A 115,343-nucleotide genomic window follows, 5' to 3' on the forward strand; every position below is an offset into this window, starting at 1 on the left:
GTAGTCGCGCAGTGCCGCTATGCCGTAGATGAGGTTGTGGAAACCGACGATGAACATGATGACGGCGGCAAAGAGCAGCCATCCGTCGGTGTTGCGTGCCTGCCGCAGATCTACCATCTGGTCCTCCCGGCTGCGCGGCAACGCTGCTTGTAGCCGAGCGGCCACACACCGCCGCACCCGGGCCAGATACCCCCCGTGAGTCGACGTCACTCCCCTCCCGGTGGGGCCTTCAGAGCGCCGCGGCGGGGAGGAGGGTGACCGCGTTCGTGGCGGCCGTCCACCGCAGCTTGCCGAACTGGAAGGCGCTCTCTCGCCCGCCCGGTACCGAGTACTCGTCCGTCACCGGCAGACCCAGGGCGGACGTCGAGCCGCCGAGCTCCAGGTAACGGCGCAGGATCAGGCCGTGGACCTCGTGCGCACCGGTCGCCGGGTGCCAGTAGATCCAGCCGCCCTGGAACATCGCCTGGTGCGCCCCGGGTGCCGTGGCCCACTCGACGTCGCTCAGCGGGCGCTGCAGGAATCCGTCGCTGCCGCCCAGCTCCAGGTACTTCCTGGCCACCTCCCCGTGGAGCACGCGCGGCCCGGTCGCGACGGACCAGAAGATGAGGCCGTTCGCGAACGGCCGCCAGCGCCCGCCGCCGCCGGCCCGCAGCTCGACACCCGTCGGCGCGCCCAGGGAGTACTGGAGGAGGCCGGCCGAGGYGAAGCGCCGGTCGATCTCGGAGAGCGTGCCGTCCGCGAGTCCGGCGAGCTCGGCCGGCGAACAGCACGCGACGTTCATGTCGACGTTTCCGCTGACGCCGGGCACCGTCCCGGACGAGGTGTACTGCCACATGGCCCACCCGGGCCAGCCGCCGGGCAGCCATCCCGGCGTGGTCTCGTTGTTGTAGATGGCGAACCAGAACGGGTAGTGCGCGAAGTCGCGGGTGTCCGCCATGTGGTCTGTCCAGAAGGACCGGTAGGTGTAGATGATCGGTGCGCGGCCGGTCTGGGACTCGACCTCCTCCAGGAAGGCCCGCGTCCAGGCGGCGAGGGCCACCGGGTCCAGGCCGCCCGTCGTCTCGATGTCGAGGACCGGCGCCAGGTGCCCCGCCATGCGGGTGAGACCGGTCACCGCCAGGAAGTGCCGGGCCTGGTCGACGGCGGTGGAGATCGGGGCCGCCGGGCGGGCGTAGTGGTAGGCGCCCACGGTGAGGCCGGCCTGTCGGGCCGCGGTGCGGTCACCGGTGAAGTACGGGTTGGTGTAGTTGGTGCCCTCCGTCGCCTTCACGATCGCGAAGCTCACCCCGGAGCCCTTGACCGCGTTCCAGTCGATCGGGGCCGATCCGGGATGCTGCCAGGAGGCGACGTCGATGCCCCGCGGCCAGGCGGGGGACGGTTCGGCCAGCAGGATGCGGTCCGGTCCACTGTCAGTCGGAGCCGGTGCCGAAGCTGCCGCACCGGGAGCCGGTGGCGCGGGCGGGGCGGGCGTGACCGGCTGCGTGGACGGGGTGGGCTGCCCGGTCGCAGTCGGCTCGCCGACGGCCTGCGCCGTGCCCGCGGACAGTGCGACCGCGGTGACGGCCGCCGTCGCCACGCCCAGAACGCGCACGGAGAACCGGCCCGTGTTGCGCAGCCGCCAGGTCGCCACCGAGGAGTCGACGGTGGCGCGGGCAGCCCCGCCGGGGGACTGCGGCCGGGCGTGGGCGGTGGCGGGGGCAGGACGTACGAGGCGCGGCGGAGCTGTCCGGGTCTGCTGTCGGCTGTGGAAGGCGGCGTGCAGCGTCGCGAAGGAGGTCCCCGCCGGCAGGGATGCGCCGGCCGGGACGGGTACTCCGGTCAGCGGAGGTAGGGCCCGCGACGCGGCGGGGCGTCCCGCCTGCTGGGCGTGCGGGACGAAGGGTGCCGCGTCCGGGGTTCCGGAGTCTCGGGCGGCATGGTGCGAGAGCGGCATGAGCAAACCTCGATGCTGGGCGGCGCGGCTGCTTCGGTAGCACCCGGTGGGCGCGCGTCTGTGGCCAGGCCACACGCTAGGCACTCATGTGATTACTTACAGCTATCAACGGAGGGCGCGTGTCGGCCCCGCCATCACTGAAGTCCACTGTGGTGCGCCTTTGATACGCCTTCGCCCGGTCCAACCATCACTGCGTGTTGCCCATGAGTCGGAGTGGGCCGTCGCGGTTCGTCACCAGGCGCCGTCGTCGGTCGCGGGAACCGCGGGATCCCTCGGCCGGCCAGGACGGAGGCCGCCGCGCATCCGTCGCCGCCCGCGTGCCGGACTCGGGCGGCGGGCCCCGCGGGCGTTTTGGCCTGGGATACGGCCTRCCCGCCGGGGTCGGTGGGCAGGCGCCCTGGGTCGGTCGCGGCTCGTGGTCGCTCCGTGCCGGCTGCCGCAAAATTTGGTGGGGGGTGCCCGTCACGAGGCCGTCGGCGTCGTGTAACGTGAGTCCCGCGAACACGCCCCTTTAGCTCAGTCGGCAGAGCGTCTCCATGGTAAGGAGAAGGTCTACGGTTCGATTCCGTAAAGGGGCTCGGGCGGTCCGGTGCCGGGTGGGATCGTGATCGGCAGTGGGTGGTACATCCGCTTATACTGTCTCTCGGGTCCTCGCTCGCCAGTGATCCGTCATGGCGGTGTAGCTCAGTCTGGCAGAGCAAGCGGCTCATAATCGCTGTGTCGCCGGTTCAAGTCCGGCCACCGCTACCATCGGGTCGCGGYGCACCGTAGTGACCCCCGCAGGGTCCGGTGAGTCGCGGCCCCTTTGGTCTGTAAGCATTCGAGACAGGAAGAGGCCTCTCGCCGTGGCTGCCACCGACGTTCGTCCCAAGATCACACTGGCGTGCCAGGTGTGCAAGCACCGCAACTACATCACGCGGAAGAACCGGCGGAACGACCCCGACCGTCTCGAACTCCGCAAGTTCTGCCCGAACTGCCGTTCGCACACGGAGCACCGCGAAACCCGCTGACCACGCGGGCACGTGACTGCGCCGGCCGAGCCTCGGGAGCACGCACCCAGGCCCTTCAGCGCCGGGCAGGTCGGGCTTTCCAGTTGTCTGCACCTGACGTTCACCGGGTGGGTCCGGAATCACGCGGACCCACCCGGTTTCGTCATTCCCGCAGTCGGCTGCTCGGGACTTTGTCCGCCGGGCGGGCACCACTCCCGGTAAGGTGCTGAACCGGCCGGGTGTGACGGTGGCCGGTCCGGGTCACCGTCCAGTCGGGCCGGGCCCGACCGGGCCAGGTCGAGATCGGAGCGCGCGGTGCCGCTGAACCAGGACTTCGTCGGTCGTAGCTACACCTCCGACGTCCCGTTCCAGATCGGCCGCGAGCACATCCGCCAGTTCGCCCGCGCGATCGGCGACGACAACCCGCTGTACCACGATGTGGAGGCAGCCAAGGCGGCCGGCCACGCCGACCTGCCCGCGCCGCCGACCTTCCTGGTCACCGCGATCCCCGGGAGCCTGGGCCTGCCCACCGACGACCCGGCGCTGGGCCTGGACTACACGCTCGTGGTGCACGGGGAGCAGCGCTTCACCCTGCACCGGCCGGTCGTGGCCGGCGACGAGCTGGTGGTGCGGTCCACGCTGGCGTCGATCCGCTCCGTCGGCCGCAACGAGCTGCTGGTGACGTCCTACGAGTTCACCTCGACGAGCGGGGAGCTCGTCGCCGAGGGAACGTGCAGCCTGGTGTCCCGCGGCACGGCGCCGCCGCGGTGACCGGGCAGATCGGAGCTGGGAATGCCGCCCGCCATCACCTATGACGACGTCGATGTCGGCACCGTGATCGGTGACCGGACCTTTTCTCTGCGGCGGTCCGATCTGGTGCGCTACGCCGGCGCTTCCGGCGATTTCAATCCGATTCACTGGAACGAGCGTGCGGCGCGGGAGGCCGGGCTGCCCGGCGTTCTCGCTCACGGCATGCTGACAATGGCCACGGCCGGCCGCCTGGTCACCGACTGGGCCGGCGATCCCGGTGCGGTCGTCGAGTACGGCGTGAAGTTTTCCTCACTGGTCGTCGTGCCCGACGACGACGAGGGTGYCGAGATCTCTGTCCAGGGCGTTGTGGAGAAGAAGCTCGATGGCGGGCGGGTGGTGGTGAACCTCACAGTCCGCCACCAGGGTGCCAAGGTACTCATGGCTGCGCGGGCCACCGTCCAGCTCGGCTGACCGCTGCCGCCGCGCTCCGGCGTCCTTGGCGCGGGGCCCCTCCCGGCGGCGCACGAGCTCGCACGACGGGCCGGCACAGAACGGGGACACAGCCACCGAACGGACACGGGCCCCGCGGCAGGTCGCCGCGGGGCCCGGTGTGCGGGTAGGGGGCTGTCGGTCAGGAGGCTTCGGCCAGCAGGGCCGCGAGCCGCCGGACACCCTCGACCAGGTCGTCGTCCCCGAGCGCGTAGGACAACCGGGCGAAACGCGGAGTGCCGAAGGCCTCGCCGGGGACGATCGCGACCCCGGCCTCCTCCAGGATGAGCTGGCACAGATCGGCGGATGTCGCCGGAGTGCGCCCGCGCAGGGTCCGGCCGATCACGCCCTCCAGCGAGGGGTACGCGTAGAACGCCCCGTCGGGCAGCGGGCACTGCACGCCGGGGATCTGGACGAGCAGCCCGTGCATGGTCTGCCGCCGGCGGTCGAACGCCTTGCGCATCTCGTAGACGGCGTCGAGCGGGCCCGCGACGGCGGCGAGTGCCGCTGCCTGGGCGACGTTCGAGACGTTCGAGGTGGCGTGCGACTGCAGGTTGGTGGCCGCCTTGACGACGTCCAGCGGGGCGATCAGCCAGCCGACCCGCCAGCCGGTCATCGCGTACGTCTTGGCCACGCCGTTGACGACGATCCAGCGGTCCGCCAGCTCGGGCGCCTCGACGGGCATCGAGGCGAAGCGGGCGTCGCCGTAGACGAGGTGCTCGTAGATCTCGTCGCTGATGACCCAGACGCCGGCCTCGGCGGCCCACCGGCCGATGGCCCGCACCTCCTCCGGGGTGTGGACGGCGCCGGTCGGGTTGGACGGAGAGCAGAAGAGGAGGACCTTGGTGCGGGGCGTACGGGCTGCTTCCAGCTGCTCGACGGTCACCCGGTAGCCGGATTCCGGGCCGGTCACGACGTCGACGGGGACACCCCCGGCGAGCCGGATCGCCTCGGGGTAGGTCGTCCAGTAGGGCGCCGGCAGGATGACCTCGTCGCCCGGGTCGAGCAGTGTCGCGAACGCCTGGTAGACCGCCTGCTTGCCGCCGTTGGTGATGAGGACCTGGCTCGGCTCGACGACCAGACCGGAATCGCGTCTGGTCTTCTCCGCGACGGCCTCACGCAGCTCGGGCAGGCCCGCGGCGGGGGTGTAGCGGTGCATGCGCGGCTCGCGGCACGCCTTCTCGGCGGCCGCGACGATGTGCTCGGGCGTGGGGAAATCGGGCTCGCCAGCACCGAAGCCGATCACGTCCCTGCCCGCGGCGCGCATCGCCTTGGCGGTCGCGTCGACGGCTAGGGTCGCGGATGGCGCGATGCCCGCGATGCGGTGGGAGATCCTGCTCATGGCCGCCATGCTGCCACGGGAGAGCGTCCACGGGCTGGCCCGTCCGGCCCGTCCTGGGGCGACCTGCGGACGTCCGGGAGTACCGTGCGGCGAGCTCCCCGGCGACGAAGGGGTATGCTCGATCCGCTCGGTCTGTCGGCCCCGCTTACGGCCCATCTCAGCGGAACGATGGTCCCGGGAGGATCGGCGCGCGGAGTATGGCGCGGCGTCCTCGGAGGATYCGTTCGGGAGGTGTTCAGTGGTGGAACTGTCAGGGCTCCGGGTACGTCTAAGGGGCGTGGCTCAATTGGTAGAGCACCGGTCTCCAAAACCGGCGGTTGCAGGTTCGAGTCCTGTCGCCCCTGCGTTGGACCGACGAACGAGTGGGTGGAGCTGAGTGGCGACCGATACGCGTGACGCGGCACCGCGGGCCAACCGGTCCGCGCGGGCCGACCGTCGTCGGTCGCCGTTCTCGATTCTCCGCAGGATTCGTCAGTTCGTCCGCGAGGTCATCGGGGAGCTTCGCAAGGTCGTCTACCCGGGTCGGAGCGAGCTGATCACCTACGTGGTCGTGGTGCTTGTCTTCGTCACGGTCATGACGGCCTTCGTGGCCAGCCTCGACTTCGGCCTGACGAAGGCGGTCATCGCGGTCTTCGGCTGACACCCGGAGCCGCCACGGGCACCGGGGCCGGGCCGACGTCACCGTCGGCGAGGTTCGGCGCCTGGCCCGGTCCGGGTTCGTTCGGTCGCCCGGTGTGGCGATGGTCCGTCCCGGCGGGGCGGGCCGGGTGCCGCGGGCGGTCGTGGCTCACAGCCGTACCGTCGCCCCGGGCCAAGGGCCGCCGATGAGAGAACCACCCACAGTCGCACTGTCCACGAGAGAAGGATCGGCCGCGTGTCCCAGTCTCCCGAGCACGCCTCCTCCGAGCAGGGGGAGGCCCTCGACCGTCTCGACCCCATTGCGGCGTTCGAGCGTGACGAGGTCGCGAGCACGGATGCCGCGGCCGCACCCGACACCGACGACGAGGAGCCGGCGGACGACGCCGGCTCGGCACCCTCCTCGGCCCAGCCCGAGCCGCTCGCGGCAACCGGCCCGGACGCCGACGACGATGCGGACGACCTGCTCCGCGCGTTGGAGGAGGCCCCCGGCGAGTGGTACGTGGTGCACTCCTACGCCGGCTACGAGAACAAGGTCAAGACCAACCTCGAGACCCGGATCTCCAGCCTCAACATGGAGGACTACATCTTCCAGATCGAGGTGCCGACCGAGGAGGTCCCGGTCGTCAAGAACGGCAAGCGTCAGCTTGTCCAGCAGAAGAAGTACCCCGGGTACATCTACGTCCGGATGGATCTCACCGACCAGTCCTGGTCGGCGGTCCGGAACACGCCGGGTGTGACCGGGTTCGTCGGCCTGACGAACCGGCCGTCGCCGCTGCGCCGCGAAGAGGTGGTTTCCATCCTCGCGCCGGCTGCGCCGAAGGAGAAGAAGGTCGAGACGGTCAAGGCCCAGGAGTTCGAGGTCGGGGAGTCCGTCACGGTCATGGACGGCCCGTTCGCCACCCTGCCTGCCACAATCAGCGAGATCAACCTCGACGCGCAGCGCCTGAAGGTGCTCGTCTCCATCTTTGGTCGGGAGACGCCGGTCGAGCTGCAGTTCAACCAGGTCGCGAAGATCTGATCCGCTCCGTAGAACTCCGGTAGGAAGACGAACAGATGCCTCCCAAGAAGAAGAAGATCACTGCGCTGATCAAGCTCCAGATCAACGCCGGCAAGGCAACCCCGGCGCCGCCGGTCGGCCCCGCGCTGGGCCAGCACGGCGTCAACATCATGGAGTTCTGCAAGCAGTACAACGCGGCCACCGAGTCGCAGACCGGCAACGTCGTGCCGGTCGAGATCACGGTGTACGACGACCGCTCGTTCACCTTCGTCACCAAGACCCCGCCCGCCGCGCGGCTGATCCTCAAGGCTGCCGGCGTCGACAAGGGCAGCGGCACGCCGCACCGGGTGAAGGTCGCGAAGCTGACCCCGGCGCAGGTCCGGGAGATCGCGCAGACGAAGCTCCCGGATCTCAACGCCAACACCCTCGAGGCGGCAGAGAAGATCATCGCGGGCACCGCCCGGTCGATGGGTATCACCGTCGGCGAGTGAGGTCCTCCGCGCGGCAGCGCGGAGTGGAGCACGGCACCGCGGCGTCTCGCCGCGGTCAGGCCTGCACAGATGTGGGAGGGCCGGCTGACGGCACGAGGCGGGGTGGACCCGGCTCGGCGGCGGACCGGACCCGCCAACACCACAGGGAGAACTGAGAACTCATGAAGCGCAGCAAGGCATACCGCGCCGCGGCCGAGAAGATCGATCTGACCGCTCTGTACAGCCCGCTGGATGCCGCTCGGCTGGCCCGGGAGACGTCCTCGACGAAGTACGACGCGACCGTCGAGGTCGCGATCCGCCTCGGTGTGGACCCGCGCAAGGCCGACCAGATGGTCCGCGGCACGGTGAACCTGCCGCACGGCACCGGCAAGTCGCCGCGGGTCGCCGTCTTCGCCGCCGGTGAGAAGGCCGCGGAGGCCACCGCCGCCGGCGCCGACGTCGTCGGCAGCGACGACCTCGTCGCGCGGATCCAGGAGGGCTTCCTGGACTTCGACGCCACCGTCGCGACGCCCGACCAGATGGCGAAGGTCGGCCGGATCGCCCGTATCCTCGGCCCGCGCGGTCTCATGCCCAACCCGAAGACCGGCACGGTCACCCTCGACGTGGCCAAGGTCGTCGGCGACATCAAGGGCGGTAAGATCAACTTCCGGGTCGACAAGCAGGGCAACCTGCACATCGTCATCGGCAAGGTCAGCTTCTCGGAGAACCAGCTGATCGAGAACTACACCGTGGCGCTGGACGAGATCGTCCGGGTGAAGCCGTCGGCCGCCAAGGGGCGGTACCTGAAGAAGATCACCTTCGCGACCACGATGGGCCCGGGCATCCCGGTGGACCCGAACCGGACCCGTAACCTCCTGGAGGAGACCCCGGCCTGACCGGGAGGCGGGGTCTGCTCTCGCCCCCGTGACGGGGCGGGGCATGGAATGACGACGCAGGGGCCGTACCGTTCGCGGTACGGCCCCTTGTGCGTTCGTCGGTGCTGGTGCTGGTGCTGGTGCTGATGCTGGTGCGGCCACCGTTGTTCCGCCTGCGGAGCCTGCTAGGATGACCAACAGTTCCACACCGAAGACCGCTGGTCGTTCTCCACCTCTCCAGGATCCCGGCAGCTGCCGGGCCCGAAAGGTTGGAGGCCGAAGGCTCGGGATTCCCGGGCGACCCGCGCAGGTGGCGAACGGGAAGTCGCCATGAAGACCGTCAGGATCGTTGTCTCCCACCAGGGTGGTCGGCAGCCTTCAGGACGCCGTCGGATCTCTGACGCCCCGCGCCTCTGCGCCGGGGCGTTCGTCGTTTCCGAGGCCTGTCGGCATGGCCGGCCGACCCCTGAAGGAGCCCGATGGCGAACTCGGAGAAGACCGCCGCCGTGGCGGAGATCGCCGAGGAGTTCCGTGGTTCGACCGCCGCGGTGCTGACGGAGTACCGCGGCCTCACGGTGAGCCAGCTCACCGAGCTGCGTCGCGCGCTCGGCGAGACCACCCGGTACGCGGTGGTCAAGAACACCCTCACCAAGATCGCTGCAGCGCAGGCCGGTGTGTCCGGCCTCGACGACCTGCTCGTCGGCCCGACGGCCGTCGCCTTCGTCGGCGGCGACCCGGTCGAGGCGGCGAAGGGTCTGCGGGACTTCGCCCGCGCCAACCCGGCCCTGATCGTCAAGGGCGGCGTCGTCGAGGGCAAGGCACTGTCCGCGGAGGAGATCCGCAAGCTCGCAGACCTGGAGTCCCGCGAGGTCCTGCTGGCCAAGCTGGCCGGCGCGATGAACGGCTCCCTGGCGAAGGCTGTCGGCCTGTTCGCGGCCCCGCTGTCGCAGGTCGCCCGGCTCAGCGAGGCGTTGCGCGCGCAGCGGCAGGAGGCGGCTGGCGCGGAGCCGGCTGCCGCCGAGCCGGCCGTCGCCGTCGACGCCTGAGCGATCTCCGCTCGATGCGCCGGATCCGATCGATCCCAGGGATCCGGCGCGGGCGACCTGATCTGCACCGGGTGGCCTGACCCACCTCGGGCCGCCCACCACGGACCACACCTCTGACGAATGCCCGGCCGACCGGGCGCCGGTTCATCTGACCGGCATGACAAGGAAGGAACCGCCACCATGGCGAAGCTTTCGACCACCGAGCTGCTCGACGCGTTCAAGGAGATGACCCTCCTGGAGCTCTCCGAGTTCGTGAAGCAGTTCGAGGACACCTTCGGCGTGACCGCGGCCGCGCCGGTCGCCGTCGCGGCCGCCCCGGCTGCCGGTGGCGCCGGCGGCGAGGCCGCCGCCGTCGAGGAGCAGGACGAGTTCGACGTGATCCTGGAGTCCGTCGGCGACAAGAAGATCCAGGTCATCAAGGAGGTCCGCGCGCTCACGAGCCTGGGCCTCAAGGAGGCCAAGGACCTCGTCGACGGCGCGCCCAAGCCCGTCCTGGAGAAGGTCGCCAAGGAGGCCGCGGAGAAGGCCAAGGCAGCCCTCGAGGGCGCTGGCGCCTCGGTCACCGTCAAGTAGTTCCCCGGGTGCCGATCGTGGCACCCAGGTCCGGCAGGGAGCACCTTCGGGGCGGGCGCCGAGACGCGCGCACCTGGGCTCCCGTGCCGGGCCGCCCGGTCGGGCCCCGGCTGCCCGACCAGAACGCATCGAAGCCCCGCCCCGGCTCTCCGGGGCGGGGCTTCGTCGTTACCGGCAGGCCGCGTCAGAGCCCGGCACGGGGCGCCATGGGTGGTAAGACCTAGGTGACGTCCGCTGGTCGGCCGCGGGGCCCGTGCGGCCGAAGGTGCGGATCATCGGCGCGTGCCGCCGGGCGCTGCGGCCGCCTGTCCGAGCTGCCCGGATCGCCGGACTCATGCACGAATGGCCTTTTCACGCCGCATGTCCGTGATCGGCCGATGTGCCGTCGCGGGGCGGGGCGGCCGGGCTGGCGAGGGAGCCGGGGGCGGGGGATCCTGCCGAGCAGGGGATCGCGCTCGTGACGATGTTGCCTCTGAGACCTTGACGAGCTCCCGGGCAACGGAGTTCCATCATTTCGCGAACCTTCGTAGGGAAGCAGCGCGCGACGTACCGATGCCTCGTCCTTGCCAGCAGTGAAGCCTTCGGCTACACTGCTAGTTTGCGCTGTCTTTCTCGTTGCATCGGGCTCGTCGGTAACACGTTCGACATCGGGATCCGGCCCCTTCGGGTGATCGGGTTCGCGCCGCGGGGCGGTCCGCGGTCCTCTGGCCAACGGCCGAGCACCTGCCGCCTCAGCGGGTTCGGGGTGACGCGAGAGCGGCGTGGTCGTGCCTCGTCAGTGAGCACGGCGGCCCGGCTGTCCGCATCGAGACCCGAACGAGACTTCTCGCCCTTGCACCGACACGTCGATCTGAGATCGCCGCGCCGGCGGCGCGTGGACGTTCCCCGCGCCTGCCGATCAGACCCGCGGCGGCTTCGTCGCGCCCGGATCCGGCCCTGTGTGGTCGGTACGGGCCCCGCGTGGACGCCTGCCCCGCCCCGTTCTGCACGGCTCGACCGCACGGCCGCGTCGGCGTCCGCGAGGGCGAGCGCCGTCCGGCGGATCACCGCAGCGGCGAAGGAGTCCTCACCTCGGGATCCTCGCATTGCCGGGGTACCCCCCGCCGATGTTCCGCATAACCGTAGCGAGACACTGATCACCTGACCACCCCCAAACGGATCCTTGACATCCGCGACGCCAGCCCCACGATCAGGCCACCGGAAGGACCACCTTGGCCGCCTCGCGTTCCGCCCCCCGCATCTCGTTCGCAAAGATCATCGAGCCTCTCGAGGTCCCGGATCTTCTCGCCCTGCAGACGCAGTCCTTTGATTGGCTGATCGGTAACGACGTCTGGGCGGAGCGGGTCCAGGAGGCTATCGACGCCGGTAGGGACGACGTCCCCATCACCTCCGGGCTCGAGGAGGTCTTCGAGGAGATCTCTCCGATCGAGGACTTCTCCGGCTCGATGTCCCTGTCCTTCCGGGATCACAGGTTCGAGCCGCCCAAGTACTCCGTCGAGGAGTGCAAGGACAAGGACATGACCTTCTCGGCGCCGCTGTTCGTCACCGCCGAGTTCACCAACAACACCACCGGTGAGATCAAGAGCCAGACGGTGTTCATGGGCGACTTCCCGCTCATGACCCCGAAGGGCACGTTCGTCATCAACGGCACCGAGCGCGTGGTGGTCAGCCAGCTCGTCCGGTCCCCGGGTGTCTACTTCGAGAAGGCGATCGACAAGGCATCCGACAAGGATCTGTTCTCCTGCAAGGTGATCCCCTCGCGAGGCGCCTGGCTCGAGTTCGAGATCGACAAGCGCGACACCGTCGGTGTGCGCATCGACCGCAAGCGCCGCCAGTCGGTCACCGTGCTGCTCAAGGCGCTGGGCTGGGACGAGGCTCGCATCCTGGAGCGGTTCGGCGACTTCCCGTCGATGCGGGTCACCCTGGAGAAGGACCACACCTCGAGCCAGGACGACGCCCTGCTCGACATCTACCGCAAGCTCCGCCCGGGCGAGCCGCCGACGCGGGAGTCGGCGCAGACCCTGCTGGAGAACCTCTTCTTCAACCCGAAGCGTTACGACCTGGCCAAGGTCGGCCGCTACAAGGTGAACAAGAAGCTGACTCTCGAGGTCGCGCACGACGTCGGCGTCCTCACCGAGGACGACGTGGTCCGGACGATCGAGTACATCGTCAAGCTGCACGCCGGCCAGGACCAGGACAACTACGAGGTCGACGACATCGACCACTTCGGCAACCGGCGGCTGCGCACCGTCGGCGAGCTCATCCAGAACCAGGTCCGGCTCGGCCTGGCCCGGATGGAGCGCGTCGTCCGTGAGCGCATGACCACGCAGGACGTCGAGGCGATCACGCCGCAGACCCTGATCAACATCCGGCCGGTCGTCGCCTCCATCAAGGAGTTCTTCGGCACCAGCCAGCTCTCCCAGTTCATGGACCAGACCAACCCGCTGGCCGGCCTGACCCACAAGCGCCGCCTGTCGGCGCTGGGCCCCGGCGGTCTGTCCCGGGAGCGGGCCGGCTTCGAGGTCCGCGACGTGCACCCCAGCCACTACGGCCGGATGTGCCCGATCGAGACGCCGGAAGGCCCGAACATCGGCCTGATCGGCTCGCTGTCGACGTTCGCGCGGGTCAACCCGTTCGGCTTCGTCGAGACCCCGTACCGCAAGGTGGAGAACGGCCGGGTCACCGGCCAGATCGACTACCTGACCGCGGACGAGGAGGACCGGCACGTCAAGGCGCAGGCGAACACCCCGCTGAACGCGGACGGCACGTTCGCCGAGGACCGCGTCCTGGTCCGCCGCAAGGGCGGTGAGGTCGAGTTCATCCCGCCGGACGAGGTCGACTACATGGACGTCTCGCCGCGGCAGATGGTGTCCGTCGCGACGGCCATGATCCCGTTCCTCGAGCACGACGACGCCAACCGGGCCCTGATGGGTTCGAACATGCAGCGTCAGTCGGTTCCGCTGCTCCGCTCCGAGGCTCCGCTGGTCGGCACCGGCATGGAGGCCCGGGCGGCCAAGGACGCCGGCGACGTCGTCGTCTGCGCCCAGGCCGGCGTGGTCGAGGACCTGTCGGCCGACTACATCACCGTCATGCACGACGACGGCACACGGCGCACCTACCGGCTGGCGAAGTTCCGCCGGTCGAACCAGGGCACCTGCATCAACCAGAAGCCGATCGTGTTCGAGGGGGACCGGGTCGAGGCCGGCCAGGTCATCGCGGACGGCCCGTGCACCGACAACGGCGAGATGGCGCTGGGCAAGAACCTGCTCGTCGCCTTCATGCCGTGGGAGGGGCACAACTACGAGGACGCGATCATCCTCTCCCAGCGGCTGGTCCAGGACGACGTCCTCTCCTCGATCCACATCGAGGAGCACGAGGTCGACGCCCGGGACACCAAGCTGGGCCCGGAGGAGATCACCCGGGACATCCCGAACGTCGCCGAGGAGGTCCTGGCCGACCTCGACGAGCGCGGCATCATCCGGATCGGCGCCGAGGTGTCGCCCGGTGACGTGCTGGTCGGCAAGGTCACCCCGAAGGGTGAGACCGAGCTGACCCCGGAGGAGCGCCTGCTCCGCGCGATCTTCGGTGAGAAGGCCCGAGAGGTCCGCGACACCTCGCTGAAGGTGCCGCACGGCGAKTCCGGCAAGGTCATCGGTGTCCGTGTGTTCTCCCGCGAGGACGGCGACGAGCTGCCCCCGGGCGTGAACGAGCTGGTCCGCGTCTACGTGGCCCAGAAGCGGAAGATCACCGACGGTGACAAGCTCGCCGGCCGGCACGGCAACAAGGGCGTCATCGCCAAGATCCTGCCGGTGGAGGACATGCCCTTCCTCCCCGACGGCACCGCGGTGGACGTCGTCCTGAACCCGCACGGCGTGCCGCGCCGGATGAACATCGGCCAGATCCTGGAGACCCACCTCGGGTGGGTCGCCAAGACCGGCTGGCAGGTCGACTCGGGCACGGAGGGCTGGAAGGAGCGCCTGCGCGGTATCGGCGCCGACGCCGCCCCCCCCGGGACGAACGTGGCGACGCCGGTGTTCGACGGCGCCCGCGAGGAGGAGATCACCGGTCTGCTGGACGCCACCCTGCCGAACCGGGACGGCCAGCAGATGATCGGTTCCTCCGGCAAGGCCGAGCTGTACGACGGCCGGACCGGCGAGCCGTACCCGTACCCGGTGGCGGTCGGTTACATCTACATCCTCAAGCTCCTGCACCTGGTCGACGACAAGATCCACGCCCGGTCGACCGGCCCCTACTCGATGATCACGCAGCAGCCGCTCGGTGGTAAGGCGCAGTTCGGTGGCCAGCGGTTCGGTGAGATGGAGGTGTGGGCGCTGGAGGCGTACGGCGCCGCCTACGCCCTGCAGGAACTGCTGACGATCAAGTCCGACGACGTCGTGGGCCGTGTGAAGGTCTACGAAGCCATCGTCAAGGGCGAGAACATCCCGGAACCCGGTATCCCGGAGTCGTTCAAGGTCCTCATCAAGGAGATGCAGTCGCTGTGCCTCAACGTCGAGGTGTTGTCCAGCGACGGCGTCTCGATCGAGATGCGGGACACCGACGAGGACGTCTTCCGCGCGGCGGAGGAGCTCGGTATCGATCTGTCGCGGCGTGAGCCGAGCAGCGTCGAAGAGGTCTGACGTGACGGGGGGCCCGCCCGGTAGCGGCGGGCCGGGCGGCACATGCCCGCCAGGCCCACGCCCACCAGGCACCCGCACCGACCGGCCACGGCCGGTTCCGGCGGGCCCCCGCCCCCGTCCACTCGTGCCACCCGGCCCGGCGCCCACCGGCGCCGACCGGGGGCCCCGGCAGCGTCCCGACTGAGAAAGAGAGAGCAGGCGACAGTCTTGCTGGACGTCAACTTCTTCGACGAGCTGCGCATCGGCCTGGCCACCGCGGACGACATCCGCCAGTGGTCGTTCGGTGAGGTCAAGAAGCCGGAGACGATCAACTACCGCACCCTCAAGCCGGAGAAGGACGGACTCTTCTGCGAGAAGATCTTCGGTCCCACCCGGGACTGGGAGTGCTACTGCGGGAAGTACAAGCGGGTCCGGTTCAAGGGCATCATCTGTGAGCGCTGTGGCGTCGAGGTCACGCGCGCCAAGGTGCGCCGCGAGCGGATGGGCCACATCGAGCTCGCCGCTCCCGTCACCCACATCTGGTACTTCAAGGGTGTGCCGAGCCGACTCGGCTACCTGCTCGACCTCGCGCCGAAGGACCTCGAGAAGGTCATCTACTTCGCCGCGTACATGATCACCAAGGTCGACATCGACTCCCGGCACCGCGATCTGCCGACGCTCGAGGCCCGGATCGGGGTCGAGAAGCAGCAGCTCGAGGACAAGAAGAACGCCGATGTCGAGACCCGCCAGCGCAAGCTGGAGGAGGACCTCGCGCAGCTCGAGGCCGAAGGGGCCAAGGGCGACGCCCGCCGCAAGGTGCGTGAGTCGGCGGAGCGCGAGATGCGCCAGATCCGCGACCGCTCCCAGCGCAAGATCGACGACCTCGAGCGGGTCTTCGATCGCTTCAAGGGCATGAAGGTCCAGGACCTGGAGCCCGACGAGCTGCTCTTCCGCGAGCTGCGCGACCGGTTCGGCCAGTACTTCGAGGGCGGCATGGGAGCCGAGGCGCTGCAGCGCCGGCTCGCCGACTTCGACCTGGCCGCCGAGGCGGAGTCGCTGCGGGAGACCATCCGCAGTGGCAAGGGGCAGAAGAAGGCCCGTGCGCTCAAGCGGCTCAAGGTCGTCTCGGCGTTCCTGAACACCCGCAACTCCCCGATGGGGATGGTGCTCGACTGCGTCCCGGTCATCCCGCCGGACCTGCGCCCGATGGTGCAGCTCGACGGTGGCCGCTTCGCGACGTCCGACCTGAACGACCTGTACCGCCGGGTGATCAACCGGAACAACCGGTTGAAGCGGCTGCTCGACCTCGGTGCGCCCGAGATCATCGTCAACAACGAGAAGCGGATGCTGCAGGAGGCCGTCGACGCGCTGTTCGACAACGGCCGCCGCGGCCGGCCCGTCACCGGGCCCGGCAACCGCCCGCTCAAGTCGCTGTCCGACATGCTCAAGGGCAAGCAGGGCCGGTTCCGCCAGAACCTGCTCGGCAAGCGTGTCGACTACTCCGGCCGTTCGGTCATCGTCGTCGGCCCGCAGCTCAAGCTGCACCAGTGCGGGCTGCCGAAGCAGATGGCGCTGGAGCTGTTCAAGCCGTTCGTGATGAAGCGGCTGGTCGACCTCAACCACGCGCAGAACATCAAGTCGGCCAAGCGCATGGTCGAGCGGGCCCGCCCCGTCGTGTGGGACGTGCTCGAAGAGGTCATCACCGAGCATCCCGTGCTGCTCAACCGGGCGCCGACCCTGCACCGTCTCGGCATCCAGGCGTTCGAGCCGCAGCTGGTCGAGGGCAAGGCCATCCAGATCCACCCGCTGGTCTGTACCGCCTTCAACGCCGACTTCGACGGTGACCAGATGGCCGTGCACCTGCCGCTGTCCGCGGAGGCGCAGGCCGAGGCCCGGATCCTGATGCTGTCGAGCAACAACATCCTCTCGCCGGCGTCGGGGCGTCCGCTGGCGATGCCGAGCCTCGACATGGTGACCGGGGTGTTCCACCTGTCCCGGATCACCAATGACGAACTCGGCCAGGGCCGCTACTTCTCCAGCGTGGCCGAGGCGCAGATGGCCTTCRACGCGCGTGAGATCGGGCTGCAGGCCCGGATCCAGGTCCGGCTGCGGGAGAGCACGCCGCCGACCGAGTGGACGCCGCCCGCCGACTGGCTGCCGGGGGACCCGTTCACCCTGGAGACCACGTTCGGGCGCTGCCTGCTCAACGAGGCGCTGCCGGAGGGCTACCCCTTCATCAACGCCCAGCTGAACAAGAAGGCCCAGGCGGCGATCGTCAACGACCTCGCCGAGCGGTACCCGAAGATCCAGGTCGCCGCGACGCTGGACGCCCTCAAGAGCGCCGGTTTCTACTGGGCCACCCGGTCCGGTGTGACGGTCGCGATCGAGGACGTCGTGGCACCGCCGAACAAGGCCCAGATCCTCGACGAGTACGAGCAGCGGGCCGAGCGGGTCGAGAAGCAGTTCGGCCGCGGTTTCCTCTCCGACGAGGAACGCCGCAGCGAACTGGTGCAGATCTGGACCGAGGCGACGAACAAGATCGCCGAGGCCATGGAGGCGAACTTCCCGGAGACCAACCCGGTCTACACGCTGGTCAACTCCGGGGCCGCCGGAAACATGATGCAGATCCGGCAGCTCGCCGGTATGCGTGGACTGGTCTCCAACCCCAAGGGTGAGATCATCCCGCGGCCGATCAAGGCGAACTTCCGTGAGGGCCTCACCGTCGTCGAGTACTTCATCTCCACGCACGGTGCTCGTAAGGGTCTCGCCGACACCGCCCTGCGGACCGCCGACTCGGGTTACCTGACCCGTCGTCTGGTGGACGTCAGCCAGGACGTCATCGTCCGCGAGGAGGACTGCGGAACCGAGCGCGGCATCCTCACCCGGATCGCCCGCAAGGGACCGGACGGGGTGCTGGTGCGGGACCGCTACGCGGAGACCTCCGCGTACGCCCGCTCGCTCGCCTCCGACGCCGTCGACGCCCAGGGCGAGGTCGTCGTCCCGGGCGGCGCCGACGCCGGCGACGTGGTCATCGGCCAGATCATCGAGGCCGGGATCGAGTCGGTGCGGGTCCGCTCCGCACTCACCTGCGAGTCGCGGATGGGTGTCTGCGCGCAGTGCTACGGCCGTTCGCTGGCCACCGGCAAGCTGGTGGACGTCGGCGAGGCCGTCGGCATCGTCGCCGCGCAGTCGATCGGTGAGCCGGGTACGCAGCTGACGATGCGTACCTTCCACAGCGGTGGCGTCGCCGGTGACGACATCACCCAGGGTCTGCCCCGTGTCGTCGAGCTGTTCGAGGCCCGTAGCCCCAAGGGCAAGGCCCCGATCAGCGAGGTCGTCGGCCGCGTCAAGATCGAGGAGACGGAGAAGACCTTCAAGGTCGTCATCGTCCCCGACGACGGCAGCGAGGAGATCGCCTACCCGGTCTCCCGCCGCTCCCGGCTGCGGGTCCGCGAGGGCGAGCGGGTCGACGTCGGCGCCCAGCTGATCGACGGCGCGGTCGACCCGCACGAGGTGCTGCGCATCCTCGGCCCGCGCCAGGTGCAGCTGCACCTGGTCGACCAGGTGCAGGAGGTGTACCGGTCGCAGGGTGTGTCGATCCACGACAAGCACATCGAGATCATCATCCGCCAGATGCTCAAGCGGGTGAACGTGCTGGAGTCGGGGGAGACCGCGCTGCTGCCCGGCGAGCTCGTCGAGCGCGCCCGGTTCGAGGCTGAGAACCGCCGCGTGGTGGAGACCGGCGGCCAGCCGGCCTCGGCCCGCCCGGTGCTCATGGGCATCACCAAGGCCTCGTTGGCCACCGAGTCGTGGCTGTCGGCGGCGTCCTTCCAGGAGACGACCAGGGTGCTCACCGACGCGGCGATCAACGCCCGCTCGGACTCGCTGGTCGGCCTCAAGGAGAACGTCATCATCGGCAAGCTCATCCCGGCCGGTACCGGCATCTCCCGGTACCGCAACATCCGGGTGGAGCCGACCGACGAGGCACGGGCGGCGATGTACTCGGTCAGTGGCTACGAGGACGGCGGCTCGGTCGAGTACGGCGCGTTCGGTACCGGCTCCGGCCAGGCCGTTCCGCTGGACGAGTTCGACTACCGCAGCTCGGGCGACTACCGCTGACCCAGCCGCGCCGGGTGGGTCGACCGACCCACCCGGCGCGACAGTCCTGGTTCGTCTGATCTCGCCACGGCCCGGTGTGTCCGCCGCATGCGGACACACCGGGCCGTTCGCGTTGCCGGGAAGGGAGAGTGATCGGCCGGTGGGATCACGGTAGGATCACAGTAGGATTTATCCATGACTCTGGCGGTGATGACGGTGGGCAGGCTCCCGCCAGGCGGCTCCGGTCTGCCGGCGAAGCGCAAGGTGTCGATCACGCTGGACGCCGACCTGGTCGCCGAGCTGGAAGCCGCGGGGGAGAACCTCTCCGCCCAGGTGAACCTCGCCCTGCGCGGCGAGCTCGACCGCCGCCGGCGTCAGCGGGCCCTCGAGGCGCTCGTCGACCGCCTCGACGCCGAGGCTCCCGGGCGCGACCCGGCCGCGGACGAGGAGGAGACCGAGCGGTACATGCGCCTGCTCGGCGGGCCTTCGGCGTGAGGCTCGTGCTGGACGCGGAGGCGGTCAACGCACTGCTCCACCGTGACCATCACAGTCGTGGCCAGGTCCGTAACTCGATGCGGGCCGCCATCCGGCTGCAGCGCGACGTCGTGGTGCCCACCATCGTGCTGGCCGAGCTCTACCGCGGCGCGGGCCGCAGCGCCGCCGTGGACGCCCTGCTGGCCCGGGATGCCGACGCGCTGAGCCTGCGGGACACCGACCGGTCGATGGCCCGGCTTGCCGGCGCGGTGCTCGCCCAGGCCGGCCTCGGCTCCCGGTACCTCGCCGACGCCCACGCGGTGGCCGCGGCGGTGGAGGGCGGTGGCGGGGTGATCCTCACCGGTGACCCGGCCGACCTGGCCCGGCTCGCGGGCCCCTATCCGACCGTCGCCGTCGAGCCTCTCGCCAGCCCCGGTGGCCGCGGCAGGTCCTGACCGTGCCGGTCAGCCCGCGACCGGGCGTCGTACCCCCTGGGCGGGGTGGCCATGGTCCTTCAGGTGGCCTCTGGAGGCGCCGAGACGTCAGACCCCGTTCCACCGGACGATGACCGGGTGCCCGGCCCGTACGCCGCCTCGTGGAGCTCGCCGTAGACCCTCACCAGGTCGGGGAGCTGATAGTGGGCGTTGAGGCCGCTGGGGTTGGGCAGCAGCCACACGCCGGCCGGCCCGAGGCGCTCCGGCTGGCGGCCCACCTTCGCCGTCCTCCGACCGAAGCCGATCCGGTAGGCGGCGAGGCCCAGGAACGCGACCCAGTCGGGCCGGATCCGCTCGACCAGCGTGGTGAGTACCGGGACGCCCGCCCGCACCTCGTCGTCGTCGATCTCGTCCGCCCGCGCGGTGGCACGGTGCACCAGGTTCGTGATGCCGATGCCGCGGGCCCGCAGCTCGTCGGTCTCCGAGGGGTGCAGCCGGCGGGAGGTGAACCCGGCCAGATGCAGGACCGGCCAGAGACGGTTGCTCGGTGTCCCGAAGTGGAACCCGGTCGCCCCGGACTCCAGGGACGGGTTGATGCCGCACAGCAGCACCCGGGTCTCGGACCCGACCAGATCGGGGACGGTCGTGCCGTAGGCGGCCAGCAGCTCCGCGCGGCCGGGCCGGGTCGGGCGGCCGCGCGCATCGCGCGCATCGCGCAGGTCGGAGCCGGACCGGGCCGCGACCACCGGCCGGGCAGCCGCAGGCGGGGACGGCTGCGGGGAACTGGACACGGACACATCCTTCTCCACCATGGGTACAGGGCTCGACGGGACCCTCGAAACCCGCTGCACCCGGGCGTACGCGGCGGCCGGGGGCGGTTCGCGGGCGTTCGGCGCGAAGGATGTCCGGTGTTACCAGCCGGCATCGCTCATGGGCAGCACGGTGGAAACACGCCGGCAGCACACCTGCGGCACGCCGTGTGGGCGCCGGTCGCGCAGCGCGATGGGAAGACGCAGGCAGGCCGTCTGTTGCCGAGCGCGGGGTGTCGTGGTCGTCGGGTGATACCCCGTTCGACACTTGACGCGGGCGTGGAGTAATGTTGGCACCTGTGGCTGGAGCCCACGTGGCTCTGGCGTGTGTCCTGCGCCTAGATGTGGCGCCGTGGCGCCGGGAGTCGACCTTTCAGGTCAGGCACCCAGGCTGCCGTCGGTGACTGTCAGGTTCGAGCCGGCTGATGGTCGGGTGGGCGCGCTCCTTACCGGGACGGTTCGGATCTTTCGAGCAGTCCTGAAGGGCGCGACACGCCCGACCGCGTGGGTCGGAAGGAAGCGCTCCGGCGCCCTTTCCGCGCCGACCGGCGGGGCCGCACCGCGACACAGCAGGCAGACAGGCCGGCCATCCGGGATGGCTGCCGAGGAGTACGACGAGGCACGAAGGAACGGGAGCGGCGTTGCCCACGATCCAGCAGTTGGTCCGCAAGGGCCGGCAGGACAAGGTCGAGAAGACCAAGACCCCGGCACTCAAGGGGAGCCCGCAGCGTCGTGGCGTGTGCACCCGCGTCTACACGACCACGCCCAAGAAGCCGAACTCGGCGCTGCGCAAGGTCGCCCGCGTCCGGCTCAACAGCGGGATCGAGGTCACCGCCTACATCCCGGGTGTTGGCCACAACCTGCAGGAGCACTCGATCGTGCTGGTGCGTGGCGGCCGAGTGAAGGACCTCCCGGGCGTCCGCTACAAGATCGTCCGGGGCGCCCTCGACACGCAGGGCGTCCGTAACCGGAAGCAGGCTCGCAGCCGCTACGGCGCGAAGAAGGAGAAGGGCTGATGCCGCGCAAGGGGCCAGCACCCAAGCACGCCGTCGTCGTCGACCCGGTCTACGGCTCGCCGCTGGTGACCGCTCTGGTCAACAAGGTGCTGCTGAGCGGCAAGAAGTCGGTGGCGGAGCGCATCGTGTACGGCGCGCTCGAGGGCGCCAAGAACAAGACCGGCAACGACCCGGTCGTCACGCTCAAGCGTGCGTTGGACAACGTCAAGCCGACCCTCGAGGTGCGCCCCCGCCGTGTCGGTGGTGCCACCTACCAGGTGCCGGTCGAGGTCCGCGCGGGCCGCAGCACGACGCTGGCGCTGCGCTGGATCGTCGGGTACTCCCGTGGTCGTCGTGAGAAGACGATGACGGAGCGCCTGATGAACGAGCTGATCGATGCGAGCAACGGCCTCGGCGCGAGCGTGAAGCGCCGGGAGGACACCCACAAGATGGCGGAGTCCAACAAGGCCTTCGCCCACTACCGCTGGTAACTCATCATGGCTGCTGACGTACGTTCCGCCCTGGCTGCGACCCGCAACATCGGGATCATGRCCCACATCGACGCGGGCAAGACCACCACCACCGAGCGCATCCTCTTCTACACCGGTGTGAACTACAAGATCGGTGAAGTCCACGAGGGTGGCGCCACGATGGACTGGATGGAGCAGGAGCAGGAGCGGGGGATCACCATCACCTCCGCCGCCACCACCTGCTCCTGGCGCGATCACACCATCAACATCATCGACACTCCKGGCCACGTCGACTTCACCGTCGAGGTGGAGCGTTCGCTGCGCGTCCTCGACGGCGCGGTCGCGGTGTTCGACGCCGTCGCCGGTGTCGAGCCGCAGAGCGAGACGGTGTGGAAGCAGGCCGACCGCTACGACGTCCCGCGGATCGCGTTCGTCAACAAGATGGACCGGGTCGGCGCCGAGTTCCACCGCTGCGTCGACATGATGGTCGACCGGCTGGACGCGACGCCCGCCGTCATCCAGCTTCCCTGGGGTGTCGAGGCCGACTTCCGTGGCGTGATCGACCTGATCCGCATGAAGGGCCTGCTCTGGCACACGGAGGACAAGGGCGCCTCCTACGAGACGGTCGACATCCCCTCCGACCACGCCGAGGCCGCGCAGGAATGGCGGGAGAAGCTGGTCGAGACCGTCGCCGAGAACGACGACGACCTCATGGAGCTGTACCTGGAGGGCGTGGAGCCCACCGAGGAGCAGCTCATGGCGGCGCTGCGGCGGGCCACGGTGGCCAGCAAGGTCAACCCGGTGCTCTGCGGCTCGGCCTTCAAGAACAAGGGCGTTCAGCCCATGCTCGACGCGGTGGTCGACTTCCTCCCCTCGCCGACCGACATCGGCGCGGTCACCGGCCACGCGGTCGGCAACGAGGAGACCGAGGTCATCCGCGCGGCTGAAGAGGACGCGCCGTTCTCCGCACTTGCCTTCAAGATCATGTCGGACCCGTACGTCGGCAAGCTGACCTACATCCGGGTGTACTCCGGCRAGATCACCAGCGGTACCGCGGTGCTCAACTCCACCAAGGACCGCAAGGAGCGGATCGGCCGCATCCTGCAGATGCACGCCAACCACCGGGAGGACCGGGAAGGCGTGGGCGCGGGCCAGATCGTCGCCGTGGTGGGTCTGAAGAACACCACGACCGGCGACACGCTCTGCGACCCGAGCTCGCCGGTCATCCTCGAGTCGATGATCTTCCCTGCCCCGGTGATCGACGTCGCMATCGAGCCGAAGACCAAGGCTGACCAGCAGAAGCTGGGCACCGCGATCCAGCGGCTCACCGAAGAGGACCCGACCTTCCAGGTCCGCACCGACGAGGAGACCGGTCAGACGGTCATCGCCGGCATGGGTGAGCTGCACCTCGAGGTCTTCGTCGACCGGATGCGCYGGGAGTACGGCGTCGAGGCGAACGTCGGCAAGCCGCAGGTGGCCTACCGCGAGACCATCCGCCGCAAGGTGGAGAAGGTCGACTACACCCACAAGAAGCAGACGGGTGGCTCCGGCCAGTACGCTCGCGTGATCATCGACCTCGAGCCCTCCGGCGGCGACGGCGGCGGCTACGAGTTCCAGAACAAGGTGACGGGCGGGCGCATCCCCAAGGAGTTCATCCCCTCGGTGGATGCCGGCTGCCAGGAGGCCATGGAGTTCGGTGTCCTGGCCGGATACCAGCTGGTGGACGTCAAGGTCACCCTGCGGGACGGCCAGTTCCACGACGTGGACTCCTCCGAGCTCGCCTTCAAGATCGCCGGTTCGATGGCGTTCAAGGAGGCCGCGCGGAAGGCCGACCCGGTCATCCTCGAGCCGCTGATGTCGGTCGAGGTCACGACGCCCGAGGACCACATGGGTGACGTGATCGGCGACCTGAACTCGCGCCGCGGGCAGATCCAGGCGATGGACGAGCGGGGCGGTTCCCGCATCATCAGGGCCCTGGTGCCGCTGTCGGAGATGTTCGGGTACGTCGGTGACCTGCGGTCGAAGACCTCCGGTCGGGCGAGTTACTCGATGCAGTTCGACTCCTACGCCGAGGTTCCGCAGAACGTCGCCAAGGAGATCATCGCGAAGGCGCGAGGCGAGTAGTCAGGTCTCCCAGCGGGCCGGGGTGCCGGCACCACTGACGACAACGCCGGCCCAGTGACCACGACACAAGCACGACACCACCCGTCCTTGGAGGGACACCAGTGGCGAAGCAGAAGTTCGAGCGGACCAAGCCGCACGTCAACATCGGCACCATCGGTCACATCGACCATGGCAAGACGACGCTGACGGCAGCCATCACCAAGGTTCTGCACGACGCGCACCCGGACCTCAACCCCTTCACGCCGTTCGACCAGATCGACAAGGCGCCGGAGGAGAAGGCCCGCGGTATCACCATCTCGATCGCGCACGTCGAGTACCAGACCGACGCCCGGCACTACGCCCACGTCGACTGCCCCGGCCACGCGGACTACATCAAGAACATGATCACCGGTGCCGCGCAGATGGACGGCGCGATCCTGGTGGTCTCGGCGACCGACGGCCCGATGCCGCAGACGAAGGAGCACGTGCTCCTCGCCCGCCAGGTCGGCGTGCCCTACATCGTCGTCGCGCTCAACAAGGCCGACATGGTCGACGACGAGGAGATCCTCGAGCTCGTCGAGCTCGAGGTCCGGGAGCTCCTGAACACCTACGAGTTCCCCGGCGACGACGTCCCCGTGATCCGCGTTTCGGCGCTCAAGGCGCTGGAGGGCGACAAGGAGTGGGGCGCGAAGCTCCTCGAGCTCATGGCCGCGGTGGACGAGTCCATCCCCGAGCCCGAGCGTGACATCGACCGGCCGTTCCTCATGCCGATCGAGGACGTCTTCACGATCACCGGTCGTGGCACCGTCGTCACCGGTCGTATCGAGCGTGGAATCGTCAAGGTCAACGAGACCGTCGAGATCGTCGGTATCAAGCCGGAGACCACGACGACGACCGTGACCGGCGTCGAGATGTTCCGCAAGCTGCTCGACGAGGGTCAGGCCGGTGACAACGTCGGTCTGCTCCTGCGCGGCATCAAGCGCGAGGACGTCGAGCGCGGCCAGGTCATCGTCAAGCCGAAGTCGATCACCCCGCACACGGTGTTCGAGGCGCGCGTCTACATCCTCAACAAGGACGAGGGCGGCCGGCACACGCCGTTCTTCAAGAACTACCGGCCGCAGTTCTACTTCCGCACCACCGACGTGACCGGCGTCGTGACCCTCCCCGAGGGCACCGAGATGGTCATGCCGGGCGACAACACCGAGATGACGGTCGAGCTGATCCAGCCGATCGCCATGGAGGAGGGCCTGCGGTTCGCCATCCGTGAGGGTGGCCGGACCGTCGGTGCGGGCCAGGTTCTCAAGGTCATCAAGTAGTAGCCGCGGGCGGCGGGTGCCTCTCAGGGCCCGTCGCCCGCTGTTGCTGCCCGGCGGCACGTCGGGGCGCCTGGTGCGTCCCGGCCGGCGTGCGACCGGGAGTGGAGCAAGCTGCCCGGGGGCCCGCGATGTGCGTGCCGACGGGCGTCAGACAAGGCGGTACACCCGGCACGAACCCGGCCCCGCCGGGTCGCCCGTCCATGCGGCGGCGACCCGCGCCGCGGAGCTTGGAGAGGTCGACGGGGACCCGGTAGTAATACCGGCCGGACGAGACAGACAGGACAGGCGAAGCCCACCATGGCGGCACAGAAGATCCGCATCCGGCTCAAGGCCTATGACCACGAGGTCATCGACAGCTCGGCGCGGAAGATCGTCGAGACCGTGACGCGTACCGGTGCGCAGGTCGCGGGTCCGGTGCCGCTGCCGACGGAGAAGAACGTCTACTGCGTCATCCGGTCGCCGCACAAGTACAAGGACAGCCGCGAGCACTTCGAGATGCGGACGCACAAGCGGCTGATCGACATTCTTGACCCGACGCCGAAGACGGTCGACTCGCTGATGCGCCTCGACCTGCCCGCCGGCGTGGACATCGAGATCAAGCTGTAAGAGGGGCCGGCGCCAGTCATGCTCAACCGCAACTACAGAGGGCTCCTGGGCACCAAGCTCGGGATGACCCAGGTATGGGACGCGAACAACCGCGTCGTGCCGGTCACCGTCATTCAGGCCGGCCCCAACGTCGTGACCCAGGTCAAGACGCCCGACTCCGACGGCTATTCGGCCGTCCAGCTCGGCTACGGCGAGATCGACCCGCGGCGGATCAACAAGCCACTGCGTGGCCACTTCGAGACCTCGGGTGTCACCCCCCGGCGGCATCTGGTGGAGCTGCGTACCGCCGACGCCGGTAACTACCGCCCCGGCCAGCAGCTGACCGGTGAGGTGTTCGACGCCGGCCAGGTGGTCGACGTCACCGGTACCTCCAAGGGCAAGGGCTTCGCCGGTGTCATGAAGCGGCACGGCTTCAAGGGCCTGGGTGCCGGTCACGGTGTCGAGCGCAAGCACCGCTCCCCGGGTTCCGTCGGCGGCTGCGCCACTCCGGGACGGGTCTTCAAGGGCCTGCGGATGGCCGGCCGGATGGGGCACGACCGCGTGACCGTGGCCGGGCTGACCATCCACGCCGTCGACACCGAGCGTGGCTTCCTGCTGATCAAGGGTGCGATTCCCGGCCCCGACGGCGGTCTGGTCTTCGTTCGCAGCGCGGCCAAGCGCCCCGCTCCGGAGCCGGCCGCTCCGGTCGCGGCCACCGCGGCCGCCGGCACCGGTGAGGAGGCCTCGGCATGAGCCCGACGGCATCGATGACGAAGGAAGCCCCCGCCGAGGCGGATGCGCCCGTGGACCGCACGGTCCCGGTGCACGCCCCCGCGGGCGGCGACGCAGGCAGCGTCGAGCTGCCCGGCGCGGTGTTCGACGTGCCGGTGAACGTGCCGCTGATCCACCAGGTGGTCGTGGCGCAGCTCGCCGCGGCCCGGCAGGGCACGCACTCGACGAAGACCCGCGGCGAGGTCCGCGGCGGTGGGCGCAAGCCGTACCGCCAGAAGGGCACCGGCCGGGCTCGGCAGGGTTCGCTGCGTGCGCCGCAGTTCACCGGCGGTGGCATCGTCCACGGCCCGACGCCGCGCAACTACGACCAGCGGACACCCAAGAAGATGAAGGCCGCCGCGCTGCGCGGGGCCCTGTCGGACCGGGCCCGCAACGACCGRGTGCACGTGGTCTCGTCGCTGGTCGCCGGGGACGCCCCGTCGACGAAGTCGGCCGTGGCTGCGCTGACCAGCCTGGTCGCCGCGCGCCGTGTCCTGGTCGTGGCCTCCCGCTCGGACGAGTTGACCTGGCTCAGCCTGCGCAACGTGGCCGAGGTTCACCTGCTCGACCCGGGCCAGCTCAACACCTATGACGTGCTGGTGAGTGACGACGTGGTCTTCACCGAGGGTGCGCTCACCGCGTTCCTCGGCCGCGGCTCACGTCCGGCGGCCTCGGCTGGCACCTCGGCCAGCGAGGAGGAGGACAAGTGATCCCCGACCCGMGAGACATCATTCTCCGGCCGGTCGTCTCCGAGAAGAGCTACGGCCTGCTCGACGAGAACGTCTACACGTTCATCGTTCGCCCCGACGCGAACAAGACCCAGATCAAGCTCGCCGTGCAGAAGATCTTCAACGTGCGGGTCACCCGGGTCAACACGATCAACCGGGCGGGCAAGCGCAAGCGGACCAAGCACGGCTGGGGACACCGCTCGGCCACCAAGCGGGCGCTCGTCAGCCTCGCGCCCGGTGACAGCATTGAGATCTTCGGAGGCCCCGGTGCCTGACACCCGCGTGGGGCGTACCCGGGTGCCGCTCGGCCCGGCGTCGGATCGGAAGTAGAACATGGGTATTCGCAGGTACAAGCCGACGACGCCGGGGCGTCGTGGGTCGAGCGTCGCGGACTTCGTCGAGATCACCCGTGATCACCCGGAGAAGTCGCTCGTCCGCCCGCTGCACTCCAAGGGCGGTCGTAACGTCCACGGGCGGATCACGACCCGCCACCAGGGCGGCGGTCACAAGCGCGCCTACCGGATCATCGACTTCCGGCGGGACAAGGACGGTGTGCCGGCCAAGGTCGCGCACATCGAGTACGACCCGAACCGCACCGCGCGGATCGCTCTGCTGCACTACCTCGACGGCGAGAAGCGCTACATCCTCGCCCCGGTGAAGCTGCGCCAGGGCGACATGGTCAGCTCGGGCGTCGGCGCGGACATCAAGCCGGGCAACGCCCTGCCGCTGCGCAACATCCCGACCGGCACCGTGGTCCATGCCATCGAGCTGCGTCCCGGCGGCGGCGCCAAGATCGCTCGCAGCGCCGGCACCAGTGTGCAGCTCGTCGCCAAGGATGGTCCGTACGCGCAGCTCCGGATGCCCTCCGGCGAGATCCGCAACGTCGACGTGCGCTGCCGCGCCACCGTCGGCGAGGTCGGTAACGCCGAGCAGAGCAACATCAACTGGGGCAAGGCCGGCCGGATGCGCTGGAAGGGTCGGCGTCCCACCGTCCGTGGTGTCGCGATGAACCCGGTCGACCACCCGCACGGTGGTGGTGAGGGCAAGACCTCCGGTGGCCGCCACCCGGTCAACCCGAAGGGCCGCCCCGAGGGCCGGACCCGGCGTACCAAGAAGTCGAGCGACGCGCTGATCGTCCGGCGTCGCAAGCAGAACAGGCGGCGGTAGTAATGGCTCTGTTCGCCCGGCCGTCGGCCACCCTGACCCACCCCCACCACTGAGCAGGAAGGAGGAGACACAGCCATGCCACGCAGTCTTAAGAAGGGCCCGTTCGTCGACGACCACCTGCTCAAGAAGGTGGACGTTCAGAACGAGAAGGGCACCAAGCACGTCATCCGGACCTGGTCGCGTCGTTCGACCGTGATCCCCGACATGCTGGGTCACACCATCGCGGTGCACGACGGGCGCAAGCACGTCCCCGTGTTCATCACAGAGGGAATGGTCGGGCACAAGCTCGGCGAGTTCGCGCCCACGCGCACCTTCCGCGGGCACGTCAAGGAGGACCGGAGGTCACGCCGTGGCTGACGACCTCGTCGATGGCCTGACCCGCGCCGGCCTGCCCGGTGCCAGGGCGACCGCCCGGTACGTGCACACCTCACCGACGAAGGCCCGCCGGGTCATCGACCTGGTCCGTGGCCGGTCAGCCGGCGAGGCGCTCGACATCCTGCGGTTCGCGCCGCAGGCGGCGAGCACGGATGTCTACAAGGTCGTGGCGAGCGCGGTGGCCAACGCCGAGAACAACCACGATCTCGACCCGGCGACGCTGTGGATCGCATCCGCCTTCGTCGACGAGGGACCCACGCTCAAGCGCATCCGGCCCCGCGCCCAGGGCCGGGCGTACCGGATCCGCAAGCGCACCAGCCACATCACGATCGTGGTGGAGAGCCGGGAACCGGTCGCGACGGGCGCCGGCGCCAGGACGACTAGGAGGGCCCGGTAGTGGGGCAGAAGGTAAACCCGCACGGGTTCCGACTTGGCATCACGTCGGAGTTCACCTCCCGTTGGTACGCCGACAAGCAGTACAAGGCGTACGTCGGTGAGGACGTCAAGATCCGCAAGATGATGTCCAAGGGCATGGAGCGGGCCGGCATCAGCCGGGTCGACATCGAGCGCACCCAGGGCCGGCTGAGGGTGGACATCCACACCGCCCGCCCGGGCATCGTGATCGGCCGGCGTGGCGCCGAGGCCGACCGCATCCGCGGTGACCTCGAGAAGCTCACCGGCAAGCAGGTGCAGCTCAACATCCTCGAGGTGAAGAACCCCGAGGTCGACGCGCAGCTCGTGGCGCAGGGTGTCGCCGAGCAGCTCTCCAGCCGGGTCAGCTTCCGCCGCGCGATGCGCAAGGCCATGCAGTCGGCGATGAAGAGCGGCGCCAAGGGCATCCGGGTCCAGTGCTCGGGTCGTCTCGGTGGTGCCGAGATGAGCCGGTCGGAGTTCTACCGCGAGGGCCGGGTGCCGCTGCACACGCTGCGCGCGGACATCGACTACGGCTTCTACGAGGCCCGGACGAACTTCGGTCGCATCGGCGTGAAGGTCTGGATCTACAAGGGCGACATCGTCCAGAGCCGCGCGGAGCGGGAGGCCCAGGAGGCGCTCCTGCGCCAGCAGCGCCGGGAACGGCCGCGACGCGGGCCGCGCTCGGGTTCCTCGGGCACCACGCAGGGCGGAACGGACGCGGGCCGCGCGGCGGCTCGTGCCGGCGACCGGCGCGGTCGCGGTGGTAGCGGTGGCGCCGGCGGTGGCGGTGGCGGTGCGGAGAAGGCCGCGGCTGACAAGGCCACAGCCGAGACCACGCCGGCCAGCACTGCGCCGGCTGAGACCGCCGCGCCTGCCGCGCCCGAAGCGACGTCGGCCCCGGCGGTCACCGAGACCCAGGGCACGCCGGAGAAGGCGGAGGGTTAGGAAACATGCTTATTCCCCGGAAGGTCGCGCACCGCAAGCAGCACCACCCCAAGCGGGCGGGCGCTGCCAAGGGCGGCACCAGGATCGCCTTCGGCGAATACGCGATCCAGGCCCTGGAGCCGGCCTACGTGACGAACCGGCAGATCGAGTCGGCGCGTATCGCGATGACCCGGCACATCCGGCGTGGTGGAAAGGTCTGGATCAACATCTACCCGGACCGTCCGCTCACCAAGAAGCCCGCTGAGACCCGGATGGGTTCCGGTAAGGGCTCCCCGGAGTGGTGGGTTGCGAACGTGAAGCCCGGACGCATCATGTTCGAGCTTTCCGGTGTGGCCGAGCCCGTCGCCCGCGAGGCGATGCGCCGCGCCATCCACAAGCTGCCGATGAAGTGCCGTTTCGTGACCCGTGAGGGTGGTGCCTGATGGCTGTCACGACTGCGGACGACCTGCGCGCGCTGTCCAGCACCGAGCTGGTGGACAAGCTGCGGGAGGCCAAGGAGGAGCTGTTCAACCTCCGTTTCCAGGGCGCGACCGGGCAGCTGCGCAACAACCGGCGGCTGCGTGACGTCCGCCGGGACATCGCCCGGATCTACACGGTCATGCGCGAGCGCGAGCTCGGCCTGAGCGATGACCCGGCCGTCGCGGCGGATGCCGCCGGTTCGGACGCGTGAGTGCAGTGAGCGGAGACGAAGTGAGCGACACCAGCACGGACAGCACGACCACCACCGCTGCCGCGGACGCGTCCACCGAGCGCGGCTTCCGCAAGGTGCGCGAGGGGCTGGTCATCAGCGAGAAGATGCAGAAGACGGTCGTCGTCGCGGTGGAGGACCGGGTCCAGCACCCGCTCTACGGCAAGACGATCCGCCGCACCAAGCGGGTCAAGGCGCACGACGAGAGCGGCAACGTGGGCGTCGGTGACCGCGTCCTGCTGATGGAGACCCGGCCGTTGTCGGCCACCAAGCGCTGGCGGGTCGTCCAGGTCCTCGAGAAGGCGAAGTAGGTCCTTCGGGACCTCGGGGGCTCGCGAGCTGCGGGCCCCCGGCCGGCCGGGCGCGGTGACCTCGCGGTCGTCACCGGCGGCAGGGGAGAGAGCCGGCCGGCGGCGGTCGGACGGCAACGGGTGATCAGGAGCAGAAAGTGATTCAGCAGGAGTCGCGACTTCGGGTCGCCGACAACACCGGAGCCAGGGAAATTCTGTGCATCCGCGTGCTCGGCGGCTCTGGGCGTCGTTACGCGGGGATCGGCGACATCATCGTCGGAACGGTGAAGGACGCCCTGCCCGGCGCCGGCGTGAAGCGCGGCGACGTGGTCAAGGCGGTCGTGGTGCGCACCACCAAGGAGCGGCGGCGCCCGGACGGCTCCTACATCCGGTTCGACGAGAACGCGGCGGTCCTCATCCGCGATGGCGGAGACCCCCGCGGTACCCGCATCTTCGGCCCGGTCGGCCGTGAGCTGCGGGACAAGCGTTTCATGAAGATCATTTCGCTGGCGCCGGAGGTGCTGTAGACCGTGGCCGGTATGAAGATCAAGAAGGGCGACACGGTCCAGATCGTCACAGGTAAGGACCGTGGCCTGAAGGGCAAGGTCATCCGGGCCATCCCCGACCAGAACAAGGTCGTGGTCGAGGGCGCGAACCGGGTCACCCGGCACACCCGCGTCCAGCAGAGCCAGCGCGGCTCGCAGTCCGGCGGGATCGTCACCCAGGAGGCGCCGATCCACGTCAGCAACGTGATGATCGTCGATCCGTCTGACGGCCGGCCGACCCGCATCGGCTACCGCTTCAACGAGGACGGCACCAAGGTCCGGATCTCGCGCCGCACCGGTGCCGAGCTCTAGGCCCCCGGCGCAAGGCTAGGAAACGAGACAATGAGTGTGACCACGGAAGCCCGGCCGGTCCCTCGGCTGAAGCAGCGGTACCGCGCCGAGATCGCCCCGGCGTTGCGGGAGGAGTTCTCCTACGGCAACGTCATGCAGATCCCCGGTGTGGTGAAGGTCGTCGTCAACATGGGCGTCGGCGACGCCGCCCGGGACGCGAAGCTGATCGACGGTGCCACCCGCGACCTGGCGGCCATCACCGGCCAGAAGCCCGCGGTGCGGCGAGCCAAGAAGTCGATCGCCCAGTTCAAGCTGCGCGAGGGCCAGCCCATCGGGGCGAAGGTGACTCTGCGTGGCGACCGCATGTGGGAGTTCCTCGACCGGCTGGTCTCGATCGCGTTGCCCCGCATCCGTGACTTCCGCGGACTGTCGCCGAAGCAGTTCGACGGCGCGGGGAACTACACGTTCGGTGTGACCGAGCAGTCGATCTTCCACGAGATCGACATCGACAGGATCGACCGGGTCCGGGGCATGGACATCACGGTCGTCACGACCGCGACCAACGACGACGAGGGCCGGGCGCTGCTGAGGGCGCTGGGCTTCCCGTTCCGGGAGAGCTGAGAGATGGCGAAGAAGGCGCTGGTCGAGAAGGCCGCCCGTAAGCCGAAGTACGCCGTGCGCGGCTACACCCGCTGCCAGCGGTGTGGCCGTCCGCGCTCGGTGTACCGCGTGTTCGGACTGTGCCGGGTGTGCCTGCGGCAGATGGCCCACCGCGGCGAACTGCCTGGCGTGACAAAGAGCTCCTGGTAGTCCCGGAGCTCCTGGTAGTACCCACACGATCGCGGTAGGCCCGCGTGCCCCCTGGGGTGCGAGGAGCGGGAACCGCCGTGAGAAAGGCGCCAAGCCATGACGATGACCGATCCGATCGCGGACATGCTCACCCGTGTCCGCAACGCCAACCGGGCTTATCACGACCGGGTGGTGATGCCGCACAGCAAGATCAAGACCCACATCGCCGAGATCCTCCAGCAGGAGGGCTACATCCTCGGCTGGCACGTCGAGGACCCCGCCGAAGGCGCGGTCGGCCGTTCGCTGATCGTCGACCTGAAGTACGGCCCGAACCGGGAGCGTTCCATCGCGGGCGTGAAGCGGATCAGCAAGCCCGGTCTGCGCGTCTACGCGAAGTCGACGGGTCTGCCGAAGGTCCTTGGCGGCCTGGGCGTCGCGATCATCTCCACCTCGTCGGGGCTGCTGACCGACAGGCAGGCCGGCAAGCGGGGCGTGGGCGGAGAAGTCCTCGCCTACGTCTGGTAAGGAAGGCGCAACGATGTCACGGATCGGGCGCCAGCCCATCAGTGTTCCCAGCGGCGTCGAGGTCAGCCTCGACGGCCTGACGGTGACGGTCAAGGGGCCCAAGGGCACCCTCAGCCACACCGTCGTGGAGCCGATCGAGGTCGCCCGCGAGGACGGTCAGATCGTCGTCAGCCGGCCGAACGACGAGCGGCGCAGCCGCTCGCTGCACGGCCTCACCCGCACCCTGGTCTCCAACATGGTCGTCGGGGTCACCAACGGATACTCGAAGACCCTGGAGATCGTCGGGGTCGGTTACCGTGTCCAGGCCCGGGGCTCGGACCTGGAGTTCGCACTCGGCTACAGCCACCCGGTCCCCGTGAAGGCTCCCGAGGGCATCCGGTTCGAGGTGCAGACCCCGACCCGCTTCGTCGTGCACGGCATCGACAAGCAGCAGGTCGGCGAGGTCGCAGCCAAGATCCGCGGACTGCGCAAGCCCGACCCGTACAAGGGCAAGGGCGTGCGGTACCAGGGCGAGGTCGTTCGCCGCAAGGTCGGGAAGACCGGGAAGTAGGTAGACAGACATGGCAGTGAGCCTCAGCGCCAGCGCGCGCCGGCRGACGGCCAAGCTCCGCCGCCACGTTCGCGTGCGCAAGAAGGTGGCGGGAACGCCGACCCGGCCGCGTCTCGTCGTCACCCGGTCCTCGCGGCACATCTACGCCCAGGTCATCGACGACGTCGCCGGCCACACCCTGGCCTCCGCGTCCACGCTGGAGGTCGACCTGCGTGCCTCCGACGGGGACAAGAGTGCCAAGGCCCGCGAGGTCGGCCGCATCGTCGCGGAGCGTGCCCGCGCCGCCGGTGTCGACGCCGTGGTCTTCGACCGTGGCGGTCGCACCTACCACGGCCGTATCGCCGCTCTGGCGGACGCGGCCCGCGAGGGCGGGCTGAACTTCTGATGACCACAGTTACTAGGGAGATGTTCTAGATGCCAGGCCAGCAGCGCCGCGGAGGCGGCTCCGGCGGTTCCGACCGCCGCGAGCGCCGCGACCGTTCGGGCGGTGGCCCGGCGCAGGAGAAGACCGCTTACGTCGAGCGGGTCGTCGCCATCAACCGCGTGGCGAAGGTCGTCAAGGGCGGTCGCCGCTTCAGCTTCACGGCGCTCGTCGTCGTGGGTGACGCGGACGGCACCGTCGGTGTCGGCTACGGCAAGGCCAAAGAGGTCCCGGCGGCGATCGCCAAGGGCGTCGAAGAGGCCAAGAAGCACTTCTTCAAGGTGCCGCGCATCGGCTCCACCATCCCGCACCCGGTGCAGGGTGAGGATGCCGCCGGTGTCGTGCTCCTCAAGCCTGCCTCGCCCGGTACCGGCGTCATCGCCGGTGGTCCGGTGCGCGCGGTGCTGGAGTGCGCCGGAGTGCACGACGTCCTGTCGAAGTCCCTCGGGTCGTCCAACCCGATCAACATCGTGCATGCCACTGTGGCGGCGCTGCGCGGGCTGATGCGGCCGGAGGAGATCGCGGCCCGTCGCGGTCTGCCGCTGGAGGACGTCGCTCCGCCGGCCATGCTGCGCGCGCGGGCGGCCGGGGTCGGTGCGTGATGGCCAAGCTGCGCATCACCCAGGTCCGCTCCGAGATCGGCGGCACCCGCAACCAGCGCGAGACGCTGCGGACGCTGGGTCTGCGCCGCATCAACGGCAGCACCGTCCGTGAGGATCGTCCCGAGGTGCGTGGGATGATCGCGACCGTGACCCATCTCGTGCGGGTCGAGGAGGTGGACTCCTGATGGCCGAGAAGACGCTGGAGAAGGCGGACTCCGCCACCGCGCAGGAGCCCCGCGACCGCGGGCTGAAGGTCCACCACCTTCGCCCCGCGCCGGGTGCCCACAAGAAGAAGCAGCGCGTGGGCCGCGGTGAGGGCTCCAAGGGCAAGACGGCGGGGCGTGGCACCAAGGGCTCCAAGGCCCGCAAGCAGGTGCCGATCCGCTTCGAGGGCGGCCAGATGCCGCTGCACATGCGGGTCCCCAAGCTCAAGGGGTTCCGTAACCGGTTCCGCACCGAGTACCAGGTGGTGAACGTCGCCACTCTCGGCGAGCTGTTCCCGGACGGCGGCGCCGTCGGCGTCGACGACCTGGTGGCCGCCGGCGCTGTCCGGTCGAAGGCTCTGGTCAAGGTGCTCGGCGACGGTGAGATCGGCGTGGCGGTCCAGGTGACCGCACATGCCTTCTCCGGTTCGGCGAAGCAGAAGATCGAGGCTGCCGGAGGCACCGTCACCCAGGCATGACCGCTCGCCTCGGGACGGGCGTGACCACGCCCGTCCCGAGGCGTTTGCTTTGTGTCGGTGGGCATCCGGCCGGGTACCGGTGGACACCTGTCGTCGCCGAGTTCAGCCGTGGTTGCTGGCACCTGTGCGGGACGTCTGACACTCTGGGGGTGGTCCGTCCGAACGCCGGCGGTGCCACCCCGCCGCTCCAGCTGCCCGGTACACCAGTGCCTACCGCGCGTGATGTCCGGACGAGTAAGCCTCAGGTGCTGTTAGAGTCGCCTCACCGCGTACGGTCCGGCTTCGAGGGCCGGCGGGGATCCGTACCAAACACCGCGCCTGTCCCGTCAGCCGTATGGATCAGCAGGAGGAGTCGTGCTCACCGCCTTCACGCGGGCCTTCCGCACGCCCGACCTGCGGAAGAAACTGCTCTTCACCCTGGGCGTGGTCGTCCTGTTCCGCCTGGGCAGCGTCATGCCGTCGCCCGGCGTCTCCACGGCGGCGGTGAACGCGTGTCTCGACTCGGCGAGTGAGGACAGCAACAACGTCTACTCGCTGATCAACCTCTTCAGCGGTGGCGCGCTCCTGCAGCTGTCGGTGTTCGCGCTCGGCATCATGCCGTACATCACGTCGAGCATCATCATCCAGCTTCTCGTGGTGGTCATCCCGCGACTGGAACAGCTGAAGAAGGAAGGTAGTGCGGGTGAGCAGAAGCTCACTCAGTACACCCGATATCTGACGATCGCACTGGGAGTCCTGCAGGCCACCGGCATCGTCGCTCTTGCGCGCAGTGGCCGGCTCTTTCCCGGCTGCACCGCCCCGATTATCCCGGACACGAGCCTCTTCCGGATCACCACCATCGTGATCACGATGACCGCGGGGACCGCCGTCATCATGTGGATGGGTGAGCTGATCACGGCTCGGGGTGTCGGTAACGGCATGTCRCTGCTGATCTTCACCTCGATCGCGGCTCAGCTCCCCTCGCAGGGCGGCCGCATCCTGCAGGTCGCCGGCGGCGTCGTCTTCAGCCTGGTGATCCTGCTGGGCCTGGCGATCCTGGTGTTCGTCATCTTCGTCGAGCAGTCGCAGCGCCGTATCCCGGTCCAGTACGCCAAGCGGCTCATCGGGCGCCGGATGTACGGCGGGACGTCCACCTATCTGCCGATCAAGGTGAACCAGGCCGGCATCATCCCGGTCATCTTCGCCTCGTCACTGCTCCAGCTCCCGCAGCTGCTGGGCCAGGTGTGGAGCAACGCGACATTCCAGGACTTCGAACAGCGCTATCTCTCCCGAGGTGACCACCCGCTCTATCTGGCGGCCTACTTCGCGCTGATCATCTTCTTCACGTACTTCTATGTCGCGATCACCTTCAACCCGACGGAGGTGGCCGACAACATGAAGAAGTACGGCGGGTTCATCCCGGGGATCCGGCCCGGCCGTCCCACGGCCGAGTACCTGGACCACGTGCTGTCCCGCATCACCCTCCCTGGCTCGTTGTTCCTGGGGGTCATCACGGTGTTGCCGTTGGCGCTTCTCAACCTGACCAAGGACCAGCCCTTCCCGTTTGCTGGTACATCGGTGCTGATCATGGTGGGAGTGGGGCTGGAGACCGTGAAACAGATTGAAAGCCAGCTCATGCTGCGCAACTACGAAGGTTTCCTCCGGTAGTGCGCCTCGTACTGGTCGGACCGCCCGGAGCAGGTAAGGGGACGCAGGCCGCCTTCATCGCCCAGGCGCGGTCCATTCCGAAGATCTCCACTGGTGACATCTTCCGGGCAAACGTCCGCGAAGGCACCGAGTTGGGCGTCAAGGCGAAAACCTACATGGACGCCGGTGACCTCGTTCCCGACGAGATAACCATCGGCATGGTGCGCAACCGGCTCGCCGAGGACGACGCGGTCAAGGGCTTCCTGCTCGACGGCTTCCCGCGTAACGTCCCGCAGGCGGAAGTACTCGGCGGCATGCTCGACGCGTTGAGTACGCGGCTGGATGTCGTGCTCGAGCTGGTCGTGGATGACGACGAGGTGGTTCGCCGGCTCTCCGGCCGCCGGACCTGTCGCAGCTGTGGCCACATCTGGCACCTCGACTTCGATCCGCCGCGCGTCGAGGACGTCTGCGACCGCTGTACGGGCGAGCTGTTCCAGCGTGACGACGACCGCTCCGAGACCGTCCGCCACCGTCTGGAGGTGTACGCGGAGCAGACCTCTCCGCTCGTCGCCTACTACGCGGCCAAGGGCATCCTCATCGGTATCGACGCCACCGGGCCGGTGGACAACGTGACCGACCGGGCGCTGGACGCGCTGCGCCACTACGGCGACTGAGGCCCGGGCAGCGGGCGGCCGGGCGACGGGCGCTCGAGCCGGTTGCTGAGCTCCCCTGTCGGCACGAGGCGCCGCGTGGCCTCCCCTGGACGAGAGTCGTTCCAGGAGGCGGGTGGGCGGGCAGGTGTTCATCGACCCTGCGTCGGGCAGCTATCGTCGACGGGGCAGAAGTGCCCTGGGCTCGGTGTTCCGGACGCGTGCCCCTGTCCGGTGACCACACCGGGCACCTGCGCGGGCGAAAACTACTGAGGACGGGACCGAACCAGCGTGGCACGTCGAGAGCACGTCCAGATCAAGACGGCAGCTGAGATCGCCAGGATGCGGGTGGCCGGGCTGCTCGTTGCGAAGACCCTGGCCAAGCTGCGGGAGGCGGTCGCGCCCGGCGTGACCACTGCGGACCTGGACGCGCTTGCGGAGAAGACGATCCGCGATGATGGCGGCATTCCGTCCTTCAAGGGCTACGCCCACCCTCCGTACCCCGCGTCGATCTGCAGCTCGGTGAACAACGAGGTGGTGCACGCGATCCCCAGCCGGCAACGGGTGCTGCGTGAGGGCGACATCATCTCCATCGACTGCGGAGCGATCGTCGAGGGCTGGCACGGCGACGCCGCGATCACCGTCCCGGTGGGCGAGGTCCCACAGGAGGTCCTCGACATGCTGAGGGTCTGTGACGAGGCACTGTGGCGTGGTCTGGCAGCGGCCCAGCTCGGTGGCCGGCTGACGGACATCAGCAACGCGGTGGAGCGGCACATCACGCCGCACGGCTACGGCATCGTCGATCACTACGGAGGCCACGGGATCGGCTCCGAGATGCACCAGCCTCCGCACGTGTTGAACTACGGGCGGCCTGGCCGCGGCCTGAAGCTGGTCGAGGGCGTCGCACTCGCCATCGAGCCGATGATCACTCTGGGCTCGGCGGAGACGGTCGTGCTTGCGGACGAATGGACGGTCGCGACGAAGGACGGCTCGCTCGCCGCCCACACCGAGCACTCGGTGGCCGTGACTCCGCGCGGTCCCTGGGTCCTCACCGAGCCGGATGGCGGCGTCGCGCGGTTTGCCGAGCTCGGAGTGGTCTGCGGGCAGCCCGCGGACGCGCCGACCGCCCCGTGAGGACGCATGGTGTGAGGATGGGCCAGGCCCCTGTTGGCCCTTGACGGAGCCGGCACGTACACTCATGAGTTGACGGTCTCCAGCGTCGTCGGGTGTCGCCGTTGAGGCGATGATCCAGCGCGGTGGTGTTGCGTGAGCGCCCTTTCCGGGCGCGGTGGGTGTCTGCCCTGCGCGTCCGGGCCGTCATCCCAGCGTCGACGTCAGGACAGCGGAGGACATGCCGAAGAAGGACGGGGCCATCGAGATCGAGGGCCGAGTGGTGGAGCCGCTCCCGAACGCCATGTTCCGGGTGGAGCTCACGAACGGTCATCGAGTACTCGCCCACATCAGTGGCAAGATGCGTCAGCACTACATCCGGATCCTCCCCGAGGACCGCGTGGTGGTGGAGCTCTCGCCCTACGACCTGTCCCGCGGTCGCATCGTCTACCGCTACAAGTAATCGTCATTTCATCAGCGAGCGCGGCCCACGGCTGCGTGTGGAGGTTCGTGCGGCCGTGAAGGTCAAGCCGAGCGTGAAGAAGATCTGCGACAAGTGCAAGGTGATCCGCCGTCACGGGCGTGTCATGGTCATCTGCGACAACCTGCGTCACAAGCAGCGCCAGGGCTGATGACGGGTGGCGGGCTGTAGCCCGCCGCCGCCCGGCGGGCCGATGGTCCGCCGTCAGGAGCGACGCCAGACCGCGTCCAGCGGTTCCACCCCCGGTCGGAGGCCGGGGCCTCGTCTGTTATCGGGTCGACGTCCGCCGTGAGGGCGGGCTCGTCGCCGGGCAGGGCGGGGGCGGCGTCGTCCGAGACCTCCGGATGCAGGAAGGAACCACCGTTTCATGGCACGCCTGTCCGGCGTAGACCTTCCCCGCGAGAAGCGGGTCGAGATCGCGCTGACCTACATCTTCGGGATCGGCCGCAGCCGCTCTCGGGACACCCTCGCCGCCACCGGCGTCAACCCCGACACCCGGGTCCGTGACCTCAGCGACGAAGAGGTCCAGAAGCTCCGGGAGTGGATCGACGCCAACTACCGCGTCGAGGGCGATCTCAACCGCGAGATCAAGCAGGACATTCGCCGCAAGATGGAGATCGGCTGCTACCAGGGTCTCCGTCACCGCCGCAACCTTCCGGTCCACGGCCAGCGCACGCACACCAACGCGCGCACCCGCAAGGGCCCGCGCCGTRCCATCGCCGGGAAGAAGAAGGCCGGCAAGAAGTAGTCATCGGCTCGGCCCGGGCCACGCGYACCCGGGCGCCGACCGCTGACCGACGACCTCACAGACGGAGACCACGGGTTTATGCCTCCCAAGACACGCACTGYCGGCGTCAAGAAGGTCCGGCGCAAAGAAAAGAAGAACATCGCCCACGGGCACGCTCACATCAAGAGCACGTTCAACAACACGATCGTCTCGATCACGGACCCGAGCGGGAACGTGATCTCCTGGGCCTCGGCCGGGCACGTCGGCTTCAAGGGCTCCCGCAAGTCGACCCCGTACGCCGCGCAGATGGCCGCCGAGAACGCGGCCCGCAAGGCGCAGGAGCACGGGATGCGCAAGGTCGATGTCTTCGTCAAGGGCCCCGGCTCCGGTCGGGAGACGGCGATCCGCTCGCTGCAGGCCGCCGGCCTCGAGGTCGGCGCCATCCAGGACGTCACGCCCACCCCGCACAACGGCTGCCGCCCGCCGAAGCGTCGCCGGGTCTGAAGTCCGCGCCAGGGATACGAGAGAGAAGGACTAGCATGGCCCGTTACACCGGCGCGGACTGCAAGCGTTGCCGCCGCGAGAAGACGAAGCTGTTCCTCAAGGGCAGCAAGTGCGAGACCCCGAAGTGCCCGATCGAGATCCGGCCCTACCCGCCGGGCGARCACGGCCGGGGCCGCACGAAGGACTCCGAGTACCTGCTGCAGAAGCGCGAGAAGCAGAAGTGCGCGCGTATCTACGGCATCCTCGAGAAGCAGTTCCGGGGCTACTACGACGAGGCGAACCGCCGCGCCGGCAAGACCGGTGACGAGCTGCTGAAGATCCTTGAGTCGCGCCTGGACAACGTGGTCTACCGGGGTGGCTTCGCGCCGTCCCGGGACGCCGCCCGCCAGGCGGTCCGGCACGGTCACGTGCAGGTCAACGGCCGCAAGGTCGACATCCCGAGCTACCGGGTCACCGAGAACGACATCGTTGAGATCGCGCCGAAGTCGCGCGAGCTCACCCCGTTCATCGWGGCCCGCGAGACCGCGGGGACCGGCCGTACCGTTCCGCCGTGGATCGAGGCGATCCCCAGCCAGATGCGCCTGCTCGTCCACTCGCTGCCCGCTCGCCAGGTGATCGACACCCAGGTGCAGGAGCAGTTGATCGTCGAGCTCTACTCGAAGTAGTCGTTGCCCGGCTGCCGGCCACGCCGGCCGGCAGCCGGTTTCACCAGCGGCGCGCCGGGCCGGATCGTGGCTCGGCGTACTGTTGGGGGGTACAGGGATGGACGGATGTCCCTGTGCCGGCCCCGCGTTCCGGGGCATTCACGGCGTCATATGGCGGTCGCCGTGTGCGGAAGGAAGATCTCATGCTGATCGCTCAGCGTCCCACCCTCGCCGAGGACCCGATCACCGAGTTCCGGTCGCGTTTCGTGATCGAGCCGCTCGAGCCGGGCTTCGGCTACACCCTCGGCAACTCGCTGCGCCGCACCCTGCTGTCGTCGATTCCGGGCGCGGCCGTGACGAGCATCCGGGTGGACGGCGTCCTCCACGAGTTCTCCACGGTCCCCGGGGTCAAGGAGGACGTGACCGACCTGATCCTGAACCTCAAGGAACTGGTCGTCAGCTCCGACAACGACGAGCCGACCGTGATGTACCTGCGCAAGCAGGGCCCCGGTGAGGTCACCGCGGCGGACATCGCACCCCCGGCCGGCGTCGAGGTGCACAACCCCGACCTGCACCTCGCGACCCTCAACGACAAGGGCAAGCTCGAGATCGAGCTGACCGTCGAGCGGGGCCGCGGCTACGTGAGCGCCGCGCAGAACAAGCAGCCCGGCCAGGAGATCGGCCGCATCCCGATCGACTCCATCTACTCGCCGGTGCTGAAGGTGACCTACAAGGTCGAGGCGACCCGTGTCGAGCAGCGGACGGACTTCGACCGGCTGATCGTCGATGTCGAGACGAAGCAGTCGATCTCGCCACGGGACGCGATGGCCAGCGCGGGCAAGACCCTCGTCGGCCTGTTCGGCCTGGCCCAGGAGCTCAACGCCGAGGCTGAGGGCGTCGACATCGGCCCGTCCGCGGCGGACGCAGCCCTGGCCGCCGACCTGGCGCTGCCGATCGAGGAGATGGACCTGACCGTCCGCTCCTACAACTGCCTCAAGCGCGAGGGCATCCACACCATCGGTGAGCTGGTGTCCCGCAGCGAGGCTGATCTGCTCGACATCCGTAACTTCGGGCAGAAGTCGATCGACGAGGTCAAGACCAAGCTGGGTGCCATGGGCCTTCAGCTCAAGGACTCCCCGCCCGGGTTCGACCCGCGTCAGGCGGTCGACACCTATGGCACCGACACGTACAACCCGTCGTTCTCCGACCCGTCCGACGACGGTCGCGAGTTCGTCGAGACCGAACAGTACTGATCCGACCGTGTGGCCCGGGCCCCCGGATGACCGGGGGCCCGAGGCGCACGTCCACCGGGGGCCCAGCCGTGCTTCCCGGCAGCGCCCGGAGAACAGCGAGAGGAACGAGGAGCACCCATCATGCCCACGCCAACCAAGGGCGCCCGGCTCGGCGGCAGCCCCGCACATGAGCGGCTGCTGCTGGCCAACCTCGCCACCGCGCTGTTCGAGCACGGTGGCATCACGACCACCGAGGCGAAGGCGCGCCGGCTGCGCCCCTACGCCGAGCGCCTGGTCACCCACGCGAAGCGTGGTGACCTGCACGCGCGGCGGAGGGTGATGCGGGTCGTCCGGAACAACTCGGTCGTGCACACGCTCTTCACCGAGATCGGGCCGCGGTACGCGGACCGTAGCGGTGGTTACACGCGCATCGTGAAGCTCGGCCCGCGCCGCGGCGACGCCGCTCCGATGGCCCGCATCGAGCTCGTCGAGGCGCTGACCGTCGGCCAGTCGGCTGTCGCCGAGGCCGAGCGTGCCCGCGGGACGCGGTTCGCCGCCCGCAAGGCGCCGACCGGCGCCACGGCAGAGGCCGCTGACGACCTCCGCAAGGAGTCGCCGACGGCTGCCGGGGTTGCCGCCGAGGCCGAGGCCGCGAAGGCCGCCGACGCCACCAGCGTCGAGGCCGTGAGCAACGAGAACGAGACCGGCGCCGAGACCAAGCCGGAGAGCTGAGCGGTTCCGACTGTCGTGGCGGCCTGGTTCGTGGCCGGCTGCGGAGTCGGTGCCTCTGATCGACCAGGAGCCCGTCGCCCGTGGTGGGGCGGCGGGCTCCTGCGTGTGTGCCCGGAGTTCGTCACGATGGTCCGGGTAGATCCCCCTGTAGGACGAGGGTCCAGGTAGGTCCCCGCGGGGGACGAGGGCCGTGCCGGGCGTCAGGGCTCCGGGACTGCCGTGTTGCGGTGTGGGAGGTCCTGATGGCTGGCCAGATGGCAGTGGTGACCCCGACAGCCCCGATCGAGGGACTGCTCCGCCTGCGACTGGATCTGTCCTACGACGGCACCCCGTTTGCCGGGTGGGCCCGTCAGCCAGGGCAGCGCACGGTCCAGGGCGACGTCGAGGACGCGCTGATGAGGGTGGCCCGGCTGCCGGCGGTGCGCCTCACCGTGGCCGGCCGCACCGACTCGGGCGTGCACGCCATCGGTCAGGTGGCGCATGTCGATCTTCCTGCTGGTACCCCGGTCGGCGGGCTGGCCCGCCGGCTCAACGGGGTGCTCGACCGCGCTGTCCGCGTCACCGGCCTCGCCCCCGCCCCGGCCGGCTTCGACGCGCGCTTCTCGGCGCTGTCCCGCCGGTACGTCTACCGGATCACAGATGCGCCCTACGGCGCGGACCCGCTGCGCCGTTTCGACACGCTGGCCTCCCCGCGCCCGCTGGACACCGCCGCGATGGCGGAGGCCGCGCTGCTGCTGCTCGGGGAGCACGACTTCGCCGCCTTCTGCCGTCGGCGCGAGGGCGCCACGACGGTACGGACACTGCTGCGCCTGGACGTCTCCCGCAGCGCCAACGGCGTGATCCTGGCCGACGTCGAGGCTGACGCGTTCTGCCATTCGATGGTGCGCGCCCTGGTAGGCGCGCTTGTAGCGGTGGGGGAGGGACGCCAGCGACCGGAATGGGCGGCCGGTGTGCTCGGCCGCGGTGTGCGCGATCCTGCCGTCACCGTGCTCCCCGCGCACGGCCTGACGCTCGTCGAGGTCCGCTACCCACCTGACGCGCTGCTGGCCGCACGCGCCCGGGTGACCCGGGCGGTACGAGTCCCGACGACCTCCTCCGGCTGACCGGACGGCACGCCGGGGAGCCCTGCGGGCCAGCCATTTTGTGCGTCAGGGTGCCGGGCCGGTTCAGCGGCCGGCCGGGCTGGTCGCGGGGGAGGGCCCGCCGCCGGCGGTACCGGTCCCACCAGCGACCATGCGCTGGGCGATCGGCTCGACGGCGATCAGCCCCAGGTCGGTGATCGTGTTGCGCAGCGCCGGGTCGTCGGGCCCGCCCTGGCTGCCGTCGACGTAGGCGAGCTGCGTGAGGATCATGTAGTGCCCGCGGGCGATCGCAGCTCGCCAGGAGTTGTCCCCGGCCGGGCCGAGGACCCGTGCGTTCTCTATCGAGCCCGCGGGGATCGGCAGTGCGGTCACGCCGCCCCGGCCCTGGGCAGCGATCGTCGCGGCCGACTGCGCGGTGCTCTGCGCATCCGTGACGAACACCGAGACGCCGGCGAGCACCTGCGGGCCGCCCCCGGCCGGCGCTGTCAGGTACAGCGCGCGGACAAGCTGGGTGCATGAGTCGTCGGTGAGGGCGGTGACGAGCTCACCGCTGCGGTCCGGGCAGCCGGACACCAGGCTGGAGCCGAGCCGGGTGTACCGGTGGCCCTGGACGGTGATCTCGCGGTCGGGGAAGAACTCGTTCGCCGCCACCGGCCTGGAGTCGGAGGCCGCGCTGTTGATGAAGTTCGGGTCCACCGACGGCGCCGCGGCTGTGGGCGTCGGGGTGCCCGAGGTGCCGTCGCCGCCACCCCGGGCGAGGACGATGACGGCCCCCGCGGCAACCAGGGTCAGCATGACCGCGGCCACAACCGCGATCAGCCGCCGTGTGCCTCGCTGCTGCGGGGCCCGCTCCTCCTCGGGGACCTCGAAACGCCTGACGTCTCCGCCGAAACGGGCCCGCGAGCCGGGCCCGTTCTCGCCACCCTCCACAGCTTCGCGGCGGTCGGCGTCGTCGCGGTCGGCGTCGTCGCGGTCGGTCTGCTGACGACTCAGCGCGACCCGCGTCCTGGCCGGCTTCGCGAGGTTCGTCGAACGGGCCCGCGGCTCGCCACCAGGCAGGCCCGGCCGCGACTGGGCGGCGTCCTCCTCGGGATAGGGCGTGGCGATCGGACCGGTGGGTGGCTCCTGCGGCCCAGCCGGTGTCGTGGCCGAAGGCGGCCTGCCGGCAGATGCCTGGCCTACGGCCGGGGCCTCGGGACGTGGCGCGAGGACCGGAAGTGGGCTGGTCGCGGTGCGCAGGTGGAAGGAGAAGCCTCCGGTCTGCTCGGGACCGAGCTCCGCCGGAGAAGTCTGGCCGCCCGTGCCGACCGCCTGGCCCGGGTCACCCGGCCAGCCGGCCGACTGGGCGCCGTGGACACCGGCGGCGCCGTGCGTGCCGGACCCGGGCAGCGGGCCGGTCGGCAGGTGGCCGGCGATCGGATAGCCGCCCTGCTGGTGGCCGGCGAGCGGGTAGGCGCCGGTGACGTAGGTGGGGAGCGGACCGAACAGCGGATCCTCGACCGGCGGGGTCCATCCGCCGGCGGGCGGTTCCTGGGCCGGGCCAGCCGAGCTGTCCGGGCCCGAGCTGTCCGGGCCCGAGCCGTCCGGGCCCAGGTCACCCGAGCCCGACCGGACCTCGAAGGGCAGGTCGTCCGCGGGATCGGGTGGCATGGGCTCCTCCTCGCTCATCCCACGCCCCGCTGCCGAGATGCCCGCCCCGCCGCGGTGTGCCTGCCGCGAGGTGGGAGCCCACGGTCGGCGCGGTCTGTGGCGCGGTATGTCATGTCAGGCTTGGCGGAGCGCCTCGTGGCCTGCTGCGAAGCCGACGCGTCCGGATGTCTGCGAGAGAATATCCGAACGCGGCATATGTACCGGTCAGTCGGCGTGTCGAGGTCGATGGTCCGGGCTGGACACGTCGGGCGCGCGCCGGTCGGGAACAGCGGGTCGGGAACAGCGGGTCGGGTGGTCGGTGTGTCAGGTCCGGGTTCTCGGGGGCCGGGCAGGCCTGGTGCCGGGCCTGCCGCGGGGTACGTCCGTGAGGCGGATGCGGGACGGCGGCCCCGCCGGTCGCGAGGGCCGTCGGTCCTGCCGCGGCGATCGCCTGGTAACCTCAAAGACTGCTGCGGACCTTCAGCTCCGTGTGGCGGCCTGGTATGGCCAGCTCTGCGCGCTGAGGTCGGCCCCATACCTCTGGCAGTGCATCTCGCCCCGCGGTTCTCCATGTCCCGCTGGGCACCTTGCTGGCGACACACGACGAGGCTCCCCGCGAGTTCGTCCGAACGAGAAGGCAGACCTGTGCGCACGTACCAGCCCAAGCCCGCGGACGTACAGCGCGCGTGGCACGTCATCGATGCCACCGACATCGTGCTCGGTCGGCTGGCCAGCCAGGCTGCCCAGCTCCTGCGTGGCAAGAACAAGCCGTACTTCGCCCCGCACATCGACACGGGCGACTTCGTCATCGTCATCAACGCCGGCAAGGTCGCGATGACGGGCAACAAGCGTCAGCAGGCCCAGTTCCACCGGCACTCGGGCTACCCGGGCGGTCTGCGCAGCACCTCCTACGGTGAGCTGCTCGACACCCGCCCCCACGTGATCGTCGAGCGGGCGATCCGTGGGATGCTGCCGCACAACCGGCTCGGCCGGGCGCAGGGCAGCAAGCTGAAGGTGTACGCGGGCCCGATTCATCCGCACCAGGCTCAGCAGCCCGTCCCGTACGAGATCAAGCAGGTCGCGCAGTAGTCGCGGCTCGGTGGGCATCCCGAAGCACGCGGATGGGCGCACGGCGTCCGTCCGACTGACGGCCCGACATGACCGATCGAGCCGTTTCGGGTGGCCTCGAGCAATCTGTTTCAGACAAGGAAGGAACGCGACGTGGCTGTCGTGACCGACGCCCAGGGCAATCCCCGTGCCACTGGCCGGCGCAAAGAGGCTGTTGTCCGGGTGCGGCTGCTCCCGGGTACGGGCAAGTGGACCCTCAACGGGCGCACGCTCGAGGAGTACTTCCCCAACAAGGTGCACCAGCAGCTGGTGAACGAGCCGCTGAAGATCCTGGAGAAGGCCGAGTCGTACGACATGGTCGCCCTCCTGCACGGCGGCGGCGTGTCGGGGCAGGCGGGCGCGYTGCGCCTGGCGATCGCCCGCGCGCTGATCATCGCCGAGGAGGAATCCCGGCCGACGCTGAAGAAGGCCGGCTTCCTGACCCGGGATTCACGGATCAAGGAGCGGAAGAAGTACGGCCTGAAGAAGGCCCGTAAGGCGCCGCAGTACAGCAAGCGCTGATTCGCCACCCACCGGTTACGGTGGGTGCGGCCCGGCAGGCCTGGCCTGTCGGGCCGTCAGGCGTGCGATGGTTTTCTGCCGATCTCCGCGCGGCGTGCCGATGGCGCCCGCCGGTGCCGCCGCGACTGCAGGGGAGGCCTCAATGGCGAGGCTTTTCGGTACCGACGGCGTGCGCGGTGTCGCGAACGTCGATCTGACGGCGGAGCAGGCGCTCGCGTTGGCCTCGGCCGCAGTCGAGGAGGTCGCGGGCCAGGGCGCGCCGCCCCGGCAGCCCGTGGACGGGGTGCCGGTGGCCCGGTCGGCCTCGGCGGCCGACCACCGCCCGCTGGTCATCGTCGGGCGGGATACGCGGCCGTCGGGGGAGTTCCTGGAGGCCGCGGTCGTTGCCGGTCTCGCCCGGTCCGGGGCGGACGTCGTCCGGGTCGGGGTCGTGCCGACACCGGCGGTGTCCTACGTGGTCGCCTCGACCGGTGCCGATCTGGGCGTGATGCTGTCGGCCAGCCACAATCCGATGCCCGACAACGGGATCAAGCTGTTCGCGGCCGGTGGTCTCAAACTGCCCGACGAGGTCGAGGACGCGATCGAACGCCGGATGTCCGGCACGGCTGCCGGCCACCGCCCCGTCGGGGCCGCGGTCGGCCGGGTCCGTGACGACCGCATGCTCGTCGACGGCTACGTCGACCACCTGCTCACCAGCCTGCCGGCCGGCAGGGGCAGCCTGAACGGCCTGAAGGTCGTCGTCGACTGCGCCCAGGGCGCCGCCTTCGACCTCGCTCCGCGGGTGCTGCGCGCCGCCGGCGCCGAGGTCGTTCCGCTGCATGCCGACGGCGACGGGCTGCGCATCAACGACCGCTCCGGGGCGACCCACCTCGACAGCCTGCGGGACGCCGTCCGCCTGCACGGTGCCGACGCGGGCATCGCCCACGACGGCGACGCCGACCGCTGTCTGGCTGTCGACGCGATTGGCGAGATCGTCGACGGTGACCAGATCCTCGCCCTCTGCGCGCTGGCCCTCGCCGAGCGCGGCGAGCTGGCACACCGCACCGTCGTCGTCACCRTCATGTCGAACCTGGGCTTCCACCACGCGATGCGGGATGCCGGGATCGCCGTGGTCACCACCCCGGTCGGTGATCGTTACGTGCTGGAGGCCATGCGCGCGGGCTCCTACTCGCTGGGCGGCGAGCAGAGCGGGCACGTGTTGYTCCTGCAGCACGCGGGGACGGGCGACGGGCTGCTGACGGCACTGCAGATTCTCGGCCGGATGGCGGAGAAGGGCCAGCCGCTCGACGAGCTGGCGAAGGTGATGACCCGCCTGCCGCAGGTGCTGGTGAACGTGCGTGGGGTCGACCGAGCCCGCGCGGAGACGTCCGACGAACTGCGTGCGGCGGTCGCGGAGGCGGAGGCGGAGCTCGGCGGTGCGGGCCGGGTGCTGCTACGGCCGTCGGGCACCGAGCCGCTGGTCCGAGTGATGGTCGAGGCACCCACCGACCAGCTCGCCCGGGCGGTCGCGGGCAGGCTGGCGGACGTCGTCCAGCACGCCTTGCGCTGACCTGGCCGGCGGCGGGTGAAACACACCCGCTGTGACGGGACGGGCGCGGCTGCGCGCCGACATCTCCGGCATCCGAGTGGTCCATGCTCAGGACCCGGACCGGACTGCGTACGCTGAGCAACATGTGCGGGATCATTGGGTACGTCGGTGCACAGCCGGCCCTCGAGGTCGTGCTGAGCGGGCTGCGCCGGTTGGAGTACCGCGGCTACGACTCTGCGGGTGTCGCCGTCGTCGGCGCCGGGGTGCTACGCACCGAGCGTCGCGCCGGGCGGCTGGCGAACCTGGAGAAGGTCCTCGACGAGGGCAGCGACGCGATGCCGGGAACGACCGGCATGGGACACACCCGGTGGGCGACGCACGGTGGTCCCACCGACGTGAACGCCCATCCGCACACCGACTGTACCGGTATGGTCGCGGTGATCCACAACGGGATCATCGAGAACTTCGCCGAGCTGCGTGCGGAGCTGGAGAACAGCGGCCACGAACTGACCAGCGAGACCGACACCGAGGTCGTCGCACACCTGCTGGAAATCGAGATCGCCCGGTCCCGCGCTGCGTCCGGCGAGACCGCCAGCACCGCCAGCACCGCCAGCACCGGCAGCACCGCCGGTACGGCCACCACCGCGGCAGCCGCCGTCGCCGCTGCCGCTGCCGGCACGGCGGGCGGCTCCGGCGCCGCGGGTGGTGCTGCCGGTGCCGGGCCGCATCCGTTGACCGAGGCTCTGCGCGCGGTCTGCCGCCGGCTCCAGGGCGCCTTCACGCTCGTCGTCCTGCACCAGGACCATCCCGAGGTCGTCGTCGGCGCGCGGCGCAACAGCCCGCTGGTAGTCGGCCTCGGAGCCGGCGAGGCGTTCCTCGCCAGCGACGTCTCCGCCTTCATCGCGCACACGCGGGAGGCCCTGGAGATCGGGCAGGACCAGGTCGTCGAGGCCCGCCGCGACGGCGTGACCGTCTACGACTTCGCCGGCACCCCGATCGAGGGCCGTCGCTACCACGTGGACTGGGACGCGAGCGCCGCCGAGAAGGGCGGCTTCCCCTATTTCATGCTGAAGGAGATCAGCGAGCAGCCGGATGCGCTCGCCGACACGCTGCGCGGGCGGCTCTCGCCGGAGGGCTCCATCGTCCTGGATGAGGAGCGCCTCTCCGACCAGGACTTCCGTGACATCGACAAGGTCTTCATCGTGGCCTGCGGGACGGCGTATCACGCCGGCCTGATCGCCAAGTACGCCATCGAGCACTGGACGCGGCTGCCCTGCGAGGTCGAGATGGCCTCGGAGTTCCGCTACCGCGACCCGGTGCTGGACCGGTCGACGCTGGTGGTTGCGATCAGCCAGAGCGGGGAGACGCTCGACACCCTGATGGCGGTCAAGCACGCCCGGGAGCAGAAGGCGCGCGTCCTGGCGATCTGCAACACCAACGGCTCGACGATCCCGCGTGAGTCGGATGCCGTCCTCTACACCCGCTGTGGTCCCGAGGTGGGCGTCGCCGCGACCAAGACGTTCCTCGGGCAGGTCGCGGCCTGCCTGCTTGTCGGCCTCTTCCTGGCACAGACCCGCGGTGTCCTGTACGGCGACGAGGTCGCGGCCTACGTGGACAGGCTGCAGCGCATGCCGGAGCTGGTGCGGCGCACGCTCGGGACGGTCGAGCCGGTGCGCGAGCTGGCCCGCAGCCTCGCGGGTGCGAAGGCGGTGCTGTTCCTCGGCCGGCATGTCGGCTACCCGGTGGCGCTGGAAGGCGCACTGAAGCTGAAGGAACTGGCCTACATGCACGCCGAGGGCTTCCCCGCCGGGGAGCTGAAGCACGGACCCATCGCGCTCATCGAGCCCGGCCTGCCCGTGGTGGTGGTCGTCCCGTCCCCACGCGGGCGGGCGAACCTGCACGGCAAGATGGTGTCCAACATCCAGGAGGTGCGGGCTCGGGGCGCCCGCACGATCGTGATCGCGGAGGAGGGCGACACCGCGGTCGAGCCCTACGCCGATCACCTGATCCGGGTGCCGGCCACGTCCTCTCTGCTCGCGCCGCTGGTCACGACGCTGCCGCTGCAGGTCTTCGCCTGTGAGCTGGCGCTGGCGCGCGGCCTGGACGTCGACCAGCCCCGCAACCTGGCCAAGTCCGTCACGGTCGAATAGCCGGCCGCTCCGGCAGGGCCCGGAGCGGCGGCGGGTGCCCCGCTCCGGGCTGTCGGGTCCGGCGTCACCGGGCGGTGGCGCCGGAGTCGGTTCAGCCGAGGTCCTTCGCCGGGCCGCCGCCGGCGCGCCCGTCATCGCCGGTGGCACCCGTGGCGCCGGTCGTCCGGCCTGCTTCGTCGTGGCCGCCTTCCGCGGCTTCCGACGTCGCGGCGGAATGCTCCAGGTCGCCGGCGAGGATCCGGTACAGGCCCCGGCGGGCCTCGACGAGCAGCTCGCGCGCCGCGGCGATCTGGTCGGTGTCACCGGCCTGGGCGACCTGGATCACGGCGGCACCCACTCCGAACGCGAGGGTGCGCAGTGCGGCGGTGCCGTCGTCGGCCGCGCTCGCCGCCGCGGTCTCCCACGGCTTCGCGGCGCCGGCCCGGGCGGTGACATGGGCCTGGCCCGCCTCGGTGAGGTGGAAGACCCGCCGCCCGTCCCGTTCCTCGGCCCGGACGAGGCCTTCGTCGGCCAGCATCGACAGCACCGGGTAGACGGAGCCGGGACTCGGCCGCCACGTGCCGCCGCTGCGGGCGGCCAGCTCGCCGATCATCTGGTACCCGTGCATGGGCTCCTCGGCAAGCAGGGCGAGCAGGGCCTCACGGACGTCGCCGCGAGCGACCCGGGCCCCGCGCCCGAAGCCCGGACCCGAGGGAAACCCGCGGCCGAACGGCCAGCCGCCCGGCCCGAACGGCACATTCTGGCGGCTGCCGCGCCCGCCGCCCCGGCCTCCGCCGCGCCCCGCGGGCCCGCCGTGGCCGTGCTGCCCGTGCTCGCCGTGGCCGTGCTCGCCGTGCATCCGGCTGTGGCGGTCACGGCTGCGGTCGGCGCCTCTGGCGGCCTCGGCGAACGCCGCCTGGCGGGCAGCCTCGACCACTCGGGACGGGTCGAAGGGGAAGAACCTGCTCCAACCCTCCCAGCGGGCATCCCAGTCAGGAATGGCATGTGAACTCATGGTGATCTCCTTGGATCAAGGTTCGCGTTGCTTCGCGTACGCTCACGATATATCGCGATGGAGCGGTCGGCTAGTCCAACTCAGCACCTAGCCGGCGCGCTCCCGCGCTGGTTCCGTAGGATTAAGGAATGATCATTTCGGCGTCCGAGGGCGACGGGCACGGCGACGAGGCGGTCACCCCGCTCGAGGCCGCCTTCGAGGAGCGTGCCTGCGCACAGCGGGCGGGCACAGCCGTCTTCATGGAAGGCGTCAGCCTGGCGCTGCTCGGCCGGGTGGAGCAGCTCCGGATCCGCCCCACCAACGCTTCGGGAACCGTCGACGACGACGGCCACCAGCAGGTCCGGCTCGTGGCGGGCGACGACGGGCCGGGTTCCACCTGTACCTGTACGGACAGTGTCGGCGGCGCCTTCTGCCGGCACGCCGTCGCGGTGGCGCTGGTCGCCACCGGCTCGGCCGGCATGGCCGACGACGACGAGGACGACGAGGAAGGCAGTACCGAGGACCTCTTCGCCGACGACCCCGTGCACGCGGCGATCAGGGTCTTCCTGAGCCGCGTCCCGCGCGCGGAGCTGGTGGAGACACTGCTCGACGCCGCCGACGAGAGCGAGGCGGTCGCCGACGCTCTGTGGGAGGCCACCGTCGCCTGGCACGGCCGCCAGCACGGAGCGGTCTGACCGGCGGTTCGACCGGCGGCCCGACCGCCCCGAACCCGCCGGGCGCGCCACGGGGTGGCCGCGGGCGCGCGGGCGGCCGAGCCGGGAGCATGGCGACATGATCGAAGCTCACACCGTGGCCGATGTCCGGGCCGCCGAGGCGCCGCTGCTCGCGGCCCTGCCTCCGGGCGCGCTCATGCAGCGCGCCGTGTCCGGGCTGGTCACCCATGCCGTCGGTCGCCTCGGCCGGGTGTACGGAGCCCGCGTGGTCGTCCTCGCCGGCGGGGGCGACAACGGTGGGGACGCACTGTGGGCCGGTGCGCGGCTGGCCGCCCGCGGAGCCACCGTGCACGTGCTGGCACCGGGGCGGACCCATCCGGAGGCGACAGCCGCCCTGCTCGCCGCCGGCGGACGCCTGCACCGCACCGGCCCCGGCCCGGCGTCGGGCCAGCGGATCGAGTCAGCCCAGGGGACGGACCAGGGGCTGGGCGGCGACGCGGCTGCCGACCTCCTGGATTCGGCCGACCTCGTCCTGGACGGGCTGCTCGGTATCGGCGGCCGAGGCCCGCTGCGGGAACCACACGTGCTGCTGGCCCGGCTGGCGCCGCCAGCGCGCACCGTGGCCGTCGACGTCCCCAGCGGCGTCGACGCCGACACTGGTGCGGTGGCCGACGGCGCGGTGCGGGCCAGCAGCACCGTCACCTTCGGCACGTACAAGCGGGGCCTGCTGGTCGGGCCCGGCTCCACCCACACGGGGCGGGTCGAGCTGGTCGACATCGGGCTGGCTCTGCCCACGGCCGACCTGCGTGCTCTCGGCAGCGAGGACGTCGCCCGCCTCCTGCCGGTGCCGTCCGCCGCGGACTCGAAGTACTCCCGGGGCGTGCTCGGCCTCGTCGGCGGGAGCGACCGCTACCCCGGCGCGGGCGTGCTGGCCGTCGGTGGCGCGCTCAGGGGCGGCGCAGGCTACCTGCGGGTCGTCGCCGAGGAACAGGCCGCCGCCCACATCCGCCGGGCGCATCCCGAAACGGTGGTGACGGTGATCGCGCCCGGCGACGCCGACGCTGCACTGGCCGCCGGCCGCGTGCAGGCGTGGGCGATCGGACCGGGGCTCCCCCCGGACGAGGCGACCGGGCGGCTCGTCGCCGCCCTGCTCGACCAGACCGACACCGGCCTGCTCGCTGACGCGGGTGCACTGCAGCCGCTGGCCAGGCTCATCGCCGCCCGGCCCCGCCTGCTGCACGACCGCGCCGGCCCGGGCAGCGCATCCGAGGTCGTCCTCACCCCGCACGAAGGAGAGTTCGCCCGGCTCGTCGCGACGGCCCTGGGCTGGGACGCCGCCGACCTGCCGGCCCGTCTCGCGACGGACCGCCTGGGCACGGTCCGCGAGGCGGCCGCGGAGCTGGGCGCGACCATCCTGCTCAAGGGCGACCGGACCATCGTCGCGGGCTCCGGCGGCGCGGCGTTCGTCAACCTGACCGGGACGCCCTGGCTGGGCACAGCCGGGACCGGGGACGTCCTCACCGGCCTGGTCGGGTCGCTGCTCGCCGCGGGACTGCCGCCGGCGCTCGCCGCCGCGGCAGGCGCCTTCCTGCACGGCTCGGCGGCCGAGCGCGGTCCGCGCCCGCTGGCCGCCGGAGACCTGCCGGCGCTGCTACCGGAGGTGATCGCGGACCTGCTTGCTAGCGTCAGGGGGTGAGCCTGCCGCATCCGCCGCGCGCCTACGCGGCCATCGAACTGGACGCTGTGCGCGACTCGGTCGCGGCTCTGGTGGCCCGGGCACGCAACGCCGTCACCATGGCCGTGGTCAAGGCCGACGGCTACGGGCACGGCATGGTGCCCTGCGCCCAGGCCGCGCTGGAGGCCGGCGCCACCTGGCTGGGCGCCGCCTTCCTGGAGGAGGCACTGGGCCTGCGCGCCGCCGGGATCACCGCGCCGGTCTTCTCCTGGCTGGCCGTGCCCGGTGAGCGGCTGGCCGCCGGGGTGGCGGCTGACATCGACCTCTCCGCCTCGGCGGGCTGGGCGCTCGATGAGCTCGCCGCCGCGGCGCGGCAGGTCGGTCGGCCGGCCCGGGTGCACCTCAAGATCGATACCGGTCTCGGTCGGGCCGGCGCCACCGGGGAGGTCTGGCCGGACCTGTGCGAGTCCGCGGCGGCGCTGGAAGCCGAGGGGCTGCTCGAGGTCGTCGGGGTGTGGAGCCACTTCGCCTTCGCCGACAGCCCGGGCCACCCGACCGTCCAGTCGCAGATCGGGCGGTTCGGTGACGCGGTGGACGCCGCCCGCAAGGCCGGCCTGACCCCACGCCTGCGACACCTCGCGAACTCGGCCGCGACCCTGGTCAGCCCGGAGGCCCACTTCGACATGGTCCGGCCCGGGGTGTCGGTGTACGGGCTGTCGCCGGGCCCCGAGGTCGGCCCGCCCTCGACCTTCGGCCTGCGCCCGGCGATGACACTGCGCGCCGGCACGGCCCTGGTGAAGCGGGTTCCGGAAGGCACCGGCGTCTCCTACGCGCACCGGTACACGACGCGGGCCGAGACCAACCTCGCCGTCGTCCCGCTCGGCTACGCGGACGGCATCCCGCGCACGGCGACCAACACCGCCGAGGTGCTGCTCGGCGGGCGCCGCCGCCGAATCGCCGGGACGGTGTGCATGGACCAGTTCGTCGTGGACGTCGGCGTCGACCCGGTCGCCGCCGGAGACGAGGTCATCCTCTTCGGCCCGGGCGACCGCGGCGAGCCGACCGCCGACGACTGGGCGCGTGCGCTGGACACCATCAACTACGAGATCGTCACCCGCATCGGCGCCAGGGTGCCGCGCGTCTACGTCTGAGACCCGGGTGCGCGGCTGACCGGTCAGCCGCGCACCCGGTCAGCCCTTCCACCCGTTCAGCAGCCGCAGCCCCCGCTGCCACAGCCTCCGCCCCCGTCGCCCTCAGCGCCGTGGGAGTGACCGGTGGCGGCACCGCCGAACATGCCGCGCTCCATCCGGCGGCGTACCGGCTGCGGGTTCGCCGCGCGCTCGGCGGCCTTCTCCAGCTCGGTGCGGGTGGTCAGCGTCAGCATGACCGGCCCGCCGGCCGCGGGCGCGCGCCCGGCCGGTTCTGCCATGCCGAGCTCTCCGCCCAGCTGGTCCAGCTCGTCGAGGTCGTCCTCGACGTCGACAGCGCCGCTGTGGACCGGCGACGCGGCCGGCCTGCTCTTCCGCCACCGCAGTTTCACGACGCCTCCCCTTGTCGCAACCGCACGGCTCGACCCGTTCAACGCTAGCGGAGGATCCGGACCGGGTCCCGGTGGATCTCCGGGAGCCCCTGTCGGCTATCCGCCTGTATCCGCGCACACGGGTGCTCTCCGGCCGTCCCTGCGGTGGTCGGTGGTCTCTGGCGTGGCCCACCGCGGCGAGGACGGGCCGGCCACCGGGCTGCCGTCGAGGGCGTCCTGCCCGMCATGGTGGCACCATCGGGCATTATCGGTATGTCGCGTGCTTTTTTGCGGCTGTTGTCCTTTCGGTGCCCGCCGTCGTCTCGGTGGGGATCGGTGGGGATCGGATCGGCCGCTCGGCAGGAACGCTCGGCAGGAAGAGGTGGCTGGCGATGGCGGGTGCTCCATCCGTGGGTGGCGCTGCCCGTGCCGTCGCCCGGGCTGCCGGCACGGTGGTGGGCTCGCAGGCGGCCCGACGTGGCGGCACCGTCGGCCTGGTCGGGGCGGTCGTCGCCGCGGGCCTGATCGCCGAACGCCGCGTCGTGCGGCGCCACCGCGACCTGCCCGACCTGCCGGCAGAGGAGGGCGTCGGCCCGATCGGCGGGCGTGTCTCGACGGTCGTCACCACGGCGGACGCGGTGCCGCTGTACGTGGAGGAGACCGCGCAGGAGCCCGGCCCGGCGCCGGGCACCGCTGCCGACGACGGCGCGGCCACTCCGACTCTGGTCTTCGTGCACGGCTTCTGCGTCAACGGCGACTCGTGGGTGTTCCAGTACCGCGCCCTGCGGGATCTGGGGCCGATGGTCTTCTACGACCAGCGGGCGCACGGGCGCTCCGGCCCCTCCGAGGCGGGGAACTGCACGATCGACCAGCTTGCCGCCGACCTTCACCAGGTGCTGGCCGAGAGGGTCCCCGAGGGGCCGATCGTGCTGGTCGGCCACTCGATGGGCGGCATGACGATCATCGCCCTGGCGGGGACCCACCCGGAGCTGTTCCGGGACAGGGTTGCCGGCGTGGTGCTCCTGTCGACCAGCGCGGGGGACCTGGCCCGRTTGACTCTGGGCCTGCCGGCGGTGATCACGAGTGGGGTGCGCCGGGTCCTGCCGACCCTGACGGTCGGGATGCAGCGTGCCCCGTCGCTCTTTGAACGGGCCCGCCGCCGCGGCAGCGACTTCTCCTGGGAGATCACCCGGCGGATCGCCTTCGGAGGGAGCGATGTGCCACCATCCGTGGTCTCCTTCCTGGAGACCATGGTGGGGGACACGCCGATCCCGGTGATGGCCGCGTTCATGTCGACGCTGCTCGACCATGACAAGGTGAGCGCCGTGGYCGGCCTGCGGGACGTTCCGACGATGATCCTCGTCGGCGACGGTGACCTCATGACGCCGCTCGAGCACAGCCGCGAGCTCGCCGAGCTCCTGCCCGACGCCGAGCTGCGGGTCGAGGCCGGAGCCGGCCACGCGATCATGCTCGAGCGTCCGGCGGAGACGAACGCCGCCATCCGCGACCTCGTTGCGCGTGCCAGGCCCCTCAGACGCGGGAACGGACGCAGGAGAGGCGGTGCCGGGTCGCGTCGTACCACGGCCCCTTCGCCCAYCCAGTCGGCCCGGGCGACCCCGTCATGAACCGGACGGACACGAACGGATGACGATGCCCGCCGTCGCGGAGATCGAGGTCGAGGATCCAGAGCAGATGCGCGCGATCGGCGCGCGGCTCGCGCTGGTGCTGCGGGCCGGGGATCTGATCGTCCTCGGCGGGCCGCTGGGCGCGGGGAAGACCGTCTTCGTCYAGGGGCTGGCACGCGGCCTGGGGATAGGCGGGGCGGTCACGTCACCGACGTTCGTCCTCGCTCGCGTCCATACCGACGGCCGCCTGCCACTCGTCCATGTGGACGCCTACCGTCTCGGTGGGGTGGCGGAGGTCGACGACCTCGATCTCGACGCCGACGTCGACCGGTCCGTATGCGTCGTGGAGTGGGGCGCGGGGCTGGTGGAGCAGCTGGCGGGTGCCCATCTGCGGGTGGAGATCCGCCGCCCGGCAGGCGACGAGGAGGGTGAGGTGCGGCGTGTCCTCCTCCGTCCGGTCGGGGCGGACTGGGCGGAGCGACTGGCCGCGGCCGACCTGCCGGCGAGCTGACCGGCACGGTGCGCCCACCCCGTCCTGATACCGGGGGCCCGCGGGAGCGCTAGCCGTGTGGTGCCCCTGAACAGGCTTTCTGTAGCCGGCGGGGCGCCCGGCTGCCCGCCCCGCACGGCGTGTGGACGCCAGGCCCGGCGGGTCAATCCGTCGACGTGTTCCGTCCGGCCCGGCACGCGCTGCCGGACCTGGCCCGCTGCCGGGCCGGGTGGGCCGTCGCCAGCAGCGTCGCGCCGGTGATCCGGACGTGCCTGGTCGCCGGAGCCCTCGATCCGATCCATGCCGGGCCGTCCTGCGGGCCCGGCGGTATGGAGCGCGGCCGGGCCGACCCGCGGGGGAGCCCAACGTCGGCCGGACGTCCGGCCGACGCGGACCGGCGCGGCCCGGTGCCGCCGGCTGCGGCGTGGCCGGTCTAGCACCTTTTCGGGTGGGCATGTTCGGGTAATCGAGAAAGTGATTCCAGGAACATTGGACTGCCGATGGCAGTTAATTGGTGACGAGGTCTGGAAAGGGTCCGTGCGCGGGAAGTGAACCGCGACACGGCGCCGGGGGCCTCCTAGATCATGTTAAGCTGAGATGTCCCCCTGTTAATGCGCTGTCCCGGCGTCCGCCCATACCGCGTCGCGGGGTGGCGTGCCATGCCAAGCCGCCCTTGAGGACAAATAGTCAACGTTCCGTAGTTGATGAGTTGTTCCGCTATATTGGCGGCGTAGGCGCGAAGTTCATGCATGCGGCGGCCCAGCCGCGTCATGGCCGCGGAGAACCGTATGGCCTTTGGGGCCGGGAGAGGGGAGCGCGTGCGCAGCAGCACCGCTGTCGACCTTGTAGACGCTCCGGTAGAGCGCTCGACCCGGTCCCGCYGGACACGTAGTGACTTCCTTGCCAGCCGGCGGGACCTGCTCGACGCCGTCGGGCGGCTCCTCGCCCGCAACGGGCGCCGGTTCAGCCTGGTGGACCTCGCCGCCGAGGCCGGCGTCTCCACGGCGACCGCCTACCGGCACTTCGTCGACGTCCACGACGCACTCGACGGCTACTACCTTCAGCTCATCGACGGGCTGGTGACTGACATCCGGGCGCTGGCCACCGGTGACGACCACCTGGGCAACTTCGAGGTGGTCTGCGAGGTGTGGGTCCGCTCGGTGGCCCGCTGGGGCCGCGCGGCGGTCCACGTACGGTCCGCGCAGGGTTACCTCGCCCGGCTGCGCGGCCAGGACGACCTGGTCTCCCGGCTGCACGAGGTGCTGTCGCCGGTCGTCCTGGGCCTTGTGGAGGGTGGTGTGCTGCCTCCGCAGGAACCCGACTACGCGGTGTTGCTGTGGGCGTCGGTCTTCGACGAGCGCGTGATCGTCGACCTGCTGGACACCCTGGGCTGGTCGGCCGAACAGGCGGCGCAGAAGCTCACCGCCTCGGCGCTGCGGATGCTCGGCTTCACCGGCTGGTCTCCGATGCGCGTGGGGTTCCCCCCGCTCGCCGGGGGTGCGATGACCTCCGCGGCGGCCCCGTTCCCGCCCGTTCCCGCAGCTCCCGCCGGTGCCCCGGCGGGCCTGCCGTTGCCGCCTCGGGGTCCCCGGCCGACGCGGACCACGGGGAGCGCCAGCGCGGTGGTCCACGGGCGTGCAAGCCTGCCGGCGATCAGTGCCGACCCACGGCTGCGCCACCGCCCCTCCGGCGCGGTGGGCCGGCGCACCCACTAGCGGACCGTCACGTCCATCGACGCCGCGACCGGCACGGCCATCGACCCCGGCGCCGACCGGCGCCGACCGAAGCCGGCCCGGGTTGTGTTCCAGGGGGGCTTCCGACGTTCGGCAGGCCATCCTGATCACGGTGCATCTGTTGTGATTTCCCGGCGGCGCCGGGGCTGCCTGCGGGCAACCCCGGCGCCGCCTCGCGTTGCGTGGCGTTCACATCCGGCGGGTGGCGGGCGATCGTTCTGGCGCACCCTTTTCGCATTCGCGTTGTTATTCCATCCGGTCATACTCCAGGTATTCCTGCCGGGTGCGTTTCACCGGAATTCCGCCTGGTTCGCGGCCGGGCCGTCGGAAAGCTCGCGCACCGTTCCGACCGGGCGTTCCGYTGGTCGCCTCTGACGGCGGCACCGACGCGGGCGCCCAATCGGCGGTGTTGATGGTTCGTCTACGGAGCGACGGCCTGGGGGATGGGTGGYGTCGCCGCGTGCGGGCGGGCTGGCGTGCCGCCCACGGGCGCCGTACGGCGGATCCGTAGGCTGGACGGGTGCTTGTCCTGGCGCTTGACACCTCGACCCCGGCGTGTGCGGTCGCGCTGGTCGAACTGGGTGCGCTGCCCGTCGACCCTCGGCGGCAGGCAGACCGGGCGCCACAGGACCAGGCGCCGCAGGACCAGGCCGCGGCGGGCCGGGCACTGTTCGAGTGGCAGGCACTGTTCGAGCGGGCAGTGTGGGACGCCCGCCGCCACGGCGAACTGCTCGCGCCACTGGTCGCCGAGGCGCTGGCCGAGGCCGGCATCCGGCCGCCGGACCTGGCCGCTGTCGTCGTCGGCGCCGGCCCCGGGCCCTTCACCAGCCTGCGGGTCGGCATGGTGACGGGGGCCGCGTTCGGCGCCGCGCTCGGCATCCCGGTGCACGGAGTCTGTTCCCTGGACGGGATCGGCACCGTTACCGAAGGCCCGGTCGGTGTCATCACGGACGCCCGCCGCCGCGAGGTCTTCTGGGCCCGTTACCAGGACGGGACGCGTGTCGGTGAGCCCGGTGTCGGTGCCCCGGCCGCGGTCGTGGCGCAGCTGCGAGCGTCCGGTGCCACGCGGGTGACCGGCCCCGGTGTCGCCCTCTATCCCGAGGTCTTCGCGGAGTTCGGCCACAGCGCGGACAGGGCGGACAGGGCGGACAGGGCGGACGGGGCGGACGGGGCGGACGGGCCGCTCGTGCCTGGTTCGCCGGCGCCGGCGGTCCTCGTGCGCTGCGTGGCGGCGGACATCCTCGGTGGCCGTACACCGGCGCCGCTGGTGCCGCTCTACCTGCGGCGGCCCGATGCCGCGGAACCCCGGCCTCCCAAGACCGTCACCGTGGCGGGCTGACGTGGCCGGTGGTGGTCCGGCCTCGGGGCCGGCGGTGGGTGGCGTCGAGCTGGTTCCCATGCGCTGGTGGCATCTGGGTGGAATCGCGGTGCTGGAGCGGCAGGTCTTCACCCTCGATCCCTGGTCGGCTGAGCTGTTCTGGTCCGAGCTGGCCCAGGGCGACAGCAGGAACTATCTGATCGCCATGTCGGCCGGCTCGATCGTCGGCTACGCCGGGCTGGCGCTGCAGGGGGACGAGTCCTACATCCAGACGATCGGTGTGGTGCCGGCGATGCGGGGCCGTCACGTCGGGTGCCGGCTGATGATCGCGCAGCTGCGGGAGGCACGCCGCCGAGGCGCGCGCAGCTGCGGGCTGGAGGTCCGGACGGACAACCGTCCGGCCCGGGCCCTCTACGCCCGGCTCGGTTTCGTCGACCTCGGCGTCCGCCGTGGGTACTACCAGCCGTCGGGCGGCGACGCCTACGTGATGCGGGCCCGGCCGATCGACACGGTGGGATACGGGTCGATGCTCGACCAGACCGAGGCGGCGATCGACCGGGACGCGAGGGCCGCGTCGTGAGGGCAGTGTCGTGAGGGCCACGTCATGAGAGCGGGACGCGGAGGCAACGTCGTGCGGACGGGACGTGGGGGCGACGTCGTGAAGGTGGCACCGTGACGGAACGCCCACTGGTGCTCGGGATCGAGACATCCTGTGACGAGACCGGCGTCGGCCTGGTCCGCGGTGGCACGCTGATCGCCGACGCGCTCGCGTCGTCCGTCGACGAGCACGCCCGCTATGGCGGTGTCGTCCCCGAGATCGCGGCCCGCGCGCATCTGGAAGCGATGGTCCCCACCATCGAGCGTGCGCTGGACCGTGCGGGCCTGCGGCACCGCGACGTGGACGCAGTGGCGGTGACAGCGGGCCCCGGTCTCGCCGGTGCCCTGCTGGTGGGTGTCGCGGCGGCGAAGGCCTACGCCCTCGCGCTCGGCGTTCCGCTGCACGGCGTTCATCACCTGGCCGCGCACGTCGCCGTGGACACCCTGGAGCACGGGCCGCTGCCGCGCCCCTCGGTGGCGCTGCTGGTCTCCGGGGGGCACAGCTCGCTGCTGCTGGTGCCCGATCTGGCGACCGAGCCGGTGGTCCCGCTGGGGGCCACCGTGGACGACGCCGCGGGCGAGGCCTACGACAAGGTCGCGCGCCTGCTCGGGATGCCCTTCCCGGGCGGTCCGCCGATCGACGCGGCGGCCCGCGACGGGCGGGCGGACATCGCGTTCCCCCGCGCCAAGGCGGGGGACGGAACCTTCGACTTCTCCTTCTCCGGCCTCAAGACCGCGGTGGCCCGCTGGGTGGAGGCACGGCATCGCTCCGGTGAGCCGGTGCCGGTGGCGGACGTTGCCGCCTCCTTCCAGGAGGCGGTCGCGGACGTCCTGACCGCGAAGGCCGTCGCGGCGTGCCGGTCGCAGGGGGTGGACACCCTGGTGATCGGCGGTGGTGTCGCGGCGAACAGCAGACTGCGGGCACTGGCCGCGCTCCGGTGTGAGGCGGCCGGCATCCAGCTGAGGGTGCCGCGGCCGGGGCTGTGCACCGACAACGGAGCCATGGTGGCCGCCCTCGGCTCGCTGCGCGTGGAGGCCGGGGTGGCACCGTCCCCGTGGGACCTGCCCGCGACCTCCACGCTGCCGCTGTAGACCCTCCGTCGCGCGASACCCTCGGGGTCCCGGACCCTCGCTTCCGGTGCCCTCCGCCGCGGCGCCGTCAGGCCGCCGCGCGTTCCCGGACGGACAGCTCCGCAGCCTCGAGGGAGGCCTGGAAGACGTCCTTGAACTGGGCGAGCGCGGGGTTCACCGTCGACAAGGTCATCACGACGGTGATGAACTCGATGTCGTCCGCTCCGAGCACCTCGAAGGCGTGGCGCAGGTAGGGGACCTGGTGGTCCCAGCCCTCCTTGGGTGTGCCGGGGGCGTACGAGCCGCCCTGGGCCGTCACGACCGTGACCTTGCGGCCGGCCAGCACCCCGTCGCCGGCCGCGCCGCCCGCCGTCCGCCCCATGACGATGATCTGGTCCAGCCACGCCTTGATCGTCGATGGGTACGAGTAGTTGTACATCGGCACGCTGATCACGTACTCGTCCGCCTTCTCGACCTCGGCGAGGTACTCCTCGCGGATCCGCACCGCCTCCGCCTGCTCGGAGGTGAACTGCTCGGGGTCGGCGAAGCCGCTCGAGACCAGCGTCCAGCTCAGGTGCGGGGGCGGGGTGGCGGCCAGGTCCCGGTGGGTGACGGTTCCCTGCGAGTTGCGGTCGCGCCAGGCCTCGACGTACGCCGCGGCGATCCCGCGGGAGACCGATCCTTCGGGCRCGAGGCTGGAGTCGACGTGCAGCAGGTGGGACATCGCGGCTCTCCTTGATCCGTGGGCTGACGACTGGGTGGCCCCGCCCACGGTCCGATTTCGTGGTCAGGCAGATAGTCAACCTCGAAGATAATCTGTGTCAACACCTATCTGTGGGGAAGACTTGTTGTGATGATCGGATGCCGAGGTGATCGGGGTACTGTGTGAGCGTGGAGGGATCGTTGGGAGAGATCTCGGCGCTGCCGTCGCGGGCCGCCGCGTCGGTCGACGCGCGCCCGGCTGGTGACGACGACTCCTGTGGGCTCGTTGTGCCTGCCGCCTGCGATCCCGGCTCCGCTCGTGAGCCCGGCTCCGGTTCCGCCTGCGAGCCGGCTGTCGACGCCGCGTGCGCCGCCGCCGGTGCGGATCTCGACCTGCCCGACCGCGTCCGGGCCGACCTGGGCTGGATCGTCGRCCAGATCCACCACGGCTACCTGGTCGCGTCGCTCGCCGCGATGGGTGGGCTTCCGGGCGGGCTGAAGGGCTTCTACGTTCTCGGTGCGGCGGTCGAGGGCGCCGCGCACAACCAGATCGAGGTCGCCCGCCGGTTCAACATCGACCGTACGGTCATGGTCCGGCTCGTCGACGAGATGGAGCAGGCTGGTCTCGTCGAGCGGCGCCCCGCCCCGACCGACCGGCGGGCCCGAATGATCATCGCCACGGAGCGCGGGGTTCGGGCGCACGAGCGGGCGCGGTCCGCGCTGCGGGCCGTCGACGACCATGTGCTGGCACCGCTGCCGCCCACGGAGCGGGAGACCTTCACGGCGCTCGCGCGTGTCGTCTCGGAACATCTGGTCGCGATGGATCCGACAAAGGGTGCCGCGGCGTGCGTGGCCGTCGAGGCGACGCTGAGCCCGGAGGTGCCGCCGGCCGGCGGTCCCGGTCGGCCGGGCGTGGCTCGTGCCGACGCCGGTGCCGGGGATGGCGCCGGTGGTGGTGGCGCGCGGCGCGCCCGGGGCCGTGGGCGCGCCGCGCCGCGCGGCTGATCCCGGCGGCGGTCGCGCTGATGACCACCTGGATGTGGGAGGCCCGGGCGGCACCGGGGCGGGTCGGTGAGCTGGAGCGCTGGGTCCGCTCCGCGGTGGCGGGCCGGGTCGCCGAGATCTACCTCGGGCGAGGCGAGTCGGCGGGCCTGGTTGTGGTCCTCCTGCACATCGGTGGTGGCGTCGAGGAGCCTTCCGGTGCCGCCGGACAGCCGCTGCTGGCGCCGCCTGACGAGCTCACGGCGGGGTCGGCGCACGCCTGGCAGTTCGAGCGAGCCGATGCCGGTCTTGACAGATCCGACCGTCTTGGTTGACGTCCGTGGTGCGGGTGCTAGGTTGRCACTCGGCACTCGCGAGTGCCAGCGACAGGCGCCTGTTCACCCGCGACGGCAGGCCGCCAGGGTCGCTCTCTCATCCAGCGAAGGAAGGGGGAGGTCGATCGTGACGACCACCGCCACCAAGGTTGCAATCAAGCCGCTCGAGGACCGGATCGTGGTCCAGCCCTCGGACGCCGAGACGACCACCGCGTCCGGCATCGTGATTCCGGACACGGCGAAGGAGAAGCCGCAGGAGGGCACCGTCCTCGCCGTCGGCCCGGGTCGTTTCGAGGACGGCAAGCGCGTCCCGCTCGACGTCAAGGTCGGCGACGTCGTGCTTTACAGCAAGTACGGCGGCACCGAGGTCAAGTACGCGGGCGAGGAGTACCTGGTGCTCTCCGCTCGGGACGTTCTCGCGATCATCGAGAAGTAGCCGGACGCCGGCAAGTAGCAGGCGGGGCGTGTCCCACCGGTGGTCCCCGGTCTCCACCGGGTACCACGGCGGGGCGCGCCCTTCCTGTTCCGCCAGGTAGCGGTGTCGGAGGGACACAACAGGTATGCCGAAGATTCTGACGTTCAACGAGGACGCTCGCCGCTCGCTCGAGCGGGGTGTCAACGCCCTCGCTGACGCGGTCAAGGTGACGATCGGCCCCCGCGGTCGCAATGTCGTCATCAGCAAGTCGTACGGCGCGCCGACGATCACCAACGATGGTGTGACGATCGCGCGTGAGGTCGAGCTGGACGACCCCTACCAGAACCTGGGGGCGCAGCTGGCCAAGGAGGTCGCCACCAAGACCAACGACGTGGCCGGAGACGGCACGACGACGGCGACGGTGCTGGCCCAGGAGATGGTCCGCCAGGGCCTCAAGCAGGTGACGGCGGGCGCTTCCCCGCTCTCGCTCAAGGCCGGTATCGAGGCGGCTGTCCAGGCCGTGTCGTCGGCGCTGCTGGAAGYGGCGATCGAGGTCGACAAGAAGGAGACGATCGCCCAGGTCGCGGCCATCTCGGCGCAGGACAGCCAGGTCGGTGAGCTCATCGCCGAAGCGATGGACAAGATCGGCAAGGACGGTGTGATCACCGTCGAGGAGAGCCAGACCATGGGTCTGGACCTCGAGCTCACCGAGGGCATGCAGTTCGACAAGGGCTACATCTCGCCGTACTTCGTGACCGACGCCGAGAGCATGGAGGCCGTCCTCGAGGACGCCTATGTGCTGCTGTACCCCGGCAARATCGGCGCGCTCACCGAGATCCTGCCGATCCTCGAGCAGGTCGTGCAGGAGCGCAAGCCACTGCTGATCGTCGCCGAGGACGTCGAGGGCGAGGCGCTGTCCACTCTCGTGGTCAACGCGGTCCGCAAGACCTTCCAGGTCGTCGCGGTGAAGGCCCCCGGCTTCGGGGACCGCCGCAAGGCGATGCTGCAGGACATCGCGGCCCTCACCGGTGGCCAGGTCGTCGCCGCCGAGGTGGGTCTCAAGCTCGACTCGATCACGCTGGCAGAGCTCGGTCGCGCCCGCCGGATCGTCGTCGACAAGGACGTCACCACCATCGTCGACGGCGGTGGCGAGGCCGGCGCCGTCAGCGAGCGGGTGCGGCAGATCAAGCAGGAGATCGAGCTCTCGGATTCCGACTGGGACCGGGAGAAGCTCCAGGAGCGCCTGGCCAAGCTCGCCGGTGGTGTCGCGGTCATCCGCGTCGGCGCCGCGACCGAGGTCGAGCTCAAGGAGAAGAAGCACCGCCTCGAGGACGCCGTCTCGGCGACCCGGGCCGCGGTCGAGGAAGGCATCGTGGCGGGTGGCGGCAGCGCCCTCGTCCACGCCGCCACGGCCCTCGACGGCGACCTCGGTCGTACCGGTGACGAGCGGTCCGGGGTGCGGATCGTGCGTGCCGCGCTCGACGCACCGCTGACCTGGATCGCGCGCAACGCCGGGCTGGAGGGCGCGGTGATCGTGTCCAAGGTGCGCGAAGGCGTGACCGGCCACGGTTTCAACGCGGCGACCGGCGAGTACGGCGACCTGGTGGCCGCCGGTGTGGTCGACCCGGTGAAGGTCACCCGCTCTGCGGTGGCGAACGCGGCCTCGATCGCCGCGCTGCTGATCACCACCGAGGGTCTGGTGGCGGAGAAGCCGGCGGAGGCCGAGGCCGGCGACGGCCATGGCCACTCGCACGGTGGGCACGGGCACTCCCACTCGCACGGCCCGGGTTTCTGATCCGTCCGGGTAGCCGTGCGGCCGGTCGCGCAGCAGCGCGCCGGCCGCACGGGGCATCACGGTGACGTGGGCACGGACGAGGCCCGGTCGGTACCAGTCAGACTGGTACCGACCGGGCCTCGTCCGTTTTTCCGCCCGGCGCCGGTGCGCCGTCCGCCGGTACCGATGCCGGTGGCCTGCTGCTGTCTGGAAGGGGCGGGGCGCCACCCGAGGTCGCGCACCTGACAGCTGATCGCGGGCCGCTCACCCGTCGCGGGTGGTCGCCGGGGTTGGGGCGACATGTCCCCGCAAGGAGCACCGAACCGGCCGGCTCGCTGCCACGCGCGCCGCGCGATCTTCGTGGGTCGTCGGTGCCGATGATCCAGAAACGCGAGATCCCCGGGTCCGTCCCGTTCGACGGGGATGGACCCGGGGATCTCGTCATCCGACGGCCCGGTCTAGCAGGCCGGGGCGAGACCTGGCCTCGCCGGCGCATGACGGGCAGCACCCCGGCGGGTGCGTCCGGTCAGGACCGCCTCCCGTTCGGACTCACTCATCCCGCCCCATACTCCGTAGGGCTCCCGGGCGGCTAGGGCATGTTCCCCGCAGGCCCGGACAACCGGACAACGCGCGCAGATGGCCTTCGCTGCGGCTTCCCTGGCGGCACGGGCCGGGCCGCGCTCCCCCTCCGGATGGAAGAAGAGCTCGGTGCTCTCGCCTCGGCAGGCACCGTGGAGCTGCCACTCCCACTTCTCCGCGCCGGGGCCTGGAAGTCGTCGGACGTCGGTCATAGGCCTGACCCCCCTTTCGACCTGAGCGGCTGGCGCCGCGACTACCCGGTCACCGTAGCCGCCCGCCATCGACTGGAGATCTTGGAATTTCACCCGGTCGACCGGCGCCGTCTTCCTGCTGGCGGACCACGCTCCCGACGCAGATCAGGCCGGGAGCGGGCGGGACGGCGCGACCAGCGACAACCGTGGACGTCCGACCACGCCGGGTACCGACACCGCGCAGGTCGCCGCCAACCAGTCGACAGGTGGCGGATGCGCGCGCCGCCGGCAGTTGACGCCTACCCGTCGCCAGGGTCGTAACACGAATCAGCATCCGAATTCCCGGCGCAGGCGAAGATGATCACCGATCGTGGGCTGGGGCCGCGATCCGGCGCCCGCGCAGCGGCACGGCACGGCACGGCACGGCGGGGCACGGTGCGGCGGGGCACGGTGCGGGAACAGGCACAAGAAAAATGGGCACGCGCAGCGTTGCGCGTGCCCGGAATCAGTGACCTTCGAACGGCGGCCGGGTGGACCGGTCGGCCGGGGCGGGGGCGGCGGTGGGCCGCCCGGGGGTCAGCGGGTGTCCGCCTCGGAGGCCGCCGACGCCTCATACGCGCCGTCGGCGAAGCCGCGCGCATAGTCCCAGCTCACGTAGCAGGCCGGGTCCGGGGCGTAGGCGGGCTCATGCACCCGGGTGCGCCCCTCGTCGAGGAGGTGGCGCAGATTCCCGGCCAGCAGGTCCCAGTCGAAGTAGTGCGGCTCGGCGCACCCCTCGCAGTCGACCACCAGGCCCCGGTAGCCACGTGGTTCGAGCAGCGTCCGGAAGACGTCGAGGTCGCCCAGCTCGGCGAGGATCTCTTCCCGCTCCCGGAGGGACAGCGGTTCGAGCAGGTCCAGATCCTCGGCGGAATCGAGCTGCGCGAGCTCGGCCGCCGGGTCCTCGGGGTCGCCCGCGAAGGGGTCGAGGGGCTCGTTGCTCACGAGGAACACGCTACGCTTGTAGCCACAGCTTAGTGGTCCCGATACCGAGTCCGGCACTGACGTGCGGGGCATTCGTTCCAGATGCCCGAATCTGTCCCGACCTGGATGGCTTCCCGTGGTGCCTGCGCTGCTCTCGGGATGTGTCGTGGGGATCCCCGAGCTCCTGGTCCGTGCCCGGTCTGCCTGTTGTCGGCATCCCTTTCGCCCGATTCCGGGGACAGGTCCGCGCTCTTTGTGCTAGCGAGCCAGTATTCCGCTTTGGTCGCGGCGCGGCCGGGCCGGCTGAGTACGGAGCAGGGTGCGATCCGCGGCCGGGAGGCTCGTCCGTGGCCTGTGTGGTGCTCTCGGTCACGCGGGGGCGTTCGGGGCCGATGCCGGGCCTCTACGATGGGGATATCACCGTCGCCCGACCGGCGGGCCGCGCACGAAGCCGCATGCGCGACAGGTCCTCCCCGACCTGCGTCTGCTGCTCCTGACCTGCGTCTGCCCCTGACATGTCCACCGAGTGTGGGCCGGCTCGCCCGGTAGCCGGGTGCGGGATCCCCCACGCGCCGCGGGGTAGCCACCGCAGGCGCGGGGCCGACGCGAACGGAAAGGTGCCATGGACGGTTCCGCCGCCACTCCGACGACCTCGACCACGCGTGCGGCCGGAGAACCCCGCATCGACCCGGCACCCGGCCCGGCGGCGGACGTCCGGTCCGCGCCCGGGGCTGAGGGGGCAGCCCTTCCCCCGAAGCTGGCGATGCTCGGCCTCACCTACGACGATGTGCTCCTCCTGCCGGCCGCGTCCGAGGTGGTTCCGTCATCGGTGGACACGTCCACCCGGCTGTCCCGCAACATCTCCCTGGCCGTGCCACTGGTCTCCTCCGCGATGGACACGGTGACCGAGGCGCGGATGGCGATCGCGATGGCGCGCCAGGGCGGCGTCGGCGTCCTGCACCGCAACCTGTCGGTCGACGAGCAGGCGCAGCAGGTCGACATGGTGAAGCGGTCCGAGTCGGGCATGATCACCGCGCCGATCACCTGCGGGCCGGACGCGACGATCGAGGACGCGAACGTCCTGATGGCGCGGTACCGCATCTCAGGCGTCCCGGTGACCCAGCCGGACGGTCTGCTCCTTGGCATCGTGACCAACCGCGACATCCGCTTCGAGCGCGACTACACCCGCCGGGTCCGCGACGTGATGACCCCGATGCCGCTGGTCACCGCCCCGGTGGGCGTGTCGGCGGACGACGCCCTGGGTCTGCTGCAACGCCACAAGGTGGAGAAGCTGCCCATCGTCGACGACGCCGGCCGCCTGCGCGGGCTGATCACGGTGAAGGACTTCACCAAGCGCGAGCAGTACCCGCACGCCACGAAGGACGCCGACGGGCGCCTCGTGGTGGGAGCCGCCATCGGCGTCGGTGAGGACGCCCTCAAACGTGCCCAGGTCCTCGTCGCGGCCGGGGTCGACTTCCTCGTCGTCGACACGGCGCACGGCCACCACCGCGCCGTGCCGGACATGATCGCCCGACTCAAGGCCGAGATGCCCACCGGCGCCAACGGCCGGCCGCTGGACATCATCGGCGGCAACGTGGCCACCGCCGCCGGCGCTGCCGCTCTCGTCGCCGCCGGCGCCGACGCGGTCAAGGTGGGGGTCGGGCCAGGCTCCATCTGCACCACCCGGGTCGTCTCCGGTGTCGGGGTCCCGCAGGTCACGGCGATCTACGAGGCGGCCCGCGCGGCGCGGGCGGCTGGCGTTCCGGTCATCGGCGACGGCGGCCTGCAGTACTCCGGCGACATCGCGAAGGCGATCGCGGTCGGGGCCGACACGGTGATGCTCGGCAGTCTGCTCGCCGGCGTCGACGAGAGCCCGGGCGAGCTCATCTTCATCAACGGCAAGCAGTACAAGTCCTACCGCGGGATGGGTTCACTCGGCGCCATGCGCAGCCGTGGGGGCAACCGGTCCTACTCGAAGGACCGTTACTTCCAGGACGACGTCCTGTCGGATGACAAGCTCGTCCCGGAGGGCGTCGAGGGCCAGGTGCCCTACCGGGGCTCGCTCGCGGGCATGGCCCACCAACTCATCGGCGGCCTGCGGGCGGCCATGGGGTACACCGGCTCGGCGACGATCCACGACCTGCAGGAGTACAGCCAGCTGGTGCGGATCACCTCCGCGGGCCTCACCGAGAGCCACGCGCACGACGTCCAGATGACCGTCGAGGCGCCGAACTACACCCGGTGAGCCCGGCTGCCTCTCGTCACGGCCTGCCGCCGGCCGGACGGGCAGGATGGTCGGCGGAACTAGCCAAGGTTGACCAGGAGGCCGGACACGGTGGCTGACGTCGAGATCGGTATTGGGAAGAGCGCGCGGCTGGCCTATGGCCTGGACGCCGTGGGCATCGTCCCCTCGCGGCGTACCCGCGACCCAGCCGACGTGTCGCTCGGGTGGGAGATCGACGCCTACCGTTTCGACCTGCCGATCGTCGCCGCGGCGGCCGACGCGGTGACCTCGCCGGCGTCGGCGATCGCGCTCGGGCGGCTGGGCGGGCTCGGTGTCCTGCACCTGGAAGGGCTGTGGACCCGGCACGAGGAGCCCGAGCCACTGCTGGCGGAGGTGGCGGCGCTCGGCGCCGAGGCCGGCGCACTCGCGGCGGCCGGGCGGCTGCGCGAGCTGTACACCGCTCCGGTGCAGCCGGACCTGATCGGCGCCCGGCTGCTCGAGATGCGGGAGGCGGGCATCGTCACCGCCGCCGCGCTGCGACCGCAGAAGGTCCGGTCGCTGTGTCCGTACGTCGTCGCGGCCGGCGTCGACCTCCTGGTCATCCATGGCACGGCGGTGTCGGCGGAGCACCAGTCCCGGCGGACCGAGCCGCTCAATCTCAAGCAGTTCATAGGACAGCTCGACATTCCGGTCATCGTCGGTGGCTGTGCCTCCTTCTCCACCGCACTGCACCTGATGCGGACGGGGGCTGCCGGGGTGATCGTCGGCGTCGGCGGCGGGCTGGGCGACGACACGGCCGCAACCCTCGGAATCGGTGTGCCGCTGGCGACAGCCATCGCCGACGCCGCAGGCGCGCGAATGCGCTACCTCGACGAGTCCGGTGGCCGCTACGTGCACGTCATCGCGCATGGCGACCTGCGCAGCGGGGGGGACGTGGCGAAGGCCGTGGCGTGCGGTGCCGACGCGGTGATGGTGGATTCGCTGCTGGCGCAGGCAGTGGACGCCCCGGGCCAGGGCGCTGTCTGGTCGATGGAGATGCTCCACTCCGATCTGCCGCGCGGGCGGTGGGCACAGCTGCCGGCATCCCGCTCCGTGGCGGAGATCCTCACCGGAGCCGGGGGGAACGCCGTGGACGGTGTGGCGAACATCGCCGGAGCGCTGCGCACGGCCATGGCCACTACGGGCTACGCGACGTTGAAGGAGTTCCAGAAGGCCGAGATCATGGTCGCCGCCGGCGGCTGACGGGGCGGTGCCTGACCGGCCCGCGGCATGCGGATGCCATGCGGCCGACCCGGGCGCCGTGGGTGCCGATCCGTCGTGGCACTCTGGGAGCCGTCCGTCTCCGGAGTGAAGGACGGCTGATGCGCCTCGACGAGAACGGCCGCTGGGTCAGCGACGACGGCGCCTACGTCTGGGACGAACCCGCCCAGACCTGGCGGCTCGCGAACGTCGCGTCGCGTTCCGACCTGCCCATGGCGGGCTCTGCTGCCACGGGCGCCGCCGCGGCGGTCTCCGCCGGGCCGGCACGCCCGGGCCAGGGGAGTGGGGCGGAGAGCCCCCGGCGCGGCGGCTACTGGGTGGGTGCCCCGGCCTCGACCGGCGAGAACACGACGGATTTCCGTGTCGGCGCGCCGGACGCGGCCTCGCCCGGCGAGGCCGCCCGCCAGGCCGGTGGCGGCTGGACGCCGCCAGACGGTGGCCCTGGTGGCCCCGCCCCGACCGGCCCGATCTTCACCGGTGAGGCCTACACCGGGCCCACGCCCACGGCGGGAACCTTCGTCGGCTACCAGACCGGCCCGCAGGCGACCCGGCCGGGCCCGGCCCGTACCGGGCCGGGAGCAGTAGACCTGGCCGGCACCGGCCCGTTCGACCACGCCACACCGGCTGGCCGCGGCGTCGACCGTGCCGGCCCCACCGCCGATCCGCTGGGTGTCGATCCGTTCGGGAGCGGTGCCCATCCTGTGGTCTCCGTCCCGAAGAACTGGGCACCGGGCACCGCCGACCACCCCGGGACCACCGACCTGGGGACCAGGAATCCGGAGCACACGGATCCGCTCGCCCCCCGCGTGCTGGGAGGTCCCGCCGCTCCCGCGCTCCAGAAAGATCCGCAGAGCGGATCCGAGCTGCCTGAGCACACCGAGGGCATTCCTCGGCGGACAGTCCAGCCCCGGCAGCCGTCCGTTGGGCGTCCCGTCTTCGGGGCCGAGGACTCGCCCGGCGGTGCCGGGTCGCGCGCGGGATCCGGGCCGCAGGCCGCCCTGGGCGCGGACGCGGATCTGGGCGACGCCGACCAGGACGAGGACGAGGACGAGGACGCCTGGTACAACGCTCCGGCATCCTCGCGCCGCCCGCCGGTGCGGCGGGCGCGCGCGCAGCGCCAGCCGGGAATGTTGGAGGACCCGTCCGCGGGCTGGGAGGACGACCCCGGCGGCCCCGGCTCTGCTGACGGCGGCGGCGATGCCGGGGTCGCGGCGGACCGTGGTGGGCTGCCGGGCCGGCTCGCCGCAATGCTGCGCCGGCCGGCGGTGGCCGCTGTCGCGGTGGCGGTCGCGCTCGTGGCCGCACTCGGAGTGGCCGGTTTCATCGTCCTGGGCGGCGACGACGCGCCCGCGGTGACCGGCCCGGTGGCTGCCGAGGGCCAGTACGACCCGAAGCTCCGCCAGACCTACATCAACGAATGCCTCAACGTCAGCGACGGCAACGAGCGCTTCTGCACCTGCACCCTGACAAAACTGGAGGGCCAGTACACCCAGGACCAGTACCTGGCCCTCAATCGGGACGTCAGTTCCGACAGCTCCCAGCGCATCGTGCGCGAGATCTACACGGCCTGCCGCAATCTCCGATGAGAGCGTCCGTGTACAGTGTGATGATCCCGTTTGCGACCGATTCGCGTTCGTCTCGGTCGATTCCGCGGTCCGTTTCGGGCGTGCGGGACGGTCGTGGCCACATTCGCGGTCGCAGTCATGGCCTCGTCGGCGAGGGCGGTCGATGAGCGGAGTCGACGAGGCTGCGACAGCGCGATGCGGGTCTGGTGCCGGGCGACGCGGGCCCAACCATCGCGGTGGCAGGCGGGTGATTGATCCGTGACAACAGACAGCACGGACCGACCCTCCGGCGGCCGTCGCGACGATGACTTCTTCGCCGTCGAGCGGGTCGGTGAACCCGAGGAGGCGGCTCCGGCCTACCGCCCGGCACCGACGTCCGGCGGCGGGTGGGACACGACCCCGTGGCCGTCCTCCGGTCCTGATGTCGGCGGCGGCGCCGGTTCGGCAGGCGGCCCCGTGATCGTCGGTGGCAGCCCCGTGGTCAGTGGTGGCGGTCCGGTCGTCAGCGGTGGTCCGGTCGTGGGCGGGGCTGGTGGTGTCGTCGTCGGTGGCGCGCCGAGCAGCGACCCGTTCGACGTCAGTTCGACGTGGAGCGGCCCGTCGCCGCTGGCTGCTGGTCCGGCGGTCGAGGTCGAGACGTCCCGTGGTGTTCCTGACGGCCGTGGCGCGACCCCCGCTCCGTCCAACGCGGTTCCGCTGCCGCCAGGCCTGCCGGCCGTTGCGAGGCCTGAGCCCGGGGCACCGGTCACCGATGTGTTCGGCTCACCTCCCGGCTATGGCGCGGCGCAGCGGGGCTACGTGGAGTCCACGCCCCCGCCGCGTTATCCGACCGAGCGTTCACCCCTTCTGCCGGACCACCCGGTCACTCCCGCCGGCCCGACCGGTCCTGTCGGTCCGGCCACCGGATCGGTGCGTATCGGAGGCGAGCAGAGCGGCTATCCGGGCTACGGCGCGGCCGTTCCGCAGCCGCAGCAGCCGCCACAGCCACAGCCGCCACAACGGCAGCCGCATTCCGATACGGACCGGCCGCGCAGCGGTGGCCCGCTTCGCCCGGATCAGACCGGCGGATTCCCCCGGCCCTACCAGACCGGCGGGTTCCGCCGACCGGCGGCCGGGTACTCCGGTCAGCCCGAAGGAACCGGGCCCGGGGCGGCCGTCGACCCGTGGAACGGCGCAGGTTCGGGCACCGGGCAGCAGATGGGCGCCTCGCTACCGCCCCGGCAGGGTCCGCCGACCGGCGGGCTGCCGCGGGTCGCGCGACCGCCGCAGGACGGATACCCGACCCGCTCCGATCCGCCGCCCGGCCATGGCCCGGCCAGCGGCTCCGGCTCCTATGTTCTGGGCGGAACTGGTCTGGGTGGAACGGACACCGGTGGATACCGCATCGGCGGCCCGGGTGGGTACGGCGTCGAGTCCGGGCCTGCCCACGGATCATCCGCCCCGCCGCCCGGTGGACCCCTGCGCCCCGCCGGCGCCCTGCCACCCGGCGCGCCGTCGCCGGCGAGCCTGCCACCGGGGAATCCTCCGCCAGCGAGTCCGTACCCGCTCGGCGGCCCGGCGGTCACCGGCGGAATGCCCATCGGGGGCGGGTCCGGGTCACGGGCCGGCACGGCAGGCACGACCGGCGCCGCCGGAGGAGCCCACAGTGGTACGGGCCCGGCACCGGCGCGCACGCGGGCCTCGCTTCCCTCCGGTTCCTGGTCCACCCCGTCGTCACCAGGACTGCCGATGGCGGATCGGGCTGGTGAGCCACGTGGCGGTGAGGCGTCGGGCCCATGGCGCGTCCCGGGCCGCGACGTGCCGCAGGACTACCTGCCCGCGCGGCGCCGCGGTGCCGAGCCACTGCCGCCTGGCATGGATCCGCTGTCCGGCCCGCTGCCGAACGGGGTGCCGGCCCGGGTGGACGGGCCAGGCTCGGGCCGGCCGGGTCCAGGGGGTCCGGGCGCTGGACCCGGCGCCCTGTCGGGGCCGTCCGGGCCTTGGCGCGCGCTGCCGGCCGGCACGCCGGTCGAGGACACGATGCTCACCGCGCGGCCGTCCTTCCGTCCGGGCGCGGACGTCCCGGCGCTGCCCCCGGGCCGTTCCGGTGGGCCGGGCACCGGCGGTGCCGTCGGGGCCACGGGGCCGGGAACGGCCCCGCCGAGTGCCGGGGCCGGTACGGGTCCCCAGGGTGCCGCGAGCCCGGCTGTCACCACGACCGGTCCGGGCCGCGGGAGGCGTCCTGAGAGCGCGGTCGAGATGACGTCGCTGGTGACCCGCCGGGGCCGCGGGCGAAGCGGGGCCGACCGGGACGAGGACCCGGGCTGGCAGCCGTCCCGCTCGGTGCGCCGCACCGGGCAGCGAGGGGTGCCGGCCGACCGTCGGCGCACCCCGAACCCGGTGACCGACACGGACAGTCTGCAGGCCGTCTCGACACCGGCGCCGCGGCGCGGGTCGTCCCGGCCGGGCGAGGCACGGGACGACACCGGCCTGGACGAGACGGGGACCGCGGGGCGCACCCGCACACCGCGCCGGGACCGGTCCGCCGCCGGCGCGCTGGACGTCGAGGACCTGCGCCCGGAGAACCGCCGGTCGGCGGCGCGCGGTGCGGGCCGTGCGGGGCGCCGTGGCCGGGACACGGGTGCCACCGACGTGGCAGGTCTGGACCGTGCGGACGGGGCGGACGGGCTCGACGGGCCTGACAACCGCGGTACCGGCAGCCGTGGGACGGGTAGTCGTGGCACCGGCAGCCGTGGGTCCGCCGCGCGCGGCGCTGGTGGCCGCGGCGACGGCGGCCGTGGTGACGGTGGCCGCGGCGGCGGCGGGACCGGTCCGCGCGGCGGTGCCGCGGCGGAGCGCCGTGGGACCCGAGCGGTCGGTGTGCTCGAACCCGCGGATCTTCACGACGAGCCGGACGAGAACTCCGCGTCGCCGGAGGCCGACCGGTTCGCCTGGCTCAAGCATGGCTGGATCGGCCCGCTGGCGATCGCCCTGGTGGTGTCGCTGCTCGTGGTCGGGCTGTACACGGTGCTGATGGGCGGGGACAGCGGCGAGGAGTCATCGCCGGAGCCGACGGYGCCGCAGGCCAGCCAGGTCGCCCAGGAGCCGACCACACAGGAGGCGCTGCAGGGCAGGGCCCTGGTCAACGGGACCTGGCGCTGCCGCCTGATGGTTGATGTGAACTCCGCCGGCGAGCCGTTGTCGGACGTGTTCGTCGTCGAGCCGACGGGGYTGACGTACCGGTGGAACAACACCCCGGGGGAGTACAGGATGGCTCCCTCGCAGGGCGATAATCCGGACACCACGGTCGCCGCCGTTCAGTTCACCAGCGGCCCGCTCGCGGGAGTGTCCGGGGACAGCCTCGTTTCCCCCGGTCGCGGAGCGGGCGGCAGGGCGGAGGGAACCCTCTTCCTCCGTGCGGCGCAGAACCAGCCGGACCGGGCCTGCTACGCGAACTGATCCGCCTCCGTACTCCTCCGCCACGCGGGGCAGGGTTCTCCCTCACGAAGTGCGCTCTTTGTGGAATGCGGGTGCAGTGATGAGACCCCGGAGGTGAGTGCCGGATGCGATCGCCGTCAGCGCCGCGGATCGACCTCGCTGCGCTGCGTGAGGGCTTACCGGAGAAGCCCGACAAATGGGATCGGCACGCTATCTGATGTTCCTGGCGACCCGCCGGTCCGCGGACCCGGTGAATTGCATATTCCAGTCATGGGGCAGGATCGTGTGTCATGTTCTGGTCTGACCGTGTTGCTGGTACCAGGCGGCGGCACGCCGCTCAGGAAATCTTGAACCACGGAGGTTCTGGCCTCCCTGATCCCGGCGGAGCGGACCTGGTCACGGCGCCGGAGAGCCCGGCCGGCCCCCGCGTCGAGATGCGTCCGGAGGGCTGGCGGCTGGTCGATCGCCGGGGCCTTCTCAAGGCGGCGGGAATGGCCGCGGCCGCGGTTCCGTCGGCTGCCCTGCTGGCCGCCTGCGGCGGTGGTTCGAGCGGCAGCGGCAGTCGTGCGGTACGTATCGGCATGGTCAGCCCGCAGACCGGCGCACTGCGGAACTTCGCCGACGTCGACAATCATGTTGTCGAGCGGATGCGGAACCAGTTCAAGGACGGCATCCGGGTCGGCAGGAACACGCTGCCGGTGGAGATCTTCGTCCGGGACGGGCAGTCCGACCGCAACAGGGCCGCCTCCGCCGCCGCCGACCTCATCTTCACCGACCGCGTCGACGTCGTCCTGGTCGGTGGCACCGCGGACAACGTGAACCCGGTGTCCGACATCTGCGAGGCACAGGGAGTTCCCTGTATCTCGTCCGCGGTGCCGTGGGAGGCCTGGTTCTATGCTCGCGGCGGTGATCCGCAGCGGCCGTTCGTCTGGACCTACCACCTCAACTGGGGCATGGCCGATCTGCGGGCGGCCTACCGGGGCATGTGGAGCCCGCTGGAGGTCCCCCGCAGCGTGGCGCTGCTGCTACCGCGGGACCAGGAGGGCGACGCGTTCGCCAATGTCGACTACGGTCTGCCCAAACTGGGCGAGGAAGGCTTCCAGATCGTCGGGCGGCCGGAGGATTACCGCTACAACGTGGACGCCCGCTCCTACTCGTCGATAGTGCGGAACATCGTCGAGAACGAGGTATCCATTATCGCCGGCGTGCCCAATGTGACGGACTTCTCCGCGTTCTGGCGTGAGCTGAACGAGCAGAACTATCGGCCGCACATCGTGTGCCTGTCGCGGGCGCTTCTCTTCCGCGACGACCTGCAGGCCTTCGGTACCGCTGCGAAGGGATTCTCGACCGAGGTGGGCTGGTCCCCGCGGCACCAGTTCCGCAGCTATCTCACCCAGCGTACGGCGGAGGAGATCGCGGCCGAGTACAACGACGACAAAGGGCGGCCCTGGTCCCCGATCCTGGGGTTCACCCACGCGATGTTCGAGGTGCTCGCGCAGGCACTCGTCACCGTCGAATCCATCGACGAGCCGCAGGGGATCGCCGATGCGATCTCCAGGCTGCAGCAGGCCCGCACTGTTGTCGGCCCCGTCACCTTCGGGGACCAGGCGAAACAGCTGCCGAAGAACGTCGCGAGTGTCCCGCTGGCCGGCGGGGTGTGGACGCAGCAGAACAACGAGTTCGGCCTGCACGTCGTCAGCGCCACCACCCCCGGGCTCAACGTCGCCGTCGAGCCTGACCAGAGGATGATCGACCTGAGGTCCCAGGAGGGCAACTGACGTTCGGGGACAGCCGGTCCCGGTGACGCAGACGGCGTGGGGGGTGCATCCCGTTTCGGGAGGCACCCCCCACGCCGTTGTCACAGCCATCGTGCGGGCCGCGGGGTGGTCGACCCCGCTGCCTCGGGTCAGGTACGCGCCGCCGCGCGCGTCATCGTGTGCTCGACCACCGCGATCAGGGCGGTCTTGGTGGAGTCGCGGTTGCGGGCGTCACAGGTGATGATCGGGACGGCCTGGTTGATCTGCAGCGCCTCCCGAACATCCTCGATGGAGTGTCGCAGGATGCCGTCGAAGCAGTTCACCCCGACGACGAACGGCAGCTGGCGCTGCTCGAAGTAGTCGACGGCGGCGAAGCAGTCGGCGAGGCGCCGGGTGTCGGCCAGCACGATCGCGCCGATGGCGCCGCGCACGATGTCGTCCCACATGAACCAGAACCGGTACTGCCCGGGTGTCCCGAACAGGTAGAGGATCAGGTCCTCGTCGAGGGAGACACGGCCGAAGTCCATCGCCACGGTCGTGGTGGTCTTGTCCACGAGGTGTGTGAGGTCGTCGACGTGCGCGCCGGCCTCGGTCATGACGGCCTCGGTGCGCAGCGGGACGATCTCGGACACGGAGCCCACGAACGTCGTCTTGCCGGCGCCGAACCCACCCGCCACCHCGATCTTGACCGAGGTCGTGGCGACGGCGGAGTTGACCCGTCGGTGGTCAGAGCTTTCGAAGGCCACTGAGAACCCTTTCGAGCAACGCGAGATCCGGCGCCTCATCGCGGTCCGGCTGCTGGTGGACGCGGACGAAGCCTTCGTCCGCCATATCGCCTACCAGGACGCGGGCGACCCCGAGGGGCACCCTCAGACCGGCTGCGATCTCAGCGATTGACCGCACCTGCCGGCACATCGCGGCGATGGTCTGCTGCTCCAGGTTGAGGCTTAGTGCCCGCTCCTCACCGAGCGGGGTCGTGAAGACGAGTGCCTCGATGGCGAGCTCGTAGCGTGACCGAGTTCGCCCGCCGGTCATCGCGTAGGGACGGACGACCGGTCCGGGCGCGTTCTCGGGATCGATGCTCACCCTGACTCCCTGGACTTACCGTTCACCGCGGAAGCGTCCCTTGCAGCTCGGCCCGCAGGGCCGGCGTGAGGACGTCCTTGGCGCGGCTGACGAGCAACGCCATCTCGTAGCCGACCAGCCCGATGTCGCAGGACGGTGCGGCGAGGACGGCCATGCTGGCCCCGTCGCTGATGGCCATGATGAACAGGAAGCCCAGTTCCATCTCGACGACGGTCTGCGTCACCGCACCGGCCTCGAAGACCCGGGCGGCGCCGCCGGTGAGGCTCACCAGCCCCGACGCCACCGCGGCGAGCTGGTCGGCCCGGTCCCGGGGGAAACCGTCCGAGACGGCCAGCAGCAGTCCGTCGGCGGAAACCACCACGGTGTGGGCGACGCCCGGAACCCGGTCAACAAAGTTGTTGATCAACCAGTTGAGGTTCTGGGCCTCGGAACTCACGGGTGTCACCGTTCCTCCTGCGCGTCACGTCGGGGATTCCTCGTGGTGTCAACTCCGACATCACGTCCCTGCCGCACGCCCTGGTAGAAGCTGGCGAGCCGGCCACCGACGGCCTGTGGGGAGCGTGTCGCCGCCGGCTCGGGGGGACGCCGGCTGGGCGCTGGTTCGGCGCTGCCGGGCACGAGATGGGTCATGGGAACTCGAACCGGAAGCCCGGACCGGGTGGTGCCGCCGGCACTGGGCTGGCGGAGCTGCTCCGCAGCCTTCCAGCCCTCGTCGCCCGCGGACGACCAGGATCCGTCCGGTGCCTGTCCGGCGGGGGCCATGGGCTGCGGACCGGTCTGCGGCATCTGGCGGGGAGCCTGAGCCGCGGCGGCAGGGACCTGCACGCCGGGGCCAGGGCGGCGGATCCCCCGGCCGGGGGAGTCCAGTGCCGGCTCGCCGCGGAGCGGTGACCGCGGTGCACCCGGCGGCTGGATGCCGGTGCCCGGTCGGGCGGGAGCCTGTGGCTGGGCCCGCCGGGGGAGCGGTGTGGCCTGGACGGGCGGGCCCGCCGGGGCCTGCCCGCGGGCCGGCGCGGGGCGGGCCGGCGCGGGCCGGCCGTTCACCACGCCGTTGCCGGCGCCGTTCGCGGGTGGCGGGGTCTTGCGCTGGAACCAGGCCGACACCGAGTCGAAGATCGGCGTGGTGAAGGTGTCGTCGTCCTCCAGCTCGTCCGTCGCCGTCTCGCCGGTGTCCTCGGCGCGCCCGAACGTGGAGCTCTGGTTCGGGCCGGTCTCGCCCGGGCCGATCTCCCGGTTCCCGCGGAAAGCCGCAGCCAGGCCCGGGCCGGTGCGCGGGAACGGGTCACCCGTGTCGGGTGCGGGCCGCCCGGCACCGCGGTTGAACACCCCGCCCGGGCGCGACAGCGCGTCGGTGTCGGGCTCGCTGTAGACCTGGTTCGGCCCCGAGGGCGGCCCGATCTGCAGCGGGCCGGACAGGTCGTCCCCACCGCGGACGTCCGCGAGCGGGTAGCCGTTGGAGTCGGTGAGCCCTCGCCCGGCGTCCGGGACCCGGTTCGGGCCGGACCGGTCCAGGCGCCCGGGGAGCTCCAACGGGCCGGTGTGCTCCCGGGGACCGGTGAGCTCCTGCGGGCCGGTGTACCCACGCGGCCCGGTGTGCTGCTGCGGCCCGGTCTCCGCCCGCCGCCCGCCGGTCTCCAGCGGGTAGGTGTAGGGGTGCTCGCCGGTGTGCGGCTCCTCGGTGTAACCGCCCTGGTCGTAGCCGCCCTGGTCGTAGCCGGTACCGCCCCGGTGGGGCAGAGAGCCGGAGTCGAAGGCCTCGAGCGGGTACTCGGCGGAATCCTCGTCGCCGGTCCGCCCCTGGTCGGGGAAGCCGGCAGGCGGGCCGGCGTCGAACCGGTCGGGCCCGGTGGAGCCGGGCCCGCTGCCGGTGTCCCGGGCGAACTGGCCGTTGTGCCCGGCCCGGTCGTCCCGTTCGCCCCAGCCGCCCCGCTCACCGCGGCCACCCGGTTCGGCGGAGTCGGGCCGCGGCGGGCGGGGCCCGCCGAACAGCGATGCTCCGCCGGGGCTGGTGAAGCCACCGCCCGGTGCCTGTCCGAACCCGGCACCGTTGCCGCCGGGGGCGACGGACGAGCCACCTGCGGCCGAGGCGGTCGCCGGGTCGACGATCGGGTTGAAGTTCGTGGTCTGCAGGCCCGACCCGATGCCGTTGCGCTCGGGCGCGGGCGGAAGCGCGGGCGGACCAGCCGGGCCGCGGCCGCCGGCCGAACCGGCGTCCCGCCCGTTCGCGGGGGCGATCGCTGCCGGGCGCGGTCCGCTCGGCAGTGCACCGCTGTCGCCGGTGACCAGCTTGGCGGGCAGGCGGACGACGGCGGTGATACCGCCGGAGGCGGATTCGCGCAGCTGGACCCGGATGCCGTGGCGGCCGGCCAGCCGGCCGACAGCGAACAGACCCATCGTCCGCGAGACGGAGACGTCGACGACCGGCGGGTTCGCGAGYCGCTCGTTGACCCGTTCGAGCTCCTTGGCGGGCATGCCGATGCCCTGGTCCTCGATCTCGATCATCGCGCCGGCGCCGGGGCCCAGCGAGTGGCTGGACACCGCGACGTCGGTGACGGGCGGCGAGTAGGAGGTGGCGTTCTCCAGCAGCTCGGCGATCAGATGGACCACGTCGCTGACACCGCTGCCGGCGATGGAGACCGGCGCGGCGCCGGTCTGCTTCACCCGGGTGTACTGCTCCACCTCGGAGATGGCGGCGAGGACGACCTCGTTGACCGGCACCGGGTGCGTCCACCGGCGTGCGGTGTCCGTCCCGGCGAGAACCAGCAGGGACTCGTTGTTCCGCCGCATACGGGTGGCGAGGTGGTCGAGCTTGAAGAGGTTGGCGAGCTGGTCCGGGTCCTGCTCGCGGTTCTCCAGGTCGTCGATCAGGCGAAGCTGGCGCTCGACGAGGCCCTGGCTTCGCCGGGAGAGGTTCACGAACATCGCGTTGACGTTGTTCCGCAGGACGGCCTGCTCGGAGGCGAGCCGGACCGCCTCGCGGTGGACCGCGTCGAACGCCCGCGCGACTTCACCGATCTCCTCGTCGGAGTCGATACCGATCGGCTCGATCTCGTCGTTGAGGGTCTGGTCGCTGGAGTCCCGCAACCGGCGGACGGCCTCGGGCAGTCGGCGCCCGGCGACGTCGAGGGCGGCGGTCCGCAGCGAGAGCAGGGGCCGGACGAGTGACCGGGCGACAACCACGGCGGCGAGCAGCGCACTGGCGAGAATGAAGACGATCAGCAGACCGGAGAGCAGTGCCCCGCGCTGAATTCCGCCGCGCAGCTCGTCGACCCGGTCGTCGGCGTCGTTGACCAGACCGGCGCTGACCTCGTTGCTGCGGTCGAGGGTCTCCTTGGTCACGCGCGCCCACTTGTCGGACGCGGGCGCCGCCGGTGTCGTCAGCGGCACGTCCGTGGGAGCGTCGAGAATCTGTTCCGTATACAGAGYGGTGAGTGCGATGTCCGGATTCTCAACACTGACATTGTCACGGTAGGTAGCGAGCTGGGTGGGTGTCGCATCTTTCTCGAATGCGCGAATCAGTTCGGTGCGCTGCGAGTAGGTGGTGAGGAACTCACGGTAGTCGTCGGTCGAGAATGGCTGCGCGCCGACGATGACACCGTGCGCAAGTGCCTGTGCGTTGGCGAGTTCCTCGTCCGCCCGGACAAGGTGATCATTGGCGTTGACGCTGGTGAGTAGTTCCTGATCGTCATTTCCCTGCGGGATGAGGATCACAAGGTCGATCAGCGAGTCGATGATCGGCTTGTAGGCGGTGCGCACCGAGTCCGGGTCCGCGATCCGCACGACCGAAGCACGGATGCCCTCGATCCGGCCCAGCGCCGTGTCAGCGTTGACCAGCGCCTCGTTGACCTCCGGCCCGAAGGAGCCCCGGCGGCGGTCGGCCGTGCTCCGGTAGCCGGCGAGGGCGTCGTCCACCGCGGTCTGCAGGACCTGAACCGACGGCGCGACGCCGCCGGGACGGGTGGCCACGAAACTGGTGGTGAACGTCCGCTCCTGCTGCAGGGCGTAGATCAGAGGCGCGGCCGACCTGTTGATCTCGATGAGATCGCGGATTCGGTTGACATCACGTGTGCTGGTCAGAACCGACGCCGCCTGGATCGACGAGTTGACCAGGATGGCCACGACCGGTACGGCAAGAATTGCGATCAGTTTGGTGCGCACCCGCCAGTTGGTCGGGTCGGTCACCAACTGGCGGAGRCCGCGGCGGCCGGATCTTTCCGGGCGCGGCGGCATGGGGGGCTGGTCGTCGTGATGCCCGTCGCCTTCGACGGGCGAACCAGCAGCCGGCATCGGCGGCTGATCTGCGGCCATGCCCGTGGTGCTGGCCATCGGTTGTCTGCGCACGTACCTTCGCAACCTCTCCGCCAGCCTCCCGGAACAGGTCGTACCAGGATGGCTCGGTATCGGGGCCCGGATGTCCCTCACAACGCACCTTAGCGGTACACAGTGAGCACCCGAAAGGCGCCCACCGTACGCCCGTTGTGGAGCGCGGGCCAGTTGTGGCGGTTTGCCGTCCACGTTTGTCACCGATGCCCATCTCTGCGGGCACTGTCGGTCGGCCGGTGCATCACTCACCGGTGCCCTTCTCCGACCTTTGCGATCCGATCCGGGCTTCATGGTCTTCGGAGGTGGTTCGCCGGCTGGTTCGTCCGGGCGGTCCGAAGACACCTCCAATGTGGCGGCAGTGCCGGCGGTCGTGCCACCCGGCGCGGGCCCGCCGCGGGCTCCGTACGCTTGATGGGTGAACGAGTCACCTCGTGGCAGCTATGGCTCCACCGATGCACATCCCGGATACGACACGGTTCTCGTGATCGACTTCGGTGCGCAGTACGCCCAGTTGATCGCGCGCCGCGTTCGTGAGTGCCATGTGTACTCGGAGATCGTCCCGTGGGACACGCCGGTGGCGGAGATCCTGGCCCGCCGCCCGGCAGCGCTGATCCTGTCAGGGGGCCCGAAGTCGGTGTACTCGCCGGGTGCGCCGCGGGTCGATCCGGCGCTGTTCTCCGCCGGGGTCCCCGTCCTGGGGATCTGCTACGGCCACCAGGTGATGGCCCAGGCGCTGGACGGAACGGTCGCCCGCACGGGTACCGCCGAGTACGGCGCGACCCGCCTGCGCGTCGACGACCCTGGCGTGCTCTTCGCGGATCTGCCCACGTCGCAGCAGGTATGGATGTCCCACGGCGACTCCGTGACCGCGGCCCCGCCCGGCTTCCGGGTCACCGCCTCCACCCCGTCCACGCCGGTCGCCGCGTTCGAGGACCCCGCCCGTCGGCTCTACGGTGTGCAGTTCCACCCCGAGGTGGTGCACAGCGACCGCGGGATGGACGTCCTGCGTCACTTCCTGCTCGTGGGTGCGGGCTGCCGGCCGTCCTGGACCATGCTCAACATCGTCGATGAGGCGGTCGCCTCGGTGCGCAGGCAGGTCGGCGGCGGACGCCTCATCTGCGGGCTGTCCGGTGGAGTTGACTCCGCGGTGGCCGCCGCACTGGTACAGCGCGCGGTCGGTGAGGCGCTGACCTGTGTGTTCGTCGACCACGGGCTGCTGCGGGCCGGCGAGGCGGAGCAGGTCGAGCGGGACTTCGTCGCCTCCACCGGCGTCGACCTCGTTCACGTGAAGGCGGCCGACCGGTTCGCCGCGGCGCTGGCGGGAGTCACCGACCCGGAACAGAAGCGCAAGATCATCGGTCGGGAGTTCATCCGGGTCTTCGAGGAGGCCGCCCGCGAGCTCGATGCCCGCGCCGCCGAGACCGAGGGGACGCACATCGGTTTCCTGGTGCAGGGCACGCTCTACCCGGACGTCATCGAGTCCGGCTCGCCGACGGCCGCCAAGATCAAGTCGCATCACAACGTCGGCGGGCTGCCGGACGACCTTCAGTTCGCCCTGGTGGAGCCGCTGCGCACGCTGTTCAAGGACGAGGTTCGCCGGCTCGGCGAGGAACTCGGACTGCCCGAGGACATCGTCTGGCGGCAGCCGTTTCCCGGCCCCGGCCTGGYCGTGCGGATCATCGGCGAGGTGACGCCCGAACGGCTCGACATCGTGCGCGCCGCCGACGCGGTGGTACGCGAGGAGATCCGCAAGGCGGGTCTTGATCGGGAGATCTGGCAGGTCTTCGCGGTCCTGCTCGCGGACGTCCGGTCGGTGGGGGTGCAGGGCGACGAACGGACCTACGGCTGCCCCGTGGTCCTGCGTGCAGTGACCAGCGAGGACGCGATGACGGCGGACTGGGCCCGGCTGCCGGCGGCGCTGCTCGAGCGCATCAGCAACCGGGTCGTCAACGAGGTCCCACAGGTCAACCGGGTTGTCTACGACATCACGTCGAAGCCGCCCGGCACGATTGAGTGGGAGTAGCGAACGGGCCGCTGTCGGCGGCTCGCTGAGGCCTGCGGGCGGGCCGGTTCGCGCGCCCCTGCGCCCGCTTCGAGCCGCCGCTGCACCGCCGCACTGCAGCCGCGCTGCAGCTGCACCGCTGTTGCCGCTGTGGCGGCGGTGCGGCTGCAGTGCGGCGGAACCTGGCTGCGACGGGGCCACGCGCGTGGACCCGGCCGGGGGTGCGGTGGGCCTCGCCGAATCCGTCAGCAGGGCGTATGCAGCGATGTGTCGTGTTGGGAAATACATGTTTCGCCATTGCGGCGGTCGGTGTCGGTCAGTGTCGCAGTCGTGGATTTCATGCGGATGCGGCCGCTGGCGTCCGATAGCGGCTGCCAGGGTACGCGGATTGTGGCCGCGCTCCCGCCGGGTGCGCGGTAGGTCCCGTCCGGCGGGGTGAGTGCCGTGTCCCGGCGGACGGGGTGGCCGCTGTTCGGTTGTGGTGGGTCATCGGGATCTGCACACTCCGCGGTGACATCCCGTGGGTGTGTCAGCCGCTCATTCTCGCGCCGGTTGGTTGCGGGTTCGGCCGCTGGTTCGCGCGGCGTTCGTGGCGCGATGATTCACGCGCAGGCTCGCCGCTTGTTGGCCGCTCGGCATTGTCACTCTATGCGCCGGTAACGGTTCACTCGTTGTCGAACCGGACATTAGGGGATAATCGGCCCCTAACGCCGAAGTTGTTGACATAGAGCAACCCCTCTTCTCTGCTTCGGCGCCAATATCGCCCTTCCCTCGAGCGCTGGTCGCCGTAGGCGCTCGATCAGGTGTCGGGCTGGTGGGCCAGCCGCCCCTCCGTCCACGTGGGCGACGGGCGAACCACGCGGTGACGGGCGAACGCCTGGCGCGGGGCGCGGTTCCGCGCGGGATGGCCGGCTCAGGTCGGTGTGACCTGGGCGCGCCACCCGGTGCCGGGTCGAACGGGCGCCCGTCCAGGCAGTACGTGCGTGGACGGGCGTAGGGCTGGTTTGACTACGTCCCGGTCACGGCGCACCCTGGAGAGGTGCCGCAGTCCCTCATGGTGATTACGTAGGCGCGCGACCGCCCCGAGCGGGTCGCGCGCCGAGCCCTTCCGTCCTATGGCGGGGGGCTTTTTTGATTGCCGCGGCCGCAGGTGGAGGTGGCCGCCGAGCCACCAGGAGAGTGTTGATGACATCACCATCGGTACATCGGCCGCCGGCCATCGCTGCCCCGGCGTCCCCCGCAGACGATCCGGGCGGCACGGATGATGCCGACGGCGCCGGAGATCGCCAGGGCGGAGCAGTGGTCGCCTCCGCCCGGATCAGCATGCGGGTGGGCCTGCCCCGCCCGGACCGTGCCCGTCCGGCGCCGTCCGCGTGCCATGCGCTCGGTGCACGCACCGGCCCCCGCGGGCGGGACAACGCCACCCGGTCGGTCGGCGGGGCCGTGCTGCCGGTCGACACCGCCGACGTGTGGGCAGCGGCGGCCCGCCTGAGTGGTGTCGCGCGCCGAACCCGGATCGTCGTGGCCCCGGGGATCACCGGGGACCCGGGCTCACCGGTCTGGCTCAAGTGCGAGCACGAGCAGCACACCGGTTCGTTCAAGCTGCGTGGCGCCTACAACCGGATCGCTGCCGCGGGCCCGCGGGCCCGCGCTCGGGGGGTGGTGGCCGCGAGCGCGGGCAACCATGCCCAGGGTGTCGCCTTCGCCGCTGCCCGGTTCGGCGCCGCCGCGACGATCTTCGTACCGGAGGGCGCGAACCCGGCCAAGGTGGCCCGGACCCGCAGCCTGGGCGCCCGGGTCGAGCACGTCCCGGGAGGCGTGGACGCCGCGATCCGCACAGCCGCCGCCTTCGCCGCCGACAGCGGCGCGTTCCTGGTGCACCCGTTCGATGACGAGGCGGTCGTCGCCGGCCAGGGCACGGTCGGCCTGGAGCTCCTGGAGCAGATCCCGGACCTGTCGACCGTGATCACCGGGGTGGGTGGCGGCGGCCTGCTGTGCGGGCTGGCGGTGGCGATCAGGAACCAGCGCCCGGATGTCCGCGTGATCGGTGTCCAGGCGGCTGCTGCGCCCGCCTTCGCCGCCTCCTTCCACGCCGGCAGCCGCCTGACCGTGCCACCCGGGGGTGGCGCGTCCGATACCACGGCCGGCGACGGCCGCGAGCGGCCACCGGCGGGCACCGTCGCGGACGGGATGGCGGTAGGTGCCCCCGGTCGACTGACCCTCGCGCTGGCCGCACGACTGGTGGATGACGTCGTCACGGTCGACGAGGACGCCTTCTGGGACGGGATGGTCGTCCTGCGGCGTGCCGGCCACCGGGTGGAGCCCGCGGGTGCCGCCGGAGTCGCCGCACTGCTGCGGATGCCGCACCTCGCCTCCGGGCCGACAGCCGTCATCCTCTCCGGTGGCAACCTCGACCCGGCTGTCGACAGGCGGGTCGCGGCACTCGCCGCCGCGCGGGCGGGATGAGACCCGGCCGCCGACACCGGGGCCGGCGGTGGAAGTGTCGGACCCGCCCGGCATCATGACGCGGTGGCCGGCCTGACCACGGCGCCGGGCGGTTCGTCCGTCGAACGTACGATCGAGGTCTGATGAGCACTCTTTTCGACGACACCTTCGGCCCCGGGGGCCTGGTCGACGGCGGTTCGCCGGGCGGCCCGGCGGCYCCTGGCGGCCCTGGGCCGCGTGGTGGTGCCACAGGCGGTGATCGGCCCGACCCCGGCTTCGGCCCGGCAGTGCTGGAGGCCGGCGCAGGTCGCCCCCGACCGCCCCGCCTCGACCCCGACGAACTGCTGGAAGGGCTCAACCCCCAGCAGCACGCGGCCGTGGTGCACGCGGGCGCCCCGCTGCTCGTCGTCGCCGGTGCCGGGTCCGGTAAGACCCGGGTGCTGACCCACCGGATCGCCTACCTGCTGGCGGCCCGGGGTGCACGACCGGGGGAGATCCTCGCGATCACCTTCACGAACAAGGCCGCCGGCGAGATGCGGGAGCGGGTCGAGGMCCTTGTCGGTGGGCGGGCCCGGGCGATGTGGGTCAGCACCTTCCACTCGGCCTGTGTGCGCATCCTCCGCTCGGAGGCCGGCCRCCTCGGTTTCGGTTCCTCCTTCTCCATCTACGACGCGGCGGATGCGCAGCGCCTGATCACTCTGGTCACCCGGGATCTCGATCTCGACCCCAAGCGGCATACCGCCAAAGGGCTGGCGGTGGCCATCAGCGCCCTGAAGAACGAGCTCGTCGACTGGGAGGCGGCCAGGGACCGGGCAGCGAACCACATCGAGCGCACCGTCGCCGAGGTGTACGCCGCCTACCAGCAACGCCTCATGCAGGCGAACGCGCTGGACTTCGACGATCTGATCATGACCACGGTCAACCTGCTCCAGGCGTTCCCGGACGTCGCCGAGCACTACCGCCGCCGGTTCCGGCATGTGCTGGTCGACGAGTACCAGGACACCAACCACGCCCAGTACGTCCTCATCCGCGAGCTCGTCGGCCGGCCGGGCCGGGCAGGTGCGGCCGACTCGGGCGACCCCGGGACAGGGGCCGAGGCCGGTGCCGGTGCGGTCCCGCCGTCCGGGGCGGTTCCTCCGGGGGAGCTGTGCGTGGTCGGTGACGCCGACCAGTCGATCTACGCGTTCCGCGGGGCGAACATCCGCAACATCGTCGAGTTCGAGAAGGACTTCCCGAACGCGGCCGTCATCCTGCTGGAGCAGAACTACCGGTCCACCCAGACCATTCTCTCGGCGGCCAACGCGGTCATCGCCCGCAACGCCCAGCGCAAGCCCAAGCGCCTGTGGTCCGACGCCGGTGACGGCGAGCGGATCGTCGGGTTCGTCGCCGACAACGAGCACGACGAGGCCGCCTTCGTCGCCGAGGAGATCGACCGTCTCGGCGACGAGAAGCTGGCCCGGCCGGCAGACGTCGCGGTCTTCTACCGGACGAACGCCCAGAGCCGCGTGTTCGAGGAGATCTTCATCCGGGTCGGCCTGCCCTACCGGGTCGTCGGCGGCGTCCGCTTCTACGAGCGGCGTGAGGTCCGTGACCTCCTCGCCTACCTGCGGGTACTGGCCAACCCGACGGACACGGTGAACCTGCGGCGCATCCTCAACGTCCCCCGCCGGGGCATCGGGGACCGCGCCGAGGCGATGCTGTCGGCCTTCGCGGAGCGGGAGCGGATCCCGTTCGCGGAGGCGCTCACCCGGGTCGACGAGGTGCCCGGCGTCGCCACCCGGTCGGCCCGCTCCGTTCGGGACTTCGCCGCGTTGCTCGACGGCCTGCGCGAGCTGCTGCCCGAGGGCCCGCTGGCGGTGATCGAAGCCGCGCTGGAGCGGACCGGCTACCTTTCCGAGCTCGTCGCCGAGGACACGATCGAGGCTCAGGGCCGGGTCGAGAACCTGCGTGAGCTGGTCGGGGTTGTCCAGGAGTTCGCCGAGCGGCGCCCCGAGGGCACGCTCGCCGAGTTCCTGGAGCAGGTGTCCCTCGTCGCCGACGCCGACCAGATCCCCGACGACGACGGCTCCGACGGGGTGGTCACGCTGATGACCCTGCACAGCGCCAAGGGTCTGGAGTTCCCGGTGGTCTTCCTCACCGGGCTTGAGGACGGTGTGTTCCCGCATCTGCGTACTCTCGGCGACCCGACCGGGCTGGAGGAGGAGCGGCGGCTCGCCTACGTCGGCGTCACCCGTGCCCGCGCCAGGCTCTACCTCACCCGGTCACAGGTGCGCAGCGCCTGGGGGCAGCCGGCCTACAACCCGCCGTCGCGGTTCCTGGGCGAGGTTCCCGAGTCGCTTGTCGACTGGCGCCGGCTACCCGAGCCGGCCCCGGCCCCCGCGGGTGGCCGGTTCTCCAGCGGCTCGGGCGGGTCCGGCAGCTTCGGGTCCGGTGGGTCCGGGTCTGGGTCAGGCGGGGCAGGGCCCCGGCCGCAGAACTCCCCGTTCGCGGCGCGGAGCGCCCGGCCGGCCAGCCGCCCCATCGTCGACCTGAGCCCTGGCGACCGGGTCACCCATGACACCTTCGGCCTCGGGGTCGTCGTCGCGACCAGCGGGGTCGGCGACTCCCGCCAGGCGAAGGTGGACTTCGGCTCCGGCACGGGCACGAAGGACCTGCTGCTGCGGTACGCCCCGGTGGAGAAGCTCTGACGGACCCCGGCTGGTCGCGGGACGCCCCGCGACCAGCCGGGACCGGCGGGATCGTGGTTCACCGGCTGCCCCGGAGCTGGCGGCCCGGCGGTCAGTAATGGACGCCGTGGCCGGCGAGCCAGGTCAGCGGGTCGACCTTGGTCCCGTACTGGCCGTTCAGTCGGACCTCGAAATGCAGATGCGGCCCGGTGGACTTGCCGGTGTTGCCCTCCAGGCCGATCTGTTGGCCGGTGGCGACCTCCTGGCCAAGCCGAACATCGATACGGGAGAGATGGCCGTAGCTGGTGACCACGTTGTTCTCGTGCATGATCTGCACGAAGTTCCCGTATCCCGTCTCCCAGCCCGCATAGATCACCGTCCCGCGATGCGCGGCGTGGATCGGTGTTCCGTGGGTGGCGCCGAAATCCACCCCGATGTGATGGTTCGAGCCGCCGAAGCCCTGGGTGATCCGGGCCTCGATGGGGCGCACCCAGCGCGCCGCCTCGGCCCGCTCCGCCTCCGCGGCGATCGCCGCGTTGCGCTGGGCCACGACGGCGAGGGCCTCCCGGCCGACGATCTCGTCGCGGGCCTGGAGCAGGTCACCCAGCCGGCGTTGCGCCTCCGCGGCCTCGCCGTCGACGGAGCCGTCGCCGTGCAGATCGTCCGTGCCGCCGGCGGCGACCACGACCTGCGTGGTCACGGCGCTGCCGCCGGCCTGCACGCTGCTGCCGGCCGGAAGCGAGGACGCTCCGACCACGGTGCCGGGAGGACCGGCCTCCAGCTGCGCCGGCGCCTCGGAATGCGCGATGCCGGTCGTATTGATCATGGCCAGGCCGATGGTCGAAACCACCGCCGTGGCAACTCCTGTACGCCGTAGCTGAACGGCGGCGAATCCCGATCTACCGGGCACGGACGCGCCCCGCCCGTCAACGGGCGGGGCATTTCTGCGTCGGCGTTCTCCGTGCTCGGATCTCGGGAACTGCGGTCGCGTCAACGCGCACTCCCATGGTCGCAAGGCACCCGCCGGATGACCGGTCGGGAGGAGGGATCCCATAAACCGAGGAGGAGGCTACACCGTCCGTTTCGGACAGATGCTTCCAACTAGCCGCAAAGGTGTAGCACCTTCGTGCCGATCTGCGGACGTCCGTGCCGGTGTGGGGGCGGGTGCCAGCACGCCGGCGATCATGTGTGCGACCGCGCTGCTGAACGGCAGACTGTGGTGTCCAGCCCCGTCCACCAGGATGTTCTCGGCGATCAGGTCGGGGTGGATGAGCCTCGCCTCGTCCGGGCGGACGATCGTGTCCAGGCCGCCCGCGACAGCGACGAAGCGGGTCCCGATCCCGGGCGCCGGCTCGTCGAGGTCACGCAGGAGCGACGACCCTGGCCGCAGCTGGGCCAGGACCCGGTAGGCGACCACCCGGGGGAGCCGGCGGGCGAGTCGGGTCCCGTTGTGCGGCGTCGCCAGCGTCACCAGGGTGCGGACGTGGTCGCCGCCGCCGAGCCGCTGCACGTAGTAGCGGGCCACGAGCCCGCCGAGCGAATGGGCGACGATGTGCACGCCGGGATGCCCGTGCCGCCCGACGACCTGGCGGACCGTCTCGGCGAGCTGCTCCGCCGCGGCCTCGACACTGGTCGCGAACAGCGGGACGTCGATCTCCGTCACGGTCGTGAAGCCGCGCCGGCGCAGGGAGCGCTCCAGTCGGGCGAACACCGACCGGTTGTCGACCAGACCGTGCACCAGCAGCACCGGTGTGCGCGCGGTCGTCGGGTCCCCGACGATCAACCCCCGCTGCAGAGGAGTCAGATCGCCGAGGYGGTAGTGGTCGGCCGGGCCACCGTCGCGCCGGCGCCCGATCACGGCGGCCGGGTAGAGCACGGCATGGGTGGCGATGCAGGCCGCCTCGACCACGAGCCCCTTCATCCCGTCGAGCTGGGGCGCTGCGATCCGGGTGAACAGCCGGGTGTCGATGACCGTCCCCTTCGTGCGGGCCTGCGTTGGTGGCAGGGCGGGTGACCGACGCTACTGAAAGCCACCCAAGCCTGTCGACCATTTCGTCTTTCTTGCCGCAAGGCGGACGTAGCTGTCACTCTTGGTAAGCACATCCAGAAGATCCCTGACGCGGTGTGTCAGACCGGGCAGATCGGTGTCGCTGCGGGCGAGGACGCCGTCCGCGAAGCCCAACCTGGTCAGGTCGCGGGGAAGCAGGCCTGCGCTGTCCGCGGCTGCGGCCGGGGTGATCCGCAGGGTGGTGGCTGCGCCCTCCGGTGACAGAGCGGTCAGATAGCCGTCGGGAGACAGCAGGACGACGTCGGTGCAGCAGGCAGCGAGCGCACCGCCGGAACCGCCCTCGCCAAGAACGATCGAGATCGTCGGGGAGGGACAGCCGAGCACGGCTGCCATCGCCGCGCCGATCTCCCTCGCGACACCGCCCGCCTCGGCCGCCGGCCCGCAGGCCGCCCCGGGCGTGTCGACCAGGGTGATCAGGGGCAGTCCCAGCCGCCCGGCGAGGTCGGCCGCGCGGGTGAGCAGGCGGTAGCCGTCCGGGCCGGGTGCCTCGTCGCGTCCGGCCGCCAGGGCGACTCCGACAACCGGTGTGCCGGCCAGCCGGCCGGCCCGAGCCCGCACCGTCCGGTCCGGACCGGCGAGGTCCACGCCGTCGGGCAGCAGGTCGCCGAGGATGAGCCCGGCGGCCCGGCGGGGCCCGCGCCGCGCGACCTGTACCTGTTCCCACCCGCTGCGGTGGTCTTCCGCGTTGCCGTTCTCGCCGTCGCCGTCGCCGTCGCCGTCGGCCGGAGCCCTGTGGGTGACCGCGGTCGCTGGTCTCGGGGGTCCGACCGAGCAGAGTGCCCGACGGAGCCAGTCCGCGACCTCGGACGGCTCGACGGCCGCGTCCACCAGCCCCGCGGCCTGTGCGGACAGCGCGGTATGACTGTTCGGCGGTGGCAGTTCACCGGTCACGGCGGCGACGACCCTGGGTCCGGCGAAGCCGACGGTCGCGCCGAGGACCGCGCAGCGCAGATCAGCCCGGGACCCCACGGTGACCCACATGCCACCGGTGGTGGGATGGTCCGAAACAGCGATGTGCGCGAGGCCGGCGCGGGCCACGTCGCCGAGGGCGAGGGACACCCGGGCCAGGCCCACGAGTCCGGCGACGCCTTCCTGAAGACGGGTCCCGCCACTGCGGACCAGAGACACCAGCGGCCAGGCGCCGGCGACCGCCGCCCCGGCCGCGGCGGTGAAGGCGGCCGCGTCGGCCTCGCCGAAGCTGCCCCCGTGGACGGTGAAGTCCCACACCGCGACAACCGCCGGCACCCCCTCGACCGGGCCGGTTCCCCACCACAGCGCCGGCCGGCCGTCGTAGTCCGGCCAGTGCAGGCGGTTGGGCGCGCCCGGGCTGGCGGGCCGGCGAATGACATCGGCCAGCAGCGCGGCCCGCCAGTCCGTGGCCGGTGGGATGCTCCTGCGTTGCGCCATGCCTACAGATGTTCGCTGCTGCCGGGGTCAGCGGTGCCACGCTGTGTGGGATCGGTCTCGCATGGGTACCCCGCCGGCACGGGCAGTGGTCGGTCCGTCCGGAATGCGCGTCGCGGGTGCCGTCCCGGATGCTCCGTCCGCGGTCGCCGCGCCGGTCGCCACCCGTCGCCGACCACTTCCTCATGCGTCATATGGTTCGGAATACTCTGGTCTGCTCTGCTCCTGGAGCGGTCATGTTCGGTGCAGGCCCGGGCGAGGGGAGTCATGCTCACACCGCTGACGGAGGAAGACCCGAGACAGGTTGGCCGCTACCGGCTGCACAACCGCATCGGTTCCGGTGGCATGGGAACCGTCTATCTCGGCTTCACTCCGGATTCCGAACCGGTCGCGGTCAAGGTCGCAGCCGCTGAGCTGTCCGAGGACGCCGAGTTCCGGTTCCGCTTCGAGCGTGAGGTCCGTGCGGCGCTGCGGGTGCGCGGCGGAGCCGTGGCCAGCGTGCTCGACGCGGACACGACCGCGTCCCAGCCATGGATGGTGACCGAGTACGTCGAAGGTGTGAACCTGGCCGACGCTGTCCGTCGCCGGGGGCGGCTGGAACCCCACCTGGTGCGCGGGCTGGCGGTCGGGCTCGCGGACGCGCTGGTGGCCATTCACTCGGTGGGCGTTGTCCACCGTGACCTGAAGCCGTCGAACATCCTGCTGGCCTGGGACGGCCCGAAGGTCATCGACTTCGGGATCGCCCAGCTCACCGACAGTGCGACGCTCACGCGCAGCGGCCACGTCATCGGCACTCTCGCGTGGATGGCGCCCGAGCAGATGCGCGGCGAGGCAGCCGGGACCGCGGCGGACGTCTTCGCCTGGGCGAGCTGCGTGACCTACGCTGCGACCGGGCGGCACCCCTTCCACGCTGAGGCTCCCGACCTGCTGGCGCAGCGCGTCCAGCGTGACGAGCCCGATCTCGACCATCTTCCCGGCTACCTGCGCGGGCTGGTCGCCCAGGCGCTGTCGAAGGCACCGCAGGACCGGCCGGGCCCGGCCGGTGTGCTGGCCGCGCTGGTCGGCCACGAGGTCCACGGCGTCGCCGACGCGGACCGGGCCGCCGGATCCGTCCTGGAACAGACCTGGACGGGGCCGTCTCCCGCCTTCGGGGTCTCCGCTCCCGACTCGCCGACCCCGGCGCGCCCGACTCCGGTCGCGAGCCCTCAGCCGCCGCAGCGTGCGGGGCCCGTCGGCCCGCCACCCCCGGCGTCGTCCTTCCGTGCCACCTCCGGCCCGGGTGTCGCGGGGCGGGGCACGAGTCCGTCGTGGGGCCCGGCACGCGACTCGGCGCGACAGCCGCCGCCGGCCCATCCCGTCCCTCCGGCCAGCCCCCCGTCGTTCTCCGAGCCGGCGGCGCGGGTCCCGATGTCGCCGCCGAGCTACCCGCTGCCGGCGTCGCCGCCCGGAAGCCCGCCGCCCGGAAGCCGGCCGCCGGGAAGCCCCCTGCCCGGTGGACCGCCGGCCGTCGGGTGGGAGCAGCACCGCCAGGGGAAGGGAGAGGCCCCGAACCGCGGCGAGCCGACCTTCCGCCCGGCTGATGCCGTCCCGCTCACCGCGCCACCGGATCCGCGGTCGTGGCAGATGGGGCAGGGTCCGGACCCGTCGGGAGCGGCGGCTGGGCTGCCATCCGGGCCCCGGGTCGTCGGGCCGCCGCCTGCGCCGCCAGGCCCGCGCACGGCGGGGGTGGCGGGGGTGCGGATGCGGCTGTTGGAGCAGTGGAACACCTGCGCACTGCTCTCTCTTGCCCTCGGCATCCTGTGGATCTTCGGGGTGGGCAGCATCGCCGCGGTGGTTCTGGGTCTGGTCGCCCGGCTGCAGCTGCGCCGTCATCCGCGGCGCGGGACGTTCGCCGCCACGCTCGGCATCGGTTTGGGCTGGCTCGGCATCGTGAGTGCTCTTGTCATCGGCACCGCGGTCTGGGTGGTTTTCTGACCGATAACGCGGATCTGACTGCGTTCGCCCCCTCCGTAGGCTGATCAGTGTACGGATCGGGGCGTGTGAGATCGGACATATCCACGTCCACCGTCGGGCTATGGGAACATGCGGCCTCCGGCAGGGTCGGAGCCCGGTGACTGTCCGCCACGCGGCGTGATGCTGGGTGGTGCCCCTTCGGTTGCCGGTGCCGCCGGCTGTCCGGGCCGCGAATTGAACCGAAACATGCCTGTCTGACGCGGTTCTGCGTGCACGGGAGCCGCCACGAAAGCGCGCGGGCCCGCTGGGTCGAGGGTCCCCTGTGACGGGTCGGGGTCGGGGGTGTCGCGGTCAGGGAGGTGACCGGGATCAACGTCGGGCCGCTGTCCGGCTCCGAGCGTCCCAGGAGCCTCGTCAGTAGGCTCGCAGGCGTTCTGTGCATCCCCTGACCGACCGCATCCGACTGGACGGACCGTGGATCTCTTCGAATATCAGGCGAAGAAGCTTTTCGCCGAACATGGCGTACCGGTACCCACCGGGAGGATTGCCACAACCCCTGAACAGGCACGTGAGATCGCGACCGAGCTTGGCGGCAAGGTGGTCGTCAAGGCTCAGGTCAAGGCCGGAGGCCGCGGCAAGGCCGGCGGTGTGAAGGTCGCCGACGGACCGGACGACGCGTTCGCGAGGGCGTCGGACATCCTGGGGATGGACATCAAGGGCCACACGGTCCACTCCGTCCTCGTCGAGCAGGCGAGCAACATCGCCGAGGAGTACTACGCCTCCTTCCTGCTCGACCGCGCCAACCGGACCTTCCTGGCCATGGCCTCCCGCGAGGGCGGCATGGAGATCGAGGAGGTCGCTGCCACCAATCCCGGTGCCCTGGCGCGCATCCACATCGACCCGCTGACCGGCGTCGACGCGGCGAAGGCCCGCGAGATCGCGGTCGCGGCCAAGCTGCCGGAAGCGGCGCTCGACGGCGCCTCCACGCTGCTGGTGAAGCTGTGGGAGGTGTTCGTCAGGTCCGACGCCACGCTGGTCGAGGTGAACCCGCTGATCCTCACCGGTGACGGCCGGGTCATCGCGCTCGACGGCAAGGTCTCCCTGGACGAGAACGCGGACTTCCGGCACCCGGAGAACGCCGAGCTCGTCGACGTCGCCGCGGTGGACCCGCTGGAGCAGAAGGCCAAGGAGAAGGGCCTCAACTACGTCAAGCTCGAGGGCCAGGTCGGCATCATCGGCAACGGTGCCGGCCTCGTCATGTCGACGCTGGACGTCGTGACGTACGCCGGTGAGGAGTTCGGTGGCCAGCGGCCGGCGAACTTCCTCGACATCGGCGGTGGCGCGTCGGCCGAGGTCATGGCGAACGGTCTGTCGATCATCCTGAGCGACCCGTCCGTCAAGAGCGTCTTCGTCAACATCTTCGGTGGGATCACGGCCTGCGACGCCGTCGCGAACGGCATCGTCCAGGCTCTCGCCATCGTTGGGAACGTCACCACCCCGCTGGTGGTGCGCCTCGACGGCAACAACGCCGAGGAGGGCCGCCGGATTCTGAAGGAGGCCAACCTCGCGGTGGTCAAGCCGGTGGACACGATGGACGGCGCGGCGAAGCTCGCCGCCGAGCTCGCCGCGGCTGCGGCCTGACCTGGGTCGGAGGACACAACCGATGGCAATCTGGMTTGACGAGAACAGCCGCGTGGTGGTGCAGGGCATCACCGGCGGCGAGGGCAGCAAGCACACTCGGCGGATGCTGGCCGCGGGCACCAAGGTCGTCGCCGGTGTGAACGCGCGCAAGGTCGGTCAGCAGGTCGAGGGCGTTCCGGTCTTCGGGTCGGTGGCCGACGCCATGGCCGAGACCGGTGCGAACGTCTCCGTGATCTTCGTTCCGCCGAAGTTCACGAAGGACGCCGCGATCGAGGCCGTCGACGCCGCGATCCCGCTCGCCGTGGTGATCACCGAGGGCGTGCCGGTGCATGACACCACCGAGTTCTTTGCCTACTCCCAGTCAAAGGGCACGACTCGGATCATCGGCCCGAACTGCCCGGGTATCGCCAGCCCCGGTGCCTCGAACGCCGGCATCATCCCCGCCGACATCACCCCGGGTGGGCGGATCGGTCTGGTGAGCAAGAGCGGCACGCTCACCTACCAGATGATGTACGAACTGCGTGAGTTCGGGTTTAGCACATGCGTCGGTATCGGTGGCGACCCTGTCATCGGGACGACACATATTGATGCCCTCGACGCCTTCGAGGCCGATCCCGCCACCGCGGCGATCGTCATGATTGGCGAGATCGGCGGAGATGCAGAGGAGCGCGCGGCGGCCCACATCGAGGCGCACGTGACGAAGCCCGTCGTCGGCTACGTCGCGGGTTTCACCGCCCCGGAGGGCAAGACGATGGGCCACGCCGGCGCCATCGTCTCCGGCTCCTCGGGCACCGCGCAGGCGAAGAAGGAGGCTCTGGAGAAGGCCGGCGTGCGCGTCGGCAAGACCCCGAGCGAAACCGCACGGCTGATGGCTGACATCATGCGGTCGCTGTAACACTGTTCGCGGGGGGTCTTCTTCTGCCACGAGGGAGGCCCCCGCGTCGGGCGGTCCAGGAGTTTTTGGGTCGCGGGGCGGGGGGCGCGGACGCGAACGCTTTCCGTCTTGCGGCCTTGCTGTAAGACTCCTGTTGCGGTCAGGATGGGTCGTGGGAAGATGGTCGGCCCACCTGACCGACCGACCAGACGAAGTGGGGATTCCTGTCGTGGTACAAATCGGTGGTCGTAGCGTCGCGACCAACGACGTCGGTGTGATCGGCGCCGGCGCCGCAACGTTCATCTTCAGTTTCCTGCCGTGGTTCTCCATTAGCACGGACTTCTTCGGCTCATCCGTTTCGGACAGCTTCAGCGGGTGGAGCACCGATCCCAAAGGCTGGTTCTGGGGCTGGCTGGCGATCCTGCTGGTGATCGCGGTGGCGGGCCTCGTCTCGGCACTGACGTTCGCGAACCTGCGTCTGCCCACGCTGCCCGTCCCGCTGACCGCGGTGCTGGCCGGTGCATCCGGCCTGGCGGTGCTCCTGATCATCATCCGGTGGATCGCCTACCCGTCCCTCCCGAGCGGCTACGACGGCGGGGCCTCCTTCGGCCTGTTCATCGTCCTCATCGCGGCCATCGTGCAGACGGTGTTCAACGTGCTGAACCTGCGCGCCGGGTCCGGTGTCGCCGGTAACCCCCCGTCGTCCGGTGGTGGCTACCCGGGCCAGAACCAGCCGCCCTACGGCCAGCCGCCCGCCGGGTACGGGCAGCCGTACGGTCAGCAGCAGCCCGGCTACGGGCAGCCGCCGACGGGCGGGTACGGCCAGCAGCAGCCCGGTGGCTACGGTCAGCAGCCTCCGCAGGGTTACGGTCAGCAGCCCCCGCAGGGCGGCTATGGCCAGCAGCAGCAGCCTGGCTATGGTCAGCAGCAGCCCGGCTACGGGCAGCCGCCGACGGGYGGGTACGGCCAGCAGCAGCCCGGTGGCTACGGTCAGCAGCCTCCGCAGGGTTACGGTCAGCAGCCCCCGCAGGGCGGCTATGGCCAGCAGCAGCCCGGCTATGGTCAGCCGCCCTCCGACCGCTGAGTCGATTCGCCGGCCGCCACCAGCCCTCGCTGTTCCGACGGCCGAGGGCACCGGTGCGCGCTCCGGCGACCACTTCGGCCCTGGCCTGGCCAGGGCAGGAATCCTCGCTGGTGGTCTCCTGGTCGTCCTGTCGGTCTTCCTGCCCTGGTCCGTCCCGGTCGACAGCTCCTACCGGAGCTCCGCCGCCGGATCGGATCTCGGCCTTGCGGCGATCCTGGCAATGGGCCTCGGCGCCGGGCTGACCTCCGTGGTCGTCCTGCCGGCGGCGGCGCGGCGGGTCCCTGCCCTGGGCCGGGTGGCCACCCGCGGGCGGCTCCCGGTGCCGGCCGCCGGCACGGCCATGCTGCTGGCCGGCGGCGCGGTGCTGGCCGTCGTGGTCGTCTGGCTGACGATGCCCGCCTTCGTCGATCCGGTCCTGCCCGCCCGCTCCATGGCGGGCAGGACGCGGATGCCTGCCACCGCCGGTACCGGGCTGTACGCGGCCCTGGCGGGCACCAGCGCCGAGCTGGCTGCCTGCGCCTGGGCCGTGCGGCGCCCGCAGCGGCCGTAGGCTTGTGCACGGCCGTGGGGCAGCTGCCGCGCAGGCGGTGGCCCGGATGCCGGGCGGCCGGTGAACACGCCACCTGAGTGGGGGCACAGGGCCGGGAACCTTATCGGCCCGGCCTGCCGGCGTGGGGTTTTCTCCCTGTCCTGTTACCGACGTGAGTCGTTCTCAGTAATCCCGGCGTGTTGTCCCGGAAGTGGTCCTCCGTCCGTGCAAGCCTGCCGGCGTGGCTGCTTCCCTCCGAAACTCCGGTGCGCCGACCGGAGCTGCCCCGGGGGCGCAGCCCGGAAGCCATCTGACCGAGGAACAGGCCATGCCCAGCCCCCTGCCGGCGGCCTGGGCGCGCCACGGTCGCTCGGTGGTGAGCGCCGTGGCGACCAGCGCAGCCGGCCTCGTTCTCATCCAGTTCATCGTGCTCGTCGTGTGGGGGACGGACACCGGCTCGTCCGCCGGGCCGCAGGACGCCTCACGGATCGGCGCGGACCTGTGGCTGCTCGCGCACGGCGCCACCGTGCGCCTGCCGGGCGGACCGGTCGACCTGCTCCCCCTCGGCCTCGCACTCCTGCCGATCCTCGCGGCGACGACCGCCGGTCACCGGACGGCCACCACCGGCCTCGAACGACTCCCACCGGAGCGGGGTCTGCGGCCCCGGGGCCTCGGCCTTCGGCCGGCCCGCCCGCCGCGGGTCGAGACGCCGCCGTGGGGTGCCGTGGCCCGCGATGTCGCTCTTGTGGCAGGCACCCAGACGATCCTCGTCCTCGTGATCGCTCTGATCGTGTCGGCGCCGGCGGCTCGTCCGGACATCTTCTCGGTGCTCGTCGGAGCGCTGTCGTTCAGCCTGACGGGTGCGGCGATCGGCGTACTGTCCGGTTACGGGGCACTGCGGTCGGCCTGGCGCTCGCTGCCAGGCTCCGTCCGGGTGCCCGTCGCGGCGGCGCTGGCCGCGTTCACCTCGATGATCGCCGTGTCGGCGTTCGGCGTCGCGCTGGTCCTGGCCGCCACCCTTCCGGAGATCGCGGCGACGGACCGCGAGCTCGAGGCCGGCGTCGTCGGTGGGGTCGGCCTGGCGGCGATCCAGCTCGCGATCCTGCCCAACCTCGTTCTGTGGGCGCTGGCCTACACCCTCGGCCCGGGATTCGGGACCGGCAGCGGCTTCGTACGGCCCGACGAGGTACACGTGGCGGTGCTTCCCGACCTGCCGGTGTTCGCTGYGCTGCCACCCGGTCCGCTGCCCCAGGGCGGCTGGCTCGTGCTGGCCGTCGTGCCCGTCATCGCCGGGACGATGCTCGCGCTGTCGGTACGGCGCGGAACACCCGGGGCCGGCCACCGGAGCCGTCTGGGCCGCATGCTCGCCGCGGCTGGTGTCAGCGGGCTGCTGATGATGTTCGCCGCAGCGTCGTCCGCCGGCCGGATCGGGAGCGGGTCGGTGCGCTTCGGGCCGACGGCCTGGTCGGTCGGCCTGGCCGCGGCCGCGGAGCTCGCGGTGGTGGCCGTGCTCGTGTCCTGTGTGGCGGAACTGGCGGCGCGCCGTGYCGGTCAGCCGTTCGAGGTGGGATCGGTGCGGACGGCGTCGTTGAAGCGGCGGCTGCAGTCGTCGAGCTCCTGGGCGGAACGGGCGCCGCGCCGGCATTCCTGATAGTCGTGCAGATCGTCGCCGTGCCGATCGTAGAAGACCCACATCCCGCTGGCGACGGTGAACGCGATCAGCAGCGACAGCGCGCCGAGGGCCAGCCCGACGGTCCCGGTGCCACCACCTGCGCCCGTGGCGTCCCCGCCGCGCCCGCCGCCCAGGCTGCTCCGGACGCCGCCGCCACGGTTGCGCCGGGCGTGGGCGCGTGCCCGCATGCCCACCACGATCGCGGCGACGCCGACCACCCCGCCGATGATGAAGACGCTCGTGACCAGAGCGAGTGCGCCCAGCGCCAGGGCCAGCCGCCCCGTGCCGCGGCCGGGCGGCGGCAGCTGACCGGGGTCGGTGCCGCGACGGGTGTAGCGGGCGAGGAGGCCGTCCGGGAACGACCTGCCGGGCGGTGTCTCGTGGTGGCCCTGCCAGCCTGGCACCGGGGCGGATCCCGGCGGGCCGACGGGGTCGTGATCAGGCGGGTTGGACACCGATCTCTCCGTTTCCCCGCGGCGCAGCCGGCCTTCGGCGGTCCGGGGCTCGTCCCTGGACGACATCGTAGGAGTCGGACGGGCGTGGGTCGGCCCGGACCGGAATGTCGGCCCCATCCGATAGCTTCCGGATTCTGTTGATCAGATCTGGGAGGTGGGATGCCACGCACCTCGAAGGCGCTGCGGGCCGAGTCGGCCCGGCTGCGTGAGCTCGGCTGGAGTTATCGGCGCATCGCCCTGGAACTGCGCCGTGGCCACCGGCTCAACGCCCGTGTCGCGTACCGGCTGGCGCACGGCTGGACCCAGGAGGACGTCGCCCGCCGGTGGAACGAGCGGTGGCCCGGTGCCGGTGCGGTGAAGACGGGCAAAGTGATCTCGTACTGGGAGGTCTGGCCGGCGCGGGGTGGCCGGGCGCCGTCCGCGCTGACGCTGACGCGGCTCGCGGAGCTCTACGACTGCCGGCCGGGCGACCTGCTGGACGGGCTGGATCTCGGCGAGGCGGAGGCCGTGGCTGCACCCGCTCCCGGGCGGACGCCGCCGGCCACCGGCGTCGGCGGTGCCCTTCGCCGGTACCGTCGCGAGAACGGTGGCCTCCTCGCGGGCGGCGATGCCGCGGTTGGTTCGGAGGCGGCCGGCGCCGCCGGCGCCGCCGGGGTGCACGGCCGCCGTGCCTGCGACGGCCCCGGCCCCGACGTCGACTGGGTGCGGTCGCCGGCCGCGGTGATGGTGCACCAGGACGGTCCGGAGGCGGGCTGGGGCGGCAGCTGGGCCGCCTGAGGGGCGCCTCCTCGGGTGCGCGCGGCAGTGCACCGGCCGTTGGCGGCACGGCTGGTGTGCCGGGTGCGTTCCGTGCTGGTCCGGCGTGTCTGGGGCACCGAGAAAGTACATTCGGACCGTTGCCGCTCCGGGCCCGTGCTGGCGGGGGCGTGTGCCCGGTATGCCACCGCCGGTGGGGCCGGTCGTTTCATGATTCACGGAGGGTTGTGTGCCCGCACGTCTAGTGGTCCTTGCCTCGGGGGCGGGCACCACGCTGCAGGCGATCCTGGACGCGTGCGCGGACGAGGCGTTCGACGCGCGCGTGGTCGCGGTGGGTACGGACCGGGCGGGCACCCTCGCGCAGCGGCGTGCCGAGGCCGCCGGGGTACCGGTGTTCACCGTGCGGCTGGAGGACTGTGCCGACCGGGCGGCGTTCAACGCGGCCACCGCCGAGCGGATCGCCGGCTTCGACCCGGATCTGCTGGTGCTCGCCGGTTACATGAAGATCCTCGGACCGCAGGTCATCGGTCGCTTCCCGACGGTGAACACCCACCCGTCCCTGCTCCCGGCCTTCCCGGGAGCGCACGCTGTGCGTGACGCGCTGGCCGCCGGAGTGCGGATCAGCGGGGTGACGGTGCACTGGGTGGACGAGGGCGTCGACACGGGGCCGGTGATCGAGCAGGCGGCCGTCCCGGTCGGCCCCGAGGACGACGAGGACAGTCTGCGGGCCCGGATTCAGGCCGTGGAGCGTGGCCTCTTTGTCGCCGCGATCGGCCGGTTCGTCCGCGGTGAGCTCTCATGGGAGGGCAGGCCGCCGGGAACCACCGCATCGGGCGGTCCGGCCCCCGAGGTCGAAGCGATGGAAGCTCATGCCAACGGAGGCATCGTGAACGGTTCAGGAGGGGTCATGTCGGGGGCGTCGACGACCGAGGTCGGTCAGGGCGGCACGGGCGGCGGAGCGGTTCCGGGTGGTGCGCCGCGGGTCGACGCCCCGGGTGAGCTGGTGGCCACCGGCCACCGCCGGCTGCGCCGCGCGCTGGTCAGCGTGTACGACAAGACCGGGCTGGAGGAGCTTGCCGCCGCCTTCGTCGACGCCGGTGTCGAGGTGGTGTCGACCGGCTCGACGGCCGACAGCCTGGCCCGCCTCGGCGTGGCCGTCACACCGGTCAGCACCGTCACCGGGTTCCCGGAGGTGCTCGGCGGCCGAGTGAAGACGCTGCACCCCCGCGTGCATGCCGGCCTGCTGGCCGACCTGCGCAACGCCGAGCACGCCGCCGTCCTGGCGGAGCTCGACATCGAGCCCTTCGACCTCCTTGTGGTCAACCTGTACCCGTTCCGGGAGACCGTCGCCTCCGGCGCGAGCGAGGACGAGGCGATCGAGCAGATCGACATCGGCGGGCCGGCCATGCTGCGTGCAGCCGCGAAGAACCACGCCTCCGTGGCGGTGGTCGTCTCTCCGGGCGACTACGGCGACCTCGCCGCCGCCGTCCGTGGATCCGGCTACGACCTGCCCACCCGGCGCCGGCTCGCGGCCCGCGCCTTCGCTCACACGGCGTCCTACGACGCCGCGGTGGCATCCTGGTTCGCCAGCGCGCTGGCACCTGACGAGACGGCACAGGAGACCGGCTGGCCGGATGTGCTCGCGGCACAGTGGCACCGCACCAGCGTGCTGCGCTACGGCGAGAACCCGCACCAGCGGGCCGCGCTGTACGTCGGTGAGGACGGTGGCGGCGGGCTCGCCTCGGCGCGGCAGCTGCACGGAAAGCCCATGTCGTACAACAACTACACCGACACCGACGCCGCCTGGCGCTCGGTGTTCGACTTCGCCGACCCGGCTGTCGCGGTCATCAAGCACGCCAACCCCTGCGGCATCGCCGTCGCCGCGACCGTGGCCGAAGCGCACCGCAGGGCACACGCCTGCGACCCGGTGTCCGCCTTCGGTGGCGTCATCGCGGTGAACCGCCCGGTCAGCGTCGAGCTGGCCGAGCAGATCGCCGAGATCTTCACCGAGGTCGTCGTCGCGCCCGACTACGAGCCCGGCGCCGTGGAGATCCTCTCCCGCAAGCCGTCGATCCGGCTCCTCGTCTGCGCGCCCCCGCTCCACCCACGGGGCGTGGAACTGCGGCAGATCTCCGGCGGCCTGCTGTTGCAGTCCCGCGACGCCCTCGACGTCGCGGGCGACGACCCGTCCGGGTGGACCCTGGAGGCCGGCTCGCCGGTGGACGAGGCCACCCTCGCCGACCTCGGCTTCGCCTGGCGCGCGGTGCGCTCGGTCAAGTCGAACGCCATCCTGCTCGCCTCGGCCGGAGCGACCGTCGGCGTCGGGATGGGCCAGGTCAACCGGGTCGACGCCGCCCGCCTGGCCGTCTCCCGCGCCGGTGACCGGGCGAAGGGCGCGGTGGCGTCCAGCGACGCGTTCTTCCCGTTCCCGGACGGCTTCCAGGTGCTCGCCGACGCCGGCGTGCGCGCGGTCGTCGAACCCGGCGGCTCGGTGCGCGACGAGAGCGTCATCGCTGCCGCCCGCGAGGCCGGAGTAAGCCTGTACTTCACCGGGGTGCGCCACTTCGCGCACTGACACCGAAGCCTGCCACCGCCTGGTCCGGCCGTCGCCCGTCAGCGCGGGCTACGGCGGGGCCGCGGGCGAGGGAGAGTGCAGGCCGGGGATAAACCGGGCCGTAGTGCGGCCGGGGCGGCGGTCAGGAGGTCGAACCGACCTCGGCGGCGGCCGTCCCGCGCCGGGGCACGGCCGGGCTGCCGTTCGAGGACGCGCTGGTCGGTGTCGCCGGCGTCGTCCCGCCCGGCAGATCCGCAGTGGGCACGTACCGCTGTGCCACCCAGTCGAGCGCCTCTCGCCAGCTCGCCCCGTAAAGGACGGAGATGCGGTCTGCGGTCTGGCGCGCGAGCGCCTGCACGAAGACCCGGTCATCGCTGTCGAGATGGCGGGCGTCGCCGAAGGTTTCCCACGCCCGGAACATCAGTTCCTGAAGCTTCTTGCTGTGCGGCGATTCGTCTGCCACGTCGAACTCCCTACCATTTGGGGACCGCGGCGGCAGTCTCCCCCAGTCGCGCACGACGTGTGCACTCGGGGGGGGCTATGTCGTTGGTGGTGAGATGGCGTGAGACGGTCGTCCGTAGTGCATGATGTGTGCTTCGGTAGGGCCTGAAACTCCCTGTGGGCGCTGAGGAGTGTCGTTGGCCAGCGAGTTCCGCAGCTCGAAGGCGAATCGGGGCGGCAGGCGTGGCGAGTGTTCGTGTTGTGATGACGTTGACGTCTGCAGGCCCGGAGATACTCGGACGGGGTACCACGCCGGAGCCATCGCGGCACCGGTCGGTTCCGGTGATCCCGGGCCGGTTGCCCGGGAGGAACCGGCTGTTCGTCGGCTGCTCCCCGGGCTGATGGTCCGCCTTTCCGGCGCCGACCCGGGCTGGCTGCCACGGGGCGGTGCGCCGTCGGGCGGTGGGGTCGGTGGGGTGGGCGGCTGCCTGTCCACGGCGGGTGGGTGGCGCCTACTGTGTGGGCTCGGAGTGGCCGTTCCCCGCGACCCGCACCCGGCAGCGCGGCGCGGCGGGGGAACGGGCCGAGGAGGCGGGAGYAGGTGAGCGGCAGCGCGCCAGACGGGTGGAACGGACCGCCCGGGTGGGGCGACGAGGGAGCGGGGCTGGGCTCCGGGGCCTGGGGGCCACCGGCGGCACGGACCCACCAGGGCGCCGATGGTGGGCAGGACCTGCCGCGCCGCCGTTCCCGGGCGCCGGGCGAGCGCCCGGGCGGCCGGCCGCCACCCGAAGCGCGGTCGCCGGGCACGCCATCACCGGGTGCGGCGCCGCCAGCTGGGAGGGTCCCGCCGGGGTGGGGCCCGGATCACCGCGAGGAGGCCCGGCCACCGGACAGGTGGGCTCGGGATACCCGGGCACCCCAGGTGCGGGCCCCGGATGCGGGTGGGCCGGGTCCGTGGGCTCCGAACGGGCAGTCGGCCCACAGGCGGCCACCGGGCGCCGCGTCGCCGGAGACCGCCGCCCCGCCGACGGTGCGAGGGCCGGGTGGGCGTGGGAGTCCTCCGCAGCGCGTCGCCGTGGGCCAGACGGCCGAGCAGCCTCGGCAGGYGGGCCACGCGGGTCAGACCGGGTCCGGGGCAGCGGCATCGTCCTCCCGGCCGGGTGGCGCGGGTGGGCCGGAGGCGGAGACGTCCGGCGGGCGGTTCGGTCGGGTGCTCTTCGCCGGGGTGTTGGCCGGCGTCGGGCTGGGCTTCCTCTTCGTCTCCCAGGATCACTGGCGGCGAGGCATCCTCACCGTGGGTGGTGTGATGTTGGTGGGGGCCGTGCTGCGCCTGTGTCTTCCCACCCCGAAAGTCGGCATGCTGGCCGTCCGTGGCCGGCTGTTCGACACTGTCACCCTCGTCGTGCTGGGTACGGCTGTGATCGTCCTCACCCTGGCGGTTCCCCATGTCGGCGGGTGACCGGGTCCGGACGCGGAAACCGGCTGCTGGGATCGCGGTCCGGCCCGTCACCGGCTGTACCTGCCGCCGGCGGGCGCCCGGGGACCGTGACGGGGCGACGTGGCGCGCGTCGCCGTCCCTGCCGTCTGTCCGACTCGCGCGATAGCCTCGGCAGGTCATCGGACAACCGTGCCCAGATGAGCGGGGCGAACCGCGCCTATGGCGAACCGTCACGTAGCCCTGATACCCGGCGGCGGCACCCGGCCCGCACCGACCGGCCTCCCCCTGGGGGATGGCGAGGCCGCCGCCGATCCGATCGGACGAGGGCACGTCGGTCACCTGCGACCTTTTCGCCGGCGCGTACCGACCCCGCCGTGGGCACCGCCGAGATCGCCTTGGCGATCATCGCGATACTGGGGAGCTGATCAGTCCAATGCCGGGAAAAGTCACTGTCGTAGGGGCCGGTTTCTACGGTTCGACGACCGCGCAGCGACTGGCTGAGTACAACATCTTCGACACGGTCGTGCTGACGGACATCGTCGAGGGCAAGCCGCAGGGCCAGGCGCTCGACCTGAACCAGTCCCGGTCGATCGAGGGCTTCGAGACGAAGATCGTCGGGACCAACGACTACGGTGACACCGCCGGTTCCGATGTCGTCGTCATCACGGCCGGCCTGCCCCGCAAGCCCGGGATGAGCCGCATGGACCTCATCGAGGTCAATGCCAAGATCGTTCGTCAGGTGTCGGAGAACATCGCGAAGACGTCGCCGGACGCGGTCGTCGTCGTCGTCTCCAACCCGCTCGACGAGATGACGGCGCTCGCCGCCAACGTCCTGGGCTTCCCGCGGTCGCGAGTGATCGGCCAGGCGGGCATGCTCGACACCGCCCGCTTCACCAACTTCGTGGCGGAGACGCTGAGCGTCCCGGTCGCGTCGGTGCGGACACTGACGCTGGGGTCGCACGGCGACACGATGGTCCCCGTGCCCTCGCAGTGCACCGTCGACGGCAAGCCGCTGAGCGACCTGCTGCCGGCCGCGAAGATCGACGAGCTCGTGGACCGCACCCGCAACGGTGGCGCGGAGGTCGTCGCGCTGCTCAAGACCGGGTCGGCCTACTACGCCCCGTCCGCGGCCGCGGCGCGCATGGTCAAGGCCATCGCCGAGGACTCCGGCGTGCTGATGCCGGTCTGCGCCTGGGTGCAGGGTGAGTTCGGCATCTCGGACGTCTACCTCGGTGTGCCGGCGCAGATCGGTGCCGGTGGGGTGAAGAAGGTCGTCGAGATCGGCCTGACCGACAGCGAGCTGGCCGCGCTGAAGACCGCGGCGGAGGCCGTGCGCGCCAAGCAGGCGGACGTCGCCAGCCTGTAGGCACGACCCAGAACCACCGAACCGCACCACCGCACCACCGAAACACCGAAACACCGAAACACTGCATGATCACGTACGACCGCGTCGGCCCACAGCCCGCACCGTCCGCGTCTCGGGGCCTGTGGGCCGACGTCCGGGCACAGGCAGCAGGAGGTCAGCGCAGGCCGCGTGCGGTGCGGCGGGCGGCGAGCCGTGCCAGCGACCCGGCGGGGATCGTCCCCTTGCCCAGCCCCAGCTCGACGAGGCTGTCGTAGAGCTCGGTCCRCCGGCTGGCCGAGCGCACCGCCGCATCCATCAGTGGGCGGTGGCGGCCGGCGAGGTCGGCGAGCAGCGTGGTGTGTCTCAGGTGCCGGCCGAGTTCCCGGCCCAGGGCTCGCCGGTAGGCCCGTCCCGCAGCCGGCCCGGGAGCGGTGACCGCCGCCTGGCCGGCAAGCGAGCCGGACAGCAGCGCGTAGTAGATCCCCTCACCGGTCAGTGGGTTGATGAGGGACGCGGCGTCGCCGGCGAGCAGCACCGGTCCGTCCGGCAGCCTCGGGCGGTGGGTGGACAGCGGCAGGTGATGCGCCCGCAGCGTGCCCGCGTAGGCCGGGGTGTCCGGGAGCATGCGGGCGAGCGTCCCGTGCAGGACGGCCTTCGGCGTGCCGTCGCTGTCGCGCAGCCGCGAGCGGAGCATGCCGTAGCCGATGTTGGCCCGGCCGTCACCGATCGGGAACGACCAGGCGTATGCCGGCCAGCCCTCGTCCGTCATGTCGATGAGCTGCTCGGGTGGCCGGTCGTCCTTGGGTGCGTCGGCGTAGGCGCGTACGGCGATGGCGAGCCCTTCGGGCGGGTTCGGCGCGATGCCGAGCGCCCGGCGCACGGCCGAGTGCGCGCCGTCGGCGCCGATCACGACGCGGGCACGCAGCGCGCCGCCGTCGACGGCGACGACCGGCTCCGCACCGTCACCGGCGACGATCTCCAGCGCCCGGACCCGCCGGCGGGCGAAGTCGGCGCCGCGGGCCCGGGCGGCGGCCATCAGCCGCGCGTCGAAGACCTCCCGGGGAATCACATGGGTGGCCCGTTCGGAGGGGGTCGCGACCTCGGCGCCGCCGGGGGTACGCAGCCGCATCCGGTCCACCGGGCGGTAGCCGTGGGTCACGTCGGTGACTCCGAGCGTGCGCAGGACGTCCACTCCGTGCGGGGCGATGCCGTCCCCGCAGGTCTTGTCGCGGGGAAACTCCGCGGCGTCGACGATCAGAACCCGCGCCTCGGGACGCAGCTGCAGCGCCCGCAGCGCGGCAGCACTGCCGGCAGGGCCACCGCCCACGACAAGCAGGTCCAGAGGGGGCTCGCCGCCCCCCGCTCCGGGCCTGGTGTGCGGGTGCGGGCTGGATACTGGGTCGGGCACGTCCGCAAGTGTCGCAGCCCGGCAGGAGACGCCGACCAGGCACCGGTTTCGTGCGGTACCCGGCCAGAACCGCCTCGGGTGCCGAGCCGGCCCGGGGCCGGGCCAGTTCGTAGAGTGYCGGGCATGGACGCGCTCCGGCAGTTGGACCACTGGCCCGTCGGAACAGCCGCGGCCGCCGTGCTGCGGCACGACGGTGGGCACGACGGTGAGAAGGCCAGCCAGGTCAGTCAGGTCGGTCTCAGCGGCGATCCGGAGGTGCCGTTCCGGCTGGCCTCGGTCTCCAAGACGATGAGCGCCTACGCGCTGCTCGTCGCGGTGGAGGAGGGGGCCCTCGCCCTCGACGACCCGGCGGGGCCGGAGGGGTCGACTGTCGCGCACCTGCTGGCGCACGTGTCGGGCCTGGCGTTCGCCAGCAGCAGGGTGCTGGCCCGGCCGGGCACCCGCCGGATCTACTCGAACGCCGGTTTCGACGAGCTCGGACGTCACCTCGAGCAGGTCACCGACATCCCGTTCGCGACCTACCTCGCCGAGGCCGTCTTCGTCCCGCTCGGCATGAAGGCGGCAGCCCTGGCCGGCTCGCCGGCCTTCGGGGTGCTGGCGACGCTGGCGGACGTGACCGCGTTCGCGGCCGAACTGCTCGCGCCGACCCTGGTGTCGGCGGCGACGTTCGAACGGGCGACGTCGGTCGCCTTCCCGGGCCTGCACGGCATCCTGCCCGGCTTCGGAGCGCAGAACCCGAACGACTGGGGTCTCGGGTTCGAGATCCGCGGGCACAAGAGCCCGCACTGGACGGCCCCGGCCAACAGCCCGCGGACCTTCGGCCACTTCGGCCGGTCGGGGACCTTCCTGTGGGTCGACCCGGAGGCGTCCGTGGCCTGCGTCGCGCTGACCGACCGGGACTTCGGCGAATGGGCCGCCGCGGCGTGGCCGGTGCTGTCCGCGGGGGTCCTCGCCGAGCTCGGCGTGCGTGCGGATTCCGGGGCCTGATCTACCCGCCCGGTCTGGCCGATCTGTCATCCTGTGGACACGGTCGGCAAGGCTGACCTGGTGCGATTCGTCCACGTCCGGTAGCGGAGCGAGGTCATCTCTGGTCCCGAGGAGACAGCGTGGTCTCGTGGGCCATGATGGCGCCATGGTAGGTCGGCAGAGCTTGTCCCGTGCCACCTGGTCAGCCGCCGCACGGGCGGCCGGGAACGGCGCCAGGTGAAGGACTCCATGCGCTCCATCGGAGTGGCCATCGGGATCCCGGAGCCATTTCGCACAGAGCTCCGGGACTGGCGCAGACGGGTGGGTGACCCCAACGCGGCGCTCATCGTGCCGCACATCACATTGCTCGGCCCTACCGAAGTGCCGATCGCCCAGCTTCCGGCCATCGAACGTCACCTGGCCGAGGTCGCCTCCGGCGGCGAGCCGTTCGTCATCCACCTGCGCGGATCCGGGACCTTCCGCCCGTTGTCGCCGGTGGTGTTCGTGACCCTCGCGATGGGAATCTCCTGCTGCGAGCTGTTGGAGAAGGCTGTTCGGTCCGGCCCGCTGGATCGCCCGACCCGGTTCTCGTACCACCCACACGTGACCGTCGCCCACGACATCGACGAGGAGTCGATGGATCGCGCCGCCGAGTTGTTGGCCGAATACCGTGCGCAGTTCGAGGTGACAGGTTTCGAGCTCTACGAACGCGGAGATGACTGCGCCTGGCGCCAGTTGCGTCATTTTCCGTTTGCATGCGGGGGTGGCAGGCCGACGTGGCAGGACGACGGGATGCGGTGAAGTCAGGCGTGGCATCGGTGGAAGGTGCCGTCGGTGAGGTACGCCGCCGGCGCCCGCTGATCGACCACGCGATACGCGCGTACGGCCGTTACACGGGGGACGGCGGTGACCGGGTCGCCGCGTCCACGACGTACTTCGCCTTCCTTTCCTTCTTCCCGATCATGGCGCTGGTGTTCTCGATCACCGGTTTCGTGGTGGACGCCTATCCGGACGCCCAGGCAAAGATCGTCGAGAAGATCAACGACTATCTGCCCGGTCTCGCCGACCGCCTGGATGTCGAGAGCATCGGTCAGGCAAAGGTCGGCGCCGGCCTGATCGGTATCGCCGGTCTGCTGCTCGCCGGCCTCGCCTGGGTATCCGCGCTGCGGGACAGCATCCGGATCATCTGGCACCAGAGCCTGGAGACCGGGAACTTCGTGCTGCGGCGGCTCAAGGACGTCGCGATCCTCGCCGGCCTCGGGCTCGCCCTGTTCGCATCGCTGGTCGTGACCAGTCTCGCGACCTCGGCCACCGGCTGGTTCCTGCGCTGGATCGGGCTCGAGGGGAACACCGCCGCAGCCTGGGTCACCGGCATCCTCGCGGTCGCACTCGCCCTGGTCCTCGACATGGTCGTGTTCGTCTACATCTTCTGGCGGCTGCCGGAGCACACGAACCGTCACCGGGTGCTGCGGGCGGCCCTGCTGGGTGCTCTCGGCGTCGAACTRCTGAAGCTCCTCGGCACCTGGCTGGTCGGCCAGACGACGTCCAACCCGGTGTACGGGACGTTCGCCGTCATCGTCGGGCTGCTCATCTGGATCAACAYCATGATGCGGTGGATGCTGTTCGTCGCCGCCTGGGCCGTGACGGCGCCCTTCGACTCGGACGTCGACCCCTCCGGCACAGCCTCGACGGACAGCTCCCAGGAGGACCCCGCCGTGGACGGACACGTACGCGTGGCGGCCACTGGTGACGGCCGACCGGCCACGTCCGCGGACGAGCGTGCAGCGGCGGCCTACGGTGGCACACCAGAGGCGGCCCCGGGCGCAGGGCCCGACGGCACGCCCGCGGTGGGGCCGACCAGCCGGACGGCTGGCCATGGTCAGGCAGCCCGGCTGCGCACCGGCGGGGCGGCCGGCCAGGTCGGGTCCTGGCGGCAGCGTTGGCTGCGCCGCCGGCAGGCTGCTCACCACCGCGACCGGACCCCCGTCGGGCGCTGACCCTCGAGGTAAGTGGAGGTACGTGGAGGTACGCGGAGGCCTACGGGGCGGGCGAGCGGACGGTGCCGTACGGCGGAGTCTCGAGGTGCCGCTGATTCTCGCCCCCGTCATCGCCCTGCTGTGGTTCAGGACGTAGTGAGGGAAGCCCGACCAGGTGCCGGGGGCCGTCTGGCGGGTGGTGCGGGCCCTGGCGCGCCCGGGTGCGCGCCACCGCCTCGCCGGGGCCGGTCGAGGCGTCCGGCCGGGCTCGCCAGGGCTGCCCTCCAGCCGCGGCGCGTGCGATCCGCTGCCGAGTTGTAACCCGACTCGTAACCCCGTCACCGGCGCCGTCGTGGCGGCGGGCGCCGCCACGGTGTACGTCGCCCAGCTGACGGCTGTCGCCGTGCCGGACGCCGTAGTCGCGGTCGTGGTCACGGGCGCTGCTGAGACTGTGGTTGCTGCTGTGGCCGGGCTGACGGCGGTGGCCGGGAAGGTGACCCGGCGGGGGCGCGGGCTCCCACGACGGGCCGGGGCCACGGCTCCGGCTCCGGCCGCGGGCCGGTCGGGCAGCGGTGCGGGTGGCGTGCCGGGCGCCCCGGCGGGGAGCGGGAGCTCGGCGGCGGGCGCGTCCGGCGAGGGTCAGCACGGTCGCGGCGATGGTGACGGCCAGGGCCAGCCAGGTCACCGTTCCGATACCCCCGGCCCGAGAGGCCTCCGCCAGTCCGGCCTGGCCGTCACTGCCGTCACTGCCGTCACTGGCGTCGGCAGGATCACCGGCGCTGCTGCCGCCCGCCGTCTCGCCGGCACCCGCGGAACCCTCGCCGGCGTCGCCGGACAGGCCCGGTTCGCCCGCCGCGGCCGCGTCGCTGCCGGGCGCGGCCGGGTCGGCCAGGCGGCCGATCGGGCGAA

Annotated in this window: 108 protein-coding genes and 3 tRNA genes (2 of these 111 only partly in view); 90 read left to right on the plus strand and 21 right to left on the minus strand. The window is 71.3% G+C overall.

All coding sequences use genetic code 11. The features are described from left to right. Both CC117_RS12340 and CC117_RS12345 read right to left on the minus strand, forming a co-directional pair. Positions 1 to 117, minus strand: the beginning of a protein-coding gene (locus tag CC117_RS12340; protein ID WP_071083854.1) for a DUF7144 family membrane protein. It extends 771 nt beyond the left edge of the window; only the first 117 of its 888 coding nucleotides appear in the window; it begins with the start codon at positions 115 to 117; its stop codon lies off the left edge, out of view. A 112-nt stretch (positions 118 to 229) separates the two neighbouring features. Further along, positions 230 to 1,933 (minus strand): GH25 family lysozyme, encoded by a 1,704-nt coding sequence (locus CC117_RS12345; RefSeq protein WP_321572603.1) that lies wholly within the window; start codon positions 1,931 to 1,933, stop codon positions 230 to 232. A gap of 505 nt (positions 1,934 to 2,438) precedes the next feature. Here CC117_RS12345 and CC117_RS12350 point away from each other — a divergent pair. The 5 genes from CC117_RS12350 to CC117_RS12370 all read left to right on the plus strand — a co-directional run bounded on the left by CC117_RS12350 (position 2,439) and on the right by CC117_RS12370 (position 4,143). After that, positions 2,439 to 2,511: transfer RNA gene (locus CC117_RS12350), tRNA-Thr, on the plus strand. Between the two features lie 95 nt (positions 2,512 to 2,606). Further along, positions 2,607 to 2,683: transfer RNA gene (locus tag CC117_RS12355), tRNA-Met, on the plus strand. Between the two features lie 95 nt (positions 2,684 to 2,778). After that, the gene (gene rpmG, locus CC117_RS12360; protein ID WP_018638491.1) at positions 2,779 to 2,943 is read left to right on the plus strand and encodes a 50S ribosomal protein L33; all 165 of its coding nucleotides are present in this window, start codon (positions 2,779 to 2,781) and stop codon (positions 2,941 to 2,943) included. A gap of 294 nt (positions 2,944 to 3,237) precedes the next feature. Further along, a complete protein-coding gene (locus CC117_RS12365) occupies positions 3,238 to 3,693 on the plus strand; it encodes a MaoC family dehydratase N-terminal domain-containing protein (RefSeq protein WP_071083855.1) in 456 nt (151 codons plus the stop codon). Positions 3,694 to 3,714: 21 nt separating this feature from the next. Beyond that, complete coding sequence (locus CC117_RS12370; protein WP_071083856.1) at positions 3,715 to 4,143, plus strand: MaoC/PaaZ C-terminal domain-containing protein; 429 nt, start codon at positions 3,715 to 3,717, stop codon at positions 4,141 to 4,143. A gap of 160 nt (positions 4,144 to 4,303) precedes the next feature. On the opposite strand, the gene CC117_RS12375 is transcribed toward CC117_RS12370, so the two are convergent. Continuing rightward, positions 4,304 to 5,512 (minus strand): pyridoxal phosphate-dependent aminotransferase, encoded by a 1,209-nt coding sequence (locus CC117_RS12375; RefSeq protein WP_071083857.1) that lies wholly within the window; start codon positions 5,510 to 5,512, stop codon positions 4,304 to 4,306. Between the two features lie 262 nt (positions 5,513 to 5,774). On the opposite strand from CC117_RS12375, the gene CC117_RS12380 reads away from it, so the two are divergent. The 11 genes from CC117_RS12380 to CC117_RS12430 all read left to right on the plus strand — a co-directional run bounded on the left by CC117_RS12380 (position 5,775) and on the right by CC117_RS12430 (position 19,746). Beyond that, positions 5,775 to 5,847 (plus strand) — tRNA-Trp (locus CC117_RS12380). 32 nt (positions 5,848 to 5,879) lie between these two features. After that, positions 5,880 to 6,143: a preprotein translocase subunit SecE gene (gene secE, locus CC117_RS12385; RefSeq protein ID WP_018638487.1), complete on the plus strand. Its 264-nt coding sequence runs from the start codon at positions 5,880 to 5,882 to the stop codon at positions 6,141 to 6,143. A gap of 234 nt (positions 6,144 to 6,377) precedes the next feature. Then, positions 6,378 to 7,160, plus strand: a complete 783-nt coding sequence (gene nusG, locus CC117_RS12390) for a transcription termination/antitermination protein NusG (RefSeq protein ID WP_071083858.1) — start codon at positions 6,378 to 6,380, stop codon at positions 7,158 to 7,160. Positions 7,161 to 7,195: 35 nt separating this feature from the next. Beyond that, on the plus strand, positions 7,196 to 7,630 hold the full coding sequence (rplK, locus tag CC117_RS12395; RefSeq protein ID WP_071083859.1) for a 50S ribosomal protein L11: 435 nt from the start codon (positions 7,196 to 7,198) through the stop codon (positions 7,628 to 7,630). 161 nt (positions 7,631 to 7,791) lie between these two features. Next, a complete protein-coding gene (gene rplA, locus CC117_RS12400; RefSeq protein WP_071083860.1) occupies positions 7,792 to 8,505 on the plus strand; it encodes a 50S ribosomal protein L1 in 714 nt (237 codons plus the stop codon). 458 nt (positions 8,506 to 8,963) lie between these two features. Beyond that, positions 8,964 to 9,530 (plus strand): 50S ribosomal protein L10, encoded by a 567-nt coding sequence (gene rplJ / locus CC117_RS12405; RefSeq protein WP_071083861.1) that lies wholly within the window; start codon positions 8,964 to 8,966, stop codon positions 9,528 to 9,530. 180 nt (positions 9,531 to 9,710) lie between these two features. Next, positions 9,711 to 10,103: a 50S ribosomal protein L7/L12 gene (gene rplL, locus CC117_RS12410; RefSeq protein WP_071083862.1), complete on the plus strand. Its 393-nt coding sequence runs from the start codon at positions 9,711 to 9,713 to the stop codon at positions 10,101 to 10,103. Between the two features lie 1,211 nt (positions 10,104 to 11,314). Continuing rightward, entirely contained in the window at positions 11,315 to 14,740 is a 3,426-nt protein-coding gene (rpoB, locus tag CC117_RS12415) for a DNA-directed RNA polymerase subunit beta (protein ID WP_071083863.1), read from the plus strand. 207 nt (positions 14,741 to 14,947) lie between these two features. Further along, positions 14,948 to 18,838 (plus strand): DNA-directed RNA polymerase subunit beta', encoded by a 3,891-nt coding sequence (locus tag CC117_RS12420; protein WP_071083864.1) that lies wholly within the window; start codon positions 14,948 to 14,950, stop codon positions 18,836 to 18,838. Between the two features lie 174 nt (positions 18,839 to 19,012). Continuing rightward, positions 19,013 to 19,312, plus strand: a complete 300-nt coding sequence (locus CC117_RS12425) for a type II toxin-antitoxin system CcdA family antitoxin (RefSeq protein ID WP_018638479.1) — start codon at positions 19,013 to 19,015, stop codon at positions 19,310 to 19,312. After that, complete coding sequence (locus tag CC117_RS12430) at positions 19,309 to 19,746, plus strand: PIN domain-containing protein (protein ID WP_071083865.1); 438 nt, start codon at positions 19,309 to 19,311, stop codon at positions 19,744 to 19,746. Before CC117_RS12425 ends, CC117_RS12430 begins: the two co-directional genes overlap by 4 nt. A gap of 59 nt (positions 19,747 to 19,805) precedes the next feature. Here CC117_RS12430 and mug read toward each other — a convergent pair whose 3' ends face one another. Further along, a complete protein-coding gene (mug, locus tag CC117_RS12435; RefSeq protein WP_071083866.1) occupies positions 19,806 to 20,537 on the minus strand; it encodes a G/U mismatch-specific DNA glycosylase in 732 nt (243 codons plus the stop codon). Between the two features lie 638 nt (positions 20,538 to 21,175). Between mug and rpsL the strand changes: the two genes are divergently transcribed. The 36 genes from rpsL to truA all read left to right on the plus strand — a co-directional run bounded on the left by rpsL (position 21,176) and on the right by truA (position 44,595). Next, the gene (gene rpsL, locus CC117_RS12440) at positions 21,176 to 21,550 is read left to right on the plus strand and encodes a 30S ribosomal protein S12 (protein WP_009740532.1); all 375 of its coding nucleotides are present in this window, start codon (positions 21,176 to 21,178) and stop codon (positions 21,548 to 21,550) included. Continuing rightward, positions 21,550 to 22,020, plus strand: a complete 471-nt coding sequence (rpsG, locus tag CC117_RS12445; RefSeq protein WP_018638476.1) for a 30S ribosomal protein S7 — start codon at positions 21,550 to 21,552, stop codon at positions 22,018 to 22,020. Before rpsL ends, rpsG begins: the two co-directional genes overlap by 1 nt. A gap of 6 nt (positions 22,021 to 22,026) precedes the next feature. Further along, entirely contained in the window at positions 22,027 to 24,123 is a 2,097-nt protein-coding gene (fusA, locus tag CC117_RS12450) for an elongation factor G (protein WP_071083867.1), read from the plus strand. 101 nt (positions 24,124 to 24,224) lie between these two features. Continuing rightward, positions 24,225 to 25,418, plus strand: a complete 1,194-nt coding sequence (gene tuf / locus CC117_RS12455; RefSeq protein WP_071083868.1) for an elongation factor Tu — start codon at positions 24,225 to 24,227, stop codon at positions 25,416 to 25,418. Positions 25,419 to 25,715: 297 nt separating this feature from the next. Beyond that, positions 25,716 to 26,024, plus strand: a complete 309-nt coding sequence (gene rpsJ, locus CC117_RS12460; RefSeq protein ID WP_006539131.1) for a 30S ribosomal protein S10 — start codon at positions 25,716 to 25,718, stop codon at positions 26,022 to 26,024. Between the two features lie 18 nt (positions 26,025 to 26,042). Next, positions 26,043 to 26,756, plus strand: coding sequence for a 50S ribosomal protein L3 (gene rplC, locus CC117_RS12465; protein WP_018638474.1), 714 nt, complete (start codon positions 26,043 to 26,045; stop codon positions 26,754 to 26,756). After that, a complete protein-coding gene (gene rplD, locus CC117_RS12470; protein WP_071083869.1) occupies positions 26,753 to 27,484 on the plus strand; it encodes a 50S ribosomal protein L4 in 732 nt (243 codons plus the stop codon). Before rplC ends, rplD begins: the two co-directional genes overlap by 4 nt. Next, positions 27,481 to 27,777 (plus strand): 50S ribosomal protein L23, encoded by a 297-nt coding sequence (rplW, locus tag CC117_RS12475; protein WP_018505130.1) that lies wholly within the window; start codon positions 27,481 to 27,483, stop codon positions 27,775 to 27,777. Before rplD ends, rplW begins: the two co-directional genes overlap by 4 nt. 58 nt (positions 27,778 to 27,835) lie before the next feature. Continuing rightward, on the plus strand, positions 27,836 to 28,669 hold the full coding sequence (gene rplB / locus CC117_RS12480) for a 50S ribosomal protein L2 (protein WP_018638472.1): 834 nt from the start codon (positions 27,836 to 27,838) through the stop codon (positions 28,667 to 28,669). A gap of 75 nt (positions 28,670 to 28,744) precedes the next feature. Beyond that, complete coding sequence (gene rpsS / locus CC117_RS12485) at positions 28,745 to 29,026, plus strand: 30S ribosomal protein S19 (RefSeq protein ID WP_018505128.1); 282 nt, start codon at positions 28,745 to 28,747, stop codon at positions 29,024 to 29,026. Beyond that, positions 29,019 to 29,441 (plus strand): 50S ribosomal protein L22, encoded by a 423-nt coding sequence (rplV, locus tag CC117_RS12490; protein ID WP_071083870.1) that lies wholly within the window; start codon positions 29,019 to 29,021, stop codon positions 29,439 to 29,441. Before rpsS ends, rplV begins: the two co-directional genes overlap by 8 nt. Further along, on the plus strand, positions 29,441 to 30,403 hold the full coding sequence (rpsC, locus tag CC117_RS12495; protein WP_071083871.1) for a 30S ribosomal protein S3: 963 nt from the start codon (positions 29,441 to 29,443) through the stop codon (positions 30,401 to 30,403). Before rplV ends, rpsC begins: the two co-directional genes overlap by 1 nt. 5 nt (positions 30,404 to 30,408) lie before the next feature. Continuing rightward, positions 30,409 to 30,825, plus strand: a complete 417-nt coding sequence (rplP, locus tag CC117_RS12500; RefSeq protein WP_018638469.1) for a 50S ribosomal protein L16 — start codon at positions 30,409 to 30,411, stop codon at positions 30,823 to 30,825. Then, positions 30,825 to 31,073 (plus strand): 50S ribosomal protein L29, encoded by a 249-nt coding sequence (gene rpmC, locus CC117_RS12505; RefSeq protein WP_018638468.1) that lies wholly within the window; start codon positions 30,825 to 30,827, stop codon positions 31,071 to 31,073. Before rplP ends, rpmC begins: the two co-directional genes overlap by 1 nt. Before the next feature lie 20 nt (positions 31,074 to 31,093). Further along, a complete protein-coding gene (rpsQ, locus tag CC117_RS12510) occupies positions 31,094 to 31,402 on the plus strand; it encodes a 30S ribosomal protein S17 (protein ID WP_018638467.1) in 309 nt (102 codons plus the stop codon). A 137-nt stretch (positions 31,403 to 31,539) separates the two neighbouring features. After that, entirely contained in the window at positions 31,540 to 31,908 is a 369-nt protein-coding gene (gene rplN, locus CC117_RS12515; protein ID WP_006539142.1) for a 50S ribosomal protein L14, read from the plus strand. Positions 31,909 to 31,920: 12 nt separating this feature from the next. Beyond that, positions 31,921 to 32,238, plus strand: coding sequence for a 50S ribosomal protein L24 (gene rplX / locus CC117_RS12520; RefSeq protein ID WP_026311263.1), 318 nt, complete (start codon positions 31,921 to 31,923; stop codon positions 32,236 to 32,238). A 30-nt stretch (positions 32,239 to 32,268) separates the two neighbouring features. Continuing rightward, entirely contained in the window at positions 32,269 to 32,838 is a 570-nt protein-coding gene (rplE, locus tag CC117_RS12525; RefSeq protein WP_071083872.1) for a 50S ribosomal protein L5, read from the plus strand. A gap of 3 nt (positions 32,839 to 32,841) precedes the next feature. Then, positions 32,842 to 33,027 (plus strand): type Z 30S ribosomal protein S14, encoded by a 186-nt coding sequence (locus tag CC117_RS12530; protein ID WP_006539145.1) that lies wholly within the window; start codon positions 32,842 to 32,844, stop codon positions 33,025 to 33,027. A 96-nt stretch (positions 33,028 to 33,123) separates the two neighbouring features. Next, a complete protein-coding gene (gene rpsH / locus CC117_RS12535; protein WP_018638464.1) occupies positions 33,124 to 33,531 on the plus strand; it encodes a 30S ribosomal protein S8 in 408 nt (135 codons plus the stop codon). Between the two features lie 13 nt (positions 33,532 to 33,544). After that, positions 33,545 to 34,081 carry a 50S ribosomal protein L6 gene (rplF, locus tag CC117_RS12540; RefSeq protein ID WP_018638463.1) on the plus strand — a complete coding sequence of 179 codons (537 nt, stop codon included), beginning with the start codon at positions 33,545 to 33,547 and terminating at the stop codon, positions 34,079 to 34,081. A gap of 10 nt (positions 34,082 to 34,091) precedes the next feature. Further along, a complete protein-coding gene (gene rplR / locus CC117_RS12545; RefSeq protein ID WP_071083873.1) occupies positions 34,092 to 34,466 on the plus strand; it encodes a 50S ribosomal protein L18 in 375 nt (124 codons plus the stop codon). A gap of 29 nt (positions 34,467 to 34,495) precedes the next feature. Continuing rightward, positions 34,496 to 35,104 (plus strand): 30S ribosomal protein S5, encoded by a 609-nt coding sequence (rpsE, locus tag CC117_RS12550; RefSeq protein WP_006539149.1) that lies wholly within the window; start codon positions 34,496 to 34,498, stop codon positions 35,102 to 35,104. After that, positions 35,104 to 35,289: a 50S ribosomal protein L30 gene (rpmD, locus tag CC117_RS12555; RefSeq protein ID WP_071083874.1), complete on the plus strand. Its 186-nt coding sequence runs from the start codon at positions 35,104 to 35,106 to the stop codon at positions 35,287 to 35,289. Before rpsE ends, rpmD begins: the two co-directional genes overlap by 1 nt. Next, on the plus strand, positions 35,289 to 35,786 hold the full coding sequence (gene rplO / locus CC117_RS12560) for a 50S ribosomal protein L15 (RefSeq protein WP_071083875.1): 498 nt from the start codon (positions 35,289 to 35,291) through the stop codon (positions 35,784 to 35,786). The genes rpmD and rplO overlap by 1 nt, the downstream gene beginning before the upstream one ends. 354 nt (positions 35,787 to 36,140) lie before the next feature. Continuing rightward, a complete protein-coding gene (gene secY, locus CC117_RS12565; RefSeq protein WP_071083876.1) occupies positions 36,141 to 37,433 on the plus strand; it encodes a preprotein translocase subunit SecY in 1,293 nt (430 codons plus the stop codon). Beyond that, on the plus strand, positions 37,433 to 38,086 hold the full coding sequence (locus CC117_RS12570) for an adenylate kinase (RefSeq protein WP_071083877.1): 654 nt from the start codon (positions 37,433 to 37,435) through the stop codon (positions 38,084 to 38,086). The genes secY and CC117_RS12570 overlap by 1 nt, the downstream gene beginning before the upstream one ends. A 267-nt stretch (positions 38,087 to 38,353) precedes the next feature. Beyond that, positions 38,354 to 39,196: a type I methionyl aminopeptidase gene (gene map / locus CC117_RS12575; RefSeq protein ID WP_071083878.1), complete on the plus strand. Its 843-nt coding sequence runs from the start codon at positions 38,354 to 38,356 to the stop codon at positions 39,194 to 39,196. Between the two features lie 217 nt (positions 39,197 to 39,413). Continuing rightward, positions 39,414 to 39,635 carry a translation initiation factor IF-1 gene (gene infA / locus CC117_RS12580; RefSeq protein WP_071083879.1) on the plus strand — a complete coding sequence of 74 codons (222 nt, stop codon included), beginning with the start codon at positions 39,414 to 39,416 and terminating at the stop codon, positions 39,633 to 39,635. A 55-nt stretch (positions 39,636 to 39,690) separates the two neighbouring features. After that, positions 39,691 to 39,804 (plus strand): 50S ribosomal protein L36, encoded by a 114-nt coding sequence (rpmJ, locus tag CC117_RS12585; RefSeq protein WP_003956441.1) that lies wholly within the window; start codon positions 39,691 to 39,693, stop codon positions 39,802 to 39,804. A gap of 216 nt (positions 39,805 to 40,020) precedes the next feature. Next, complete coding sequence (gene rpsM, locus CC117_RS12590) at positions 40,021 to 40,401, plus strand: 30S ribosomal protein S13 (RefSeq protein WP_071083880.1); 381 nt, start codon at positions 40,021 to 40,023, stop codon at positions 40,399 to 40,401. 78 nt (positions 40,402 to 40,479) lie between these two features. Then, positions 40,480 to 40,884 carry a 30S ribosomal protein S11 gene (gene rpsK, locus CC117_RS12595; protein ID WP_071083881.1) on the plus strand — a complete coding sequence of 135 codons (405 nt, stop codon included), beginning with the start codon at positions 40,480 to 40,482 and terminating at the stop codon, positions 40,882 to 40,884. A 35-nt stretch (positions 40,885 to 40,919) separates the two neighbouring features. Then, positions 40,920 to 41,549, plus strand: coding sequence for a 30S ribosomal protein S4 (gene rpsD, locus CC117_RS12600; protein WP_071083882.1), 630 nt, complete (start codon positions 40,920 to 40,922; stop codon positions 41,547 to 41,549). A 182-nt stretch (positions 41,550 to 41,731) separates the two neighbouring features. Then, entirely contained in the window at positions 41,732 to 42,781 is a 1,050-nt protein-coding gene (locus tag CC117_RS12605) for a DNA-directed RNA polymerase subunit alpha (RefSeq protein WP_071083883.1), read from the plus strand. A 120-nt stretch (positions 42,782 to 42,901) separates the two neighbouring features. Beyond that, positions 42,902 to 43,492 carry a 50S ribosomal protein L17 gene (gene rplQ / locus CC117_RS12610; RefSeq protein ID WP_071083884.1) on the plus strand — a complete coding sequence of 197 codons (591 nt, stop codon included), beginning with the start codon at positions 42,902 to 42,904 and terminating at the stop codon, positions 43,490 to 43,492. Between the two features lie 242 nt (positions 43,493 to 43,734). Beyond that, positions 43,735 to 44,595 carry a tRNA pseudouridine(38-40) synthase TruA gene (gene truA, locus CC117_RS12615; protein WP_241830048.1) on the plus strand — a complete coding sequence of 287 codons (861 nt, stop codon included), beginning with the start codon at positions 43,735 to 43,737 and terminating at the stop codon, positions 44,593 to 44,595. Between the two features lie 63 nt (positions 44,596 to 44,658). On the opposite strand, the gene CC117_RS12620 is transcribed toward truA, so the two are convergent. Beyond that, a complete protein-coding gene (locus CC117_RS12620) occupies positions 44,659 to 46,224 on the minus strand; it encodes a hypothetical protein (protein ID WP_071083885.1) in 1,566 nt (521 codons plus the stop codon). Between the two features lie 624 nt (positions 46,225 to 46,848). On the opposite strand from CC117_RS12620, the gene rplM reads away from it, so the two are divergent. The 4 genes from rplM (at position 46,849) to glmS (ending at position 51,510) form a co-directional block, all read left to right on the plus strand. Further along, complete coding sequence (gene rplM, locus CC117_RS12625) at positions 46,849 to 47,292, plus strand: 50S ribosomal protein L13 (protein WP_018638449.1); 444 nt, start codon at positions 46,849 to 46,851, stop codon at positions 47,290 to 47,292. A 132-nt stretch (positions 47,293 to 47,424) separates the two neighbouring features. After that, positions 47,425 to 47,832: a 30S ribosomal protein S9 gene (gene rpsI, locus CC117_RS12630; protein ID WP_018638448.1), complete on the plus strand. Its 408-nt coding sequence runs from the start codon at positions 47,425 to 47,427 to the stop codon at positions 47,830 to 47,832. A gap of 142 nt (positions 47,833 to 47,974) precedes the next feature. Then, complete coding sequence (gene glmM / locus CC117_RS12635; protein WP_071083886.1) at positions 47,975 to 49,381, plus strand: phosphoglucosamine mutase; 1,407 nt, start codon at positions 47,975 to 47,977, stop codon at positions 49,379 to 49,381. A 122-nt stretch (positions 49,382 to 49,503) separates the two neighbouring features. Then, a complete protein-coding gene (gene glmS, locus CC117_RS12640) occupies positions 49,504 to 51,510 on the plus strand; it encodes a glutamine--fructose-6-phosphate transaminase (isomerizing) (RefSeq protein WP_071083887.1) in 2,007 nt (668 codons plus the stop codon). Between the two features lie 91 nt (positions 51,511 to 51,601). On the opposite strand, the gene CC117_RS12645 is transcribed toward glmS, so the two are convergent. After that, the gene (locus CC117_RS12645) at positions 51,602 to 52,504 is read right to left on the minus strand and encodes a PadR family transcriptional regulator (RefSeq protein ID WP_071083888.1); all 903 of its coding nucleotides are present in this window, start codon (positions 52,502 to 52,504) and stop codon (positions 51,602 to 51,604) included. Positions 52,505 to 52,632: 128 nt separating this feature from the next. Here CC117_RS12645 and CC117_RS12650 point away from each other — a divergent pair, with 128 nt between their 5' ends. From CC117_RS12650 to alr, 3 genes are all read left to right on the plus strand, one after another. Continuing rightward, a complete protein-coding gene (locus CC117_RS12650) occupies positions 52,633 to 53,178 on the plus strand; it encodes an SWIM zinc finger family protein (RefSeq protein WP_071083889.1) in 546 nt (181 codons plus the stop codon). 97 nt (positions 53,179 to 53,275) lie between these two features. Next, on the plus strand, positions 53,276 to 54,853 hold the full coding sequence (locus tag CC117_RS12655; RefSeq protein ID WP_071083890.1) for an NAD(P)H-hydrate dehydratase: 1,578 nt from the start codon (positions 53,276 to 53,278) through the stop codon (positions 54,851 to 54,853). Then, positions 54,850 to 55,983, plus strand: a complete 1,134-nt coding sequence (alr, locus tag CC117_RS12660) for an alanine racemase (protein WP_071083891.1) — start codon at positions 54,850 to 54,852, stop codon at positions 55,981 to 55,983. Before CC117_RS12655 ends, alr begins: the two co-directional genes overlap by 4 nt. Positions 55,984 to 56,039: 56 nt before the next feature. On the opposite strand, the gene CC117_RS12665 is transcribed toward alr, so the two are convergent. Further along, positions 56,040 to 56,372, minus strand: a complete 333-nt coding sequence (locus CC117_RS12665; RefSeq protein WP_071083892.1) for a hypothetical protein — start codon at positions 56,370 to 56,372, stop codon at positions 56,040 to 56,042. 371 nt (positions 56,373 to 56,743) lie between these two features. Between CC117_RS12665 and CC117_RS12670 the strand changes: the two genes are divergently transcribed. The 6 genes from CC117_RS12670 (at position 56,744) to tsaD (ending at position 63,206) form a co-directional block, all read left to right on the plus strand. Further along, positions 56,744 to 57,976 carry an alpha/beta fold hydrolase gene (locus CC117_RS12670; protein ID WP_241830049.1) on the plus strand — a complete coding sequence of 411 codons (1,233 nt, stop codon included), beginning with the start codon at positions 56,744 to 56,746 and terminating at the stop codon, positions 57,974 to 57,976. Positions 57,977 to 57,995: 19 nt separating this feature from the next. After that, positions 57,996 to 58,487 (plus strand): tRNA (adenosine(37)-N6)-threonylcarbamoyltransferase complex ATPase subunit type 1 TsaE, encoded by a 492-nt coding sequence (gene tsaE / locus CC117_RS12675; RefSeq protein WP_116287772.1) that lies wholly within the window; start codon positions 57,996 to 57,998, stop codon positions 58,485 to 58,487. 797 nt (positions 58,488 to 59,284) lie between these two features. Further along, complete coding sequence (locus CC117_RS12685) at positions 59,285 to 60,181, plus strand: TetR/AcrR family transcriptional regulator (RefSeq protein ID WP_071083895.1); 897 nt, start codon at positions 59,285 to 59,287, stop codon at positions 60,179 to 60,181. Between the two features lie 538 nt (positions 60,182 to 60,719). Further along, positions 60,720 to 61,538, plus strand: coding sequence for a tRNA (adenosine(37)-N6)-threonylcarbamoyltransferase complex dimerization subunit type 1 TsaB (gene tsaB / locus CC117_RS12690; protein WP_071083896.1), 819 nt, complete (start codon positions 60,720 to 60,722; stop codon positions 61,536 to 61,538). Positions 61,539 to 61,596: 58 nt separating this feature from the next. Beyond that, a complete protein-coding gene (gene rimI / locus CC117_RS12695) occupies positions 61,597 to 62,097 on the plus strand; it encodes a ribosomal protein S18-alanine N-acetyltransferase (RefSeq protein ID WP_071084002.1) in 501 nt (166 codons plus the stop codon). 92 nt (positions 62,098 to 62,189) lie between these two features. Beyond that, entirely contained in the window at positions 62,190 to 63,206 is a 1,017-nt protein-coding gene (tsaD, locus tag CC117_RS12700; protein WP_071083897.1) for a tRNA (adenosine(37)-N6)-threonylcarbamoyltransferase complex transferase subunit TsaD, read from the plus strand. A gap of 67 nt (positions 63,207 to 63,273) precedes the next feature. Here tsaD and CC117_RS12705 read toward each other — a convergent pair whose 3' ends face one another. Then, on the minus strand, positions 63,274 to 63,909 hold the full coding sequence (locus tag CC117_RS12705) for an FMN-dependent NADH-azoreductase (protein WP_071083898.1): 636 nt from the start codon (positions 63,907 to 63,909) through the stop codon (positions 63,274 to 63,276). A gap of 179 nt (positions 63,910 to 64,088) precedes the next feature. Between CC117_RS12705 and CC117_RS12710 the strand changes: the two genes are divergently transcribed. The 4 genes from CC117_RS12710 to groL all read left to right on the plus strand — a co-directional run bounded on the left by CC117_RS12710 (position 64,089) and on the right by groL (position 67,413). Beyond that, positions 64,089 to 64,892, plus strand: coding sequence for a MarR family winged helix-turn-helix transcriptional regulator (locus CC117_RS12710; protein WP_071084004.1), 804 nt, complete (start codon positions 64,089 to 64,091; stop codon positions 64,890 to 64,892). Positions 64,893 to 64,912: 20 nt separating this feature from the next. Then, positions 64,913 to 65,203 (plus strand): hypothetical protein, encoded by a 291-nt coding sequence (locus CC117_RS12715; protein ID WP_071083899.1) that lies wholly within the window; start codon positions 64,913 to 64,915, stop codon positions 65,201 to 65,203. Between the two features lie 127 nt (positions 65,204 to 65,330). Next, the gene (gene groES, locus CC117_RS12720) at positions 65,331 to 65,639 is read left to right on the plus strand and encodes a co-chaperone GroES (RefSeq protein WP_018638430.1); all 309 of its coding nucleotides are present in this window, start codon (positions 65,331 to 65,333) and stop codon (positions 65,637 to 65,639) included. A gap of 124 nt (positions 65,640 to 65,763) precedes the next feature. Next, a complete protein-coding gene (gene groL, locus CC117_RS12725; RefSeq protein WP_071083900.1) occupies positions 65,764 to 67,413 on the plus strand; it encodes a chaperonin GroEL in 1,650 nt (549 codons plus the stop codon). Between the two features lie 437 nt (positions 67,414 to 67,850). On the opposite strand, the gene CC117_RS34615 is transcribed toward groL, so the two are convergent. Beyond that, positions 67,851 to 68,183 (minus strand): WhiB family transcriptional regulator, encoded by a 333-nt coding sequence (locus tag CC117_RS34615; RefSeq protein WP_035741549.1) that lies wholly within the window; start codon positions 68,181 to 68,183, stop codon positions 67,851 to 67,853. 555 nt (positions 68,184 to 68,738) lie between these two features. Continuing rightward, positions 68,739 to 69,155, minus strand: coding sequence for a DUF5319 domain-containing protein (locus CC117_RS12730; RefSeq protein ID WP_018638427.1), 417 nt, complete (start codon positions 69,153 to 69,155; stop codon positions 68,739 to 68,741). 733 nt (positions 69,156 to 69,888) lie between these two features. Between CC117_RS12730 and guaB the strand changes: the two genes are divergently transcribed. The 5 genes from guaB to CC117_RS12755 all read left to right on the plus strand — a co-directional run bounded on the left by guaB (position 69,889) and on the right by CC117_RS12755 (position 79,369). Further along, positions 69,889 to 71,370: an IMP dehydrogenase gene (gene guaB / locus CC117_RS12735; protein WP_206744820.1), complete on the plus strand. Its 1,482-nt coding sequence runs from the start codon at positions 69,889 to 69,891 to the stop codon at positions 71,368 to 71,370. A 90-nt stretch (positions 71,371 to 71,460) separates the two neighbouring features. Next, positions 71,461 to 72,591, plus strand: coding sequence for a GuaB3 family IMP dehydrogenase-related protein (locus CC117_RS12740; protein WP_071083902.1), 1,131 nt, complete (start codon positions 71,461 to 71,463; stop codon positions 72,589 to 72,591). 119 nt (positions 72,592 to 72,710) lie between these two features. Beyond that, entirely contained in the window at positions 72,711 to 74,195 is a 1,485-nt protein-coding gene (locus CC117_RS12745) for a hypothetical protein (protein ID WP_071083903.1), read from the plus strand. A 237-nt stretch (positions 74,196 to 74,432) separates the two neighbouring features. Continuing rightward, a complete protein-coding gene (locus tag CC117_RS36255) occupies positions 74,433 to 77,612 on the plus strand; it encodes a hypothetical protein (RefSeq protein WP_071083904.1) in 3,180 nt (1,059 codons plus the stop codon). Between the two features lie 326 nt (positions 77,613 to 77,938). Then, positions 77,939 to 79,369, plus strand: coding sequence for an ABC transporter substrate-binding protein (locus tag CC117_RS12755; protein WP_241830050.1), 1,431 nt, complete (start codon positions 77,939 to 77,941; stop codon positions 79,367 to 79,369). Between the two features lie 128 nt (positions 79,370 to 79,497). On the opposite strand, the gene CC117_RS12760 is transcribed toward CC117_RS12755, so the two are convergent. From CC117_RS12760 to CC117_RS12775, 4 genes are read right to left on the minus strand one after another with little or no spacing between them, the layout of a single operon-like run. Further along, positions 79,498 to 80,094: a GTP-binding protein gene (locus tag CC117_RS12760; protein WP_071083906.1), complete on the minus strand. Its 597-nt coding sequence runs from the start codon at positions 80,092 to 80,094 to the stop codon at positions 79,498 to 79,500. Further along, positions 80,075 to 80,434 carry a DUF742 domain-containing protein gene (locus CC117_RS12765; RefSeq protein ID WP_006541596.1) on the minus strand — a complete coding sequence of 120 codons (360 nt, stop codon included), beginning with the start codon at positions 80,432 to 80,434 and terminating at the stop codon, positions 80,075 to 80,077. The genes CC117_RS12760 and CC117_RS12765 overlap by 20 nt, the downstream gene beginning before the upstream one ends. A gap of 22 nt (positions 80,435 to 80,456) precedes the next feature. Beyond that, entirely contained in the window at positions 80,457 to 80,879 is a 423-nt protein-coding gene (locus CC117_RS12770) for a roadblock/LC7 domain-containing protein (protein ID WP_018638950.1), read from the minus strand. Continuing rightward, entirely contained in the window at positions 80,876 to 84,760 is a 3,885-nt protein-coding gene (locus tag CC117_RS12775) for a nitrate- and nitrite sensing domain-containing protein (RefSeq protein WP_071083907.1), read from the minus strand. The genes CC117_RS12770 and CC117_RS12775 overlap by 4 nt, the downstream gene beginning before the upstream one ends. 412 nt (positions 84,761 to 85,172) lie before the next feature. Between CC117_RS12775 and guaA the strand changes: the two genes are divergently transcribed. From guaA to pcrA, 3 genes are all read left to right on the plus strand, one after another. After that, positions 85,173 to 86,780 carry a glutamine-hydrolyzing GMP synthase gene (guaA, locus tag CC117_RS12780; RefSeq protein ID WP_071083908.1) on the plus strand — a complete coding sequence of 536 codons (1,608 nt, stop codon included), beginning with the start codon at positions 85,173 to 85,175 and terminating at the stop codon, positions 86,778 to 86,780. Positions 86,781 to 87,944: 1,164 nt separating this feature from the next. Next, entirely contained in the window at positions 87,945 to 89,225 is a 1,281-nt protein-coding gene (locus CC117_RS12785; RefSeq protein WP_241830052.1) for a threonine ammonia-lyase, read from the plus strand. A 122-nt stretch (positions 89,226 to 89,347) separates the two neighbouring features. Continuing rightward, entirely contained in the window at positions 89,348 to 91,891 is a 2,544-nt protein-coding gene (pcrA, locus tag CC117_RS12790; protein ID WP_071083910.1) for a DNA helicase PcrA, read from the plus strand. Positions 91,892 to 91,982: 91 nt separating this feature from the next. Here the strand turns inward: pcrA and CC117_RS12795 are convergent, their stop codons facing one another. The 3 genes from CC117_RS12795 to CC117_RS12805 all read right to left on the minus strand — a co-directional run bounded on the left by CC117_RS12795 (position 91,983) and on the right by CC117_RS12805 (position 95,345). Then, positions 91,983 to 92,720, minus strand: coding sequence for a M23 family metallopeptidase (locus tag CC117_RS12795; protein ID WP_071083911.1), 738 nt, complete (start codon positions 92,718 to 92,720; stop codon positions 91,983 to 91,985). A 219-nt stretch (positions 92,721 to 92,939) separates the two neighbouring features. Continuing rightward, entirely contained in the window at positions 92,940 to 93,791 is an 852-nt protein-coding gene (locus tag CC117_RS12800) for a lipase family alpha/beta hydrolase (RefSeq protein WP_071083912.1), read from the minus strand. Positions 93,792 to 93,890: 99 nt separating this feature from the next. After that, positions 93,891 to 95,345 (minus strand): carboxyl transferase domain-containing protein, encoded by a 1,455-nt coding sequence (locus tag CC117_RS12805; RefSeq protein ID WP_071083913.1) that lies wholly within the window; start codon positions 95,343 to 95,345, stop codon positions 93,891 to 93,893. 264 nt (positions 95,346 to 95,609) lie between these two features. Here CC117_RS12805 and CC117_RS12810 point away from each other — a divergent pair, with 264 nt between their 5' ends. From CC117_RS12810 to CC117_RS12835, 6 genes are all read left to right on the plus strand, one after another. Beyond that, positions 95,610 to 97,316: a protein kinase domain-containing protein gene (locus CC117_RS12810; protein ID WP_071083914.1), complete on the plus strand. Its 1,707-nt coding sequence runs from the start codon at positions 95,610 to 95,612 to the stop codon at positions 97,314 to 97,316. A gap of 453 nt (positions 97,317 to 97,769) precedes the next feature. Beyond that, entirely contained in the window at positions 97,770 to 98,936 is a 1,167-nt protein-coding gene (gene sucC, locus CC117_RS12815; protein WP_071083915.1) for an ADP-forming succinate--CoA ligase subunit beta, read from the plus strand. Between the two features lie 22 nt (positions 98,937 to 98,958). After that, positions 98,959 to 99,831 carry a succinate--CoA ligase subunit alpha gene (gene sucD / locus CC117_RS12820; protein WP_071083916.1) on the plus strand — a complete coding sequence of 291 codons (873 nt, stop codon included), beginning with the start codon at positions 98,959 to 98,961 and terminating at the stop codon, positions 99,829 to 99,831. 208 nt (positions 99,832 to 100,039) lie between these two features. Next, a complete protein-coding gene (locus CC117_RS12825) occupies positions 100,040 to 100,894 on the plus strand; it encodes a hypothetical protein (protein ID WP_071083917.1) in 855 nt (284 codons plus the stop codon). Beyond that, on the plus strand, positions 100,869 to 101,444 hold the full coding sequence (locus CC117_RS12830) for a hypothetical protein (protein WP_116287773.1): 576 nt from the start codon (positions 100,869 to 100,871) through the stop codon (positions 101,442 to 101,444). Before CC117_RS12825 ends, CC117_RS12830 begins: the two co-directional genes overlap by 26 nt. A gap of 307 nt (positions 101,445 to 101,751) precedes the next feature. Beyond that, entirely contained in the window at positions 101,752 to 103,074 is a 1,323-nt protein-coding gene (locus CC117_RS12835) for a cell division protein PerM (RefSeq protein WP_071083918.1), read from the plus strand. Here the strand turns inward: CC117_RS12835 and CC117_RS12840 are convergent. Next, positions 102,975 to 103,550: a hypothetical protein gene (locus CC117_RS12840; protein ID WP_071083919.1), complete on the minus strand. Its 576-nt coding sequence runs from the start codon at positions 103,548 to 103,550 to the stop codon at positions 102,975 to 102,977. The two genes, CC117_RS12835 and CC117_RS12840, sit on opposite strands and share 100 nt — an antisense overlap. Positions 103,551 to 103,709: 159 nt before the next feature. Here CC117_RS12840 and CC117_RS12845 point away from each other — a divergent pair, with 159 nt between their 5' ends. Beyond that, positions 103,710 to 104,327 carry a helix-turn-helix transcriptional regulator gene (locus tag CC117_RS12845; RefSeq protein ID WP_071083920.1) on the plus strand — a complete coding sequence of 206 codons (618 nt, stop codon included), beginning with the start codon at positions 103,710 to 103,712 and terminating at the stop codon, positions 104,325 to 104,327. Between the two features lie 208 nt (positions 104,328 to 104,535). Then, entirely contained in the window at positions 104,536 to 106,881 is a 2,346-nt protein-coding gene (gene purH / locus CC117_RS12850) for a bifunctional phosphoribosylaminoimidazolecarboxamide formyltransferase/IMP cyclohydrolase (RefSeq protein WP_084131996.1), read from the plus strand. Positions 106,882 to 107,002: 121 nt separating this feature from the next. Here the strand turns inward: purH and CC117_RS12855 are convergent, their stop codons facing one another. Further along, positions 107,003 to 107,323, minus strand: a complete 321-nt coding sequence (locus CC117_RS12855; RefSeq protein ID WP_071083921.1) for a hypothetical protein — start codon at positions 107,321 to 107,323, stop codon at positions 107,003 to 107,005. 1,188 nt (positions 107,324 to 108,511) lie between these two features. On the opposite strand from CC117_RS12855, the gene CC117_RS12860 reads away from it, so the two are divergent. Both CC117_RS12860 and mdh read left to right on the plus strand, forming a co-directional pair. Next, positions 108,512 to 108,760: a DUF3017 domain-containing protein gene (locus tag CC117_RS12860; protein WP_071083922.1), complete on the plus strand. Its 249-nt coding sequence runs from the start codon at positions 108,512 to 108,514 to the stop codon at positions 108,758 to 108,760. 412 nt (positions 108,761 to 109,172) lie between these two features. Beyond that, positions 109,173 to 110,105, plus strand: coding sequence for a malate dehydrogenase (gene mdh, locus CC117_RS12865; RefSeq protein ID WP_071083923.1), 933 nt, complete (start codon positions 109,173 to 109,175; stop codon positions 110,103 to 110,105). A 154-nt stretch (positions 110,106 to 110,259) separates the two neighbouring features. On the opposite strand, the gene CC117_RS12870 is transcribed toward mdh, so the two are convergent. Continuing rightward, entirely contained in the window at positions 110,260 to 111,492 is a 1,233-nt protein-coding gene (locus CC117_RS12870; protein ID WP_407673509.1) for an NAD(P)/FAD-dependent oxidoreductase, read from the minus strand. Between the two features lie 123 nt (positions 111,493 to 111,615). Here CC117_RS12870 and CC117_RS12875 point away from each other — a divergent pair, with 123 nt between their 5' ends. The 3 genes from CC117_RS12875 (at position 111,616) to CC117_RS12885 (ending at position 114,455) form a co-directional block, all read left to right on the plus strand. After that, positions 111,616 to 112,479: a serine hydrolase domain-containing protein gene (locus CC117_RS12875; protein ID WP_071083925.1), complete on the plus strand. Its 864-nt coding sequence runs from the start codon at positions 111,616 to 111,618 to the stop codon at positions 112,477 to 112,479. Between the two features lie 228 nt (positions 112,480 to 112,707). Beyond that, positions 112,708 to 113,259, plus strand: coding sequence for a 2'-5' RNA ligase family protein (locus tag CC117_RS12880; RefSeq protein WP_071084007.1), 552 nt, complete (start codon positions 112,708 to 112,710; stop codon positions 113,257 to 113,259). A gap of 8 nt (positions 113,260 to 113,267) precedes the next feature. Beyond that, positions 113,268 to 114,455, plus strand: a complete 1,188-nt coding sequence (locus CC117_RS12885) for a YihY/virulence factor BrkB family protein (RefSeq protein ID WP_084132028.1) — start codon at positions 113,268 to 113,270, stop codon at positions 114,453 to 114,455. Between the two features lie 40 nt (positions 114,456 to 114,495). On the opposite strand, the gene CC117_RS12890 is transcribed toward CC117_RS12885, so the two are convergent. Then, positions 114,496 to 115,343: the end of a D-alanyl-D-alanine carboxypeptidase family protein gene (locus tag CC117_RS12890; protein ID WP_071083927.1), read on the minus strand. The gene runs 1,033 nt beyond the window's last position; 848 of the gene's 1,881 nt are visible here — the last part of the coding sequence; its start codon lies off the right edge, out of view; the stop codon is at positions 114,496 to 114,498.

It is taken from the genome of Parafrankia colletiae (genome assembly GCF_001854655.1).
Lineage (GTDB): Bacteria > Actinomycetota > Actinomycetes > Frankiales > Frankiaceae > Parafrankia > Parafrankia colletiae.

Coding starts and splice junctions, on each gene's coding strand:
- mug (WP_071083866.1), bottom strand. CDS start 20,537: ATGGTGGAGAAGGATGTGTCCGTGTCCAGTTCCCCGCAGCCGTCCCCG.
- rplF (WP_018638463.1), top strand. CDS start 33,545: ATGTCACGGATCGGGCGCCAGCCCATCAGTGTTCCCAGCGGCGTCGAG.
- rplJ (WP_071083861.1), top strand. CDS start 8,964: ATGGCGAACTCGGAGAAGACCGCCGCCGTGGCGGAGATCGCCGAGGAG.
- rplK (WP_071083859.1), top strand. CDS start 7,196: ATGCCTCCCAAGAAGAAGAAGATCACTGCGCTGATCAAGCTCCAGATC.
- CC117_RS12375 (WP_071083857.1), bottom strand. CDS start 5,512: ATGGCGGCCATGAGCAGGATCTCCCACCGCATCGCGGGCATCGCGCCA.
- CC117_RS12880 (WP_071084007.1), top strand. CDS start 112,708: ATGCGCTCCATCGGAGTGGCCATCGGGATCCCGGAGCCATTTCGCACA.
- truA (WP_241830048.1), top strand. CDS start 43,735: ATGGCTGGCCAGATGGCAGTGGTGACCCCGACAGCCCCGATCGAGGGA.
- rpsJ (WP_006539131.1), top strand. CDS start 25,716: ATGGCGGCACAGAAGATCCGCATCCGGCTCAAGGCCTATGACCACGAG.
- CC117_RS12875 (WP_071083925.1), top strand. CDS start 111,616: ATGGACGCGCTCCGGCAGTTGGACCACTGGCCCGTCGGAACAGCCGCG.
- CC117_RS12620 (WP_071083885.1), bottom strand. CDS start 46,224: ATGCCACCCGATCCCGCGGACGACCTGCCCTTCGAGGTCCGGTCGGGC.
- CC117_RS12810 (WP_071083914.1), top strand. CDS start 95,610: ATGCTCACACCGCTGACGGAGGAAGACCCGAGACAGGTTGGCCGCTAC.
- CC117_RS34615 (WP_035741549.1), bottom strand. CDS start 68,183: ATGACCGACGTCCGACGACTTCCAGGCCCCGGCGCGGAGAAGTGGGAG.
- guaB (WP_206744820.1), top strand. CDS start 69,889: ATGCTCGGCCTCACCTACGACGATGTGCTCCTCCTGCCGGCCGCGTCC.
- CC117_RS12785 (WP_241830052.1), top strand. CDS start 87,945: ATGACATCACCATCGGTACATCGGCCGCCGGCCATCGCTGCCCCGGCG.
- rplC (WP_018638474.1), top strand. CDS start 26,043: ATGCTCAACCGCAACTACAGAGGGCTCCTGGGCACCAAGCTCGGGATG.
- infA (WP_071083879.1), top strand. CDS start 39,414: ATGCCGAAGAAGGACGGGGCCATCGAGATCGAGGGCCGAGTGGTGGAG.
- rplA (WP_071083860.1), top strand. CDS start 7,792: ATGAAGCGCAGCAAGGCATACCGCGCCGCGGCCGAGAAGATCGATCTG.
- rpsG (WP_018638476.1), top strand. CDS start 21,550: ATGCCGCGCAAGGGGCCAGCACCCAAGCACGCCGTCGTCGTCGACCCG.
- CC117_RS12655 (WP_071083890.1), top strand. CDS start 53,276: ATGATCGAAGCTCACACCGTGGCCGATGTCCGGGCCGCCGAGGCGCCG.
- rpsH (WP_018638464.1), top strand. CDS start 33,124: ATGACGATGACCGATCCGATCGCGGACATGCTCACCCGTGTCCGCAAC.
- rplE (WP_071083872.1), top strand. CDS start 32,269: ATGAGTGTGACCACGGAAGCCCGGCCGGTCCCTCGGCTGAAGCAGCGG.
- rpsE (WP_006539149.1), top strand. CDS start 34,496: ATGCCAGGCCAGCAGCGCCGCGGAGGCGGCTCCGGCGGTTCCGACCGC.
- CC117_RS12650 (WP_071083889.1), top strand. CDS start 52,633: ATGATCATTTCGGCGTCCGAGGGCGACGGGCACGGCGACGAGGCGGTC.
- rpsS (WP_018505128.1), top strand. CDS start 28,745: ATGCCACGCAGTCTTAAGAAGGGCCCGTTCGTCGACGACCACCTGCTC.
- rplX (WP_026311263.1), top strand. CDS start 31,921: ATGAAGATCAAGAAGGGCGACACGGTCCAGATCGTCACAGGTAAGGAC.
- CC117_RS12845 (WP_071083920.1), top strand. CDS start 103,710: ATGCCACGCACCTCGAAGGCGCTGCGGGCCGAGTCGGCCCGGCTGCGT.
- CC117_RS12425 (WP_018638479.1), top strand. CDS start 19,013: ATGACTCTGGCGGTGATGACGGTGGGCAGGCTCCCGCCAGGCGGCTCC.
- rplL (WP_071083862.1), top strand. CDS start 9,711: ATGGCGAAGCTTTCGACCACCGAGCTGCTCGACGCGTTCAAGGAGATG.
- mdh (WP_071083923.1), top strand. CDS start 109,173: ATGCCGGGAAAAGTCACTGTCGTAGGGGCCGGTTTCTACGGTTCGACG.
- CC117_RS12745 (WP_071083903.1), top strand. CDS start 72,711: ATGCGCCTCGACGAGAACGGCCGCTGGGTCAGCGACGACGGCGCCTAC.
- CC117_RS12530 (WP_006539145.1), top strand. CDS start 32,842: ATGGCGAAGAAGGCGCTGGTCGAGAAGGCCGCCCGTAAGCCGAAGTAC.
- rpmD (WP_071083874.1), top strand. CDS start 35,104: ATGGCCAAGCTGCGCATCACCCAGGTCCGCTCCGAGATCGGCGGCACC.
- CC117_RS12605 (WP_071083883.1), top strand. CDS start 41,732: ATGCTGATCGCTCAGCGTCCCACCCTCGCCGAGGACCCGATCACCGAG.
- rpmC (WP_018638468.1), top strand. CDS start 30,825: ATGGCTGTCACGACTGCGGACGACCTGCGCGCGCTGTCCAGCACCGAG.
- glmS (WP_071083887.1), top strand. CDS start 49,504: ATGTGCGGGATCATTGGGTACGTCGGTGCACAGCCGGCCCTCGAGGTC.
- rplQ (WP_071083884.1), top strand. CDS start 42,902: ATGCCCACGCCAACCAAGGGCGCCCGGCTCGGCGGCAGCCCCGCACAT.
- CC117_RS12805 (WP_071083913.1), bottom strand. CDS start 95,345: ATGGCGCAACGCAGGAGCATCCCACCGGCCACGGACTGGCGGGCCGCG.
- CC117_RS12830 (WP_116287773.1), top strand. CDS start 100,869: ATGGTCAGCCGCCCTCCGACCGCTGAGTCGATTCGCCGGCCGCCACCA.
- rplB (WP_018638472.1), top strand. CDS start 27,836: ATGGGTATTCGCAGGTACAAGCCGACGACGCCGGGGCGTCGTGGGTCG.
- CC117_RS12715 (WP_071083899.1), top strand. CDS start 64,913: ATGACCACCTGGATGTGGGAGGCCCGGGCGGCACCGGGGCGGGTCGGT.
- rplO (WP_071083875.1), top strand. CDS start 35,289: ATGGCCGAGAAGACGCTGGAGAAGGCGGACTCCGCCACCGCGCAGGAG.
- rimI (WP_071084002.1), top strand. CDS start 61,597: ATGCGCTGGTGGCATCTGGGTGGAATCGCGGTGCTGGAGCGGCAGGTC.
- CC117_RS12645 (WP_071083888.1), bottom strand. CDS start 52,504: ATGAGTTCACATGCCATTCCTGACTGGGATGCCCGCTGGGAGGGTTGG.
- rplP (WP_018638469.1), top strand. CDS start 30,409: ATGCTTATTCCCCGGAAGGTCGCGCACCGCAAGCAGCACCACCCCAAG.